The sequence below is a fragment of the Hyphococcus sp. genome, assembly GCF_041986965.1.
Lineage (GTDB): Bacteria > Pseudomonadota > Alphaproteobacteria > Caulobacterales > Parvularculaceae > Hyphococcus.
This window is the reverse complement of record NZ_JBHIXB010000001.1, coordinates 503,282-615,091: the sequence shown is the minus strand read 5'-3', so window position 1 is coordinate 615,091 and position 111,810 is coordinate 503,282. Positions and strand designations below refer to the sequence as shown.

107 protein-coding genes, 1 tRNA gene and 1 pseudogene (2 of these 109 only partly in view) are annotated in these 111,810 nt (G+C 60.1%); 63 read left to right on the top strand and 46 right to left on the bottom strand.

Going from position 1 to position 111,810, the window contains the following annotated elements:
• The 3 genes in view from ACFC5L_RS03015 to ACFC5L_RS03005 are tightly spaced (at most 23 nt apart) and all read left to right on the top strand, a layout consistent with a single transcriptional unit that may run on beyond the window.
• On the top strand, positions 1-605 hold the 3' portion of the coding sequence (locus ACFC5L_RS03015; protein ID WP_375201761.1) for a patatin-like phospholipase family protein. Its footprint begins 322 nt before the window's first position; the window shows 605 of its 927 coding nt (coding positions 323-927); the start codon falls outside the window, past its left edge; its stop codon occupies positions 603-605.
• Positions 602-1,291, top strand: coding sequence for an SDR family NAD(P)-dependent oxidoreductase (locus ACFC5L_RS03010; protein WP_375201762.1), 690 nt, complete (start codon positions 602-604; stop codon positions 1,289-1,291). The genes ACFC5L_RS03015 and ACFC5L_RS03010 overlap by 4 nt, the downstream gene beginning before the upstream one ends.
• A gap of 23 nt (positions 1,292-1,314) precedes the next feature.
• The gene (locus tag ACFC5L_RS03005; RefSeq protein ID WP_375202353.1) at positions 1,315-2,832 is read left to right on the top strand and encodes a cryptochrome/photolyase family protein; all 1,518 of its coding nucleotides are present in this window, start codon (positions 1,315-1,317) and stop codon (positions 2,830-2,832) included.
• Positions 2,833-2,835: 3 nt separating this feature from the next.
• Here the strand turns inward: ACFC5L_RS03005 and arsC are convergent, their stop codons facing one another.
• The 3 genes from arsC to ACFC5L_RS02990 all read right to left on the bottom strand — a co-directional run bounded on the left by arsC (position 2,836) and on the right by ACFC5L_RS02990 (position 4,693).
• Positions 2,836-3,186, bottom strand: a complete 351-nt coding sequence (arsC, locus tag ACFC5L_RS03000; protein ID WP_375201763.1) for an arsenate reductase (glutaredoxin) — start codon at positions 3,184-3,186, stop codon at positions 2,836-2,838.
• Positions 3,187-3,191: 5 nt separating this feature from the next.
• On the bottom strand, positions 3,192-3,881 hold the full coding sequence (locus tag ACFC5L_RS02995) for a response regulator transcription factor (protein ID WP_375201764.1): 690 nt from the start codon (positions 3,879-3,881) through the stop codon (positions 3,192-3,194).
• 107 nt (positions 3,882-3,988) lie between these two features.
• Entirely contained in the window at positions 3,989-4,693 is a 705-nt protein-coding gene (locus ACFC5L_RS02990; RefSeq protein WP_375201765.1) for a YggS family pyridoxal phosphate-dependent enzyme, read from the bottom strand.
• Here ACFC5L_RS02990 and ACFC5L_RS02985 point away from each other — a divergent pair.
• Complete coding sequence (locus tag ACFC5L_RS02985; RefSeq protein ID WP_375201766.1) at positions 4,682-5,299, top strand: thiamine phosphate synthase; 618 nt, start codon at positions 4,682-4,684, stop codon at positions 5,297-5,299. The genes ACFC5L_RS02990 and ACFC5L_RS02985 overlap by 12 nt on opposite strands.
• Positions 5,300-5,304: 5 nt before the next feature.
• Here ACFC5L_RS02985 and ACFC5L_RS02980 read toward each other — a convergent pair whose 3' ends face one another.
• Together ACFC5L_RS02980 and ACFC5L_RS02975 are read right to left on the bottom strand one after the other, a co-directional pair.
• Positions 5,305-5,655 carry a VOC family protein gene (locus ACFC5L_RS02980; RefSeq protein ID WP_375201767.1) on the bottom strand — a complete coding sequence of 117 codons (351 nt, stop codon included), beginning with the start codon at positions 5,653-5,655 and terminating at the stop codon, positions 5,305-5,307.
• A 225-nt stretch (positions 5,656-5,880) separates the two neighbouring features.
• A complete protein-coding gene (locus ACFC5L_RS02975; RefSeq protein ID WP_375201768.1) occupies positions 5,881-7,107 on the bottom strand; it encodes a porin in 1,227 nt (408 codons plus the stop codon).
• 422 nt (positions 7,108-7,529) lie between these two features.
• Here ACFC5L_RS02975 and ACFC5L_RS02970 point away from each other — a divergent pair, with 422 nt between their 5' ends.
• The 4 genes from ACFC5L_RS02970 (at position 7,530) to holA (ending at position 12,461) form a co-directional block, all read left to right on the top strand.
• Positions 7,530-7,994 carry a DUF3576 domain-containing protein gene (locus ACFC5L_RS02970; protein WP_375201769.1) on the top strand — a complete coding sequence of 155 codons (465 nt, stop codon included), beginning with the start codon at positions 7,530-7,532 and terminating at the stop codon, positions 7,992-7,994.
• A 69-nt stretch (positions 7,995-8,063) separates the two neighbouring features.
• Positions 8,064-10,643: a leucine--tRNA ligase gene (leuS, locus tag ACFC5L_RS02965; RefSeq protein WP_375201770.1), complete on the top strand. Its 2,580-nt coding sequence runs from the start codon at positions 8,064-8,066 to the stop codon at positions 10,641-10,643.
• A gap of 29 nt (positions 10,644-10,672) precedes the next feature.
• On the top strand, positions 10,673-11,419 hold the full coding sequence (lptE, locus tag ACFC5L_RS02960) for an LPS assembly lipoprotein LptE (protein WP_375201771.1): 747 nt from the start codon (positions 10,673-10,675) through the stop codon (positions 11,417-11,419).
• Positions 11,406-12,461: a DNA polymerase III subunit delta gene (holA, locus tag ACFC5L_RS02955; RefSeq protein ID WP_375201772.1), complete on the top strand. Its 1,056-nt coding sequence runs from the start codon at positions 11,406-11,408 to the stop codon at positions 12,459-12,461. Before lptE ends, holA begins: the two co-directional genes overlap by 14 nt.
• 4 nt (positions 12,462-12,465) lie before the next feature.
• Here holA and ACFC5L_RS02950 read toward each other — a convergent pair whose 3' ends face one another.
• The 6 genes from ACFC5L_RS02950 to ACFC5L_RS02925 form a co-directional block, all read right to left on the bottom strand.
• The gene (locus tag ACFC5L_RS02950; protein ID WP_375201773.1) at positions 12,466-13,458 is read right to left on the bottom strand and encodes an alpha/beta fold hydrolase; all 993 of its coding nucleotides are present in this window, start codon (positions 13,456-13,458) and stop codon (positions 12,466-12,468) included.
• 56 nt (positions 13,459-13,514) lie between these two features.
• Entirely contained in the window at positions 13,515-14,468 is a 954-nt protein-coding gene (locus tag ACFC5L_RS02945) for a ParB/RepB/Spo0J family partition protein (RefSeq protein ID WP_375201774.1), read from the bottom strand.
• Between the two features lie 22 nt (positions 14,469-14,490).
• On the bottom strand, positions 14,491-15,306 hold the full coding sequence (locus tag ACFC5L_RS02940; RefSeq protein WP_375201775.1) for a ParA family protein: 816 nt from the start codon (positions 15,304-15,306) through the stop codon (positions 14,491-14,493).
• Positions 15,296-15,919, bottom strand: coding sequence for a 16S rRNA (guanine(527)-N(7))-methyltransferase RsmG (rsmG, locus tag ACFC5L_RS02935; protein ID WP_375201776.1), 624 nt, complete (start codon positions 15,917-15,919; stop codon positions 15,296-15,298). Before rsmG ends, ACFC5L_RS02940 begins: the two co-directional genes overlap by 11 nt.
• Positions 15,920-16,004: 85 nt before the next feature.
• A complete protein-coding gene (mnmG, locus tag ACFC5L_RS02930) occupies positions 16,005-17,909 on the bottom strand; it encodes a tRNA uridine-5-carboxymethylaminomethyl(34) synthesis enzyme MnmG (protein WP_375201777.1) in 1,905 nt (634 codons plus the stop codon).
• Positions 17,910-18,029: 120 nt separating this feature from the next.
• Positions 18,030-18,254: a hypothetical protein gene (locus ACFC5L_RS02925; protein WP_375201778.1), complete on the bottom strand. Its 225-nt coding sequence runs from the start codon at positions 18,252-18,254 to the stop codon at positions 18,030-18,032.
• 288 nt (positions 18,255-18,542) lie between these two features.
• Here ACFC5L_RS02925 and ACFC5L_RS02920 point away from each other — a divergent pair, with 288 nt between their 5' ends.
• Complete coding sequence (locus tag ACFC5L_RS02920; protein ID WP_375201779.1) at positions 18,543-18,803, top strand: hypothetical protein; 261 nt, start codon at positions 18,543-18,545, stop codon at positions 18,801-18,803.
• A gap of 2 nt (positions 18,804-18,805) precedes the next feature.
• Here the strand turns inward: ACFC5L_RS02920 and mnmE are convergent, their stop codons facing one another.
• From mnmE to ACFC5L_RS02905, 3 genes are all read right to left on the bottom strand, one after another.
• The gene (gene mnmE / locus ACFC5L_RS02915; RefSeq protein WP_375201780.1) at positions 18,806-20,197 is read right to left on the bottom strand and encodes a tRNA uridine-5-carboxymethylaminomethyl(34) synthesis GTPase MnmE; all 1,392 of its coding nucleotides are present in this window, start codon (positions 20,195-20,197) and stop codon (positions 18,806-18,808) included.
• A gap of 17 nt (positions 20,198-20,214) precedes the next feature.
• Positions 20,215-20,448 (bottom strand): DUF6489 family protein, encoded by a 234-nt coding sequence (locus ACFC5L_RS02910; RefSeq protein ID WP_375201781.1) that lies wholly within the window; start codon positions 20,446-20,448, stop codon positions 20,215-20,217.
• 95 nt (positions 20,449-20,543) lie between these two features.
• Complete coding sequence (locus ACFC5L_RS02905) at positions 20,544-21,527, bottom strand: DUF2799 domain-containing protein (protein ID WP_375201782.1); 984 nt, start codon at positions 21,525-21,527, stop codon at positions 20,544-20,546.
• Between the two features lie 144 nt (positions 21,528-21,671).
• Here ACFC5L_RS02905 and ACFC5L_RS02900 point away from each other — a divergent pair, with 144 nt between their 5' ends.
• The 8 genes from ACFC5L_RS02900 to ACFC5L_RS02865 all read left to right on the top strand — a co-directional run bounded on the left by ACFC5L_RS02900 (position 21,672) and on the right by ACFC5L_RS02865 (position 26,920).
• A complete protein-coding gene (locus tag ACFC5L_RS02900) occupies positions 21,672-22,643 on the top strand; it encodes a quinone oxidoreductase family protein (RefSeq protein WP_375201783.1) in 972 nt (323 codons plus the stop codon).
• Between the two features lie 16 nt (positions 22,644-22,659).
• Positions 22,660-23,622: a glycerophosphodiester phosphodiesterase family protein gene (locus ACFC5L_RS02895; protein WP_375201784.1), complete on the top strand. Its 963-nt coding sequence runs from the start codon at positions 22,660-22,662 to the stop codon at positions 23,620-23,622.
• A complete protein-coding gene (locus ACFC5L_RS02890) occupies positions 23,619-24,323 on the top strand; it encodes a YceI family protein (RefSeq protein WP_375201785.1) in 705 nt (234 codons plus the stop codon). The genes ACFC5L_RS02895 and ACFC5L_RS02890 overlap by 4 nt, the downstream gene beginning before the upstream one ends.
• Before the next feature lie 9 nt (positions 24,324-24,332).
• On the top strand, positions 24,333-24,980 hold the full coding sequence (locus tag ACFC5L_RS02885; RefSeq protein ID WP_375201786.1) for a glutathione S-transferase family protein: 648 nt from the start codon (positions 24,333-24,335) through the stop codon (positions 24,978-24,980).
• Between the two features lie 46 nt (positions 24,981-25,026).
• Positions 25,027-25,440, top strand: a complete 414-nt coding sequence (locus ACFC5L_RS02880) for a response regulator transcription factor (protein ID WP_375201787.1) — start codon at positions 25,027-25,029, stop codon at positions 25,438-25,440.
• Between the two features lie 109 nt (positions 25,441-25,549).
• The gene (locus tag ACFC5L_RS02875; protein ID WP_375201788.1) at positions 25,550-25,981 is read left to right on the top strand and encodes a hypothetical protein; all 432 of its coding nucleotides are present in this window, start codon (positions 25,550-25,552) and stop codon (positions 25,979-25,981) included.
• A gap of 10 nt (positions 25,982-25,991) precedes the next feature.
• Positions 25,992-26,363 (top strand): VOC family protein, encoded by a 372-nt coding sequence (locus tag ACFC5L_RS02870; protein WP_375201789.1) that lies wholly within the window; start codon positions 25,992-25,994, stop codon positions 26,361-26,363.
• Between the two features lie 26 nt (positions 26,364-26,389).
• The gene (locus tag ACFC5L_RS02865; protein WP_375201790.1) at positions 26,390-26,920 is read left to right on the top strand and encodes a DUF4199 domain-containing protein; all 531 of its coding nucleotides are present in this window, start codon (positions 26,390-26,392) and stop codon (positions 26,918-26,920) included.
• On the opposite strand, the gene ACFC5L_RS02860 is transcribed toward ACFC5L_RS02865, so the two are convergent.
• The 3 genes from ACFC5L_RS02860 to ACFC5L_RS02850 all read right to left on the bottom strand — a co-directional run bounded on the left by ACFC5L_RS02860 (position 26,917) and on the right by ACFC5L_RS02850 (position 29,452).
• Entirely contained in the window at positions 26,917-27,402 is a 486-nt protein-coding gene (locus tag ACFC5L_RS02860) for a MarR family winged helix-turn-helix transcriptional regulator (RefSeq protein ID WP_375201791.1), read from the bottom strand. The two genes, ACFC5L_RS02865 and ACFC5L_RS02860, sit on opposite strands and share 4 nt — an antisense overlap.
• On the bottom strand, positions 27,395-28,564 hold the full coding sequence (locus ACFC5L_RS02855) for an Acg family FMN-binding oxidoreductase (RefSeq protein ID WP_375201792.1): 1,170 nt from the start codon (positions 28,562-28,564) through the stop codon (positions 27,395-27,397). The genes ACFC5L_RS02860 and ACFC5L_RS02855 overlap by 8 nt, the downstream gene beginning before the upstream one ends.
• A 270-nt stretch (positions 28,565-28,834) precedes the next feature.
• Positions 28,835-29,452, bottom strand: coding sequence for a glutathione S-transferase family protein (locus ACFC5L_RS02850; protein ID WP_375201793.1), 618 nt, complete (start codon positions 29,450-29,452; stop codon positions 28,835-28,837).
• 160 nt (positions 29,453-29,612) lie between these two features.
• Here ACFC5L_RS02850 and ACFC5L_RS02845 point away from each other — a divergent pair, with 160 nt between their 5' ends.
• The 4 genes from ACFC5L_RS02845 (at position 29,613) to ggt (ending at position 34,074) form a co-directional block, all read left to right on the top strand.
• Complete coding sequence (locus ACFC5L_RS02845; protein ID WP_375201794.1) at positions 29,613-31,013, top strand: cytochrome ubiquinol oxidase subunit I; 1,401 nt, start codon at positions 29,613-29,615, stop codon at positions 31,011-31,013.
• A 9-nt stretch (positions 31,014-31,022) separates the two neighbouring features.
• Positions 31,023-32,060 (top strand): cytochrome d ubiquinol oxidase subunit II, encoded by a 1,038-nt coding sequence (gene cydB / locus ACFC5L_RS02840; protein WP_375201795.1) that lies wholly within the window; start codon positions 31,023-31,025, stop codon positions 32,058-32,060.
• Positions 32,053-32,211, top strand: a complete 159-nt coding sequence (locus ACFC5L_RS02835; protein ID WP_375201796.1) for a DUF2474 domain-containing protein — start codon at positions 32,053-32,055, stop codon at positions 32,209-32,211. The genes cydB and ACFC5L_RS02835 overlap by 8 nt, the downstream gene beginning before the upstream one ends.
• 84 nt (positions 32,212-32,295) lie before the next feature.
• A complete protein-coding gene (ggt, locus tag ACFC5L_RS02830) occupies positions 32,296-34,074 on the top strand; it encodes a gamma-glutamyltransferase (RefSeq protein ID WP_375201797.1) in 1,779 nt (592 codons plus the stop codon).
• 12 nt (positions 34,075-34,086) lie between these two features.
• Here the strand turns inward: ggt and ACFC5L_RS02825 are convergent, their stop codons facing one another.
• Together ACFC5L_RS02825 and rho are read right to left on the bottom strand one after the other, a co-directional pair.
• Positions 34,087-35,490, bottom strand: a complete 1,404-nt coding sequence (locus ACFC5L_RS02825; protein ID WP_375201798.1) for a serine hydrolase domain-containing protein — start codon at positions 35,488-35,490, stop codon at positions 34,087-34,089.
• A 122-nt stretch (positions 35,491-35,612) separates the two neighbouring features.
• Positions 35,613-36,884, bottom strand: a complete 1,272-nt coding sequence (gene rho, locus ACFC5L_RS02820; protein WP_375201799.1) for a transcription termination factor Rho — start codon at positions 36,882-36,884, stop codon at positions 35,613-35,615.
• A 289-nt stretch (positions 36,885-37,173) separates the two neighbouring features.
• Between rho and ACFC5L_RS02815 the strand changes: the two genes are divergently transcribed.
• Positions 37,174-37,707: a hypothetical protein gene (locus ACFC5L_RS02815; RefSeq protein ID WP_375201800.1), complete on the top strand. Its 534-nt coding sequence runs from the start codon at positions 37,174-37,176 to the stop codon at positions 37,705-37,707.
• 15 nt (positions 37,708-37,722) lie between these two features.
• Here the strand turns inward: ACFC5L_RS02815 and ACFC5L_RS02810 are convergent, their stop codons facing one another.
• The 3 genes from ACFC5L_RS02810 to hemE form a co-directional block, all read right to left on the bottom strand.
• Complete coding sequence (locus tag ACFC5L_RS02810) at positions 37,723-38,214, bottom strand: hypothetical protein (protein WP_375201801.1); 492 nt, start codon at positions 38,212-38,214, stop codon at positions 37,723-37,725.
• Positions 38,215-38,322: 108 nt separating this feature from the next.
• Complete coding sequence (gene hemJ / locus ACFC5L_RS02805) at positions 38,323-38,769, bottom strand: protoporphyrinogen oxidase HemJ (protein WP_375201802.1); 447 nt, start codon at positions 38,767-38,769, stop codon at positions 38,323-38,325.
• Positions 38,769-39,803 carry a uroporphyrinogen decarboxylase gene (hemE, locus tag ACFC5L_RS02800; protein WP_375201803.1) on the bottom strand — a complete coding sequence of 345 codons (1,035 nt, stop codon included), beginning with the start codon at positions 39,801-39,803 and terminating at the stop codon, positions 38,769-38,771. Before hemE ends, hemJ begins: the two co-directional genes overlap by 1 nt.
• A 423-nt stretch (positions 39,804-40,226) precedes the next feature.
• Here hemE and ACFC5L_RS02795 point away from each other — a divergent pair, with 423 nt between their 5' ends.
• Genes ACFC5L_RS02795 through coaE form a run of 4 tightly spaced genes read left to right on the top strand, consistent with a single transcriptional unit; the run spans position 40,227 to position 43,166 of the window.
• Complete coding sequence (locus ACFC5L_RS02795; RefSeq protein WP_375201804.1) at positions 40,227-41,105, top strand: pyruvate, water dikinase regulatory protein; 879 nt, start codon at positions 40,227-40,229, stop codon at positions 41,103-41,105.
• A 5-nt stretch (positions 41,106-41,110) separates the two neighbouring features.
• Positions 41,111-41,713: a Maf family protein gene (locus ACFC5L_RS02790; protein ID WP_375201805.1), complete on the top strand. Its 603-nt coding sequence runs from the start codon at positions 41,111-41,113 to the stop codon at positions 41,711-41,713.
• On the top strand, positions 41,713-42,567 hold the full coding sequence (locus ACFC5L_RS02785; protein WP_375201806.1) for a shikimate dehydrogenase: 855 nt from the start codon (positions 41,713-41,715) through the stop codon (positions 42,565-42,567). The genes ACFC5L_RS02790 and ACFC5L_RS02785 overlap by 1 nt, the downstream gene beginning before the upstream one ends.
• Positions 42,564-43,166 carry a dephospho-CoA kinase gene (gene coaE / locus ACFC5L_RS02780; protein WP_375201807.1) on the top strand — a complete coding sequence of 201 codons (603 nt, stop codon included), beginning with the start codon at positions 42,564-42,566 and terminating at the stop codon, positions 43,164-43,166. Before ACFC5L_RS02785 ends, coaE begins: the two co-directional genes overlap by 4 nt.
• On the opposite strand, the gene ACFC5L_RS02775 is transcribed toward coaE, so the two are convergent.
• Positions 43,163-44,158, bottom strand: coding sequence for an adenosine kinase (locus ACFC5L_RS02775; protein WP_375201808.1), 996 nt, complete (start codon positions 44,156-44,158; stop codon positions 43,163-43,165). The genes coaE and ACFC5L_RS02775 overlap by 4 nt on opposite strands.
• Before the next feature lie 182 nt (positions 44,159-44,340).
• Here ACFC5L_RS02775 and ACFC5L_RS02770 point away from each other — a divergent pair, with 182 nt between their 5' ends.
• Positions 44,341-44,706: a hypothetical protein gene (locus ACFC5L_RS02770; RefSeq protein WP_375201809.1), complete on the top strand. Its 366-nt coding sequence runs from the start codon at positions 44,341-44,343 to the stop codon at positions 44,704-44,706.
• Positions 44,707-44,722: 16 nt separating this feature from the next.
• Here the strand turns inward: ACFC5L_RS02770 and ACFC5L_RS02765 are convergent, their stop codons facing one another.
• The 3 genes from ACFC5L_RS02765 to ACFC5L_RS02755 all read right to left on the bottom strand — a co-directional run bounded on the left by ACFC5L_RS02765 (position 44,723) and on the right by ACFC5L_RS02755 (position 48,803).
• On the bottom strand, positions 44,723-46,096 hold the full coding sequence (locus ACFC5L_RS02765; RefSeq protein WP_375201810.1) for an AmpG family muropeptide MFS transporter: 1,374 nt from the start codon (positions 46,094-46,096) through the stop codon (positions 44,723-44,725).
• Positions 46,097-46,160: 64 nt separating this feature from the next.
• Positions 46,161-48,017, bottom strand: coding sequence for a response regulator (locus ACFC5L_RS02760; RefSeq protein WP_375201811.1), 1,857 nt, complete (start codon positions 48,015-48,017; stop codon positions 46,161-46,163).
• 129 nt (positions 48,018-48,146) lie between these two features.
• Complete coding sequence (locus ACFC5L_RS02755; RefSeq protein WP_375202354.1) at positions 48,147-48,803, bottom strand: ATP-binding protein; 657 nt, start codon at positions 48,801-48,803, stop codon at positions 48,147-48,149.
• 59 nt (positions 48,804-48,862) lie between these two features.
• Here ACFC5L_RS02755 and ACFC5L_RS02750 point away from each other — a divergent pair, with 59 nt between their 5' ends.
• Entirely contained in the window at positions 48,863-49,279 is a 417-nt protein-coding gene (locus ACFC5L_RS02750) for a hypothetical protein (RefSeq protein ID WP_375201812.1), read from the top strand.
• Between the two features lie 492 nt (positions 49,280-49,771).
• On the opposite strand, the gene ACFC5L_RS02745 is transcribed toward ACFC5L_RS02750, so the two are convergent.
• The 3 genes from ACFC5L_RS02745 to ACFC5L_RS02735 are packed head-to-tail and all read right to left on the bottom strand — an operon-like array spanning position 49,772 to position 52,032.
• Positions 49,772-49,993 (bottom strand): hypothetical protein, encoded by a 222-nt coding sequence (locus ACFC5L_RS02745; RefSeq protein WP_375201813.1) that lies wholly within the window; start codon positions 49,991-49,993, stop codon positions 49,772-49,774.
• A 51-nt stretch (positions 49,994-50,044) separates the two neighbouring features.
• Positions 50,045-51,022: a hypothetical protein gene (locus ACFC5L_RS02740; protein ID WP_375201814.1), complete on the bottom strand. Its 978-nt coding sequence runs from the start codon at positions 51,020-51,022 to the stop codon at positions 50,045-50,047.
• A 56-nt stretch (positions 51,023-51,078) separates the two neighbouring features.
• A complete protein-coding gene (locus ACFC5L_RS02735; protein ID WP_375201815.1) occupies positions 51,079-52,032 on the bottom strand; it encodes an IS1595 family transposase in 954 nt (317 codons plus the stop codon).
• A 106-nt stretch (positions 52,033-52,138) separates the two neighbouring features.
• Here ACFC5L_RS02735 and ACFC5L_RS02730 point away from each other — a divergent pair, with 106 nt between their 5' ends.
• Both ACFC5L_RS02730 and ACFC5L_RS02725 read left to right on the top strand, forming a co-directional pair.
• Positions 52,139-52,360: a DUF6471 domain-containing protein gene (locus ACFC5L_RS02730; protein WP_375201816.1), complete on the top strand. Its 222-nt coding sequence runs from the start codon at positions 52,139-52,141 to the stop codon at positions 52,358-52,360.
• Entirely contained in the window at positions 52,318-53,241 is a 924-nt protein-coding gene (locus ACFC5L_RS02725) for a hypothetical protein (RefSeq protein WP_375201817.1), read from the top strand. Before ACFC5L_RS02730 ends, ACFC5L_RS02725 begins: the two co-directional genes overlap by 43 nt.
• A 71-nt stretch (positions 53,242-53,312) precedes the next feature.
• On the opposite strand, the pseudogene ACFC5L_RS02720 reads toward ACFC5L_RS02725, so the two are convergent.
• Positions 53,313-54,236: pseudogene (locus ACFC5L_RS02720) on the bottom strand (YifB family Mg chelatase-like AAA ATPase); the annotation flags it as partial.
• 215 nt (positions 54,237-54,451) lie between these two features.
• Here ACFC5L_RS02720 and ACFC5L_RS02715 point away from each other — a divergent pair.
• A complete protein-coding gene (locus tag ACFC5L_RS02715; protein WP_375201818.1) occupies positions 54,452-56,338 on the top strand; it encodes an SUMF1/EgtB/PvdO family nonheme iron enzyme in 1,887 nt (628 codons plus the stop codon).
• On the opposite strand, the gene ACFC5L_RS02710 is transcribed toward ACFC5L_RS02715, so the two are convergent.
• Positions 56,335-56,964 (bottom strand): CGNR zinc finger domain-containing protein, encoded by a 630-nt coding sequence (locus ACFC5L_RS02710; RefSeq protein ID WP_375201819.1) that lies wholly within the window; start codon positions 56,962-56,964, stop codon positions 56,335-56,337. The genes ACFC5L_RS02715 and ACFC5L_RS02710 overlap by 4 nt on opposite strands.
• A 497-nt stretch (positions 56,965-57,461) precedes the next feature.
• Here ACFC5L_RS02710 and ACFC5L_RS02705 point away from each other — a divergent pair, with 497 nt between their 5' ends.
• The 6 genes from ACFC5L_RS02705 (at position 57,462) to ACFC5L_RS02680 (ending at position 67,022) form a co-directional block, all read left to right on the top strand.
• Positions 57,462-59,093, top strand: a complete 1,632-nt coding sequence (locus tag ACFC5L_RS02705; protein WP_375201820.1) for a vWA domain-containing protein — start codon at positions 57,462-57,464, stop codon at positions 59,091-59,093.
• 169 nt (positions 59,094-59,262) lie between these two features.
• Positions 59,263-61,152, top strand: a complete 1,890-nt coding sequence (locus ACFC5L_RS02700) for an SUMF1/EgtB/PvdO family nonheme iron enzyme (protein ID WP_375201821.1) — start codon at positions 59,263-59,265, stop codon at positions 61,150-61,152.
• A 301-nt stretch (positions 61,153-61,453) separates the two neighbouring features.
• Positions 61,454-63,379: a molecular chaperone DnaK gene (gene dnaK / locus ACFC5L_RS02695; protein ID WP_375201822.1), complete on the top strand. Its 1,926-nt coding sequence runs from the start codon at positions 61,454-61,456 to the stop codon at positions 63,377-63,379.
• A 122-nt stretch (positions 63,380-63,501) separates the two neighbouring features.
• Entirely contained in the window at positions 63,502-64,695 is a 1,194-nt protein-coding gene (gene dnaJ / locus ACFC5L_RS02690; protein WP_375201823.1) for a molecular chaperone DnaJ, read from the top strand.
• A 223-nt stretch (positions 64,696-64,918) separates the two neighbouring features.
• Positions 64,919-66,034, top strand: a complete 1,116-nt coding sequence (locus ACFC5L_RS02685; protein ID WP_375201824.1) for an endonuclease/exonuclease/phosphatase family protein — start codon at positions 64,919-64,921, stop codon at positions 66,032-66,034.
• 40 nt (positions 66,035-66,074) lie between these two features.
• Positions 66,075-67,022, top strand: coding sequence for a glucokinase (locus ACFC5L_RS02680; protein WP_375201825.1), 948 nt, complete (start codon positions 66,075-66,077; stop codon positions 67,020-67,022).
• Here ACFC5L_RS02680 and ACFC5L_RS02675 read toward each other — a convergent pair.
• Positions 66,994-68,286 carry an MFS transporter gene (locus tag ACFC5L_RS02675; protein ID WP_375201826.1) on the bottom strand — a complete coding sequence of 431 codons (1,293 nt, stop codon included), beginning with the start codon at positions 68,284-68,286 and terminating at the stop codon, positions 66,994-66,996. The genes ACFC5L_RS02680 and ACFC5L_RS02675 overlap by 29 nt on opposite strands.
• 112 nt (positions 68,287-68,398) lie before the next feature.
• On the opposite strand from ACFC5L_RS02675, the gene ACFC5L_RS02670 reads away from it, so the two are divergent.
• From ACFC5L_RS02670 to ACFC5L_RS02640, 7 genes are all read left to right on the top strand, one after another.
• Positions 68,399-69,085 carry a sulfotransferase family protein gene (locus ACFC5L_RS02670; protein WP_375201827.1) on the top strand — a complete coding sequence of 229 codons (687 nt, stop codon included), beginning with the start codon at positions 68,399-68,401 and terminating at the stop codon, positions 69,083-69,085.
• A 17-nt stretch (positions 69,086-69,102) separates the two neighbouring features.
• On the top strand, positions 69,103-69,558 hold the full coding sequence (locus ACFC5L_RS02665) for a GNAT family N-acetyltransferase (protein WP_375201828.1): 456 nt from the start codon (positions 69,103-69,105) through the stop codon (positions 69,556-69,558).
• Positions 69,559-69,572: 14 nt separating this feature from the next.
• Positions 69,573-69,914, top strand: a complete 342-nt coding sequence (locus ACFC5L_RS02660) for a DUF3088 family protein (protein ID WP_375201829.1) — start codon at positions 69,573-69,575, stop codon at positions 69,912-69,914.
• Positions 69,915-70,104: 190 nt separating this feature from the next.
• Entirely contained in the window at positions 70,105-70,794 is a 690-nt protein-coding gene (locus tag ACFC5L_RS02655; protein WP_375201830.1) for an alpha/beta fold hydrolase, read from the top strand.
• 36 nt (positions 70,795-70,830) lie between these two features.
• Entirely contained in the window at positions 70,831-71,529 is a 699-nt protein-coding gene (locus ACFC5L_RS02650; RefSeq protein ID WP_375201831.1) for an alpha/beta fold hydrolase, read from the top strand.
• Between the two features lie 63 nt (positions 71,530-71,592).
• Positions 71,593-72,396: a 4-hydroxy-tetrahydrodipicolinate reductase gene (dapB, locus tag ACFC5L_RS02645; protein ID WP_375201832.1), complete on the top strand. Its 804-nt coding sequence runs from the start codon at positions 71,593-71,595 to the stop codon at positions 72,394-72,396.
• A gap of 112 nt (positions 72,397-72,508) precedes the next feature.
• The gene (locus tag ACFC5L_RS02640; RefSeq protein ID WP_375201833.1) at positions 72,509-73,045 is read left to right on the top strand and encodes a TIGR02281 family clan AA aspartic protease; all 537 of its coding nucleotides are present in this window, start codon (positions 72,509-72,511) and stop codon (positions 73,043-73,045) included.
• On the opposite strand, the gene ACFC5L_RS02635 is transcribed toward ACFC5L_RS02640, so the two are convergent.
• The gene (locus ACFC5L_RS02635; protein WP_375201834.1) at positions 73,042-74,316 is read right to left on the bottom strand and encodes a UbiH/UbiF/VisC/COQ6 family ubiquinone biosynthesis hydroxylase; all 1,275 of its coding nucleotides are present in this window, start codon (positions 74,314-74,316) and stop codon (positions 73,042-73,044) included. The genes ACFC5L_RS02640 and ACFC5L_RS02635 overlap by 4 nt on opposite strands.
• 167 nt (positions 74,317-74,483) lie before the next feature.
• On the opposite strand from ACFC5L_RS02635, the gene ACFC5L_RS02630 reads away from it, so the two are divergent.
• The 3 genes from ACFC5L_RS02630 to ACFC5L_RS02620 all read left to right on the top strand — a co-directional run bounded on the left by ACFC5L_RS02630 (position 74,484) and on the right by ACFC5L_RS02620 (position 79,994).
• Positions 74,484-75,734, top strand: coding sequence for a hypothetical protein (locus ACFC5L_RS02630; RefSeq protein ID WP_375201835.1), 1,251 nt, complete (start codon positions 74,484-74,486; stop codon positions 75,732-75,734).
• A 110-nt stretch (positions 75,735-75,844) separates the two neighbouring features.
• A complete protein-coding gene (locus ACFC5L_RS02625) occupies positions 75,845-78,298 on the top strand; it encodes an FtsK/SpoIIIE family DNA translocase (RefSeq protein WP_375201836.1) in 2,454 nt (817 codons plus the stop codon).
• Between the two features lie 253 nt (positions 78,299-78,551).
• Positions 78,552-79,994 carry a class I SAM-dependent methyltransferase gene (locus tag ACFC5L_RS02620; protein ID WP_375201837.1) on the top strand — a complete coding sequence of 481 codons (1,443 nt, stop codon included), beginning with the start codon at positions 78,552-78,554 and terminating at the stop codon, positions 79,992-79,994.
• Positions 79,995-80,046: 52 nt separating this feature from the next.
• On the opposite strand, the gene ACFC5L_RS02615 is transcribed toward ACFC5L_RS02620, so the two are convergent.
• Complete coding sequence (locus ACFC5L_RS02615; protein ID WP_375201838.1) at positions 80,047-81,513, bottom strand: sensor histidine kinase; 1,467 nt, start codon at positions 81,511-81,513, stop codon at positions 80,047-80,049.
• A 136-nt stretch (positions 81,514-81,649) separates the two neighbouring features.
• Between ACFC5L_RS02615 and ACFC5L_RS02610 the strand changes: the two genes are divergently transcribed.
• The 5 genes from ACFC5L_RS02610 to ACFC5L_RS02590 all read left to right on the top strand — a co-directional run bounded on the left by ACFC5L_RS02610 (position 81,650) and on the right by ACFC5L_RS02590 (position 89,680).
• Positions 81,650-82,507: a fatty acid desaturase gene (locus ACFC5L_RS02610; protein WP_375201839.1), complete on the top strand. Its 858-nt coding sequence runs from the start codon at positions 81,650-81,652 to the stop codon at positions 82,505-82,507.
• A gap of 351 nt (positions 82,508-82,858) precedes the next feature.
• Positions 82,859-85,492: a TonB-dependent receptor gene (locus ACFC5L_RS02605; protein WP_375201840.1), complete on the top strand. Its 2,634-nt coding sequence runs from the start codon at positions 82,859-82,861 to the stop codon at positions 85,490-85,492.
• 86 nt (positions 85,493-85,578) lie between these two features.
• Positions 85,579-87,576: a tetratricopeptide repeat-containing sulfotransferase family protein gene (locus tag ACFC5L_RS02600; RefSeq protein ID WP_375201841.1), complete on the top strand. Its 1,998-nt coding sequence runs from the start codon at positions 85,579-85,581 to the stop codon at positions 87,574-87,576.
• Entirely contained in the window at positions 87,573-89,183 is a 1,611-nt protein-coding gene (locus ACFC5L_RS02595) for a BCCT family transporter (protein ID WP_375201842.1), read from the top strand. The genes ACFC5L_RS02600 and ACFC5L_RS02595 overlap by 4 nt, the downstream gene beginning before the upstream one ends.
• A 14-nt stretch (positions 89,184-89,197) precedes the next feature.
• Positions 89,198-89,680: a MarR family winged helix-turn-helix transcriptional regulator gene (locus tag ACFC5L_RS02590; protein ID WP_375201843.1), complete on the top strand. Its 483-nt coding sequence runs from the start codon at positions 89,198-89,200 to the stop codon at positions 89,678-89,680.
• Between the two features lie 62 nt (positions 89,681-89,742).
• On the opposite strand, the gene ACFC5L_RS02585 is transcribed toward ACFC5L_RS02590, so the two are convergent.
• Positions 89,743-89,817, bottom strand: a tRNA-Gly gene (locus ACFC5L_RS02585).
• 124 nt (positions 89,818-89,941) lie between these two features.
• Between ACFC5L_RS02585 and ACFC5L_RS02580 the strand changes: the two genes are divergently transcribed.
• The 7 genes from ACFC5L_RS02580 (at position 89,942) to ACFC5L_RS02550 (ending at position 96,107) form a co-directional block, all read left to right on the top strand.
• Complete coding sequence (locus ACFC5L_RS02580) at positions 89,942-90,520, top strand: prolyl-tRNA synthetase associated domain-containing protein (RefSeq protein ID WP_375201844.1); 579 nt, start codon at positions 89,942-89,944, stop codon at positions 90,518-90,520.
• A 72-nt stretch (positions 90,521-90,592) separates the two neighbouring features.
• Positions 90,593-91,525, top strand: coding sequence for a tetratricopeptide repeat protein (locus ACFC5L_RS02575; protein WP_375201845.1), 933 nt, complete (start codon positions 90,593-90,595; stop codon positions 91,523-91,525).
• 17 nt (positions 91,526-91,542) lie between these two features.
• Positions 91,543-92,202, top strand: a complete 660-nt coding sequence (locus ACFC5L_RS02570; RefSeq protein WP_375201846.1) for an LON peptidase substrate-binding domain-containing protein — start codon at positions 91,543-91,545, stop codon at positions 92,200-92,202.
• A gap of 30 nt (positions 92,203-92,232) precedes the next feature.
• Complete coding sequence (locus ACFC5L_RS02565) at positions 92,233-92,442, top strand: Trm112 family protein (protein ID WP_375201847.1); 210 nt, start codon at positions 92,233-92,235, stop codon at positions 92,440-92,442.
• Positions 92,443-92,556: 114 nt separating this feature from the next.
• The gene (locus tag ACFC5L_RS02560; RefSeq protein ID WP_375201848.1) at positions 92,557-93,708 is read left to right on the top strand and encodes a GNAT family N-acetyltransferase; all 1,152 of its coding nucleotides are present in this window, start codon (positions 92,557-92,559) and stop codon (positions 93,706-93,708) included.
• Between the two features lie 4 nt (positions 93,709-93,712).
• A complete protein-coding gene (locus tag ACFC5L_RS02555) occupies positions 93,713-94,552 on the top strand; it encodes a cupin-like domain-containing protein (protein WP_375201849.1) in 840 nt (279 codons plus the stop codon).
• A 79-nt stretch (positions 94,553-94,631) separates the two neighbouring features.
• Positions 94,632-96,107: an AMP nucleosidase gene (locus ACFC5L_RS02550; RefSeq protein ID WP_375201850.1), complete on the top strand. Its 1,476-nt coding sequence runs from the start codon at positions 94,632-94,634 to the stop codon at positions 96,105-96,107.
• A gap of 9 nt (positions 96,108-96,116) precedes the next feature.
• Here the strand turns inward: ACFC5L_RS02550 and ACFC5L_RS02545 are convergent, their stop codons facing one another.
• From ACFC5L_RS02545 to ACFC5L_RS02510, 8 genes are all read right to left on the bottom strand, one after another.
• Complete coding sequence (locus ACFC5L_RS02545) at positions 96,117-96,890, bottom strand: glutaminyl-peptide cyclotransferase (protein ID WP_375201851.1); 774 nt, start codon at positions 96,888-96,890, stop codon at positions 96,117-96,119.
• Entirely contained in the window at positions 96,887-98,038 is a 1,152-nt protein-coding gene (locus tag ACFC5L_RS02540; RefSeq protein WP_375201852.1) for a dATP pyrophosphohydrolase, read from the bottom strand. Before ACFC5L_RS02540 ends, ACFC5L_RS02545 begins: the two co-directional genes overlap by 4 nt.
• Before the next feature lie 56 nt (positions 98,039-98,094).
• Complete coding sequence (locus tag ACFC5L_RS02535; protein WP_375201853.1) at positions 98,095-98,721, bottom strand: glutathione S-transferase family protein; 627 nt, start codon at positions 98,719-98,721, stop codon at positions 98,095-98,097.
• Between the two features lie 19 nt (positions 98,722-98,740).
• Positions 98,741-99,253, bottom strand: a complete 513-nt coding sequence (locus ACFC5L_RS02530) for a DUF2141 domain-containing protein (protein WP_375201854.1) — start codon at positions 99,251-99,253, stop codon at positions 98,741-98,743.
• Between the two features lie 93 nt (positions 99,254-99,346).
• Entirely contained in the window at positions 99,347-100,549 is a 1,203-nt protein-coding gene (gene spt / locus ACFC5L_RS02525; protein WP_375201855.1) for a serine palmitoyltransferase, read from the bottom strand.
• Between the two features lie 2 nt (positions 100,550-100,551).
• Positions 100,552-100,815 carry an acyl carrier protein gene (locus tag ACFC5L_RS02520; protein WP_375201856.1) on the bottom strand — a complete coding sequence of 88 codons (264 nt, stop codon included), beginning with the start codon at positions 100,813-100,815 and terminating at the stop codon, positions 100,552-100,554.
• Between the two features lie 46 nt (positions 100,816-100,861).
• Positions 100,862-101,782 (bottom strand): NAD-dependent epimerase/dehydratase family protein, encoded by a 921-nt coding sequence (locus tag ACFC5L_RS02515; protein ID WP_375201857.1) that lies wholly within the window; start codon positions 101,780-101,782, stop codon positions 100,862-100,864.
• Positions 101,783-101,855: 73 nt separating this feature from the next.
• Positions 101,856-103,730 carry a fatty acyl-AMP ligase gene (locus ACFC5L_RS02510; protein ID WP_375201858.1) on the bottom strand — a complete coding sequence of 625 codons (1,875 nt, stop codon included), beginning with the start codon at positions 103,728-103,730 and terminating at the stop codon, positions 101,856-101,858.
• A gap of 312 nt (positions 103,731-104,042) precedes the next feature.
• On the opposite strand from ACFC5L_RS02510, the gene ACFC5L_RS02505 reads away from it, so the two are divergent.
• Positions 104,043-104,816: a sterol desaturase family protein gene (locus tag ACFC5L_RS02505; RefSeq protein WP_375201859.1), complete on the top strand. Its 774-nt coding sequence runs from the start codon at positions 104,043-104,045 to the stop codon at positions 104,814-104,816.
• Between the two features lie 250 nt (positions 104,817-105,066).
• Positions 105,067-107,211: a sodium-translocating pyrophosphatase gene (locus tag ACFC5L_RS02500; RefSeq protein WP_375201860.1), complete on the top strand. Its 2,145-nt coding sequence runs from the start codon at positions 105,067-105,069 to the stop codon at positions 107,209-107,211.
• A gap of 72 nt (positions 107,212-107,283) precedes the next feature.
• Here the strand turns inward: ACFC5L_RS02500 and ACFC5L_RS02495 are convergent, their stop codons facing one another.
• Positions 107,284-109,026 (bottom strand): peroxidase family protein, encoded by a 1,743-nt coding sequence (locus ACFC5L_RS02495; RefSeq protein ID WP_375201861.1) that lies wholly within the window; start codon positions 109,024-109,026, stop codon positions 107,284-107,286.
• A gap of 220 nt (positions 109,027-109,246) precedes the next feature.
• On the bottom strand, positions 109,247-109,717 hold the full coding sequence (locus tag ACFC5L_RS02490) for a YMGG-like glycine zipper-containing protein (RefSeq protein WP_375201862.1): 471 nt from the start codon (positions 109,715-109,717) through the stop codon (positions 109,247-109,249).
• A gap of 171 nt (positions 109,718-109,888) precedes the next feature.
• Between ACFC5L_RS02490 and ACFC5L_RS02485 the strand changes: the two genes are divergently transcribed.
• Complete coding sequence (locus tag ACFC5L_RS02485; RefSeq protein WP_375201863.1) at positions 109,889-110,608, top strand: HAD family hydrolase; 720 nt, start codon at positions 109,889-109,891, stop codon at positions 110,606-110,608.
• The gene (locus ACFC5L_RS02480) at positions 110,605-111,651 is read left to right on the top strand and encodes a threonine aldolase family protein (RefSeq protein ID WP_375201864.1); all 1,047 of its coding nucleotides are present in this window, start codon (positions 110,605-110,607) and stop codon (positions 111,649-111,651) included. The genes ACFC5L_RS02485 and ACFC5L_RS02480 overlap by 4 nt, the downstream gene beginning before the upstream one ends.
• On the opposite strand, the gene ACFC5L_RS02475 is transcribed toward ACFC5L_RS02480, so the two are convergent.
• Positions 111,648-111,810, bottom strand: the 3' portion of a protein-coding gene (locus tag ACFC5L_RS02475; protein ID WP_375201865.1) for a TVP38/TMEM64 family protein. The gene runs 431 nt beyond the window's last position; 163 of the gene's 594 nt are visible here — the last part of the coding sequence; its start codon lies beyond the right edge, outside the window; the stop codon is at positions 111,648-111,650. The genes ACFC5L_RS02480 and ACFC5L_RS02475 overlap by 4 nt on opposite strands.

The following is a 111,810-nucleotide window of genomic DNA, read 5'->3' as shown; positions in this document are numbered from 1 at the left end:
CCGTCGCCACGGACCTTTCAACCGGCGAAGAAGTGGTCATCACATCAGGCTCGGTGATCGACGCAGCCCGCGCCTCAAGCGCGATCCCCGTGGTGTTTCACGCCGTCCATACGCGCGGCAAATGGCTGGTCGATGGCGCACTCGCCAATCCGGCACCGGTGTCGCTGGCGCGCCAGCTGGGCGCCGATCTGGTAATTTCCGTCGATCTGAACGCCGTGCCGCGCGTTCTCGACCGCTTCGATGCGCCCAAGGAGCGCCTGCCGGTCCCCGTCGACAAGCCCGCGCCGCCCCCGGCCACCATGACCGGCGCCGTCGCCAGACTGATCGATGACACCGTCGCCGCCATCGACCACCAGGTCGCCATGGCCAAAGCGCGCGCCGGGGCAAAGCCGCATCTTTTCGAAACCGCCTACGCCGCCGCCGATATTTTTCAGATGCAACTCGCCCGCGCCCGCGCGATCGCCGAAGCTCCCGACATCTGGGTGAAACCGGACATGCGCGATGCAATGCCCACCGCCTTTGACCGCGCCGACGAATTTATTGAAGAGGGCTACCGCGCCTTGATGGAACAACGCCATGAGATTGAGCGTTTGCTGGGCGAATGACGGCAGCTTCTTTTAACGCATTAGTGATCGGCGCCTCCGGCGGAATCGGGTCGGCGATCGCCGCTGCGCTGGAAAACAATCCGAAATACGCAAGCACCATCACCTTGTCGCGCAGCCGCAATCGTCTCGACCTTACCGACGAAGACAGCGTTGCCGAGGCCGCACACAACATCGCCCCGGGCGACGGGTTCGATCTTATTTTCAATGCCGCCGGCATTTTGGAAGCCAATGGCTCAGGTCCGGAAAAAGCGTTCAAGGAAATTGACGGCGATACAATGACGCGCGCTTTCGCCGTTAACGCCGTCGGCGCAGCGCACGCTTTTAAATATTTTCTTCCGATGATGAAGCGGGACAGTCGAGCCGTTTTTGCGACATTATCCGCCCGGGTGGGGTCCATCGGCGACAACCGGCTCGGCGGCTGGATGAGCTATCGCGCCTCCAAGGCCGCCCTCAACCAGATCGTCCGCTGCGCTGCGATTGAGGAGAAACGGCGCAACAAAAACAGCGTCGTTGTGGCGCTTCATCCCGGCACAATAAAAACGCCGCTGACGGAAAAATTCGCCAAGGGCCGCTACACGGCGAGCCCTGAAGAGTGTGCGAAAAACCTCCTTGGCGTTTTGAACCGCCTTTCCCCAGACCAGTCCGGCGAGTTCTTCGACTATGCCGGGGAGACCGTTCCCTGGTGACGGATAAACGCCTTATCCTGATTATGGGCGACCAGCTTTCGCGCGATATTTCCGCACTTAAAGACGCGCGCAAGACCAAAGACGTCATCCTCATGGGCGAACTTTGGGATGAGACGACAAGCGTCAAACATCATAAGAAGAAAATCATTCTTGTTCTTTCCGCCATGCGTCATTTCGCTGAGCAATTGAAAAAAGACGGATGGCGCGTCGACTATCAAAAGCTTGATGACAAAGGCGCGGCGCGCTCTTTTACGGCGCTCGTCAAGCGCGCGGTGAAAGACCATAAGCCCGACACGCTTGTTGTGACAGAACCGAGCGAGAAGCGCGTTCTCCTGGAAGTCGAGGCTTTAGAAAAAGTGCTTTCCATTCCGGTTGAAATTCGCGCCGATGAACGCTTCGTGGCGAGCCATGAAACCTTTGATGCGTGGGCGAAACGCCGCAAGCAAATGCGCATGGAGTATTTCTATCGCGAGATGCGACGCAAAACCGGGCTTTTGATGGAGGAAGACAAGCCCGCCGGCGGCGCATGGAATTACGATAAGGAAAACAGAAAGCCCGCCTCCACCGATCTTTTCATGCCGGCGCCGAAGCGGTTCAAACCCGACGCGATGACAAACGACGTCATTGACCTGGTGAAAGACAAATTCGCCGATCATTTCGGCGACCCGGAACCATTCCATTTCGCCGTCACGCGTAAAGATGCACGACAAGCGCTGGATCACTTTGTCGAAGAGGCGCTGCCGCGTTTCGGAGATTTTCAGGACGCCATGCTGACCGGCGAACGTTTCCTCTATCACTCAGTCTTGTCGGCCTATATCAATATCGGCCTTCTCTACCCGCTTGAGGTCTGTCAGCGCGCGGAAAACGCCTATCTCTCGGGCGAAGCGCCCATCAACGCCGTGGAAGGCTTTATTCGCCAGATCATCGGCTGGCGAGAATATGTGCGCGGGCATTACTGGCGCGGCGGCGAAGACTACGTTCGCCAGAATTATTTTGAAAACAGCCGAAAATTGCCCGCTTTCTACTGGTCCGGCGACACCGATATGGCGTGCATACGCGAGACAGTTACGCAAACGCGCGAGGACGCCTACGCCCATCATATTCAACGGCTGATGGTGACAGGGCTCTTCGCTATGCTCGCTGGCATAGACCCTTACGACGTGCACGAATGGTATCTGATCGTTTATTTCGACGCTTTTGAATGGGTCGAAGCGCCGAATGTCATCGGCATGTCGCAATATGCAGATGGCGGCGCGCTCGGCTCAAAACCCTATGCGGCGTCCGGGGCCTATATCAACCGCATGTCGGACTATTGTAAAAACTGCCGCTACGCTGTGACGAAAAAAACGGAAGAGGGCGCCTGTCCTTTCAACGCGCTGTACTGGGATTTTCTCGTACGCAATGAAGACAAGCTGAAGGGTAATCCACGGCTATCGCAGATGTACCGAACATGGGCGAAAATGGATAAAGCAACCAAGCTTTCCTACCGCGCGCGGGCGCGGGCCTTGCTTGGCAAACTTGATGCGGGCGAGCGGATCTAACGCCTAGAGAATATCGAGCACGTTTTCCGGCGGGCGACCGATGGCGGCCTTGTCGCCATTGACCACAATCGGGCGTTCAATCAGCACCGGATTTTCCGCCATGGCATCGATGAGCGCTGTTTCCGCCGTGGCGTTCGCGAGGTCGAGTTCCATATAAGGCGCTTCTTTCACCCGCATCATATCGCGTGCGCTTTTGAGGCCGAGCTTCTTCACCAGCCCCTTCAACGCCGCTGATGACGGCGGGTTTTCGAGATAAAGCACGACCTCCGGCTCAATCCCCTTTTCCTCCAGTAGCGCCATCGTCTGACGCGATTTCGAGCAGCGGGGATTATGGTAGATCGTAACCGTCATCATATTTCCTATAGAGCTAATCTGTACCCGCCGCTTTCCGTCAGAAGGATCGACGCGTTCGACGGATCGGGCTCGATCTTCTGGCGCAGGCGGTAGACATGAGTTTCAAGCGTATGCGTCGTCACGCCTGAATTATAACCCCACACCTCATCCAGCAGAACATCGCGCGTCACGGGCTTGCCGCCGGCGCGATAAAGGAATTTGAGGATCGAGGTTTCTTTTTCCGTCAGGCGAATTTTCTTGTCTTCGGGCGTCACCAGCATTTTCACCGCGGGGCGGAACTCATAAGGCCCCACTTTGAAGACCGCATCTTCGCTCTGTTCGTGACTGCGCAGATGAGCGCGCACGCGCGCGAGCAGAACACCGAATTTGAACGGCTTTGAGACATAGTCATTGGCCCCGGCGTCGAGCCCGAGGATGGTATCGGCCTCTGAATCCGCGCCCGTCAGCATGATGATCGGCGACTTAAATCCGTTCTTGCGCATCACGCGGCAGGCTTCGCGGCCATCCATGTCGGGAAGGCCCACATCCAGCAGCATCAAATCGATATGCGCTTCTTCCTTGGCTCGGTCGATAGCGGCGCTCGCCGTCATCACCGGTTCCACAGCAAAATCGTCATGCACGGCAAACTGGTCGATCAGCGCATCGCGCAGCAATTCGTCATCGTCGACTAACAGGATTTTCTTGACGCGGTTCATGGTTCTCTCGCCCAAATAAATATTGTGTTCGGCGGGTCATAGCGCCGATTAGCCTGAGATTGCACATCAACGTTTCTACAACTTTTCGTTATAGACCCGTGATCGCCTTAAGGAACAGGACGAGCGCCGAAAATAGCAGTCCCTATGCGCAGATGGGTCGCGCCAAGCTGCGCTGCAAGTAGATAATCGCCGCTCATTCCCATGGACAGCCCGGACAGCCCGAGGCTTTTGGCTATCTTCGCCAGAAGCGCAAAATGCGGGGCCGGATCGTCTTCCGCCGGGGGGATGCACATGACCCCCTCAATCTCGAGGCCGAATTCCTTGCGACACTGCTCGTAAAAAGCCGGAACGTCAGCCGGGGCGAGGCCCGCCTTTTGCGGTTCCTCGCCGGTGTTAACCTGAATAAAGAGCTTTGGGCGCCGGTCCTGTTTTTCCGTTTCGGCAGCCAGCGCCCGCGCAAGCTTCGGCCGGTCGAGGCTTTCGATAACGTCGAAAGTCGCCACCGCTTCTTTCACCTTGTTGGTCTGCAAAGGGCCAATAAGGCGCAACTCCACATCCGGATATTCGGCTTTGAGGGCCGGCCATTTCGCCATCGCCTCCTGCACCCTGTTTTCCCCGAACACCCGGTGACCCGCGTCCAACGCCGGGCGAATACGGTCCGCATCATGGGTTTTTGACACCGCCGTGATCGTGACCGCGCCGGGGCGGCGACCGGCTTCTGCCAATGCGCTCTCGATTTCCGCTGCAATGCTTGCAAGATTGGCGGCGGGATCGATTGCGTTATCATCGGAAAGAGCGTCGTGAGAAGACATGAAGGGCTCCGCTTACGGGCCGCGAAACTAGCAGCCGCCGCCAGCGACCTCAAACGCCGATCGGGCGTTGCGGCGCCTTTTTCGCTCGCCTTTTTAACCGATCAACGGCGCATTCCCCGCCCGCTCACCATCGCCCGGTCGCTGCCGCGCGGAACGGCGGTGATCTTGCGGGATTATGACATGCCCCGCCGGGCAGGGCTTGCCGCTCAATTGAAATCGGTCGCGGCGACCCGCGGCCTCAAATTGATTATCGGCGCCGATATCGCGCTTGCCCGGAAGATCGGGGCTGACGGCGTTCATTGTCCGCGCTGGTTTTCACCGGACGCGGCCTTGCCTGACGGCATGATCCTCACCGCCGCCTGCCATGATGCAGCGGAGCTTCAGGGCGCCAGGACCATGGGCGCAGACCTTGCGCTGTTGTCGCCTGCTTTCACGACGTGGAGCCATCCGGGCGACGGGGCCATGGGCGCGTCGGCTTTCAAGGCCCTGGCGGCGGCATCGCCCTTACCGGTTCTCGCCCTTGGCGGCGTCAATGAAATCAATGCGCATTATCTCGCCGGTCCCAATGTTACAGGGCTCGCCGCCATCAGCGCCTTTCTCGGCTGAGTGAGTTACTCTTCCGCCTTGGTCCAGACGGCAAGATGGTTGCCGGACGGATCACGGAAATGAAAACGGCGCCCGCCCGGGAAGTCATGGCGCTCGGTGACCTCGCCGCCCGCATCGACGACGCGTTTTTCGCTCGCCTCAAGGTCGTCCGCATAGAGAATAACCGTCGTAGAGCCCTGAACCGGCTTTTCGCCGCCTCTTATCCCGCCATCAAGACCGGCGCTGGTGAAGCTCACATAAGTCTCGCCCCAGTCCTGAAACTCCCATCCGAATGCGGCGCCGTAAAACGCCTTGGCGACAGCGAGATCTTCCGCCGCCAGCTCCACATAATCGATATGATTGTTCTTCTGGCCCATGACGCTCTCCCCTGTCGTTGGCTGAGTTTCGGTCTGCCCAGCAGGCGCACACGCCGCTGTAAAAATCAGCGTAGCAAGCAAGCACAATATGCGCATGAATCTTTTCTCCCCATATCAACTTGGCGAACGCCGCCGTTCAAATGCAAACAGGCCAAATGCAAACAGGGCGGCCCCGAAGAGCCGCCCTGCTTATATCCCCTCTAAGCTTTAGGCGCTTAGAAACTTCTAAAATTTGATCGAGCTTTCGATCACAACCGTGGCGGCTTCTTCAGGTCCGCCTGCGGCTGCTGGTTTCTTGGCTTCGGTATATTGGGCGGCTGCGCCGACCGTAATGCCGCGTCCAAGAACATAGGTCACGCCCGCTTGCGCGGTGCGCGTATCCTGGAAAAGAGTTGGATCGAGCGGATCAAATCCAATCGAATTCGCTTCAGACTGGCCATAGCCCAGCATGACGGCGACATCGCCTTCTTCCTCGCCGGTGCGGAAGGTGACGCCCGCATCAAAAGCGAGATAGCCGTCATCTTCAAATGAGGCCAGCCCGGCATTGGTGGTCTTGACCGACCCGCCCAGCGTGATGCCGCGATAGGCGAGGTTGAGACCAACCGAATAGGCTTCGTAGTCGTCATAAACAGTCTGCGGCGTGTTAAGAACCGCATGCTCGTCCGCGGTCACGAAGCTCGCGCCGACGCCCACAAACAGACGGTCAGAACCGCCGACCCGGATGCCTTTTTCGTAATAAAGCGCAGCCTCGACCGCATCGTCCCAATGGCTGTCCGCCGCCAGCATGACGCCGTCCGGCGCAATGACAAACCCGGTCTGGGGCGCGCATAAGGGATCGCCGCAATTCTTCAAAACCGGCGAATAGGAAACGCCAAGCTGAAGCCCGCCGAGAACGCCGCCGAGGAAATTCGCCGGCGGCATATAGGTGAGTTTTGAAGAATAACCGCTGAAATCGTTGATCGTATGAACGTCATTGAGGCCGGAAAGATCCGTCTGCCAGTCATTGACGTTCACCGATGAAAAGATCGTCGGCGAGGAAACCGAAAGAATGCGCGCCACGCCCGCATCGCGGCCGACAATAAGCTGGCCGAAAGACCCGCGCGCATAGGCGTAAGCGCCCTGCAGATAAGCGTCGCTCGTTTCCGGACCGATGCCGCGGGGCCCGCCGATAAGAAGACCGGAATAGCGCCCGCCGCCGAAAAGCTGGCGCGGCTGGTCCGCGTCCAGGCGGCCCGTGAGAACGGCGCCGATTTCAACGCCATTGTCGAGAACCGTCGACCCTTTGAAGGAAAGCTTGGCGTTGACGTCGCCCTTGGCGTCGCCGTCGGAAAGTCCCGCGACCGCGCTGGCTTCACCGCTGACGTCGATCTTCACCGGGTCTGCGGCATGGGCTGCGCCCGCGGTAAGGACCGCGGCGCTCGCGCCTAGTAATATGCTCCGCAGACTGGTCACAGCCTTAAATCCGTCTCTTCCCTGGAACAGACACCCGCCAAAGACGCGAGGCCGCCTCGTTGTTTCGTTCACTCGTCCGAAACCGTTTCCCCAAACCGTTCCAGACATGTCGCCCCGGTATACCCGGCGCTTCTCCCAACGCAACGCCCCGAGCCTTAAAGCGTCACCGTTTCCCAAGGACCCCGCCCCACGCGGATATCCCTCTTTCAAGACGTGCGCCACAAAATTGAATGAGTCGCACACAAGGGTTAACGGCATAAAGTTAACAGCTTTATGACCAGCGCCTATATTGGCGCCCGATCTCGCGCCATACAAGGGAAGGCAGGACCGCCCGTTGTGTAATTGGCGGTTTGTGGTAGGAAAGCCACGGCCTTGGCGGCGCGGACCGCAAAGGGCCCTTCCATGACACAGGATTAACGGTAATGAAGACCGAAAAAGCGACTATTTTCAAGGTTTTGGCTTTAGCGAGCGCAGCGGCGCTGCTGGCCGCCTGCGGCGGCAACAGCTCCAGCGGCAGCCGTAACGAGACGCTGGCCGAGTACAAGTCCGGCCGCGCCCAGGCGACCACCGTGAACCGCTATTTATGGGCGGCGTCGCTCGAAACCCTTGATTTTCTGCCGGTCTTTTCGGCCGACCCGATCGCCGGGCTGATCATCACCGACTGGTATGTGAACCCGGAAACCCCGGGCGAGCGTTTCAAGACCAATGTCTATATTCTCGACTCGGCGCTTCGCGCTGATGCGCTGCGCGTTTCCGTTTTCCGTCAGATTCAGGGTGAAGACGGCGCCTGGAGCGACGCGACGGTGAACCCGGCCACGGGCCGCGAGATCGAAAACGCGATCCTCACCCGCGCGCGCCAGCTTCGCCTAAACCAGATCGAAGACTAGAATTCAGCGCCAGAATGATGGAAAGAACGGCGCTAACGCGCCGTTTTTTATTGCCGAAAGACCAGAATAATGTCCCGCTACAATCCGAAAGAAGTCGAGCCGAAATGGCAAAAGCGCTGGACCGACGCGCGCTCCTTTGAAACCGGCGCCGACAAGAAAAAACCCAAATACTACGTCCTTGAGATGTTCCCCTATCCGTCGGGACGGATCCATATCGGCCATGTGCGCAACTACGCCATGGGCGATGTTATCGCGCGCTACAAAAAGGCTTGCGGCTACAATGTCCTGCATCCCATGGGCTGGGACGCCTTCGGCATGCCGGCGGAAAACGCCGCGATGCAGACGGGCTCACATCCGGCGAAATGGACCTACGGCAATATCGACATCATGCGCGGGCAGCTGAAACAGATGGGCCTCGCCATCGACTGGGCCCGTGAATTCGCGACCTGCGATCCATCCTATTACGTCCACCAGCAACGCCTGTTTCTGGAGTTCTGGGAAGCGGGCCTCGCCTACCGCAAGGAAAGCCTCGTCAACTGGGACCCGGTGGACCAGACCGTGCTCGCCAATGAACAGGTCATCGACGGCAAGGGCTGGCGCTCCGGCGCGCCCGTAGAGCGGCGCAAGCTGTCGCAGTGGTTTTTGAAGATCACCGATTACGCCGAGGATTTGCTGGCGGCGCTTGATGACGGACGCCTTTCCGGCTGGCCGGATAATGTGAAGCTCATGCAGAAGAACTGGATCGGCAAGTCGAAAGGCTTGCGGATGCGGTTTCCTTTTGGTGACGGAACGAAAACCCCCGCCGGTTTTGAAGATGGCGTCGAGATTTTCACGACCCGTCCCGACACCCTGTTCGGCGCGAGCTTTATCGCGATATCGCCGGACCATCCGCTGACGGCGAAACTCGCCGAAACCGACAAGGATCTCGCCGCCTTCGTCGCTGAATGCGCGAGCGCCGGCACGTCGGAAGAGGCGATCGAGAAAGCGGAAAAGCGCGGCTATAAAACTTCGCTCGAAACAGGTCATCCGTTCGACGGTCGCAAGCTCCCCGTTTATGTCGCGAATTTCGTCCTCATGGGCTACGGCACGGGCGCGATTTTCGGTTGTCCGGCCCATGATCAGCGCGACTATGATTTCGCAACCAAATACGGCCTCGCGATCCCGCCGGTGGTGCTGCCGGAGGGCGCGGATGCGGCCACATGGACGCTTGAAGGCGAGCCCTATGTCGGACCGGGCGAAATCTTCAATTCGGATTTTCTCGACGGACTTTCCGTCAGCGACGCCATCGCTGCGGCGATCAAGAAGATCGAGGAGATGGGGTTAGGCGAGGGCGTCACCCAATACCGCCTGCGCGACTGGGGCGTTTCCCGCCAGCGCTATTGGGGCTGTCCGATCCCGGCAATCCATTGCGAAAAATGCGGCATCGTACCCGTGCCGCAAAAAGATTTGCCGGTGGAGCTGCCCGAAGAAGCCGATTTCTCCGTACCCGGAAATCCGCTCGACCGTCACCCGACCTGGAAGCATGTGGATTGTCCGGCATGCGGCGGCAAAGGCCGGCGCGAGACCGACACGTTCGACACCTTTATCGACTCGTCGTGGTATTTCGCGCGCTTCGCCTCGCAGCCTGAAGACAAGCCGGTGGACAAAGAGGTCGCCGATTACTGGCTGCCCGTCGATCAATATATCGGCGGCATTGAGCACGCTATTCTGCACCTTCTCTATGCGCGGTTTTTCACCCGCGCCATGAAGAAGGTCGGGCATCTGTCCGTGGACGAACCTTTCGCGAATTTGTTCACGCAAGGGATGGTCGTTCATGCGACGTTCAAAGACGCAGAAAGCGGTGAGTGGCTGTTGCCCGAAGACGTCATCGTCGAAAAAGGCGCGGCCAAACGGGCCGATAATGGCAAGCCAGTGAAGATCGGTGCCATCGAGAAAATGTCGAAGTCGAAAAAGAACGTGGTCTCGCCGGAAGGGATCGCGCAGACTTACGGCGCCGATGCGGCGCGCTGGTTCATGCTTTCGGACTCGCCGCCGGAGCGTGATGTCGAGTGGACCGATAGCGGCGTTGAAGGCGCCTGGAAACTGATCAACCGCATCTGGGACGCCGTCTCCGCCGAGCCGGGCGTTTTGAAAAAAGTCGATCTTCAAAAACCCGACGCCGGCGCCGATAATTCCGAACTCCGTCAGGCGACGCACTCTGCCATCGCAGGCGTCACCGACGACATCGACCATTTCCGCTTTAACAAGGCGATTGCACGGATTTACGAGTTCCTGAACACGCTCAAAAAGGCTGGCGGCGCAAGCGACTGGGCGCGCGCTGAAGCGCTTTCCGCGCTGTCGCGCCTGATCGCGCCGTTTATCCCCCATCTCGCCGAGGAATGCTGGGAAACCCTTGGCGGAGAGGGGCTGATCTGCGACGCGCCCTGGCCGAAGGCGGACCCGGCGCTGCTGGCGAAGGACGAAATCGTCCTCGGGGTTCAGGTCAACGGCAAGCGCCGCGGTGAGATCACCGTGCCTGCTGAGGCGGACAACAAGGCTGTGGAAGAGGCGGCCCTTTCCGACGCCGACGTTAAAAGGCATATTGACGGCAAGACCATTCGCAAAGTGGTGGTGGTGCCGGGGCGCATCGTCAACATCGTCGCGAACTGACGCGCCATCGAAACGGAGTCCCCCGGGCCATGAAACGCACCGCCGCCCTTATCGCCGTCATTGCGGGCGCGCTCGCCGTTTCCGGCTGTGGCTTCAGGCCGATCTACGCCACCAATGAAGGCGATGCTCAGATCAGCGGCCAGATCCATCTGGCGCGGATCGTCGCAACGGACAATCTTGCGCCCTATCTTGAGGAGGCGTTTAATGATCGTATCGTCTCGGTCGACGACGTTGCGCCGCGCTATGAGCTTTTTGTGCAGGCGCGCGAAGACGCCGACCGCCTCGCGGTGCAGATTGACGCGACGGTGACGCGTTACAATTACCGGCTTGGCGCGCGTTACTGGGTGCGCGACACCGAAACGGATGAGATCATTCGCGGCGTCGCTCGCGCGGTGACATCCTACAACATCGTCAACTCGCAATATTCAACACTGTTCGCCGAACGCGCGGCGGTGGAGAAAGCGGCGCGCGAATTAGCCGAAGAAATCGAGCGTGACATCCTGATCCGCTTTTCGCAGCCGCGCGAAGAGCGCGAGGTCATCGACGAGGATGCGTTTGAAGGTGTCCTCGAGCCGGAAGAAGTGCTGCAGGAGCGCCGCCGCCGGGACTCCGGCGGGGTCGTTAAACTGCCCGAGGAGCTTTACTATCTGATGCCGGAGGCCGAACGGCCGGCGCTGGATGATGAGGAGAGCACAGAGGATGCGGCGCCTGCCGAAACCGGCGTCGACAAATCGCCGACCGACGTGCCGGACCCGGTGATCGATGGCCGCCCTTAAAGGCAAAGCCATAAAAAGCTTTCTCGCCGCGCGGGATGAAAATGTTGCGGCGGTTCTGCTCTATGGGCCGGATAGCGGCCTTGCGCGCGAACGCGCGCTGCTGCTCGCCTCCCGGGTGGTCGAGGATTTGAAAGATCCCTTTAACGCGCTTGAGCTTTCCGACGCCGAGTTGAAAGAAGAGCCGGGCCGTCTTGCTGACGAAATCACGGCGCTTTCCTTCGCCGGGGGCGAGCGGGTGATCCGCCTGCGGACAAGCGGCGAGGCGGCGGTGAAGGCTGTGCAAGCGCTTCTCGACGGGCTTGACGGCGGGCGCTTGAAACCGAACGGCGTCGTCATCATCGAAGCCGGGGAACTCACCCCGCGGTCAGGCCTTCGAAAAGCGTTCGAAAAAGCAAAATACGGCGTGGCGCTCCCCTGTTACGCAGACGGGCCGGCCGATGTGCGCAGCATGGCGCAGGAAGCCGCCGCCGCTGAGGATTTGCGGTTCGATCCGGATGCGCTCGATCTTGTCGTTGCGATCCTCGGCGAAGATCACGGTATTTCCCGCGCGGAAATCGACAAGCTGATCCTCTACAAAGGCCCCGCCGCTGTGCGAAAGGGCCCGGCGTCAATCTCCCTTGACGATGTGCGGGCCTCGTTGGTCGACGGGCTCGGCGACGCTATGGACGACACGGCTTCAGCCGCCGCCGACGGCGCGCCGGCAAGGCTCGCCGCGGCCTTGCATAAAGCCGCGGCCGCCGGCGCCAGCCCAATCGGGCTGTTGCGGGCGCTGCAACGCAATTTCATGCGGCTCAAAACCGCACAGGATCTGATGGATGGCGGCGCGAGCGCCGCGTCGGCCATGAAAAAGCTTCGCCCGCCGGTTTTCTTCGCCGAGGAACGCGCCTTTGAAAACCGGCTTTACAAATGGCGGGGGCCGAAACTGGAACGCGCGCTGCGGATGCTCATCGACGCCGAGCTTGACGCCAAGACCACCGGTGCGCCGCAGCGGGAAATCGTCGAGCGCGCGGCCCTTGCGCTCGCGGTTATGGGCTCGCGCTAGGCGGCTATTCGTTTTCGGCGGCGATCCGTTTCATATCGGCGGCGAATTTTTCAGGCTCTTCGAAAAACGGAAAATGCGCAGACGATCCGTAGGCGATCCATGTCTTTTTCGGCGCGTCCACCCGGTCGAAATATTCGCGCGCGAGTGACACAGGCGTCACCATGTCGTGCTCGCCCATCACGAAATAAACGGGCGTTGAGAATTGCGTGACAGTTTCCAGCATCGGCCCGTCGATCATGTCGCGCTTCATATTCGCTGAGGAAAAAGAAGAGCCCGCTCTCACCTTCATCACATCCGATAGAGAATATTCCGGCGCAAAAAGCCCGGTGACGAGCAATGGCGTGAAGGACGTTTCGCCATAAAGCTCCGACCCTGTCTGAAAGAGGAGGTCTTCACGGTTTGCGCCTGAAATCTCCGTGCTCTCAGGCAACCCAAGCATCGAAAGCCGGGTCTTGAGAAACGCGTCCTGAACCGGAATTTCTCTCGACATATCAGCAACTTGGCCAATGCCGACATAGGCCTTCACGAGCTCCGGACGGCGCGAAGCGAGAAGGGCGCCGAGATAGGTGCCGTGCGAATGGCCAACGAGATAAACCTTTTCGGCGCCAAGCCTTTGCTGAAGGTAGGAGATCACTGCTTCGGCGTCGGCGACAAGCTGCGACGTTGAGATGAGTGCAGGATCGATGTCGTCGCGATAAGACTTGCCCGAGGCGCGCTGGTCCCAATGAACGACGACGAAGTCCTTCTCCAGCGGGCGCTGAAACGCATGGCCGAGATACATGGCCGGCATCCCCGGCCCGCCATGCAGAAATAAAAGAACAGGTTTTGACTTGTCCTCACCGCGGAGGAGGAGAAATTGCCGGTCGCCATTGATCTCTACAGCGGTGAGGTCGGAAATCGCGTCCTTGCTAAAGATCGGCGGCGTCCAGGCGAAAAACCACCGTGCACTGATTAATACGAGTATTGCAATAAGAACGCCGCCGATAATCCTCAACATGCACCCTCTCCGCTAATGCTCGCGGGACAGAGGCTAGCATTTCGAGGCGTCAAACCTCAAATCTTGGCGCCCATCAACCGCCGGCAAATGTCATCAAGCTGGTCGAGAGTCAGGTAATTGATGGTGACGGAGCCGGCGCCTTTTTTGGAGTGATCGATGGCGACGTCGAGGCCTAAAATGGCCGAGAGGTCGCGTTCCAGCGCGCGGGTGTCGGCATCCTTGGGCCCGCCAGAAGGCTTTGATTTTTCGTCTTTTTTTCCGCCGCCGCCAGCTTTCCCGGCGCTGGCGCCGCCCTTGATCTCCGCTTCCGCCGCGCGGATGTGTTTTTCCGTCTCGCGGACCGACAGATCGCCCTTCATGACGATATCGAGCATCTGCAGCGGGCTCGACGCGCCAAGGAGGGCGCGAGCGTGGCCCATGGAAATGGCGTTGGTCGAAAGGGCGTCGAGCGCCTTTTGCGGCAGCCCCAAAAGCCGCATGATATTCGCCACATGGCTGCGCGATTTGCCCACGGCCTTGGCGATGTCTTCCTGAGTTCGCCCGTAAACGTCGGACAGCCGGGCGTAGGCGGCGGCTTCCTCGACCGGATTCAAATCGACCCGCTGGACGTTTTCAATGAGGGCGATCTCCGCCGTTTCCTCATCCGTCAGCTCACGGATGATAACGGGAACCTTATGAAGCTGCGCCTTTTGCGCTGCGCGCCAGCGCCGCTCGCCAGCGACAATTTCATAAGCGTCGGCGCCTTTCGGGCGCACCAGGATCGGCTGCAGCATGCCTTTCGCCGCGATGGAATTCGCGAGTTCTTCAATCGCATCCTTGTCGAAATGGCGACGCGGCTGGTCCGCATGAGGTTTCAACTGTTCAATGGGCAATTCGCGCTTTGGCCCGGCGGGCGCCGGCGCCTCGCTCGAGGCGGCGCGCGCGGACGATTTCGCTGACGGCGCATCGCCCAGCAGCGCATCGAGCCCGCGGCCCAATCCCTTGATATTGCTTTTCTTTTTCTCCGCCATGGCCATTTGCGCCGCCTTCCCCTTACGCAGCTTTCGGCCGCGCGCGCTCGCGTTGAATGACTTCCGAGGCGAGCTGGATATAGGCCTGGCTGCCCGGACATTTGAGATCGTAAAGAAGCGCCGGCTTGCCATGGCTCGGCGCTTCTGAAATGCGCACATTGCGCGGGATCACCGTGCGATAAACCTTGTCGCCGAAATGGCCGCGCACATCATCCTCGACCTGATTGGTGAGATTGTTGCGCCGGTCATGCATGGTGAGGACAACGCCCTGAAGCTCAAGCGCCGGGTTGATCCGGGTACGGACTGTCTCGATGGTGCGCATGATCTGGCTGAGGCCTTCGAGCGCAAAGAACTCGCACTGGAGCGGAATGATGACCGCTTGGGCCGCGGCGAGGGCGTTTACGGTCAACAGGCTCAAGGATGGCGGACAGTCGATGAGGATATAGGTGACGGCGGCGCCTTTTTCGCTCGCTGCGAACTCTTCAATGGCGTCGGCGAGGCGGAAATGGCGCCGATCGGCGTCAATCAGCTCGATTTCCGCGCCGGCGAGGTCGACCCCGGCGGGCGCGAGCACCAATCCGGGGATGTCCGTTTCGGTGACAGCCGCTTCGAGGCGGTAATCGCCCGACAAAACCTCATAAGTGGTGACGCCGCGGTCCGCCGCGGAGATCCCGAGCCCGGTGGAGGCGTTGCCTTGCGGGTCGAGATCGATGAGCAACACCTTTTCGCCCACTGCGGCGAGCGCCGTCGCGAGATTGATCGCGGTCGTCGTCTTGCCGACGCCGCCCTTCTGGTTGGCGATAGCGATGATCCGTGGAGAGGCGTTGTTACCGGACACGGGCGAGATTTCCGATTTCTAAAATGGCGGCGCGGGGGTCAGTCCGGCTCGGATGCTTCACGACCTCCATATGCCAAGATTTAGCGGCCTCGGTCAATTCAACCTCAACATCTTGTCCTTTTAGTAAGAAATACCGGGTGTTTTTACCTTGAATTCCAGCGCCGTAGCCGAGCAATTTCTCAAGCCGGGCGAGGGCGCGGGCGGTGATGATATCGGGCTTGAAGCCGAGCCCTACTGATTCGATTCGCTCCGGCACTACTTTGAGATTTTCGAGTCCCATGGCGGCGCCCGCCTCGCGCAAAAACGCGCATTTCTTTTGCGTCGATTCAATCAGGGTCACCTGCGTTCCCCTGGGCGCCAGCATCGCCGCCAGCACAAGCCCCGGAAAACCGGCGCCGGAGCCGAGATCCACAAGTGTTTTGACGGTCTCCGGCAGCAGGGGAACAAGCTGCGCAGAATCGAAGAAGTGCCTCTCCCATCGGTCTTTTATGGTCGAGCGCGCAATCAGATTATGCCGCTCCGACCAATCCATCAGCACACGGTCGAATTCAAGAAGACGGTCGAATGTTTCACGTGGAACATTCGTTTCAGCCAGGAACTCCTCAGGGGTCATCCCGCCGCCCCCGTGCGCGAAGGCGCACAAATAATAGTCAAGCCTTTGGCGCGGAGCGGGGGAAGGCTTGCAGCCCAGACCATCCTCATCCAGCCCTCGCGTTTTTCTTCACCCAGGCCAGAAGCAGGGCCAGCGCCGCAGGGGTGACCCCTTCGAGCCGTCCGGCCTGACCGAGCGTCGCGGGCCGGGCGCCGACAAGCTTGCCGCGGACCTCATTAGACAATCCGGGGATCGCCGCATAGTCGAGATCGGCGGGCAGGGCCAGGGATTCGTCCTTTTTGAAGGCGACAATGTCCGCCTCCTGCCGGTGGAGATATCCGGCATAGAGCGCATCAAAAGCCAATTGTTCCGCCACCGCATCGTCCATGTCGCCGATTTGCGGCCAGATCCGTGACAAGGCCGGTAAATCGACCTCGGGCAGGGCCAAAAGGTCGATGACCGAGCGGCGCCGGCCATCCTGATTGAGTTTCAGGCCGTGTTTTGCGGCTTCATTGGGGGTGAGCGTGGTCTCGCGCGCCCAGTTGCGTGCCTTCTCAAGCGCTGACTGTTTCACGTGGAACATACCGGCTCTACGTTCGCCGACGATCCCGGCCGCGATGCCGATAGGCGTCAGGCGCTGATCGGCGTTGTCGGCGCGCAGGGTTAGGCGATATTCCGCCCGGCTCGTGAACATCCGATAGGGTTCTGTTACTCCGTTGGTTACAAGGTCATCGATCATCACGCCGATATAGGCTTGCGACCGGTCAAGGGTGAAAGGTTCGCCGCTGAGCGCCATCCGCGCGGCGTTAACCCCGGCCATGAGCCCTTGCGCCGCCGCCTCCTCATAGCCGGTGGTGCCGTTGATCTGGCCGGCCAGAAAAAGCCCGGGCAAGGCGCGGGTTTCCAGCGTCCGGGTGAGGGAGCGCGGGTCCACATAGTCATACTCAATGGCGTAGCCATAGCGGACGACCGCCGCCTTCTCGAGGCCCGGAATGGTCTTGAGGAAGGCGGCCTGCACATCCTCGGGCAGGGAGGTCGAAATCCCGTTGGGATAGACCGTCGTATCGTCGAGCCCCTCCGGCTCCAGGAAGATCTGGTGGCTTTCGCGCTCGGCGAAACGGACCACCTTGTCCTCGATAGAAGGGCAATAGCGCGGGCCCCGGCCCGAGATGGCGCCCCCATAGACCGCGGATTTATTGAGGTTCGCCTCGATGATCGCGTGGGTTTCCGGCGTTGTATAAGTGACGCCGCAGGAGATCTGCGGGACCGTAATCTCGTTATTCAGGAAGGAAAACGGCACAGGCCGGGCGTCCGCCGGCTGCATTTCAAGGCGGTCCCAGTCGATGGTCGCGCCGTCAAGCCGGGCGGGGGTGCCGGTTTTAAGCCGGCCCATTTTGAGGCCAAGCCCGTAGAGCCGCTCGGAAAGGCCAACCGACGGGGCCTCCACGCCGCCGCCCCAGGACTTGTCTTCAGCTCTAGCGTTGGCGCGGCCCGCCGGGATGCGCTTGTCGCCAATATGAATGACGCCCTTGAGGAAGGTTCCGGTCGTCAGGACCACCGCCTTCGCGCGGATTTCCGTTCCGTCCGATGTCACGACTCCCGTGACTGTTCCACGTGGAACATCCGAGACGGTGAGATCCTCGATGGCGGCTTCCAGAATATCGAGCCCCGGATAATCGTTGAGGATCGCCTGCATGGTTTCGCGGTAGAGCTTGCGGTCGGCCTGCGCCCGGGGACCGCGCACGGCCGGGCCCTTGGAGGCGTTGAGCATGCGGAACTGGATCCCCGCCTGGTCTATGACCCGGGCCATGACGCCGTCGAGAGCGTCGACCTCCCGCACCAGATGGCCCTTACCGAGACCGCCAATAGCCGGATTACAGGACATCTCGCCGATCGTGTCGCGCCGATGGGTGGCGAGCAGGGTGCGCGCGCCAGCCCGAGCCGCCGCCGCGGCCGCCTCACATCCGGCGTGTCCGCCACCAATCACTATGACGTCGTAGTCTCTAGACATGTCGTCCACTATAGTTTGTGCGCCTTCGCGCGCGCCTCAGGGCGCGGGATATAGGCCCCGCGCCATCTGAATGCACCCGATTATTTCCGGAAACGTCCGGAATGTTTCACGTGGAACAGATCAGTAGATGCACGCCCCGGCGACACTGGCGACGATAAAGAGCCAGATGCCGTTGACGATGAGCGCCGGAAAGTGGTCCAGCACCACTTGGGCAAGACCGGCCGGGCTTCTTGCGCTGCGCAACTGCCGGATGAACTGGCGCAAGGTGAAAAGGCACAACAGGCTCACCGCGACCAGAAGGCCCGATATGATCCAGAACAGCTGCCGGTCGAGGTCGTAGCACATGACCCAAGACTAGCCGGCCGCGCTTTCCAATCCGTTCACATGAGCCATTGTAAGGCCTGCTGGAGGGGGCGGGGATAAGTTTTAGGGTCACGAATTGTTGCGCAACATTGAGTGCGCCCAGAAAAAGTGTGTGCGGTTTTCGGTTCGGGCGCCGATCAAGAAAGAAGCGCCGCAACAAAGGTCCAACTTTACAATTTGGAAAGCATAAGGCCGAAGCCCCGTTTCGGGCACGCTCGCTGCACTACCGCCCCTTATCGGAGCGCAACAACTCAAAGAAGGGGCCCGTTTATGGCGCAAATTGCAATTCTTCGTTCCGGGGGAAAACCGTTATTCGGCGAGACCGCGCAGGAGGGCGCGTCTCACAAGGCCGCTATTCAGGGCCAGGAACTCGCTGACCAGCTCAATGAGCGGCTGAGAGAGAAATACCGCAATTACGAGCGCGCCGCGGCGCGGCTCGAACTTCGGGGTGAACTCGACGCCGCCGAGCTTTTACGCCGGGCGGCGGGCAAGGCCCGGCTTTTACGCAATACGCCGGCGCCCGCCGAATAGGCTCATTTGCCGATACAAAAGCTCGAGAAAATCTCGCCGAGGACGTCTTCTACCCCCACAGCGCCGGTGATCTTGCCGAGCGCCCGGGCGGCGAGACGGGCGTCCTCGGCCGCAAGCTCCGGCGCGGAGGCGATTTTGGCCTCGGCCCGGGTCAGGGCGGCGAGGGCCTCCTCCACCGCAGCGATGTGCCGGGCGCGGGTGAGGGCGGGGCCGTCCGTTTTCGCCCCCTCAGCAGCCTTGTCCGTCAAAGCATGAAGAAGCGCGGCCATACCGGCGCCGGTTTTCGCCGAAATGGCGAGCTCCGTATACGGAGAGTGTTTCGTATCAAGACTCAGACCGCCCGAAACCCGGTCTGACTTATTCCAGACAATGATGTCCCCGGGCTGAAGCAGGTCGAGTGTTTCACGTGGAACATTTTCCGTGAGCCCGGATAGCAATGTTTCACATGAAACAGTCTCACTGCCATCAATCACCAGCACGCGGATATCGGCCTCTTTCGCCTTTGCCCGCGCGCGTTTGACGCCCTCTTCCTCGATCGCGTCACTGGCCATACCGCGCAACCCCGCCGTGTCCGCGATGGTCGCGACAACGCCGAGATCGAGTCTCGTTTCGACAATGTCCCGCGTCGTCCCGGCGATATCGGAAACAATCGCGACGTCGGAGCCGGCCAGCGCGTTGATCAGGGATGACTTGCCGGCGTTGGGGGGGCCGATGATGGCGATCGAGACGCCTTCGCGGATCTTCCGTGCACTGATGGATTGGTTAAGAAACGTGGTTAATGAAGTCTTAAGCGCCGCGATGGCGGGCCCGGCGCGCGCCGCGACGGCGGCCGGCACATCGCCCTCATCCGGAAAATCGATGTCCGCTTCCAGCGGCGCCAGAACGCTCAGAATTTCCTTGCGCCAGCCCTCAGCGACCTCGGAAAGGCGTCCGTCGAGCTGACCCAAAGCCTGCTTTCTCTGTAGGGTCGTTTCGCTATCGATAAGATCGGCGAGGGCCTCGACCTGGGCGAGATCGAGCTTGCCGTTTTTCAGCGCCCTGAGGGTGAACTCGCCAGCCTCGGCGGGCCGGGCGCCGAGCCTCGTCAGCGCATCATAAAGCGCCTCTTCGACGGCGCGGGCGCCATGAAGGCTTAACTCCGCCACATCCTCGCCAGTGAAACTCTTGGGCCCTTCGAAAAGTATGGCCAATCCTTTATCGATAATTTGGCCGCGATCGATGACCGATCCGTCCCCCGGATCGCGCACGGCCACATAGGCGGCCTCGCGATTATTAATCCGTTTACCAACTAATTTGTTGAAAATCTTATGCGCGTCGGGGCCTGACAGGCGGTAGACGGCGACACCGGCTTTTCCGGCGCCCGACGCGCGCGCGAAAATGGTATCCACAGCCACGGGGGTTCAGCCTTCCGCTATTTCTTCTTCGGGCTCATGCCCATCATGGACTGGAACTGCTCGAAGCTTTTGCCGGACATGGCCATCCACTGCGCCATGAGCCGTTCAGGATCGGCGAGGGTGTCCATATTCTCTTTCGCCCGTTTCTTCATTTCATCGACGATCATCTGGTTCATGGGCTCAAGGTCCGGCTGGCCGAAAAACGCCCGCGCCTCCGCCGGCGTGCAGTCGATATTGATCGTGAGCTTCATCTTATGGGGGCTCCTATAGGCTGGGCCGTATTGGTGGGGTCCAGCCCATAGCGCAATTGCGCGATAGGCGACAGAGCGAAAGCGATCAGCCCCGGTTACAGACCGGCGTTGCAGGCGATCCCCTGATAGTCGCCATTTTCGGCGAAAAGGACGTCAAACCCGCCAACCGGGCGGCGCGCCCGCCGGCCGTTTTCCGGGTCAACGGGGAAGAACTCATAGGTCTGACGGGCGCCTCTCCCCCGCGGCAAAACCCGGCGCAGGAACCGCGCCTCCCCCGGCCCCACCGCACACACGGCCCCTGTCCCGCTATCGGTCAGGCGCGCGCCATAGCGGATTTCACAGCGCGTATAATAGCCTTCGAAATCGTCGGTGCAGAAATCAACGCCGTCATGGGCGCGGGCGAATTCATGGGCCTCCCTCAGCCCCGCATGGATCGCTGCGAATTCCCGGCTCTGCGCCCAGGCGTTGGAGGATGAAATCGTCTGCTCGAAAGCCTCATCAGCCCGGCCCAGTTCATAAAGCGTTGCGTCCACGTCGCGCTCGGCGTCCGGGAGATTGTCCCGGGCGTAATCGAGATCCTTGCGCGCCCGCTTGATCTCCTTTTCGGTGGACTCCGGATCGCTGAGGCGTTTTCGGGCTCGCCTGATGTCATCGCGATAGCCGTTCACCCGGGAGACGGCGCTGTCATAGGCGCTTTCCGCCGCATTGCGCGACGCTTCGGCTGCAAAAATCCGCTGGCCGGAAATATAGCCGGCGAGAAACCCCTCTTCCCGATCCCGACCGCAAACGCCGAGATAATTCTCTCCGGCCCGGCCATAATCGAAACCGCCGGGCTCAGTGCAAAGCCGGTCGAGGCCGGCGCGGCGGCCATCGAAATAAGCCCGCTGATCGGCGCCCACATCATGTTCCTGACAGGCGATGGCGCGCTCTTCGAAGGATGTTTCAAACTTGCCGGCAGCGCCGTCGGCGAAGCCTGCGCCATACCAGTCTCCGGCGAGACATTCCTTCTCGCTCATGACGCTTGTCGCGCACGACCCGAGCAACAAGGCGCCAAGAATGGCGACGAATAATTGGCGCATGAACGGCCCCTCCCGCAGTTTTGCCGTCGAACCCTCTCTCCTCCGGCCGCTCGCGTCAACGCTCGTTCGCTCGGGGCGGAACCCATGCTGGTCTCTCTTTGTCTTTCTGCTAAGCATGGAACAACGTTGCCGCTAAGGAGACCCATGAGCAAAGCCGTCTTTCTCAATGACCATGGCGGGCCGGAAGGCTTCGTCCTCAAGGCCCACGATTTGCCGCCGCCCGGCTTCGGCCAGATCCAGCTGCGCCATCATGCCATTGGCCTCAATTTCATCGATATCTATCAGCGTAAGGGCCTCTATCCTGTTGAGTTACCGGCAATTTTAGGCTCAGAAGCGGCGGGTGTCGTGGACGCTGTCGGCGAGGGCGTTTCCGGCTTCAAGCCGGGCGATCGCGCCGCCTGTCTTCATTCTTCCGGCGCCTATGCCGAGCGCGCCAATGGCGCCGCGACGCTTTGCGCAAAGATCCCCGACGGCGTCAGCGACGAAGCAGCGGCCGCGATCTTCCTCAAGGGGCTCACCGCCGAAATGCTGGTGCGCCAGGTTTATCCCCTCAAGGCCGGCGAAACCTGTCTTGTTCACGCCGCGGCTGGCGGGGTCGGCACGCTTCTTTGCCAGTGGGCGAAACATATCGGGGCGCGGGTTATCGGCGTTGTCGGCGCGGCGGAGAAAGAATCCGTCGCCCGGGACAACGGCGCCGATGAAGTTATCGTCCGTACACAGACCGATAATATCGCCAGCGAAGTGCGCCGCCTGACCGGCGGCAACGGGGTTGAGGTGGTCTACGATTCCGTGGGTGAGGCGACCTTCGAGGCTTCGCTCGACAGTCTCGCCCTGCGCGGTCACATGGTGACCTTCGGCAACGCCTCGGGCCCTGTTCCGGCGGTCTCTCCGCTGGAGCTCATGCGCCGCGGCTCTCTCACCCTCACCCGGCCTTCACTCTTTCATTACGCCACCCCGGACCGGCTCCCGGCCATGGCGGCCGCGCTGTTCGATATGGTCGCCAAAGGCGCTTTGAAGCCGAAGATCGAGCGCTCCTTCCCCTTAGGCGATGTCGCCGACGCCCACCGTCTCCTGGAGAGTGGAAAAAGCGCCGGCGCCATTGTGTTAACCCTGTAGATTTGTGTGTTTTCAAATGGATAGATGGTTAATCGCCGTTAGCTTTTGCGCGCTCGCCGCCTGCGGTGACTCTGTGACCAACACGGATTCATATGAACTTCCCGCCGGCGAAGGCTGGTCCATCGCGCCTGAAGGCGATCTCAACAGCTTTTTCGACTGCCTTGAGGATAAGGGTGTCGCGCTCGTCTCCGCCCATCGCGGCGGGCCCTATCCCGGCTATCCGGAAAACGCGGTCGAAACCATGGCGGCCCTGATGGCCGATATCCCCGCGATCATGGAGATCGATGTGGCGACGTCTTCCGACGGCGCGCTTTACCTCCATCATGACGACACGCTGGAGCGCACGACCACCGGCGAAGGACCGGCGGACGCGCTTTCCTGGGACGAGCTTTCCCGCCTCTCCCTCGAAGATAATGACGGCCGCAAAACGGACTTCGCCCCGACCTATTTCGCCGACGCGCTGCGCTGGGCGGAGGGACGCACCATCCTCCAGATCGATTTCAAACGCACGACCCGCTATGAAGACGTCATCGCCGAAGTCAAAAATCAGGATGCGGAGGATCGGGTGATCCTCATCGCCTCATCCACGGCCTCGGCGGCAAAGCTGCATGATCTTTTGCCCGAAGCGATGATCTCCCTTTCCCTCGACACCCAGTCGGAGCTCAACCGCGCTGTCGCCGCCGGCGTTTCCGACGACCGTCTCCTGGGCTTCACCGGAACCGAGGACCCGCGCCCGCGGCTTTTCTCGATCCTCAATGGCCGCGATGTGGAGGTGATTTTCGGCACGCTGGGCGGGCGCGATTCCATCGACAATGACATCGCGCGCTCGGGCTATGAAGCGCTTTACGCCGATATCGCCGCCCAGGGCGCAGACATCATCGCCACCGACCGGCCCCGCGAAGCCTATGCCGCGCTCAAGACCGCAGGGCGCGCGCCGGAATCCGGGCAATGCGGCGTCACAAAGGGGAATTCCAATTGAAATTCAAAGCGTTAGCGATCCTGTCCGCGGCGGCCCTGACCGCCTGCAGCGACGCGCCGGAAAGCCCCGCCACGGGCGAAACCACAGCTATAGACTCCACGGCGCCCGACATCACGGCCCCCGCCGGCGAATACCGGATGGACCCGAGCCATGCGACCCTCGTCTTTCGAATTCTCCATATGGGTCTATCCCATTACACCGCCGGTTTTTCGGACTTCAGCGCGACGCTCGATTTTGATCCGGCCGCGCCCGAAACCATGGCTGTCAGCGCCGTCATAAATGTCCGTTCCCTGACGATCCCCAATCCGCCGGAAAACTTCCACGATACACTGCTCGGGCCAGACTGGCTCCAGACGGAAGATTATCCGACCATCACCTTCACCTCGACCGGGGTCACCCAAACCGGCGCGCGAAGCGCAACCGTCGAAGGCGAGCTGACATTGCTGGGCGTCACCGTCCCCGTGACCATGGAAGCGGACTATGTTGGCGGCTATCCCGGCTTTCACCCCCATGACCCACAGGCGCGGATCAGTTTCTCAGCACACGGAACATTAGATCGCGCCGATTTTGGCATGACCCAATATCTGCCCACAGAAAACTCCCCCGGCGCCCTCAGCAACGAAATCGAGTTCCGCATCGACGCGGAGTTTCTGGGCCCGCCGACCCCGCCGGAAATTACGGAAATGGATTATAATCAATAGGTTAGCCTGATGATCGCCATCCACACCGTCGACTGGGTCCCGGATTTCGCGCGCGGGCTGTTGCGCGATCTCCGCCTGCGCTGGGCGCTCGAAGAAGCGGGCCTTGCCTATGAAATGAAGTTTGTGCCGCTGGGCGGGCGCGACGCCCCGGACTGGCGCGCCAAACAACCCTTCGGCCAGATTCCGGTCTATGAAGAAGACGGGAAGGTGATGTTTGAAACCGGCGCCATTCTGCTGCACCTCGCGGAGAAGTCTGACAAGCTCGCGCCCGGCGACGCAGACGGGAAAGCGGAGATGACGACCTGGCTGTTCGCCGCGCTCAACACCGTGGAGCCGCAGTTGCAGGCGCTCGTCATGCATGACCGTTTCCACCGCGACAAGGACTGGTATCAAGGCGCGCGCGCCAGCGTGGAGGAGATCGCAAAAAAGCGGTTGGGCGAACTTTCCGTCGCGCTAGAAAGCCGCGACTGGCTCGCCGCCGGGCGCTTTACGATCGCGGATATTGCAATGGCGACGGTGCTCCGGATCGTCATGCACACCGATCTTGTGACGCAGGACGCCGTGCTTGGCCCTTATCTCAAACGCTGCGAGGCGTGGCCTGCCTTCCAAAAGGCGCTTGCAGATCAGCTCGCCGATATCGACGCCCACACCCCCTAAAAGCTGATCTGGAAGCGGCAGGCGTTTTTGGGCAACATGCGCCCTCATGAAACGGACCATCGCCCTTTACGCCCTCGGCCTCGCGCTCGCCGCCATGGCGCTCTCCTGGCTCGAATTCAAATATGTGACCCGGGTCCATGCGGGCGAGATCTACCTTCTTCTCCTTGCCGTCGCCTTCACCGGGCTCGGCGCCTGGGCGGGCGCGCGGCTCTCGCGCAAATCCGCGCCGCCCGTATTTGAGGTGAACCGCGCCGCGCTCGCATCTCTCGGGATCACGGCCCGCGAGCATGAAACCCTCACGGCCCTCGCAGATGGTCTTTCCAACAAGGAGATCGCGCGGCGTTTCGACGTCTCTCCCAACACGGTGAAGACGCAGGTTTCGAGCCTTTATGAAAAGCTCGACGTCTCGCGCCGGACCCAGGCCATTCAGAAAGCGCGCGAGCTGGCGCTGATCCCCTGAGCCGTCATAAGTCTCTGAAATTATGCAATTTCACCCTTTCGGGCGATGGCGCCGGCCCTCCGTTGCACGCCAGTCTTGGCGACCTTAACGGCGCCGGAAGAGGGAAAACATGCTCGAATTCTGTCAGGGTCAATTCCATCAGGGTCAGGGCGGCGCAACCGCTGGCCTCGCCCGCGCGATCAGCGCCGCCGTTCTGGAGGAGGATGCATCCGTGACCATGACCGCCGGCGCCTTCATGAACGCGAAGAGCGCCCTGCGCTATCACCAGCAGGGCGTTCTGAAATACGCCCTCACCAGCACCGTCCGCGGGCTCAGCTTTCATTCCATGGTGATGTCTTCCTGCGAGGACGCGATCCGCTTTGCGCGGGCGCGGCTGACGGGCGTGCGCATTCGAAAGGGATGTTTCACCGTCAACGCGCCTGAAGCCTTCGATATGCCCGGGTTTCGCGACTTCATCCGCTTCAACGCGCAACAGGATTTTCAGCCCGTCATCGACCGCTATGCGCGCCGAACCAACCGCCAGATGTCCACCGCTCAATAAGGAGAGAACTATGGGAGCGCCCGTCATCCGTTTTGATATAGGCTGCCGCGACCGGGGAAAGACCGTCGCGTTCTACGAAAAGGTATTCGGCTGGACGCCAAAAGAAGCCCCGTTCAACACCGAAATGGAAACCGGCGGCGGCAAGGGGATCGACGGCGCGGTCACCGCGCTCGGCCACGAACCGCACAATTATGTCATGATCTATATGGAGGTCGCGGATGTGGACGCCGGCTGTGACGCAATCCGCGCAGAGGGCGGCGAGGTAACGGTGGGGCCGGTAGAAATTCCCAGTGAGACCCCGGGCGGCGGCGGAAAGTTCGCCTGGTTCAAGGACCCGGAAGGCAATCTGCTGGCGATTTTCGAACCGCCCGCAACCTCGTAATAATCACAACAAACAGGAGAAACGCCATGCTTCGCATCGCCCTGATTTACGGCGCCATCGCCGGCTCCATCACCATCGGCGTCATGTGCCTTGGCTTTGTGTTTGACGATCACGACCTGGGAACCGGCGGCGCAGTCTTCGGCTACACCGTCATGCTGGTGGCGCTGACCATGATCTTCCTCGGGATCAAACGCCATCGCGATCGCGAGCTGGGCGGGGTGATAAAATTCGCGCCCGCCTTCGGGCTTGGCGTTGCGATCGCGCTTGTCGCCGGCGTCTTCTATGCAACTGGTTGGGAGCTTTATCTCGCCGCCACCGGCTATGAGTTCGCTGAAAGCTACGCGAACGGCGTTATCGCGAACAAGGAAGCGGCCGGCGTCACCGGCGCCGAACTTGAAAAAGCGCGGGCCGCCATGGAACAGTTTGTGGAGAATTACAAAAACCCGTTCTACCGGTTTCCCATGACGCTCTTTGTCGAGATCTTCCCGGTGGGCCTTGCTGTGGCGCTTGTCTCGGCCGCGATCCTGCGCAATCCCAAAGCCTTCCCGGCGCGCTAGGTCTTTGTATCTATTAACATTCTGAGCCGCGTGAGCTCGCCAAGCATCGCGGCCCAGTCAACGCCCGGCGTCGCTTCGCCCAAGGCGGCGAGCCCCGGCGCCGTCGCCTTCACAGCGCGATCGCGCGCGGCGCGTCCGGCCGGCGTCACCTTCACCCGCTTCACCCGCCGGTCTTCCGTATCCGGAATAAGCTCGACATAGCTTTTGTCGGTGAGCTTCTTGACCGTGGACGACATGGAGGGCTGAGCGACCTGCATCGCCGACGCAATTTCGCCAATGGTCTGCTGCGCGCCAAGACGCAGGAGATGATTCAGAACCCCGAACTGCGCAAGGGTCAGCCCGCCCGGCATCAACCGTTCAAACTCCCGGTCGGCGAGGTTCGAGATAATCGAGATTTCCGTCAGCACCTTGAAGAGAACAGGGTCGCCGGGAAGCCCTGCTTCCGCGCCGGGGTTCGGCGCCTTTCCATTCTTGTCATGCATCGGCGGCGATCAGCCTCGTTTCCAGCGGCCAGCGCGGAGCGGCGGGGCCGGGCTTGGCGTAACCGAAACGAAACAGCCCCTGAAGCCGGCCAGCAAGCGGCGCGCGCGGCGTTTCAACTCCGGTAAAGTCATGAATTTCCGCATAGATTTCCGCCATTTCCGGAAACTCCTGCAACGCCTGACTGAAAGGCTGCATGGCGAGGCCGAGCCCGGTCGCCGCCAGATGCAGACGCACCCAACCCGCCCCGGCGCGCAATTGATCCGCACGGGAATTACCTGCCGTCGACAACCAGCCAAACGCCATCGAGGTGTCGATATTGCCGTTATAAAAATCAATCGTCGCCTGGTAGGCGGGCGACCCGACTTCATCCATCTTTTCTTTTGTCAGCATGCCGATCAATCGCGCCGCCTCCATCACAGGACCAAACAGCGAGATGCCGTCGGGATCGGCGTTGATCTCATCATCGCCGATGCGTGTCAGCATCGCCGATTCATGGCGTGTCGGCGCCGTCTCCATTTCAATGCGCCAGCCTTCGCGGCAAATTGTTTTCAGGGCGTCGACATTGCTCGCATCGTTCACCCATTCGAATTCGCCGTCTTCAGGCCTTAACGCCTGATCAAGCGCATTCAGGGTTTCCGCAGCGACCGGCCGGTTCTGGTCAAAGGCGACCCGGGACGTCCGGCGCGTCAGAATATGCGCAAATAAAGGATCTTTCCGGCCCGCATCCGCCACAAAGCGGACGGCGGCGACCGGACGCCCGTCGAGGGTCGGCTGCGGTTCACCTTCGGGAAAGGCATCCACCTCAAGCGCAAAACCCTGCTCGGCGGCGGCCAGCCGCAAAAGCTCCAGAAACGCGCCAAGACCAATGACAATCTGCCGGTCTTGCGGGTCGGTGCTGCGCAAAAGCCTGCCGGAATCGCAAAACAGCATCAGCGCATCTTCGCCATCAAGGCGAATGAGCCATGGCTGCATATTATGCGGGTTCGGCGCGAGCACGGCATAGGAAAGGGCGTCGAGGCGCTTGTCGCCAAACCCCGTTCCCGCCGCCTTCCAGGGCGCCCGCGCCTTTGACAAATCGGAATGAAGCAGGGACGCAAGGCCCGCACCCGCCAGAACCACCGCTCCCGCGCCGGTCCATAAAATCGCTCGTCTGGTGACCATGGGTTTCTCCTCCCAAAGAAATATATAGATGCCTATAATATAGATGTCTATACTTATTGCCTCCAACCCACCGCATCACGGGCCAGGGCGCGTTCATGTCCAATTTATACAATCATGCGCGTTCAAAAGCGGCCATATGGTCGCTCGAGGCTGGCCAGTGGGAGAGCCGTCATGATGACGGCGGCCGCCCGACTTATCAGGGGGGACCCGGGGGAAGAGAACGCCGCGGCGCCATAGGGGCCGCGGCTGTTTTCGTTTCACGGCGCCCGATTATGGCTTGAGGGCTGAAGCGCGCTTCCAGGCGTCGCGTTCAGTGAGCCGCGCAAAATAGGCGGCCGTCTTTTCACCCATCAATTTTCCATTGCGCGAAATTTTGACCAGGAAAAGAATATAGCCGACGGAAATATCCGCGAGCGAAAATTCATCCAGCAAAAAACCGTCGTCTTCAAGATTGCCCTCAAGGAAGTCTAGACAGTTTTTCATCTCGCCTTCCGCCCAGACCCGCATGGACTCGATCCGGAATTCTTCCGGCAACAGCATGGAGTGTCCAAGGAGCTGGCCCACATATCCCCCCATGCCGGCCTCGCCGAACTCCATCCACTGAAGGTAATCCACATAATCCGTATGCGAAGCATTCCGGCTGAGGGCGCCCTTGGCGTATTTGTTGGCGAGATACTCAATGATCGCAACGGATTCGATCATGCGTTTATCGCCGTCGAAAAACACCGGCGTTTTGCCGAGCGGATTGAGTTTCAGATAGTCAGGTTCTTTCAACTTGGCGCGATCAAAAACCCGTGTTTCGATCTCGGCGTCGAGCCCAAGCTCGTACAGCGCCCAAGCCACACGCAGGCTTCGTGTCATGGGAAAATGTATAAGTTTCAATGACATATAGCTCTCCTTTTCCGACAGCTTAGGAGCCTGACGGAGAGAGGCAAGCACGGCGCGCAGCAGGCCGGCGATCTCGAATGCGGCAACAGGTCCCGTGTGTCGCAGCTATCAAGCCCTCGGCCATGCTCTTATAGGAGTGGCCACGCAATGGAGTTTCCGGATGGAACTTGACGCGTTGATCCTGTCGCGGCTGCAGTTTGCTTTTGTTGTCGCCTTTCACATCATGTTTCCCGCTTTCACGATCGGGCTCGCATCGTTTCTGGCGGTGTGCGAAGGGCTTTGGCTGAAAACAAAACGCGACGTTTTCCTGAAGCTCTATCTGCACTGGGTGAAAATCTTCGCGCTCGCTTTTGCGATGGGCGTAGTCTCCGGCGTGGTCATGAGTTACCAGTTCGGCACCAACTGGTCGGTCTTTTCCGACAAGGCCGGCTCCGTCATCGGTCCCTTGCTCGGCTATGAAGTGCTGACCGCCTTTTTTCTCGAGGCGACCTTTCTCGGCGTCATGTTGTTCGGCTGGAAACGGGTCGGCCGGCGCCTGCATTTCATCGCAACTTGCGCGGTCGCCATCGGCACAACCATTTCGGCCTTCTGGATCCTGTCCGCCAATAGCTGGATGCAGACCCCGGCGGGCTACGCCATTGACGCCGAAGGGAAATTTTACGCAACCGACTGGCTTGAGGTGATCTTCAACCCGAGCTTTCCCTCGCGCTTCGTTCACATGATGCTCGCCGCCTATATCACCACCGCGGCTGTGGTGATGGCCGCCGGCGCGATACAGGTGTTGCGCGGGCGCGTGGCGCAGGCGACGCGTTATCAGATGCGCATGGCCGCCGGCACGCTTGCGCTTTTAATGCCGCTGCAAATCTGGGCCGGCCACTGGTCCGGCGAAGTCGCCCATCACCATCAGCCCGCCAAGATCGCCGCCATGGAAGGCTGGTGGGAGACCGCCGACCAGCAGGGAACCATCCTTTTCGGCATCCCCGACGAAGAGGCGGAAACGACCCATTTCAAACTCGAGATTCCGAACACCAGCGATTACCTCTTCCCCGGCGCGGAAGAGCTGCGCGGCCTCAAGGACTTTTCAAAGGAAGACCGGCCCCCGGTTTTCATCACTTTCTGGGCCTTCCGCATCATGGTGGGGGCGGGGCTCGCCATGCTCGCCATTGGCTGGTGGGGGCTTTGGCTCTGGCGCAAAGACCGTCTTCACTTGCCCGGCCTCTTTCACTGGCTCGCCGTTCCCGGCGGCGCGCTCGGCTTCATCGCCGTCATCTCCGGCTGGGTCACGGCGGAAGTCGGCCGCCAGCCCTACACCGTATACGGAGCATTGCGTACGGAAGACAGCGTAGCGCCGGTCGTCGCCGGACAGGTCGGGGCGACGCTCCTTATATTCATGGTCGTCTACGCCATCGTCTTTACGGCGGGCGTCGTTTATATGGGCCGCATCGCCACCCGCGGCTTTGACGACGAACCCGCCGGGCCGCCACAGGAAGAACGCCGCGCGCCGGGCTCGCCTTTGGGCGCTGTCGACGAACCGGCCAAGACCGCGGAAGACGAGGGGTAGGAGGCGAAAATGGATTTGCCGCTGATCTGGGCCGGGCTCATCGCTGTCGCCGTGATGCTTTACGTGCTTCTCGACGGGTTCGATCTCGGCATCGGCATGCTCTGTCATTTCGCTGACAACGAAGAAGAACGCTCGATGATGACGGCCGCCATCGAACCTGTCTGGGACGGCAATGAGACTTGGCTGGTCCTAGGCGGCGGCGGGCTTTTTGCCGCCTTTCCCCTTGCTTACGCCATTTTGATGCCCGCCTTTTATCTCCCCATCATCATCATGCTTGCGGCGCTTATTTTTCGCGGCGTCGCCTTTGAATTCCGGCACAAGGCGGTGCGTAAAACCACCAAGCGTTTCTGGAACGGCGCCTTCGCCGGCGGGTCCTTCACCGCCGCGGCCATGCAAGGGCTGATCCTTGGGGCTTTTGTTCAGGGCGTCGCCGTTGAAGGCCGCGCCTATGCCGGCGGCCCCCTGGACTGGCTGACGCCCTTTACGATCCTCACCGCCGCATCCGTTGTCATCGGTTACGTCCTCCTTGGCGCCTCCTGGCTGATCTTGAAGACCGAAGGCGCGACGCAACAAGGCGCGCGCAAATGGGCCCGCCGCGCACTGCTCGGCGCCACGCTCGCCATGGCCGCAGTGAGCCTTGCAACGCTTTCCATCGATCCGCGCGTGACGGAACGCTGGGGCGTTTCCATGACCGCAATCGACTTTTCAAAATTTGTGGTTGTCGCGCCCGTTCCCATCATTACGGCGGCGCTGGTGGCGTGGCTGTGGCGCGATATTGTGGCGAAACCTGAAAAAGCGCCCGATTGGCGGCCTTATCTTTTAAGCGCCGGTGTTTTCCTGACCGGCTATCTCGGTCTCGCCATTTCGCTTTTCCCTTACAACGTGCCCTTCGCCAAAACCATCTGGGAGACCGCGGCGCGCGACAATGCGCTGGGACTGATGTTCGCCGGCGCCGCCGTCATGTTGCCCGTCATCCTAATTTATACGGTCTATGTCTATTCCCTGTTCTGGGGAAAGGTGAAGCCCGGCGACGGCTATCATGGCTGACCCCCTGAAACCAGTTGGTCCGTCTACGGATAAAGATAAACCCGCGCCGCTGATGCGCCGGCTGATCTGGTTCGCCGCCCTCGCGGTGCTTGGGCTCATCGCTGTCGCCGCAACATCCTATATCCTGCGGGCGGTCCTGTTTCTGGGATAAACCGAAATTGCGCACGCCTGCGCCTTGTTCCCGCGGAAAACCCGTGCCAGCCTCCTTGTCACGCCATTTCTGAGGGAACGCATCATGACGTTGAAATCCGGCAAAAAGCTCATTCTGTCCGCATTGCTTTGCACCGTCGCCGGCGGCGCGCTCGCGCAAGAGCCTATGCTCGGCGCGGGCGGCAGACCCATTGACGCGAACTGGTCAAGAAGCCCCGTTTACGCCGAGCACGGAATCGCCGCGACCGCGCATCCCCTCGCCAGCCAGATCGCCGTCGACATTTTGAAGAAAGGCGGCAGCGCCGCAGACGCAGCGATTGCGGTGAACGCGGCCCTGGGGCTCATGGAGCCGACCGGCTGCGGTCTCGGCGGCGATCTGTTCGCGATTGTATGGGACCCGAAGACGGAAAAGCTTTACGGCCTCAACGCTTCCGGCCGGGCGCCCATGGGACGCAGCCTTGAAGAAACAAAAGCCAAATCCGCCGCCATCATGGGCGAAGGCAAGGGCATCCCGCCCTTCGGCCATCTCCCCGTTTCCGTTCCGGGCGCCGCGAGCGGCTGGTTTGCGTTGCATGAGAAATTCGGAAAGCTTCCCATGCGGACAATTCTGGAGCCCGCCATCGGCTACGCTGAAAACGGTTTTCCGGTCTCGCCGGTGATCGCCGAATATCTCCGGATGAACCTCGCGCGCTTTGACGAATATGAAACGCTGATCGATGAGTTCGACAATGCGCGCGCCATCTGGTTCGCCGACGGCCCGCCGCAAGCGGGCGAGATTTTCAAAAACCCGGACCTTGCTGAGACCTATAAACTCCTCGCCAAAAAGGGCCGGAAAGCCTTTTACGAAGGCGAAATCGCGGAGACCATCGACGCTTATATGAAGCGCATTGGCGGCGATTTGCGCTATGAAGATTTCGCCGCCCATGAAGCTGAGTGGGTGGAGCCCGGCTGTGTCGATTACAAGGGCTATGATGTCTGCGAACTGCCGCCCAACGGGCAAGGCTTCGCCGCGTTGCAGATGCTCAACATTCTGAAGAATGTGGACCTCACGCAATGGCCGCGGGCATCCGCCGAAGTCTTCCATTACATGGTCGAGGCCAAACGCCTCGCCTTTGAAGACCTTGCGAAGTTCTACGCCGACCCCGAATTCGCCGCGATCCCGCTGGACTGGCTGTTATCCGACGACTACGGGCGTGAACGCTTTGCGCTCATCGATCCGGAAAAGGCAATGACGGACCCGGCGCCCGGAACGCCGCCCGCGACGATCGACGGCGAGGGCGACACCACTTACTTCACCGTCGCCGACAAGGACGGGATGATGGTTTCGCTTATTCAGTCAAACTATCGCGGCATGGGCTCCGGCCTTTCGCCCGACGGGCTCGGCTTCATGTTGCAGGACCGGGGTGAATTGTTCTCTCTCGATCCTGACCATCCGAACGCCTACGCGCCCGGAAAACGCCCGTTTCACACCATCATTCCGGCCTTCGTGATGAAGGACGGCGAGCCATACATGTCTTTCGGGCTCATGGGCGGGGGCATGCAGCCGCAGGGCCATGTGCAGGTGCTGGTCAACATGATCGACCATGGGATGAACCTGCAGGAGGCGGGCGACGCCGCGCGTTTCCATCATTCGGGTGGACGAGCGTCAGCAGGTCCCGACGGCGATCCGCTCGGGCAACTCGATCTTGAGCCCGGCGTCCCGGCGGAAACGGTTTCCACACTGAAAGCCATGGGCCACAAGGTGAACATGGTCGATAACGGCCTTGTTTTCGGCGGTTATCAGGCGATCGCACGCGACCCCGAAACCGGCGTCTATTCGGGCGCGACGGAGATGCGCAAAGACGGAACCGTGGCGGGGTATTAGCGCGCCGGAAATTTAATCGTCATCCGTCTTCACAAAGGGAATGCCCGAATAGTCCTCATAGACGACGTCAAAGCGCTTCGCTTCGCCGCGGCCCGCCGGCACATGAAGCGCATACCATTGATCTTCGGGCGCGAGGATGTTTTCACCGCTCGCTTTCAGCGCCATGGGCTCGCCATGAGGAATGCGCAGCCGCGTGTCGCCGTTCTCACGGCTGATTTCCCAGTAAGTATCGAGCTCTTCGCTGTAATAACGGCCGGGCGCGATGGCGCGAGATGAAAATGTTCTGGCGTCATCGTCGCCTTCAGCCGGGCGTGGCGGCCGCTCTTTGGCGGGCTCCAGATGACCTGCCAGCATGATGGAAAGGAGCTCACGCGCCATGCGCGGCGGCGAATAGTCTTCATTGTTGCAAAGGACGATCAGCGAGCGATGGACATCGGGATAACGGGAATAAAGCCCCTTATATCCGCCATAATACCCCGTGTGCCCGACCTGCCGCTGCCCGCGGTAATTACGGATAAAAAACCCGGAGGCGATTGGCGTTTGCTCACCGTCAGCAAGCGTCGCCGGGGTTTCAATTCTTTCGATCAGCGCTGCGCCGCCGCCAAGCTTGTTGTCGTAAAAATTGGCGTCCCATTTTGCTAGATCGCCGAGCGTTGTGAAGACGCCGCCGTCGCCGACAACGCCGCGGGCGCTTACGTCTCGCCCAAGGTCGCCGTTCTCCATCGGCGCGTAACCATAGGTGCGCCCCGGCACGATCATCATGGGATCGTCATAAAAGACGGTGTGCGCCATGCCGAGCGGTCCGAACATGCGCTGCTGCGCGAACTCACGCAGCGACAAGCCCGAAACGCGCGCAACCAGCTCCGCCAGCAAGACATAGCCTGAATTCGAATATTCCTGCTTTTCACCAGGTGTGAAATCCGTGTTCTGCTGGCGCCCCAACAGCGCGAGAATGTCTTCAACATCAAAATAGTCGGGCAGCCTGTAACCCTGATAGAGCATCAAGGTCAGATAGTCGCGAACGCCGCTTGTATGCGTGAGCAATTGCCCGACCGTCATTTGATCGGCCGAGGCAGGGAGCTCCGGAAAATATTCACTCACCGGATCTTCAAGCGAAATTTTTCCATCTTCCACAAGCAGATTGACCGCGAAGGCCGTGAACTGTTTGGAAATCGACGCGACTTCGAAAACGGATTCTTCCGTTAACGGAATATTATGCTCCCTTTCGGCGAGCCCCCGATATCGCTCATAGGAAAGGCCGCCCTCATCAATCACGCCAACGCCGCATCCGGGCCGGTCTGCTGCAATGGTCTCGGCCAGATAAGCATCAATACTGGCGTAATTTATGGCCTCCTGCGCTGCACACGAGCTGGCGAGGCCTGCAACTATGGTTGTCAGCGCCGCGATTTTTTTCATGGATTTTCCCTGCTCTGCAGCGTGGCAAACGCAGCCGATCCTATGCGCCGCCCAAGCGGCGCCAACCAAAATGCGGTGAGCGGTTGCTATTCTGCCGCGAGCTGATTTGCAGCAGTTTTTGCTTACGTATTCATCGAGTCGAAGAAGTCGCGATTGGTTTTCGTCTGCTTCAGCTTGTCGATGAGGAACTCGATCGCATCGGAAACGCCCATGGGCGAGAGAATCCGGCGCAGGACGAAGATTTTCTGCATGTCGCCTTTCGGCGTGATGAGGTCTTCCTTGCGTGTGCCGGATTTGGCGATGTCGATCGCCGGATAGACGCGCTTGTCCGCGACTTTCCGGTCGAGGATCAGCTCCGAGTTACCGGTGCCCTTGAATTCTTCGAAGATAACCTCATCCATTTTCGAGCCGGTCTCGATCAGCGCCGTGGCGATGATGGTCAGGGAGCCACCTTCTTCGATGTTACGCGCGGCGCCGAAAAACCGTTTCGGCCGCTGCAGCGCATTGGCGTCAACGCCGCCGGTCAACACTTTGCCGGAAGACGGAACGACGGTGTTATAGGCGCGGCCAAGGCGCGTGATGGAGTCGAGAAGAATGACGACGTCGCGGCCATGTTCGACAAGACGCTTGGCTTTTTCAATCACCATTTCGGCGACGGCGACGTGACGCGTCGCCGGTTCGTCAAAGGTTGAGGAAACGACCTCGCCCTTCACCGAACGCTGCATGTCCGTGACCTCTTCCGGACGCTCATCGATCAGAAGCACGATCAGGTAAGCCTCAGGATGATTGGTCGCGATAGAGTGGGCGATATTTTGAAGAATGACGGTTTTACCGGTGCGCGGCGGCGCCGTTATGAGCCCGCGCTGGCCTTTGCCGAGCGGCGCCACGAGATCGATGACGCGGCCTGTCAGGTCTTTTGTTTTCTCACCTTCAATTTCCATCTTGAGCCGCTCATCGGGATAGAGCGGCGTCAGGTTGTCGAAATGAACCTTGTGACGGGTTTTTTCCGGCTCCTCGAAATTGATGGTGTGGACTTTCAGAAGCGCAAAATACCGTTCGCCGTCTTTCGGGCTACGGATCTCGCCCTTGACCGTGTCGCCCGTGCGAAGCGCAAAGCGGCGGATCTGGTTCGGCGATACATAGATGTCGTCAGGACCGGCGAGATAATTCGCGTCAGGCGAGCGCAAAAAGCCAAACCCGTCCGGCAGCACTTCCAGAACGCCTCCGCCGTGAATTTCCACCTCGAGATCGGCAAGCTCTTTCAGGATCGCAAACAGCATATCCTGCTTGCGCATGGTGGACGCGTTTTCGACTTCGAGCTCTTCGGCGAAGGCGAGAAGCTCAGCCGGGGTTTTTTCTTTGAGCTCATCGAGCGTCATCGTTTTGGGCAGCATGGATAGCCTCAATCAGGAAGGGACCCGCGGCCAAATGAAGATGGCGGGCGGGCAGGTGGGAAACCAGCGATGGAAATACGGAGCGCGCGGACGGCGGCCTGTTGGCCGGACGGCGCTGACAAGGAAAGTTTGGATTAGATATAGGCGAAAAGCGCGCGCCGTCAATGATCGAGATCAAATCCCGGTCTGGCGCTTCTTCACTGCGGGCGCGCCAATTCCACGGAGTTTGTTCAGCCCCTTTTTACCGTTTTCGCCTTTAATAAATCCCTTCCAAGGGGGCTTTTTTTCTATGGTTCGTCTGGGTCCGGTCCTTCCCGCGGCGGCTTTCTGCCTGGCGTTTTTGACTGCAGGTTGTGGTCAAGATGCGCCTAAACACACAATTCTCGATGCGGCGGCGGTCTATGCCGACCATGAAGGTCTTTTGCAGTCCATTCGCGCGGCCTATCCCGGCCCCTATGAGGATTTCACCCGGATTCCGGCGCGCGACCCGGCTGACGCTAACCGGATGGACGCCGACTTTCTGAAATTCCTCCGCGAAGACATTCCGGTCGAGTTCATCGATTTCTTCCCCATCGGCGACAGCGGCAAGGACGAGCTTGACGTGGTTCTCTGGCGCTACCAGTCCGGCCGGCGCTGGAACACGGTAAGCCTTGTCTATTTCAGCATGGCCATGACCTTCGCCGAGGGTGAGGAAAATATGCGCGCCTTCGACCGTTGTGACGAAGACGTTCTTGACTGGCTGCAACGCCAGAGCCGGTCGGGCGCGGCCTCAGCCTTCTGTCACATCAACGACCATTGGCTGGCCTATCAGAAAGTCGAATAGAGCAGCGAGTTCCACCTATTGCGGGTTCGCCAGCCAGGCCTCCATCGCCGGTGCAAGTTCTTCCGCGTAGAACAGGACTTCCGGTGGTTCTTCACGCCAGGCCGCGCGGTTTTGCGTGAAGGCAATAAACAGATCGCTTTCGTGAGAGGCTTCCCCATAAGCGTCCTCTAGCGCCTCGACGACTTTGGCCTTGTCATCAGCTTCCACCATCACCCAGACCATCTGCAGGCGATCATCGCCAATCACGAATTCCGTCCATCTCGGCGCGCCCATGAAGTCATATCCGTCGCAGTCAATCTGCACCTGAGCGGTCTTCACGTCCGGCAGAAACGGCGGATCAATCGGCCGGTTTACAAAACCGTTCGCGCATTTTCCCTCCAGCGCTTTTTCAATCGCGGCGGCGCTCGCGCCCCATTCAATCACATCGGGAATGAGCGGATCGCTATCCGCCTTCGCCGCGCTCATGGCCGACAAGACCATCGCCAATGTCAAAAATCCGGTTTTCATGGCTCTCTCCGTCAGTCGTTCATGATCCTGCTACCCGCTCACCGAATTCTTGAGAACAGGCTTTGAGCCGATCTGAGCAAAATGTGAGATAACGAGCCTAATCCGTGATCAGAACGGCTTCACAATCACCATGATGACAATGACGATCAGGGCGAGGAACGGCGCTTCGTTCATGATCCGCCAGAATTTCTCAGTGCGCGGGCGCTCACCCTTTTCAAATTTGCGGCGCGAGGAGGCGTAAAAGCCATGAATCGCCGAGATAATGACCACCAGCGCCAGCTTCACATGAAACCAGCCTTCCGAAAGGATCGACGGATTGGCGATCAACATCAAAATCCCCAGAATCCACACGAAGATCATGGACGGATTGATGATCCCCTTGAGCAACCGGCGCTGCATCTGGATGAAATAGCGTTCGGCCTCACCGCCCTTTTCGGACTGGTGCTGATAAACGAAAAGCCGCGGCAGATACATCATCCCCGCCATCCAGGCGATGACCATGATCAGGTGGAAAGATTTGATCCACAGATAAACGCCGGACAGAAACTCAGCCATCAGCCATTGCTCCTGACGAATTCCACCAGCGCGGCCACATGCTCCGGCGGCGTCTGTGGCGTAAAGCCATGGCCAAGATTGAAGACATAAGGAACGTCATGGAAAAGCTTCAGATAAGTCGACGCGGCGTCTTCCATCGGCTTGCCGCCGGTGATCGTCAACAGCGGATCGAGCCCGCCCTGGACTACAACCCGTTCGCCTAAATTCGCCCGCGCCCATGTGGGATCCATAGCGTAGTCGATGCCGAACCCGTCACAACCTTGAAGCAGAGTGTAATCGAGCGCTTTTTCGCCGACGCCTTTGGGGAAAAGGATCACCGGCACATGAGGCCGGGCTTTTTTCACGGCTTTTGCGATCCGGTCGAGGGGACGGATGGAAACCCGGTCCAAGACCGGCCAGGGCAATCCGCTCGCCCAGGTGTCGAACAACTGCACCGCATCGGCGCCGGCGTCGATCTGCGCGAGGAGATAATCGATTGTCTTATCGGCCAGGATCTCAATCAACCCGTTGATCAGGGCCGGTTCCTCATAGAGCTTCTGTCGCAAGACGCCCGGATCCTTCATGGGTCCCCCGGCGAGCATATAGGTCGCCACCGTCCAGGGAGCGCCTGCAAAGCCGATCAGCGCTTTGTCGGACCCCAACCCCGCCCGCGTTTTCGAAACCGTCTCAAAGACCGGTGAGAGCGTTTCAAGGACATCGCGCTCACGGAACGCGTCGAGGTCTTTCAGCGTCACGACCGGCTCAAGGCGCGGCCCCTCATTTTCAACGAAGCTCAGTTTTTGTCCCAGCGCATGAGGGATGAGCAGAATGTCGGCAAACAGGATCGCCGCATCGAGATCGAACCGCCGCACCGGCTGCAGGGTGACTTCGCTCGCCAGCGCAGGATTGAAGCACAGATCGAGAAACGATCCCGCTTCGGCTCTCAGCTTTCTGTATTCGGGGAGATACCGCCCTGCCTGTCGCATGAACCAGATAGGAGGAGAGGCGAAAACCTCTCCTTCAAACGTTCGCAAGAATTTCGAGTCTGTCGTCATAAGCTGCGAACGTTCCTTCTTAACCTTCTATAAAGGATTCTTAATAAAGGATTAATATGAAGAGTCAGCCGGGAAGCCGGGGAAAAGAGGCGGGGCGGGGTTTATCCCTTGAGTTTCGCTAAAAGACTCACAGGATTTTCCATGAGGGATAAAAGATCACCATGATGTTGAAAAGCGTCGCAAATGCCGCATCCATCTGCGAAATTTTTGCGTGGCCCTACCGGGAAACTGGATTCATCCCATGGACTTCGCATTTATGGTGAAGGAAGTATGACCAGTATGACTTTACAGAGGGGCCTGGGCGCCGGACCGGTATGACTCGGGAGTTTTAGGCGCCGCAAAATGCAGGCTCGCGAAAAGGCGGGACTTTCCCCTATAGTTCCACAGCACAGGGGCGAGATTTTGGAAAACCGGGCGGAGACCATGGCGAGAGGACAGGGGCAAGCGGAAAAAACGGTTGAGACGCCGCGCAAGATGCAGCCGATCGCCACTTTTTTTCATGTTCATCTCGTCTCGGATTCCACCGGCGAGACATTGAACGCCATGCTCAAGGCCACCGCGTCGCAATTCGCCGCCGCAAAACCCCTTGAGCATATTTATGCGCTCATTCGCTCGCGCGCGCAGATGGAAAAGACCCTCGCGGAGATCGAAGCCTCGCCGGGTCTCGTTCTTTACACCGTCATCAATCCGGAATTACGGCGTCTTCTTGAAATCCGCTGCAGCGAATTGCAAACGCCTGCGATTTCGGTGCTCGATCCTCTGCTTCACGCCTTTACCGATTATCTCGGGCTTGAAACGACGCTGCGGCCGGGCGCCCAGCATGAATTAAACGACGCCTATTTCAAACGCATCGCGGCGCTCGATTACACCTTATCCCATGACGACGGTCAGATGACCTGGGATCTTGAGCCGGCCGATGTCGTCCTTATCGGCGTTAGCCGTACATCCAAGACACCAACCTGCATGTATCTGGCGAACCGCGGCGTTAAAGCGGCGAATATTCCGCTGGTTCCCACAGCAGACCCGCCGCCTGAACTTTTTTCCTTGCGAAAGCCGCTGGTTGTGGGGTTGGTCGCCAGCCCCGAGCGTCTGTCGCAAATCCGGGAATCCCGCCTTGGCGGCATGAACGCCGGCGACGCGGCGGAGGAATATTCCGATCTCGACCTTATCCGTCAGGAGGTTGTGCGCGCCAAACGGCTTTGCACGAAACATCGCTGGCCGATGATCGATGTAACGCGAAAATCCGTTGAGGAAACGGCCGCGGCGATCCTCACAAAACTGTCCGCCCGTCAGAACCAGTAGCGCTGATGACCGAAAACCCCCGCATCATTCTCGCCTCGGGCAGCGCCATCCGCCGCCAGATCTTGAGCAGCGCCGATGTGCCTTTCGAGGTCATGAAGCCTGATGTGAATGAAGACATTATCAAGGAAGAAGGCCGCCGCGAAGGGCTCGATCTTGAAGCCCTCGCCATGCGTCTTGCCGAGGCAAAATGCCTGGAAATTGCCGCGAAAACCGACGCCATCGTTATCGGATCCGATCAGATCATGGAGTTTGAAGGCCGCGCCTATGACAAACCGGCGGACATGAAGGCAGCGAAAGCGCGGCTGATGGAAACGCAAGGCGGGCCCCATACGCTGATCAACGCGGTCGCTGTCGCCCGCAACGGAGCGATCATCTGGCGCAATCTCGACCGGCCGAAGCTTGTCATGCGCGCGCTAACGGAAACCGAAATTGACGCCTATCTCGAAGCGGCGGGCCCTGACATCCTTCATTCCGTCGGCGCCTATCAGATTGAAAAGCTTGGCAGCCGATTATTCGAACGCATTGAGGGCGATCATTTCGCGGTGCTCGGTCTTTCCCTCTATCCCTTGCTCGATCTTCTCCGTCATGAGGGAGCGATTGCTTTCTGATGACGGAAAAGCCGCAAAAATCTCCTGTGCTGGCGGGTGTTGTCGGCTGTCCGGTCAATCACTCCCTCTCGCCGGTCATTCACACCATCTGGGCGAAGCGGGCTGGCGTCGACGGCTATTATATCCCGATCGAAGTTCCGCCTGATTATGATGAGTTCGCCCGCGCCATGGATAGCTTGCGGACCGTAGGGTTTGCCGGCGTCAATATAACGATCCCGCATAAGGAGAATGCGCTGCGCTACGCTGATAGTGTCAGCGAGAATGCGAAACAGACCGGCGCTGCGAACATGCTGACCTTTTCCGAAGAAGGCGCAGCGGCGGAAAACTCCGACATTATTGGTTTCGCAGAAGCGGTGCGCGAGAAGAAGTCAGCACCCGGAATGTCTGCGCTGGTGCTCGGCGCCGGCGGCGCTGCGCGCGGCGTTTTGCTTGCCTTGAAAACGCTTGGCTTCACCGACATTCGCATCGCCAACCGCACGATAGAGCGCGCCAAGGAACTGGCCGAGCTGTTTGATTTGACCGTGATCGACTGGACGAAGAAATCGGAAGCTATTGATAATATTGATATATTGGTGAACACAACGAGCCTTGGCATGTCCGGCCAGCCGCCGCTGGAGTTTAATCTCAGCGCGCTCAACCCCTCAGCGCTCGTCGCCGATATTGTCTATGCGCCATTGAAAACATCGCTGCTTAAAGACGCCGAAGACAAGGGGCATGCGACCGTCAATGGTCTCGCTATGCTGATGCATCAGGCGGTTCCGGGTTTTCGCGCATGGTTTGGCGCGGACGCCAAGGTAGATGATGAGTTGCGCGGCGAGCTGGTGAAAGAGCTCGCAAGACGAGGAAAGTCATGATCCGTATCGGTCTCACCGGCTCCATTGGCATGGGTAAGTCCACCGTCCTTTCCATGTTCGCCGATCTCGGCGCTGCCGTCTGGGACGCCGACGCTGCGGTGCACCGGCTCTATGGCGAAGACGGCGCTGCGGTCGCGCCACTCGCGGATTTGTTTCCCGATGCGATTGTCGACGGCGTTGTTGACCGCGCGGCGCTCGCGAAAATCGTGCTTGGCGATGCGCAAGCGCTTGCGAAACTTGAAGCGGTGGTGCATCCGCTCGTGGCCGAAGACCGCGAAGCGTTTATGGGGGCAGCGGCGCAAGCGGGCGCCGATGCGGTGGTGCTCGACATCCCGCTGCTTTTTGAAAACGGGACGGAACAATTCTTTGACGCGACCGTTGTTGTCAGTGCGCCGGCGGATGTGCAGCGCACGCGTGTGCTGGCGCGGCCCGGCATGAGCGAAGAGAAGTTCGAAGCGATCCTTCGCCTGCAAACGCCGGATGCGGAAAAACGTCAGCGCGCGGATTACATTATCGACACCGGGCTTCCTTTAGAGGAAACCCGGGCGCAGACGGCGGCTGTCTATAGCGAAATTCTTGGAAAGTTTTCAGGGACTTAGAGAAGCCCCGCCTTTTCAGCGAGTTCTTTTAGAGACTGTTCCGGCCGGGCGCCGAAATGGCTGATCACTTCGCTGGCCGCGAGCGATCCGAGCGCGCCGGCGCTCTCCAGTTCAAAGCCGCGCGCAAGGCCGAGAAGCAATCCCGCGGCATAAGCGTCGCCGGCGCCGGTGGTGTCCACAAGCTGCGCCGGTTTCACAGCGTCGACCTTTACGACATCGCCGTCGCGCGGAATGAGGAGCGATCCTTTTTCCGACAGCGTCACCGCGGTGAGCGGGCAAAGTTTGCGCGCTTTCTCCGCAATGACATCGAGGTCATCAGAACCGAACAGCGTTTCCGCTTCCGCGTCATTTGCGAGCAGGATGTCCACATGCTGCGGAATGAATTGCTGCAACTCCTCGAACTGACGATCGACGCAGCTTGCGTCGGAAAGTGTTAGCGCCGAGCGTTTGCCTTCGCGCTTGGCGATGGCGCAGGCGCGAATGAACGCCTGGCGCGCAACGGGTTGTTCAAACAGATAGCCTTCGAAGAAGGTGATTTCCGCGCGCGCAATCTGGCTTTCATCGATATCGTCCGGCTCAACAAAGCCGGCGGCGCCGAGAAACGTCGTCATGGAACGTTGCGCATCGGGCGTCACATTGACCAGGCATCGCCCGGTCGCCGGCCCATCGGTCAGCGGCTTGGTGTCGAATTCAACGCCGATGGCGCGCAGATCGTGCCGGAAAACTTCGCCCAGGGGATCGCCCGCCACCTTGCCGACGAAACCGCCCTTGCCGCCCATGGACGCGACGCAGGCGATGGAGTTCGCCGCCGACCCGCCCGAGATTTCGACGGTCGAGCCCATATCGTCATAAATGACTTTCGCCTGATCCTCGTCGATCAGGATCATGCCGCCTTTCGGGATCGAGTGTGTAGCAAGAAAAGCGTCGTCAGCCTTGGCGAGAACGTCAACAATGGCGTTGCCGACGCCGATCACATCGAGAGAAGCGGTCATGAAAAATCCTTATGAAGTCAAAACAAGCACCCGCGGGCTTATAGGAAGGGCGTGCGCGGGAAGCAAGGAGAGGGCCGAGGGTCACACGCTCAGCCTTTCCGCCTTGTCATTCCGGCGCGGCTTGATGGCGCCGATGACGAGGCTTAATCATCGCTTCAGCTTTTTTGCGGTAAGGGTTTTTCATGAGCGTCACACGTTTTTCTCTGATTTCGTCTTTAGCCTTGTTCGCCGCTGCTTGCGCTACAACGACGCAAGACACCGCCGATATACCGGCGAAAACCCCGTCAGCGCCCGCAGCGCCGGTTTATGTGTTGTCCGATCTTCAAGGCGCGAATTCGGCGACGCTTGGCGATCTTCTGGGCGAGCCTGCGCTGACGCGGCGCGAAGGAAATGGCGAATACCGCCGTTACGCGCTCACCACCTGCACGCTGATTATCATTCTGTATCCGGATGAAATGGGCGTCCAGAAGGTCGCGCAGGTGGACGCCACGGCGACGACGTCAAACGCTGACAAACCCGATCTCGACGATTGTCTCGCGGCTGGCTAGCGCATTTCAAGCTGCTCTAATCGGCCGCTTCAAGCTCCGCCGTCGCCTGCTTTCGGTCAATGGAGAATTTTTTCTCTGAATATTTCAGAAAGAAAACGAGGATCGCCGCGGGAATCCCGACGATCGCGGTGATCGCGAAGAACCAGGCGAACCCCGCCGCCTCCACCATGAAGCCGGAAAAGCCGCCGACAAACTTGCCGGGGAGGGCGTAGAACGAACTGAACAGCGCATATTGAGTTGCTGTAAAAGCGGTGTTGGTGAGGCTCGACATATAGGCGATGAGGATCGTTCCCGCGGCGCCATAAGCGATATTGTCGACGATCACCGCAAAGGCGAGCCCGCCCGTCGTCGCGTCCGACAGCGCCAGCCAGCTATAGATGAGATTGGTCAGCGACTGGCCAAGAACCCCGATCAAAAGACTCCATTTGAAACTGAGGCGCGAGACGATAATCCCGCCGAGAAAGACGCCGCCCATGGTGGCGAACAACCCGGCGCCCGACCGGATTGCGCCGATCGTGGTCTTGTCATAGCCGAGATCGATATAAAGCGGCCCGGTCATATATCCCATGAGGAAGTCGGGCACGCGAAAGAGCGCGATGAAAAGCAGAATAACCAGCGCGTGTACGCCATAGCGTTCAAAGAAATCGCGAAACGGTCCGATCACGGACTTTGACATGGTTTCGGTAAAGGACGCCTTTGGCGGGGGAACATATTCGCGCACCTCTACCTTTGGCGCGAAAAGCGCCGTGAGGAAACCGACCCCCATCAAAAGCGCCATAAACTGATAGGCTGCCGGCCAGTTCACATTATCGGCGACGATAAGCGCCCCGGCGCCGGCGACCATGATCGCCACGCGATAGCCATATTGATACATGGCGGCCATGACGCCCTGTTCTTCGTCGGTCGCGGCTTCGATGCGCCAGGCGTCGATGGCGATATCCTGTGTCGCCGCGGCGAAGGCCATGAGAACGGCGATGCCGGCGACAATCCAGAGATTGCCGGCCGGGTCCGCCATGGACATGGCGATCAATGTCAGGGCGACGCCGATCTGGGCCGTCGCCATCCAGGCGCGCCGACGGCCGACAAGCTTTTCAAGGATCGGCACCGGCGCACGATCGACGACCGGCGCCCATAGAAACTTGAAAGAGAACGCAAAGCCGGTCCAGGCGAACAACCCGATCTCGCCTTTTTCAACTCCGGCTTCGGCGAGCCAGAGCGAAAGGTTCTGATAGATCATGTAAAAGGGAAGCCCGGCCGAAAAGCCGAGCAGCAGCATCACAAGACTGCGTGCGCGCAAATACGCCGCCAGGGATCCGAGAAGCGTTTTCTTTTCGCCGGTCTGAGTGTCAGACTGATTTTCAGCTTGGGGCGCGTTTGCGTCTTGTGTCATGGCGCGGGACGCTACTGGCGTTTTCCGGCGAAAGAAAGGCGCATAAGGCGGCTTGCCGCCAGTCTTAAGACGCCTCGCTCCACTCGCTTTCGCAATCGCCCCATTTGGTGAGGAGCGCGGTCAGGTCCGACGGCTCGAAGGGTTTCGACAGGAAGTCGTCCATCCCCGCGGCAAGGCATTTCTGGCGATCGGCGGCCATGGCGTTGGCCGTGAGCGCGATGATCGGCGCCTTGCGCATGGAACCCGACAGCTTGCGGATGCGCCTTGTCGCTTCAAGCCCGTCCACATGCGGCATGTGCATATCCATCAGGATGAGATCATAGTCCCCATGCTCGCAGGCCTCGACCGCTTCAGCGCCGTTATGGGCGACGTCGACCGTATGACCGGCGCGTTTGATGATGGTGGTGGCGAGCACCGCATTGATCTGATTGTCCTCGGCGAGGAGGACTCGGAATATCTTATCGCCGCCACTCGGTTCCGGCTTGTCGATGGGTTTTGTTTCTTCCACGGCCACAGGGGCTTCGTCGAGATCTTCGGTCAATTGTGTGTGCAGGGATGATTGCCGGATCGGTTTGATGAAATAGCCGTCAAAACCGGCCTCGCGCAGTTCATTGATGCGGCCGCGGGCGAGCGGCGACAACAGCACATATGACCGTGACGCCTTGTGGGCGAGCGGCTGGGCGCTTTCTCCGGCGATATAGATATCGCAGAGAAGAATGGCGTCGGGATGTTTCGCCATGGCGCCGATTGCGGCGGCCGGGGTCGAAACGGGAATGATGTTTTCCGCGCCGATGGCGGCGAGCTGCAATTCAAGGCTGCGCGACAAAACCTCCGAACGCGCAGCGATAATCACCGGCGTTTCGAAGGGCCGGGGTTTCGCCGGCGCTTCGCCTTCGAAATCGAGCGCGACGGTGAAGGTGAAGGCGCTGCCGTCGCCGGGATTGCTGGCGATGGCGATGTCGCCATTCATGGCGCGAACGATTTTACGCGCAATGGCAAGCCCGAGCCCGGTGCCCTCGCGCTTTCTCTCGCCGGCGGTGTCGGCCTGCGAAAACTCTTCGAAGATGGCCGCCTGTTTGTCTTCGGGAATGCCGATGCCGGTGTCGCGCACCGAAAACGCCACATGAGCGGCGCCGTTTTCGGCGGTGACGAGGCGCGCTTCAATGCCGACGCCGCCTTCATCCGTGAACTTGACGCCGTTGCCGGCGAGATTGATCAGCACCTGGCGCAGGCGCGCCTCGTCGCCGTAAAGTTCGTCGGGCACGGCGCTGTCCACATAAGCGGTGATCTCGATGCCTTTATCCGCGGCTTTCGGCGACAACAGCTCCGCCACCGACTGAACGAGATTGTGGGGAGAGAATGCTGCGTGCTCGATGTCGAGACGTCCGGCTTCAAGTTTTGAATAGTCGAGAAGGTCATTGATCAGCGCGAGCAGCGCGACGCCGGATTCGCGCACGCTTTCTGCATAGGCGCGCTGATTGGGCTCCAGGGATGTATCGAGCAAGAGCGACGTCATGCCGAGAATGCCGTTGAGGGGCGTTCTCATCTCGTGGCTCATGGTCGCCAGCAATTGCATTTTTGGACCGGCGTCGTTGGCCTGCGCGGCTTCTTCGTCGGCGCCGTCGCTTTGGGGGGCGCCGACATAAAGGCGCTCGCCGCCGGCAAGCAGGGTCTCTGTCCAGTCGACGATAAAGGCGCGTTCGCCGGCGCGCGCTTCGGTGCGGTAAAAGGCGGGCGCGCCGGCCTCGGCCGCATTTCCGCCGGGGGCGAAGGCGCGGCCGTGCCATGACGGCGCCGGGGCGCCGAAAAACCGCGCAAAGCTTTGCGAAACAAAACGGATGACGCCTTCGCCGTCACAGACGACGATCAGCTCACGGATTGAATTTGAAGAAACGCTCTTGTGTGATCCAAGATGCGGCATTGACAGTGAAACCCCATTACGCAACCGATCCCACTGTCGCGGGTTTGCCTTGAAAAATGGTTGATGGAGTTGGTTAATTCGGACAGTAAAAATCGCTGAAAAATCGCCGGGAACAGGCTCTTTTCGCGCTTACGCCGCCCCGGCGCGAGAGGAAGTTTCAACGCTTTTCGCCGCGTTTGCGTCAGGGCGCCTGTCCGTGGCTTTTCGAAAACTCACCGCCTCGGCAATGTGACGGCGTTTGACGCCATCGACCCCATCGAGATCGGCAAGGGTGCGGGCCACCCGGAGGATGCGTGTATAAGCGCGCGCCGAAAGGGACATCGCCTCGGCGGCGCGGGAAAGAAGGCTCGCCCCCTCAGCGTCAGGGGCGGCGATGCTGGAAAGGTCGGCGTCCCCGAGCGCTGCGTTTGATGCTCCCTCGCCGCTGCGCGCCGTTTGCGCGTCCCGCGCGTGCGCCACCCTTTCTGCAACGGCTGCGGTGGTTTCCCCTGTGGCGGGGCCGGCGAGGTCGGCGGGCGTCACCGCGGGCAATTCGATCGACAGGTCCATCCGGTCGAGCAGCGGCCCGGAAATCCGCGACTGATAAATCTCTTCGCAATTGGGACCCTTGCCGCAGGCGCGGCCCGATGCGCGCCCATAGCCGCAGCGGCACGGATTCATGGCGGCGACGAGCTGGAATCGCGCGGGATAGCGCACATGAAAATTCGCCCGGGCGATCAGCACATCCCCGGTCTCCAGAGGCTGGCGCAGGCTGTCGAGCACCGGCGCGGAGAATTCCGGCCTTATGTAGCAAGCGCACCAACTCTAAGCTGGTTTTAAGCCCTTGTGAATCCTAGTCTTTCCCCATGGAGAGACCGAACACAGTAGCCGGGTTAGTTGAGAAGCGCCGCCAGTTGGAGCGCGACTTGAAAGCCGCCGAGAAGGCCGCCCGCAACATCCGAATTGACCTAGACCATCTGGACGCCGCGATCCGGCTGTTCACAGAGGACGCGCCCCGCCGCTTGCCGGGCCACAAGGTCGCCCACAGGGCCAGCAAGGGCGAGATGCGCCGCCACGTCCTCAAGGCTCTCAGGGAGGCCGAGGGGCCGTTAACGTCCATTACGATAGCCGAGGGCTACATGGCCGCCCGTGGGCTCTCAGGGGACTCCACGGCGGTCCTGATAAGGAAGCGGGTCGGGGCCTGCCTCAACAGCCTGAAACACGCCGGGACGGTTGAGGAAGTCCCGCAGGAGGGGCTCTATAAGGGCTGGCGGCTGGCTTGAAATTTTCGGTGCGTGTTGGGCGGGCCTGAGATCGACTAGGGCCGGAGGTGCATGCAAAATAGGAGACAGCCATGTACCATAAGATTTTCCGGCAGCGCACAATTGAGGAACGCCTCGCTTTAGCGCAACTTCCCCCGGCGGAGCGCATTAAGGTAATTCAGGCCGAGTTGGCCGAGGAAACTCGCCTTGTCCGCCGCTACTTTGGTGATCTTGGCAAATGCAAGGACCAATCGACTTCGTCAGAGTCCTAAACCTCAAAAAGAGGATGGAGCGCCGCCGCCGGATATACGCCATAGCCGACTGGTGGGCGCTCTATCTGGTCAAGAAATACGGGGACGTCGGGCAGGCTCGTGCCCGCTGCGTCCAGCATCAAGTCAGCACGGCCAAGCGGGATTCCGCGCTTCGCAACCATATCTGGTCTCAGGTGAATAAGCGGCTGAAAACACAAACGGGCCCTTAGGGGCCCGTCTGGTGTTGGATGTGTGCATGTATTTACGAGGCGATTTTGCCGCCAAAATACTCGCGCGCCAATGCTCGCCCAGCTTTAGCGATTTGACGGGCGTTGTTTGCTCTATCCACAATCGAACTGGACGTTTCGCGAGCCAATTTCTTGGTCGCAACCTTTACGGATGGCTCGTAAGCGGCGGCGGCACCATCAACGGTCCAAGGCCTTACGCCGTTCTTTTTGCTCACGATTTTGACTTCCTTCTTCATAACCTCTCCCCTTTATATATAGGCTATAGAATCAGTCTTACAAGATTGATTCTACTGTATTTCTTCCGTCCAGGGTAGTGCCAATTTGGGCCATTTTTCGTCAGGCACCTTTTCGGTAAGGCGCGATATAAAGTGCGCGGCAGAGCGTAATGCAAGACAATTCTTTGGATTGTATGTGCCAATTCGGTTGTTTGTGGCAACAAGCACCCCGTTCGGAATGGAATTACCAGACTCCAAAGGGAATGAAGCAAACGAAGTGTAATTCTCTGTGTCGTCTAATCTGCAGAGGTGCAGCGGGGGCTCCGTGAACGCCCTGATGGCTGAGTCATGCGCATCTTCGGTAATGATGGCTTCACCACGCCTGAATGCGGCACCGACGTGCCCGTCGCAAGGACCAAACGCGCGAACTTTGCGAGGATTGTTTTCATCCCATAGCGATGGCGCGCATTGGCGCCAGACAGGAAGTAACAAGGTTTTCTTTTCACAAAAAACGTAAACCGCAAAATTCCAAAGATCGCCCCTCTCGATCCCAAATATCGGCTCCCGGTTTTCAACGAAATAATCCATCAATTCCGAAACGGATTCTTTGAAGTTCTTTTCGTCTTCTTCAACCAGCTCTTCATAAATGGGCAAAGCACCCATGAACACTTCTGTGTACTCAACGGTTTCGCCAAGAATTAATCCGGTCTCTGCCTCCGAAGTGTAATCCGCTTTCAATTCGTCATATGCCCTTTTTAGGCCCGCAGCTGAGCCATGAAAAAGTGCGACATTCACTAGATTGAAAGTCGTGATGAAACCCAAAACCCATTGTGTAATTATCAGCAACGAAGCCACCCACAAGAACACTCCGAACGAAGCAAATAGATTGTTCCAAAACGCAAAAATAAAACCAATAACAGTGGGTAAAATAACAGAGGCTGTTAAGCCGCAAAATTTTAACAGCAGGTCGGCGCGCCCTGCTTGCGACGCAACCCGTTCTACGATGTTTTCATAGTTCTCACGAACTTGGTTATCTAGTCTATTATTCATGAGCGCCCCGTTCCCTTCAAGATAATAGACCAACAGTAATTAAAACCTCAATATTACTATCGTTGCCAATAACCCTTCCAAGACCGGCTTACCGGGGCTGACATCGCATTTGCAACTAACCGGGATGCTAGCGCGCCATTACTCTCGCGACGGTGGTCTTCAAGCCATGCTGCATGTGCGGCATACTGATGAAGGTACTTGCCAGAGACGTGGTGATGCTGACCGCCAACCATGCGGCGCAGGCGCGAGAAATAGCTTTCAACTTGGTTCGTGCAGATACCGTTTGCGCTGTAAGCTTCCGAGTGGTTGATGCGGCCAACCGGGAAAAAGGCGTCCAGCGTATCCCAGTGCGAAGCCTCGTCAGCGTGGATTTGCGAGCCCGTAGCGACGCGCTGGCGGGCGATCTCGACGCCTTCGGCCTCTGACTTGCGAACGAAAGAAAGGGTGCGGCCAGAGCGCTGGCGCAGCGCAACGACGACGCGGCGTTTGCCGGTCTGGTGACGCTTCAAACGGCGATCAACGCGGTTCTTTTCTTCATTGGCCGGGCGAACATGACCGCCGAAATAGGCGCCGTCGATTTCAACCGTGCCGGAGAGTTTGGCGTTTTCCGTTTCGTCGGCAAGAGCTTCGCGGATTTTATGCGCGAGGACGAAAGCCGTTTTGTATTGGCAGCCAACGTCGCGGCTAAGCTGGATCGCGGAAACACCTTTCGCAGCGTTCGCAATGATGCAGATCGCGGCCAGCAGGTCCGTGAAGTCCATTTTGCGGCTCGCAAAGATGGTCCCGCTCGTCACCGAAAACTGGTGCGAACAGGCTTTGCACTTGAACTTCCGACGCGTGGTGATGCTGTAGGTCTCGCAGCAGCCGCAGCGCGGGCAAACGCCCTCGCCGTCCGTTTCCGGCCAGCGCAGCTCGCAGAATTGGCGGTAAGCGGCTTCCTCGCCAGCCTTGTAAATGTCCTTGAGTTTCAAGGTTCTGGAGGCCGCTGAGAGGAGAAAATGTTGTGTCATGGTACTGTTTCCGATGCCTTATGTATCGGATATAGTACCAAAACGTACTGTTTACAATACCCTTAGTCTCGTTTATGATGAAAAAAGTCACATAAACGGTACCTAAATGAGCGAAACAGACTGGGAAAAGAGGGTCAGCAACCTCCTGAAAGCTGAGTTGAAACGGAAAGGCGTCACCTATGCCGGGCTAGTGGAAAAGCTTGCTGAAATAGGCGTTGAAGAAAAGGAAGCAAACATCAAGAATAAGCTCTCTAGGGGCAAATTCTCGGCGGTGTTTCTTCTGCAATGTCTAAAGGCGATAGGAAACAATACACTGGCGCTGGACTAATTGTCCTTGTCCTGTTGGGGGCGGCCTACTTCACCCAGCCGAACGCCCCCTCAGCAAGGGAACGAAAAAGTCCAAGCGAAGAGGAGTGCGCCAAAAAGAGCTACCAGATAGGCGCCGAAGCGGACAAAGGCTTTACGGTTGTTGTTAGTCGAAACGACCCAGCCTGCGAGCATCAGCCCGCTGCCACCGCCAATCCCCAGGATAGTGGCCAAGGCGCGACCAGTGTTGCTGAAGCAGATTTGCTGGCGCAGGAACGCATGGCGCATTGGACCGCCTGGATTGGCGTTTTCACGGCCGTAGGCCTCGCGGTCCTCTATATTACCTTCTATGTGACGCGTCGCACCGTTGAGGAAACCGTCAACATTGGAGAGGCGCAAACCCGCGCTTATCTCGCTGGACTCTCTGCGAAGTATATCACCAGAGGAATGCGCCCTTTTGCGATTGAACTGACAGTCAGGAATTTCGGCAACTCTCCCGCCAATATCGAAAGGAAGCTGTCGGAATACCAGTTTGACTTGCTGTATCGGCCAAATTCCGAAGATGCCCATGTAGCGATTCTGGAGCAAACCGCCCACGTCGGCGACATTGATAGTATTTCGGCTGGCGCTGAAGCTCAAATTCTCATTTATCCGGGCGTTACGAACAACGAAGACAAGGACTTTCCTTTTCGGGATGACGTTTTCAATGTTAGCGCTGAGGTCGCCCTTTCCTACAAAGATGTTTTCGGAAAAGGGAACGAGATCACTATTGAAATCCGCGAAGATGGTGGCGAGGCCCAAATGGGCTCCCCCAGAAATCGCTCCCTGAGAGTCGCCACGAGCGAAGGGCGACGGCTCAAAACCATCATTGAGCGCGCCTACGAGAACGCAAGAAAGAAGTAATCCGAGGACCCTAAGCACCTAGGCCCGCCTTGCGGGACGGGCCGCTGTTGGTGCGCTTGCTACATAAGGCCGGAGAATTCCGGCAATTCGTCGAGGAACAGGACGCCGTGATGGGCGAGGGAGGCTTCACCGGGTTTGGCGCGTGACCCCCCGCCGATCATGGCCGCCATGGAGGCTGAATGATGGGGCGCGCGGAAAGGCCGGGCGCGGGTGAGGCGGCCGCCCTCAAGCAGGCCCGCCAGCGACTGCACCATGGAGATTTCCAGCATCTCCTTGGGCGACAGCGGCGGCAGGAGCCCCGGGAGCCGGGCGGCGAGCATGGATTTGCCCGCGCCCGGCGGCCCCACCATCAACAGATTGTGCCCGCCGGCGGCGGCGACTTCGAGGGCGCGTTTGGCGGTCTCCTGGCCCTTGACGTCGACAAGGTCCGGTATGGCCGGGGGAGCCTCAAGGGCGCCGGGCGCCGGCGCCGTCAAAACCTGCGCGCCTTTGAAATGGTTGACGAGCTGGATTAATGATTTCGGCGCCAAAATCGCAGCCTCGCCGCCCGCCCATGCCGCCTCGGCCCCGCTGGCCGCAGGACAGATAAGGCCGAGCCCCATGGCGTTCGCCGCGACCGCAGCGGGCAGCGCCCCGGCGCAGGGTGCGATGGATCCATCAAGTCCAAGCTCGCCCATCACAGCGAAACCGGCGCCGGCGTCATGAGGGGCCGCGCCCATATCCATAAGCAGCCCGAGGGCGATGGCGAGGTCGAAATGGCTGCCCTCTTTGGGCAGGTCCGCGGGCGCCAGATTGACCGTGATCCGTTTGACCGGAAGCCCGAGGCCTACTGCGGAGAGGGCGGCGCGCACCCGCTCGCGCGCTTCGGAGACGGCCTTGTCGGGCAGGCCGACGATGGAAAAGATATTGCCGGCGCCATTGGTGAGCTGGACCTGAACGGTCACCGGGCGGGCGTCGACCCCGTGAAAGGCGAAAGTGGTGATCTGCGCGACCATGATTTCTCCCCGGCAAGAGGTTGGAACATATCAGGAACAAAAGCTTCTGAAAAGGGGATATCGCACCCTCAGTTTTCCCCATGTTTTTCTTGCGAAGTTTTTAGCTTAACCCTCTCGGCCTCGGCGCCCGATTCGCCTTAGAAGGGCGATTGCCCTTCGGTCCGCAGCCCTTGGGCGAGCTTGATTGTCGCGATTTAGAAACGATTAACCATCACATGCCCATGTCGCCGATCTCCATTCTTCATGCGCCGCGGGATGAGGCGCTGGGCGCGAAAATCGCCGCCGCCCTTACCCATGCCGGTCATGCGGCGATGGCGGTGAGCGCCGACCACGGCGATCTCGGGCCCCAGGCCGGCGCCGCCAATGGCGACGGCGCGGCGATCGTCGTGTGGACCCATGCGGCGGCGAAGCTGGCGAAGCTTCACCGTCAGGCGGAAGAGGCGATGGAGCGCGGCGCCCTTATTCCCGTGGCGGTTGGCGGCGCGCGTCCGCCCGGCGGATTTGAAAACCTGCCGCCGGTTGATCTTTCCGGATGGACCGGCGCCGCGGACGATCCACGCTGGCGCTTTGTGCTCGAAGAGATCCAGTTGACGACGCAGCGCATGGGGCTCGCTGACGCCGATCTCTGGGCGGCGCCGGAGATGGAGCCGCAAAATGACGAACCGGCGCTGAATGGCGACCAGGACTTGTGGACGCCAGGCGCCGACATGCTGGCGCCGGATTATGCGGCCGAGTATGCGCCCGACTATGCGACCAGCGACGCGACCTTTTCTTCTGAGGAGGAGCTTGACGAACCGGTCCCGCCGCCGGCCTTTCTTCAGCGGTCGAAACCGAAGCGGCGTTTCAGCGCCAAAGAGGTGGCGTTTGGCGCCACGGCGGGCCTTGTCTTGATGACTGTTGCGACGGCTGTGCTGGCGCCGGTCCTCCTGCCGGCCCCGGCGCCAGTGGCGCAACCGCGTTCAGAGCAGACGGTCGCCCAGACAACTGCCCAGGCAACTGCCCAGACGCCGGCCGCAGCCGCTGATGCAACAGCGCCATCTGTCGATGGGGTTCCCGATCCGTCGGTTGATACGCCGTCGTCTCTCGCCTCGCTCACCGTCAATCCGGCGCATGATCCGTCTACGGATATTGTTATTCCGCAAGCGCCGAAAGAGTCAGGTGAAAGCGCCGCGGCGGACACGGATAAAGTAGCGCCTGCGCAAGTCGCCCTCGCCGCGACGCCGTCGTCTCTTGAGGGGGATGCGCCGATGACGGGCGCTGCTGCTGATGAGGACGCCATTCAAAGCCTCATCGCCGCCGTTGAGGCAGAAGGGGAAGACCCGGCCTCGGGCGCCGTATCCGAGACAGCGCCCTCCGGTGATTATTTCCGTGATTGCGCCGATTGTCCTGACATGGCGGCGCTGCCTGCGGGCGCCTTTCAGATGGGCGCGCGGCCCGGCGAGGTTGGCGCCAAACCCGCCGAAAGCCCCCAGCGCGAGGTTGCGTTTGCACATGGCTTCGCCCTTTCCGCGCATGAGGTCACTTTTGCGCAATGGGACGCCTGCGTCGCCGACGGCGGCTGCGCCTATAAAGCGCCCGACCATGGCTGGGGTCGCGACAAGCGTCCGGTGGTGTCGGTCTCCTATGAAGACGCGCTTTCCTATGCCGCCTGGCTGTCGGAAAAGACCGGCCAGACCTATCGCCTGCCGACGGAAGCTGAATGGGAATACGCTGCGCGGGCGGGGTCTTCCGCGCCCTTCGCCACTGGCTCCACCGTGCGCGCGGCGCAAGCCAATTATAATGGCGAGTATCCCTATAGCGGAGAGAAAGAAACTTTCCGTGGACGGACGACCCCGGCGGGCAGTTTTGCGCCCAACGCTTTCGGCCTTTACGATATGCATGGCAACGCCTGGGAGTGGACCGCCGATTGCTGGACCGAAAGCCACGCCGGCGCGCCATCCAACGGGGCGGCGGCCGCGACAGGCGACTGCAGCAAACATGTTCTCAAAGGCGGCGCCTGGAACACCGGCGGCTGGCGTTTGCGTTCAGCGCACCGCATCGGAAAACCGTCAGGCGCGCGTGAATTCGACAATGGGTTCCGCGTCGCGCGGGATCTTGGTTAAGCCGCCTTTTTCTTCCGCTTACGGAATTTTTTGACCTTGGCGTCATTGCCGCAGGTCGCCATATCGCACCAGCGGCGCCGGCCGTTTTTGGATAAATCCACAAACATCCACTCGCAATGATCCCCGCCGCAGGCATGCAGCCGGTCAAGGCGGCCATTCAGCAACAAATCTTCGGCCGCCTCGACGACAAGTCGTAGCGCGCGTTCAAGCGCAGGCGCCTCGTCGGCGCATCGCCGCCGGAAACCGCCGCCGTCATGGGCGATCCGGCAATGGTTCGCCGCGCGCACCTTGCATTCATCAAGAAGGGCGAGATCGCGTTCATCGACATCGCCTTCGGTGATGACGGCGTTGAAAATGCGCCAGAGCGCCGCGCGCAGTCTGACCGCCGTGTCGAAAACCTCCTGCCCGGCTTGTGGGTCGGCGGCGATCTCTTTTTCAAGGCGCGCCATGTCGTCTCCGTAAAGAAGACCCGCAGCTTCCGCCCATGCACCGAACCCCTGCGGTCCGCCAAGGCGGTCTTCGGGATCGCCGCTCGCCCACTCGGCGGCGGTGTTGACGAAATCGAGCGCTGCGTTGCCGCCGATCATGTCCTTTTCGGTCCAGTCGTAGGGAGAAAATCTCATCATATAACCAGTAAAATTGTGTTGACCGGTTACAATATAGAAGCTAAATCGTAACCGTCAATATGAATTTGACCAGTTACATGCTTCAGGAGAGACCCATGCCAAACACCTTCGTCATCTCAGTCATGATCGTCGCAGTTGTTGTGGGTCTGGCGCTTCTGGAGAACGCAATCCGGTCAGGCATTTGACGACACAGAAATCCAAGGCGGCGGCGGGAGAAGTCCCGACCGGGGAACAGGCGCCGCCCTCATGGAAAAACCCAAAGGAGAGACCCATGTCCAATTCAGCAGTCTTCGCATTTGAACTGGCCGCCCTGATTTTCGTTCTGGGGCTTGTGGGCCAGACCGTCGGCGGCGCTGTTTAAGCGCAAGCCGCCAAGCGTCAGGCGCCGGGCCGCCCCTCCCCGGCGCCTGACCATTTTATTGAGGGGACGGCCGCCGTATTTTCGCCCTTTCCGCCCGCCAGACTATGTTCGGGCGTGACTATGGGAGAGGGACTTCATGAAAACGAGATTATTGGCGGCGGTTTGCGCCACAGCAGGGACGGCCATGCTGGCCTCTTGTGCGACAAATGAAGAGGCGGCGCTGGAAGAAGCAGAAAGCGACACCGTCATCGTGACCGCGCAAAAAGCGCAAGGTCCGCAGCCAGGCGCCATGGCCTACTCAAGCCTCGCGCGGCCGATGATGGCGCCGCCGCCGGAACCGGCCATCACCGAGCAATATGAAGAAACCGATCCGAACCCGGTCAAGCTGACCAGCGAAGAGCCGGTCTCGACCTTTTCATCAGACGTCGACACCACGGCCTATTCGGTGATGCGCCGATACATCTCATCAGACAACAGGCTGCCGCCGTCGGATTCGGTGCGGGTCGAGGAGTATGTGAATTACTTCGATTATCAGTATACGGCGCCAAAAAGCGCTGACGCGCCGTTCACGCCGACAATCTGGGTGACGCCAAGTCCCTGGAACGCCGGGACGCGGCTCATGCATATCGGCGTCAAGGGTTTCGACCTTCAGCCTGAAAAAACGCCGGACGCGAATATCGTTCTCCTGCTTGATGTTTCGGGCTCCATGATGGCGGACAACAAGCTGCCGCTGGTGAAGAAATCCGTGGAATTGCTGGTCGAGGAAATGTCCCGTGACGACAGGATTTCCATTGTCGTTTATGCGGGCGCCGCGGGCGTCGTGCTTGAGCCGACGCCGGGGAACAAGAAAACCAAAATCATGGAGGCCCTGAATGCGCTGGAAGCGGGCGGCTCCACTGCGGGCGGCGAAGGGTTGTCGCTGGCCTATAAGCTCGCGGAAGAAAATTTTGCAGACGATAAGGTCAACCGGATTATTCTTGCGACCGACGGCGACTTCAATGTGGGCGTCGTTGACGCCGACAGCCTCGAAGATTTCGTTGCGCGTAAAAGAAAGAGCGGGATCTATCTCACCGTGCTCGGCTTCGGCGAGGGCAACTATAATGACGTCATCGCGCAGAAACTGGCGCAGGCCGGGAACGGCGTCGCCGCTTATATCGATACGCTGAACGAGGCGCGCAAAGTCTTGGTGCGCGAGTTCCGCTCGACCCTGTTCCCGATTGCAAAGGATCTGAAATTCCAGGTGGAGTTCAACCCGGCGGTGGTCGCGGAATACCGCCTCATAGGCTATGAAACCCGGCTGTTGAACCGCGAGGATTTCAACAATGACGCGATCGACGCCGGCGATATCGGCTCCGGCCATACAGTGACGGCGCTTTATGAGCTCGCGCTTGTGGGCTCCGAGGCGCGGCTTATTGACGACCGGCGTTATGCGGCGGCGCCCGCCGCCGCAGGCAATATGGATGAATTCGCCTTTGTCCGCCTGCGTTACAAATTGCCGGCGGAAGAAGACAGCCGGCTCATTGAAACGCCGGTCCCGACCGCCGATGCATTTTCATCCCTTGGCGCCGCGCCGCAGGATGCGCGGTTCGCCGCCGCCGTCGCCGCCTTCGGGCAAAAGCTTCAGCGTGCGGGCTACACAGACCGCTATGCCTATGAGGAGATTGTCGACCTCGCAAACAACGCCAAAGGCGAGGACCCTTACGGCGACCGCGCGGAATTCATCAATCTCGTGCGCGCCGCTGCGAAAATCGACAAGGAAAAAAGCTGAGCTTTTACGGCGGGTTTTTCCGGTTTTCCCCAAAAGCCTGCACAAAGACGGGCTTGCTTAATGGATCGTAATGTCGTTGAGAGACCCGTCGTGCAATCTTGCGCGCTTTAAACAACGAGCGGCTTGGGGGCTAAGCCGCTTTCCTGTGCGGGCTATGTGACCGGGGATCATGCCTCAACAAGCGATAGAATCGGACGTCAAAGGCGTCGTTCAGCTGCTTGCGGCGAGCGCCAACGCAAACTTCGCGGACAAGATCGCGAAAGCGTTGTTGCGTGCGGGCTACCGGCTTGATCCCGGTGAGTTTGATCCGGCGCGCATCGACGCCGTTGTGGTTTTGTGGACCGGCGTTGCGCTCGATAAACCCGGGCTGATCGATGTCGCCCGCGAGGCGTGGAAGGCCCGGCGCCTGACGCCGGTCAGCATCGGCCGGGTCGAGCCGCCCTTTGGCTCCCGCGATGTTGCGCCCATGGATCTCGCCGGCTGGCGCGGCGATGACGGCGATCCGCGCTGGCGTTTTGTCCTTTCCGATATTGAAGCGCTGAAAGCGCGGGCGGCGCTGGAACCGTCGGCCAAGGAGTCCGTTTCCGCAATTCAAGTCGGAGAAACGCAACCGACAGCCAAACAAGCGGCGCCCCAGACCAGGGCGCAGCAGACAAGGGCGCAGCAGGACGCCCTCGAGCCCCGGCTTCTGGATGATCTGCTTACGGAAGAAGGCGCGGCGCCTCACCATCCGGCCCGCGCGCTTTGGCGCAACCGACTTTTTCCTGCAGCGCCCATGCTGGCGGGCGGGCTTGGCGCGCTCGCCTTTGCTGCAGGCGTTTCTTTTATGGTCGGCTCGATCCGCTCGCGCCCCGCGCCGATTGAACCTGTGGCGGCGCAGTCAGCGCCTGCGGAAGAGGAAGAAGACCCCGCCCGCGGCGCCAGTCTTGCGCTGGTGCGGCTTGCGCCCGGGGTGAGCCCGCCGGAAGATTTCACCCCCGCAGATGACGTTGAACCACAGGCGGCGCCTGACAACAGCGCAGCGGAAGAAAACACGCTCGAAACCTCGCCCATACCGCCGGAAACAACGCAATTGGCTGCAGTGGACGAACCGTCCGCGCCGTCAGAACAGGCGCAGGACGATGAAGAAAACGAAACGCCTGAAGGCCCGGAAACGCTTGTCGTTCCCCGTCTGAAGCCCGAACCGCCTGTTGAAGAGCCGGTTGCGGCGGACCTCAATCAGGCGGCGCTCGCCGCGCTTGCTTCTGCGGTGGAGGCGTCAGCCCGCATTGAAGATCAGGACGCTGTTGACGCGCCGGAAGATTATCTCGGCGATTATTTTTCCGACTGCGAAGGCTGCCCTGATATGGCGGCGCTCAATGGCGGCGCCTTCATGATGGGCGCCCGCCCCGACGAACAGGACCGGCAACCTGAAGAAACGCCCCAGCGGCGCGTCGATATCGGCTATCGCTTCGCTATTGCGACGCGAGAGACGACCTTCGATCAGTGGGCGCTCTGTGTCGCCGATGGCGGCTGCCGCAATTATGAGCCCGATGATTCCGGCTGGGGGCGCGGCGCCCGGCCGGTGATCAACGTCTCTTATGAAGACGCGGCGGCCTATGCGCGCTGGCTGTCGGCGAAAACCGGCCATTATTATCGGCTGCCGAGCGAGGCGGAATGGGAATACGCCGCCCGCGCCGGCACCGGCGGACCCTTTCACTATGGTGATGCGCTTTCGGCCGAGGCGGCGAATTTCAACGGTCACTATCCATACCGGGCCGGTCCCGCGATCTTCCGTGGACAGACGGTCCCCGTGACCCGGTTCCGCCACAACGCTTTCGGGCTTTTCGATATGCATGGCAATGTCGCCGAATGGACGCTCGATTGCTGGAATCCGGGCCATCATGGCGGGCCCGTCACCGGGGTCGCCCGTATCGACGGCAATTGCGCGCGCCGGGTCGTCAAGGGCGGCGGCTGGAGCTCGCCCGGCTGGCGCTTGCGCTCGGCCGCCCGGCGCGGCGAGGACGCTGAAACCCGCAACACAGAGACAGGTTTTCGCGTGGTCAGGACGCTCGATTGAGGGGCTTTCAACAAGCGTTTCAATAGGCGTTCGCGGCGATCTCTTACCGAGGTGTAAACCGGGACCGTGAAATCCCTTGGGATTTTTTGTCCCATAAGGGCTTTCCCCGGGTTGCGGGCATGAAATCCCCTACTTATATCCCGCCCGAACGCGGGGCTTTGGGCTGGTTTCGGCCTGCTCCTCCGCATCCATCAACTGTCACCCCTAGGGGCTGTCCGCTTCCGGCGCTTTCCGGCGCCAAAAGGGCCGATATGAAGGCCGGAAATAACGGGACCGCTCGCTGCGAATGGAGAAAAGACGAATGGGTAAAGTTATTGGCATTGACCTCGGGACGACGAACTCCTGCGTCGCCGTCATGGAAGGCAAAGAGCCGAAAGTCATCGAAAACGCCGAAGGCGCGCGCACCACGCCCTCCGTGGTTGCTTTTACCGAAGACGGCGAGCGCCTGATTGGCCAGCCGGCCCGCCGCCAGGCGGTCACCAACCCCGAAAACACCTTCTTTGCGATCAAGCGCCTGATCGGTCGTCCCTATGACGATCCGACCGCGCAAAAAGACAAGGGCATGGTCCCTTACGAGATCGTCAAGGGCGACAATGGCGACGCCTGGGTTTCAAGCCGCGGCGAGAAATATGCGCCGTCGCAGATTTCGGCCTTCATCCTGCAGAAAATGAAAGAGACGGCGGAAGGCTATCTCGGACAGGAAGTGACGCAGGCCGTCATCACCGTGCCGGCTTACTTCAACGACGCCCAGCGCCAGGCCACCAAAGACGCCGGCAAAATCGCCGGGCTTGAAGTCCTCCGGATCATCAACGAGCCGACGGCGGCTGCGCTTGCCTATGGTCTCGACAAGAAAGAAGGCAAGAAGATCGCCGTTTACGACCTCGGCGGCGGCACCTTCGACGTCTCGATCCTTGAGATCGGCGACGGCGTTTTTGAGGTGCTGTCCACCAATGGCGACACCTTCCTCGGCGGTGAAGACTTCGACCTGCGCATTGTCGATTATCTCGCCGATGAGTTCAAAAAGGATCAGGGCATTGATCTGCGCAAGGATAAACTCGCGCTGCAACGCCTGAAAGAGGAAGCGGAGAAAGCCAAGAAAGAGCTTTCCTCGACCTCTTCCTATGAAGTGAACCTGCCCTTCATCACCGCCGACGCCTCCGGGCCGAAGCACCTCACCATGAAGCTCTCGCGCGCCAAGCTCGAAAGCCTTGTTGAAGACCTCGTCAAGCGCACGGTCGATCCGTGCAAGGCGGCGCTGAAAGACGCCGGCGTCACCCCCGGCGACATTGACGACGTCATCCTCGTTGGCGGCATGACTCGTATGCCGAAAGTGCAGGAGACGGTGAAAGCCTTCTTCGGCAAGGAGCCTCACAAGGGCGTCAACCCGGACGAAGTCGTGGCGCTCGGCGCGGCGATCCAGGCAGGCGTTCTTCAGGGCGACGTCAAGGACGTTCTCCTGCTCGACGTAACGCCGCTGTCGCTCGGCATCGAAACGCTGGGCGGTGTTTTCACCCGCCTCATCGACCGCAACACGACGATCCCGACCAAGAAGTCGCAAACCTTCTCCACGGCTGAAGACAATCAGTCGGCGGTGACGATCCGCGTCTTCCAGGGCGAGCGTGAAATGGCGGCCGACAACAAGATGCTCGGCCAATTCGATCTCGTCGGCATTCCGCCGGCGCCGCGCGGCGTGCCGCAGGTTGAGGTCACGTTTGACATCGACGCCAACGGCATCGTCCATGTTTCGGCCAAGGACAAGGCGACCAACAAAGAACAGTCGATCCGCATTCAGGCCTCGGGCGGTCTGTCAGACGCCGATATCGACCAGATGGTCAAGGACGCCGAAGCCAACGCTGACGCTGATAAACAGCGCCGCGAGGGCGTCGAGTCCAAGAACCGCGCCGAAGCGCTGGTCCATTCGACCGAGAAGAATCTCGAGGAGTATGGCGACAAGCTGGAAGGCGATGACCGCAAGGCCATCGACGAAGCGCTTGCGACGCTGAAAGAAAAACTCGAAGGCGATGATGTTGAAGAGATCAACACCGCCGCCGGAACCCTTGCGCAGGCGACCATGAAGCTCGGCGAGGCCATGTATAAGGCCGGCGCCGGCGATGAAGCCGATGCGGGCGCGCAAGCGGCCGCGGCCGACGCCGCCCGCGAAGAAAGCAGCGACGACGACATCGTCGATGCTGATTTCGAAGAAGTCGACGGCGAAAAGAAAGACTAAAAGCGACAGGGGGGCCGCGCAGATCGCGCGGCCCTTTTCGTCCCGGTCCTTGGAATTTGGGGGCGGACCGGATGAGAGGGGCGACGATCGGAAAACCCGAACAACCGGGCGCGTGAAGTGTTATGGCGCAAGCTTGCTATTATGAAGTTCTAGGCATTGAGCGCGGTGCGGATCCGGCGTCGATCAAATCCGCTTTCCGCAAACGCGCCATGCAATATCATCCCGACCGCAACAAGGATGATCCGACGGCCGAGCAAAAATTCAAGGAGCTTGGCGAAGCCTACGAAGTTCTTTCCGACGAACAAAAACGCGCGGCCTATGACCGTTTCGGCCACGCCGCCTTTCAAAATGGCGGCGCTGGCGCCGGCGGCATGGGCGGTGGTTTTGCGCGCGGCTTTGGCGGCGCGGGCGGCGCAGGCGCCGCCGGCTTTTCCGACATTTTCGACGAGATTTTCGGCGAATTCATGGGCGGCCAGCGCGGCGGACGGCGCACCGGGCCGGGCCGCGGCGCCGACCTTAAATACAATCTCCAGATCAGTCTGGAAGAGGCGTTTCGCGGCAAGAAAACTGAGATCAAAGTGCCGGGTTCCGTCGCGTGCGAAAGCTGTGAAGGATCGGGCGCAAAGCCGGGTTCAGGCCCGACCGAATGCGGCACCTGTAAGGGCGTCGGGCGCGTGCGCGTGCAACAGGGCTTTTTCACGATTGAGCGCGCCTGCCCGCACTGTAACGGCGAAGGCCGCGTGATCAGCGATCCGTGTACGGATTGTGGCGGCCAGGGCCGGGTCCGGCGCGAGCGGACATTGTCCGTGGATATCCCGGCCGGCATCGAAAACGGCACACGCATTCGCCTGTCGGGCGAGGGTGAGGCGGGTCCGCGCGGCGGACCGGAGGGCGATCTCTATATCTTCATCCATGTGAACGAGAACGATCTGTTCGAACGCGACGGGCCGGATCTCTTCTGCGTCATGCCGATCCCCATGACCACGGCGGCGCTCGGCGGTGAGTTTGAAACCCCGACCATCGACGGCGGGCGCGTGAAGATTTCCGTGCCCGAAGGATCGCAGACCGGCAAGCGCTTCCGCGTGCGCGGCAAGGGCATGACCCAGCTGGACAGTTCCGGCCGGGGCGATGTGCGCCGGCGCGGCGACCTCTATGTTGAAATCCAGGTGGAAACGCCAACGGGGCTTAATGCCGAACAGAAAGACTTGCTCAAGCAGTTCTGCGAGGCCGGCGGCGGCGAAGCGGCCTGTCCCCAGCACAAGGGCTTTTTCGACAAGGCCAAAACCTTCTGGGAGAACGTCACCGACGGGCGGTAGGCGCGTTTCCAGAATCCTGCGGCACGCTGCTCAGCCCTCAAAGGGGAAAATGGTCCACCCCGCCGACTACCCCCGCTTTCGCAGGGGAGATCGGGTGGAAAGTTCGCGGCGCCCATTAACCATCCCCGCACCTAACTGTCATAAAAACTCCGTACACCTCTCAAAAAATTGTCATCTGACTAAGGCATAAGCGCGGCCGTATCGGCGGATCGGCTTTGCGTTTATGAAGGTCGGAAAATTCTTTCGCGCGCCTTTTCTGGCTCTGAATGCGCTGCTTTTTTGCGCACATGCTGCGCTTTCCGCGACGTCGTCTTATGCAGATGCGCAGATGCCGCGGCAGAACATCACCAAAGTGCCGAAGCTTCAGCTCGACCCCATGCGCGGGACGGCGAGCGTCGACCTTTCCGTCATGACCTACAATGTGGCGGGGCTCCCGTGGCCTATCAAAAAGGGGCGCGAGGCCGCCCTGAAGGATATCAAACATGAAATCGAAACGCTCCACGCGTCAGGCCGCGCGCCTGACATTATTGTCCTGCAAGAGGCGTTCACGCCGGCTGCGGCGCGCATCGGCGCCGTCTACCCAAACCGTCTCCAAGGCCCCGCCGCGGCGGACCGGAGCGTAACCGGCGCCGCGCCCATCGGTGAGGATTTCCGGCGCGACCGGAGTTTCCTCAAAGGCGAACGGCTCGCCAAACTCATGCCGTCGGGTCTGTTTGTCTTGAGCGACTATCCGATCGTCAGCGCCGAGATGACGCCGTTTCAACCGGCGAGCTGCGCCGGTTACGATTGCCTCGCCAATAAGGGCGCAATGATTGCGACAATCGAAATTCCGGGCGCCCCGGCGCCGGTCCAGATCCTCACGACGCATCTGAATTCAAACCGCAGTTCCGGCGTCTCGCCGGAGCGGGCGCTCGCCGCCCATCGCCAGCAGGTGGATGAGCTCGGCGCGCTGATGGCGCGGGGGCTCAATGCAGACTGGCCGTTTATCTATGCGGGCGATTTTAACACGCGCCATTCCAGGGCCCGGTTCGGCCATAATGCGCAGACCCTGCCGGGCGTTTTCGTGCGCGAGCATTGCCTCGACCCGGCGGCGGGGTGCGAGACCCGCATTCCGTCGGAACAGGGCAAGGCGCCATGGCTCGAAACCCAGGACCTGCAAGGCTTTGTCAGCGGCGCCGACATCGATGTCCGCCCGATCCGCGCAGAGAAAATGTTCCATGAACCGGTCGGGGGCCGCGTCCTTTCCGACCATGACGCCTATCTCGTCACCTACCGGCTGACCTGGAAGCTTGATGTGTTTGCCGCCGCGGATCGGCCGCCAGCGCCTCTGCAGCGGTAAACTGGCTAAACGTCGCGCGAATTGCGTTATAGTCGCCGGCATGGACCTTTTGATTGATATTGGCGGCACCAATGTCCGCGCCGCCGCCGCTGAAAACGGGCGCATGACCGCCGTGCGCCATTACCGGACGGCGTCTTACAAGACAGCAGGTGAGATCGTCGCCGATGTGCTGCGCGATGAGGGCCTGACAAGCGTTACCCGCGTTTTCCTCGCCGTCGCCGGGCCGGTGAAAGACGGCCGTGCGGCGCTCACCAATGCCGATCTTACGGTGGACGCAGGGGCGCTGACCCGGGAATTTGGTCTCGCCGGGGCGGCGGTGCTGAACGATCTTGAAGCGCTCGCCTATATTTTGGCCGATACGGCGGGCCTTGATGCGAGCCTGTTGACGCCGGCGAAGCCGGCGCCCGGGAAAACTGCGATTGTCATCGCGCCCGGCACGGGGCTGGGGCTTGGCGCCTATCTCGTCAAGGATGAGCGGGCGAGCGTTCTGTCGACCCAGGGCGGCCATGTGCGCGCCGCGCCGTCGACGCCGCGCGAGTTTGCGCTTTGCGCAGCGCTTTCCCACGATGACAATTATCTTTGTGCAGAAGATCTGTTGTCCGGTCCGGGCATCGAGCGAATTTACGCCGGTCTTCACGCTCTGGACGGCGAGGCGCCGCCCTTGCCGGCGCCAAACGGAAAAGAAATCGTCGAGCGCGCGCAAATCGGCGCCGATGCGCGCGCCAGCGAAACGGTTGAGATCTATCTTTCCATGCTCGGCTCTTATTGCGGCGACATGGCGCTCGTCTTTCTCAGCTATGGCGGCGTTTATCTCGCCGGCAACATCATCAACGGTCTGACGCCGATGCTGGCGGACAGCAAGCTGGCGTCATCATTTCTCAATAAAGGCCTGATGGCGCCGCTGATGGGCGAGATTGCGTTTGCGCATGTGCCGCTTGAAGAGCCTGCGCTCGAAGGGCTTAAGGCGTTTGCTGCGCAGCAGTCTTAGAGGCGGCGCTTTCCGGGGTTTCGGTCTCGTCGAATGTGTCGGCTTTGGAAAGGGTCGGGAACAGCTTCAGCCATGATGCGGCGGCGACCAGCGAGACGACTCCGCCCAAAATCACCGCGTTGATCGGTCCCAAAAACCGCGCCGCGACGCCGCTTTCGAAATCGCCGAGCTGGTTCGAGGCGGCGATGAAAATGAAAGACACAGAAGAAACACGTCCACGCATGCCGTCAGGGGTTGCGTGCTGCATGATCGAGGCGCGGATGAACATGGAGACCATGTCCGCGGCGCCGGTAATCGCCAGCATCACCATGGACAGCCAGAAGATTTGCGAAAACGCAAAACCGAACATGGCGAGACCGTAAATTACGATAGAGCCGAGGAGCCACGGCCCCACTTTGCGGGACAGAGGATTGGCGGCGAGGATGAACGCCACAATAGCGGCGCCGATGGCGGGCGAGGCGCGCAGGAGCCCGAGCCCTTCGGCGCCGACCATCAAAATATCGCGGGCGAAGACCGGCAACAGCGCCGTGACGCTGCCGAAAAAGACCACGACGAGATCAAGCGTGATGGAGCCGAGGACGAGCTTGTTGTCGAATACATAGCGTAGCCCCTCGATGATCATCGACCAGCCGCGCACATTTTCCACCGGCTCATGGGTGGGCGTTTCGGCGGTGGCGAACATCACAACGGCGATCGCGGTGAGCCCCGCGGCGAAGGCGTAAACCGCAGAAGCCCCGATGATGAACAAAAACCCGCCGACGGCCGGGCCCAGCATCGCGGCGCCTTGCATGCCCAGCGAGTTCCACGCAATGGCGAGGGGAAGCTCGTCTCGCGGCACAAGGCGCGGATAAAGGGAGTTCGATGCGGCGGGGGTGAACGCGCTCACGGCGCCATTGCAGAAGGCGGCGAGAAAAATCAACGGAATCGCCAGCGACGGTTTTGTAAAGCTCGCGCCAAACAGCATCATGATGACGAAAAACCGGATGGCGTTCGAATAGACCAGGATCTTTTTCCGGTCGAAGCGGTCCGCCGCCTGCCCGCCGGGCAGCGACAGCGCGAGGACCGGGATGAACTGAGTCAATCCGACGAGGCCCAGCATGAAAGCGGATTCCTCAATGGAGCGGGTGAGGCGCGCGAGGTCGTAGACCTGCCAGCCAATGGCGATCGCCACCATCTGGCGTTCGGCGCTGATCAGCTGCCGTGCAATCCAGTAATGGCGATAGCCCTGATGGCGAAAGATCGAGAAGGATGGAACCGACCGCATGCGCGGCGGACAATAGAACGGGTTCAGTCTGGCGCAATATTGAATGTGAAGAAATCGCGCGCTTTGCAAATTCGACGCGGGGACAGTAGCTTCGCCGAAAAATCAGGAGTGGATGATGGCGTTAAAGGTGATCGGGGCCGGCTTTGGACGGACTGGCACGTCGTCCTTGAAGCTGGCGCTGGAGCGGCTCGGCTTCGGCCCGTGCTATCACATGAGCGAGGTTTTGCTCGTCAAGGGACGTCTTGATCAATGGTTGCAAGCCGTTAACGGCGCGCCTGACTGGGACGCGATTTATGACGGTTACGCCGCCGCCGTCGACTGGCCCACGGCGACCTACTGGCGAGAGCTCGCCGAACACTATCCGGATGCGAAAATTATCCTGTCGTCTCGCGATCCTGAAAAATGGTTCGCCTCGACGCAGGAAACGATTTTGTCCCCGCAAATGTGGGCGATGATGGAAGGCACGCGTTTTGGCGATATGGCGGCCAAGGCGATCAACGCGCTTTTCGACCACAAGATTCACGACCATGACACGTTGCTCCGCGTCTTCGCCGAGAATGAAGCGGCGGTGAAGGCCGCGATCCCGCCGGAGCGGCTTCTCGTGTTCGAAGCGAAGGACGGTTGGGCGCCGCTTTGCGACTTTCTCGGCGTTGCGACGCCGGATGAGCCTTATCCGCGCGTCAACTCCAAAGAAGAAATGCAAGACTTCAACGCCTTGCTGGACAGCGATATGGGCCGGGCCATGATGGCGGGTGAGGGCTTGCCCCCGGAGCTGATGGCGAAACTGTTTCAGAAATAGACCAAAGGGGAAGGCGCTTGCACATCGTTGAAGATGATCTTTCCGGGGAAGAGATCAGGGCGCTGCTCGCCTATCATTTTGAAAAGATGCATGAGAACTCGCCGCCAGGCATGGCCTATGTGCTCGATGTCGATGGACTGAAGGCGCCGGGGGTCAGCTTCTGGTCAGTGTGGGACGGCGATGCGCTTCTCGGCTGCGGCGCCATGAAAGAACTGTCGCCGACCCATGGCGAAATCAAATCCATGCGCACCCATCCAGATCATTTGGGCAAAGGCGCGGGCGCCGTCATGCTCGATCATATTATCAAGACTGCGCGTCAGCGCGGCTACAAGCGCTTGAGTCTGGAGACCGGCTCAACGCCGACTTTCGTGCCGGCGATCGCACTCTACAAAAAGCGCGGTTTCGAAAATGGCGAGGCTTTCGCTGAATACGCCGCCAGCGATTTCAATCAGTTTTTTCATCTCGATCTATAAGCGTGCGGCGTGTGATGACGAGGGATATTCTGTTTTTGCTGGCGCCCGGATTTGAAGATAAGGGGCGGCGTGAGTTCTGCCCGGAATGCGCTGAGATCTGGGGCGTCCTTCATTATTTTCCGGCGATCAAGGAAGCGCTCGATATTCGTTATCAACCGCTTCTCCATCCGCGCCCTGACCTTGTGGATATGCTGGGAGATGGCGACTGGAATTGCCCGACGCTCATTCTCGCCAAAGGCGCGGATGTTGGTCCCAATGCAAAGATCCAAACGGCGAAGGGCGTCCGGTTCCTCGATAACGCCCGCGACATCGCTGCCTATTTCGCCCATCGTTATGGAACGCCGTCGCCCCGTTAGCGGCTGACGCACTGTCTTGTTTTGGCCGCCGGAACGCCGTTCGTTGCGTCGGCGGCTCAGCGCCCGCCACAAGGGTATAAGAACTACTCCTCTTCGAAACAGCTCGGCTGCGGAAAATCTATTCTTCTCTTTTCTGTTTCCTCCTTATACTTGTTAAGTAGAAAACTAATCACTTTCACAGGGGAGAATAATGGCCGCCAAGTCAACGACTTTCGTTCTATCGCACGGCGCCTGGTGGGGCGGTGACTGGTTCTGGCGCGACGTGGCGGATTTGCTGCGCGCCGAAGGGCACCGGGTCTTCGCGCCGACGCTGACCGGCATCGGGTCGCGCGAGCATCTGCAAGGCTCCGGAGTCAATCTCTCCATGCAAATTCTCGACATCGTCAATCTCATCAAATGGGAAGACCTGACGGACATCGTTCTCGTCGGTCATTCCTATAGCGGCATGGTGGTGTCAGGCGTCGCGGAGCGCGTGCCTGAAGGAACGATCCGCTCCATCGTCTATCTCGACGCCTTCCTGCCCGAAGACGGCCAGTCGCTTTCGGATATCGCCTCGAACTTCAAGGATCTCGCCGGCGATCACGATCCGGTGCCGCCGCCGGTGTTCTTCGCGGGCGACAACGAAGCGCTGAAATCCATTCTGGAAAAGAAAGGCACACCGCATCCGCGCGGCTGTTTTGAAGAGCGCATCAAGCTTTCCGGCGCGCGCGAACGAATACCGCTGAAAACCTATGTGCTGGCGGAAGGGCCTATTTTTACGGCCTTTTTTGAAAAGGTGCAGAGCGATCCGTCGTGGCGTACGGAGACAATTGCATGCGGTCATTTCCCCATGCTGGAGGCGCCGGAAAAAACCGCGGAGATCTTAATTCGCGCGGCGTAATGGGGTAAGCTCAAAACGCTCGGCAAGGGGAGAGGCATGAGCGACAAGCATACATTTCTTCTCATCCATGGCGGCATGTGCTGCGGGCGCTGGTGGCGTAACGTGGCGGATATTCTGGAGGCGCAAGGTCATCGCGTTTTTGCGCCAACACTGACAGGGCTTGGCGAACGCGCGCATCTGATGAGCCGTGACATCAACCTGACTACGCATGCGCAAGATGTGGCGACTCTTATCAAATGGGAAGAGCTGTCGGATGTCGTTCTTGTGGGCCATTCCTATGGCGGCATGGTGATCAGCGCTGCGGCGGAGCTCGTTCCTGAAGGAGGCATCCGGTCGATCGTCTATCTCGACGCCATGTATCTGGACGACAGCGAATGCGTTTTCGATGCGGCGCCCGAGTTCAGGGACGCCGTCGGCGATGCAGATGCAATTCCATCACCGGCGCCTGCCTTCTTTGGGTATGACGGTGAGATCGCGGCGTTCATGGAGCGCACGGAATCGCCCCAGCCAGTCGGAACATTTTCAGAAAAACTGAAGCTCACCGGCGCGCGCGAGCGTATCCCGCTGAAGACTTTTGTGTGGGCGCGCAATAGCGGCATTCCAGCTTTTCGGGAGTATTATGACCGGTTGGAGACCGATCCTTCCTGGCGCACCGAAATCATGGATACGCGCCACAACATGATGCTCGAGGCGCCGAAAGAAACGGCGGAGGTTCTTTTGCGCGCCGCGAGATGACCGGGTTGCGCTTTCGCTCCGTTGCGCTAGGCCAGGGCGCGAAGATTTTGAGCGAAGTGATCCATGGCCAAAACATCCATTCTTGTCGCCGGCGCCGGGGGCCGCATGGGCCGCGCGGTCGTAGCGGAAATTCTGAAAACCCCGGGAGCGACGCTCGCCGGCGGCTTTGAGCGTCCGGGCGGGCCCGACATCGGCAAGGATATCGGCGTCCTTGCCGGGCTCGACGCGCTGGGGCTCCAGGTTGAGGATGCGGCCGACAAGGGCCTCGCTCGGGCCGGGGCCCTGATCGATTTCACCGTGCCCGCGGCGACGGTCGGCAACGCCCGGGCGGCCGCGGAAAAAGGCGTCGCCCATGTCATCGGCACGACGGGGTTTTCCGCCGATGACGATGCCGCCATTGCGGAGGCCGCCAAGACCATCCCCATCGTCAAATCCGGCAATATGAGCGTCGGCGTGAATGTGCTGACCGCCCTCGTGGAGGCGGCTGCAAAGGCGTTGAACGATGATTACGACATCGAAATCTTCGAGGCGCACCATAGGGCTAAGGTCGATGCGCCCTCCGGAACAGCGCTGATGCTGGGCCGCGCGGCGGCTTCGGGCCGCGGCGTCGATCTTGATGACAAGCGCGCCTCGGGCGAGCGGACCGGCGCGCGCGAAATCGGCGATATCGGCTTTTCGGTAATGCGCGGCGGCGGGATTGTCGGCGACCACCAGGTCGCTTTTGCAGGAATGCAGGAGGTGATCACCCTTTCTCATGCCGCTATCGACCGGGGCCTGTTCGCCAAGGGTGCGGTCGCGGCGGCGCGCTGGGCCCTCGGCAAGCCGCCGGGGCTTTACTCCATGCGCGATGTGCTCGGGCTTTCGTAACCGTTCTGGCCCACCGGTCTTGGTTAACCGGATAGGCTAGAATTCGAACGAGCCCCTAGACCTTCGGGAAACCAACCTTTGCCAGAATAGCCCTTCAGAAGAAGGGCCTTTCATGCGCACGGAAATTATCGCCGCCGCCGGGATTGTCGCCGCCGCCGTGATCGGCGTGCGGGCCATGGATGCGCGTGAGGCCGTGGCGCAAGATTCCGGGTCCCAATCCATGACCATGCGCGCCGCGAGCGTGACGCCGTCCGGTTCTGGCGGCTCGGGCGGCTGGGGCGATGAAATCCGTATCGCCGCCTCGCCGGACCGTCAGTTTTATGTGAACGCCGACGTCAACCGTCGTTCCGCGCGGTTCCTTGTGGACACCGGCGCGAGCTACGTGGCGTTGCGCGATTCCGACGCCCGCAACGCCGGCATCTATACATCGTATACGGATTATACCTATCCCGTGCACACGGCGAATGGCGAAACCAAGGCGGCTTTCGTCACCATTGACGAGATCGAAATCGAAGGCTTGCGCATCGAAGGCGTCAAGGCGTTCATCCTTCAGGATGAACAGCTTTCGGTGAACCTTCTCGGCATGAGCTTCTTGTCGCGTCTTGAAAGTGTTGAGGCGAGAAAAGGCGAGTTGGTGCTCAGGGGCTAACCCTCCCGCGCCATCAGGCTCGGCAAGGCGCCCATATCGGCGCCCGCCTGACGCATGAAAAATTCACGCATGGGTTTCAGTTTCCCGGCGGCGCTAAGCCCCAGATCGCGAGCGAGACGCAAAGGCCCGAAATCATTTGAAAAAAGCCGCACAAGACTGTCGCAGCCGAGCGCCAGCGCGGCGGAATCGAAACGCCGCCATTTCTGATAATTCTGCAACACAGTGAGCGCGCCGATATCGAGCCCCACATCCCGGCCGTCGCTTAAGACATCCGCCAGCGCGGCGATGTCCTTGATGCCGAGATTGTAACCCTGGCCGGCAATCGGGTGAATGGCGTGCGCCGCATCGCCGATCAGCGCGAGGCGCGGCGCGACGTAAGATTGCGCAAGGGTGAACGCGAGCGGATAGGACCATCGCGGACCGGCGGGCGTCACCGCGCCGAGATGATCGCCGAACCGGTTTTCAATCTCTATACGGAATTTCTCGTCATCAAGCGCCATATAGGCGGGCGCGGCGTCCGCGCGCTCGGTCCACACCAGCGATGACCGATGCTTTTTGATTAGTCCGCCTTCGCGGACGGGGGTCATCGGCAGGATGGCGAAAGGGCCCGACGGCAAAAAGAATTCATGGGCGACGCCGTCATGAGGTTTTTCATGGGCGACCGTGGCGACGATCCCCGCCTGACCATAACTCCAGTTGTTGGTCTTGATCCCGGCTTCGGCGCGCAGGGCAGAGCGGCGCCCGTCGGCGGCGATGACGAGCGCAGCGGAAAGACGGCGGCCATCGGCAAGATCGACAATCGCCTCGCCCGAGTTGAACTTCGTCGCGGCGCGCGCGGCCGGCGCCATCAGCGTGATGCTGTCCGCAGCGTCGATGGCGTCGAACAGCACATCGCGAATGACCCGGTTCTCGACGATCCAGCCGAGCGGCTGGTCCGGCCCCAATTCGCTGCTGTCGAAATGGAGCGAGAAGGGGGAGACGGCGCCGTCCGAGAGCCATGACCTCGCCCACCCGTCGGTGACGAGGATATCGCGAATGGCTTCGGCGTCCGGGGCGATGGCGTCCCAGAGCCCCAGCCGTTTGAACACCCGCGCGGATGCGTAGGAGATCGCCGAGGTGCGCCCGTCAAAAGCCGCGCCGCGCATCACCTTGGGGTCGGCGGCGTCCACAAGGGCGCAGGAAAAGCCGCGCGCCGCGAGGGCGAGGCTCGCCAGCCCCCCGGCGGGCCCGCCGCCGATAACGACAATGTCGAAATGCTGCGTGTCGCTCATGGGGCGACAATCGCGCTTCCGGGGCCATTCGTCCACTGACCTCGGGACGCTGCGGCGAATGGCGCGGGCTGGAGCCCGCCATGCATCCTTTTGTTCGGCAAGATAATCCCGAGCTTTAACCCTTCGGGAAACACTTCTAGGAGAGGGTGGCTTCAAACCGTTGATGGATGATGATGCGCCTCGCCCGTTTTCTTATTCCGGCACTTTTCTTTGCGCCCGGCGCCGCCGTCGCACAGGACATGTCCCAGGCAAGCGATGTGACGCGATTCGTGCTCGACAGCGGCGTTTTGATTGTCGCCGGGATCGCCGCGATTATCGCGATTGCGGGGCTGGCGCTCAAAGATATCGGCCTCGCCCGCACCCAGAACGCGCCGCAGGTTTGCCTGCGCACCATCGGCGCCCTCGGAGTTTGCGTCTTTGCATTCTGGGCGGTCGGCTATCACCTTCTCTTCAGCATCGAAGAGGGCGGGTTTTTGGGGCCGTTTCAAAGCTGGTCTTTGATGGACGACAATCCGGCCGATACGGGCCGGGCTTCCGGCGCCCACTGGTTTTTTCACATGACGCTCGCCGCGCTCGGCGCCGTCATCGTGTCATCGGCGATTTCAGAGCGGGTGCGGCTGTGGCCGTTTCTTTTTTTCACCGCGTTATGGGCCGGGCTGATTTATCCCATCGGCGCCTCCTGGGTCTGGAGCGAGGGTTATTTCGCCGATCAATGGAGCTTCCGTGACGCCGGCGGCGCGGCAGCGGTTCACATGTCGGCCGGCGCCGCGGCGCTCGCCGCCATCATCGTCGTTGGTCCGCGATCCGGACGTTTCGGTCACGGCGTTTCGCGGCCGCAGATCTCGACCGCCCTGCCGCTGTCCGCTTTTGGTTCGCTCCTCACCGTCGCCGGCCTTTTGCTTGTTATCCTTGGCCTTCTGGGCCCGATCAGCTCCGTTGAAGCGGCGATCACCGCCGGCGCCGTGACGGCGAACGCCCTTGTCGCCTCGGCGGCAGGCGCCCTTGCAGCGATGATCCTGACACAGACGGTTTACAAGCGAACCGGGCTTGTCTCCGCCATGGTCGGTTCCGTCGGCGGCATTGTCTCCATCGCCGCCGACCCGGTCTCGCCGCTGATGTGGCAGGCCGCGATGATCGGCGCCATCGGCGGCGTCATCGTCACGGTGACCCCGCCCTTTCTGGACCGGCTGCGCCTCGATGATGCGGGCTTCGTCATTTCCTGTCATTGCTTCTGCGGCGCCTGGGGCGCCATTGTCGCCTTCTGGATGACGGAGCGGATCTGGCTGCCGGGCCAGCTTTTGGGCACCGGCGCCATCGCCGGCTTTTCCTTTGTGATGAGCCTTCTCATCTGGACGGCGCTCAAATACACCATCGGCGTGCGCTCGGCGCCGCTGGAAAGCATCCACCCTGCCGATTAGGGAAATCGTTAACAGCCGTTAACCCATTTTTGAAAAAGCCGTGGCAAAGTCCGCGTTAACGCTTTTTCCGCCTGCGAAGTGTCCGTTCAACCGCCAGATTCAGTCGTCTTATGCCGTCTACAGCCCGCACCTATTCCCGTTCGGCCCGAGGCCGGAGCCGCCCCGATCCCTTCGCCGATCTCGCCGAGCGCCTGCGCGCATTTTCACGCGGCGCGCTGATGCGGGCGGGTGGCGCGGCCATGGTGCTTTTGGCGCTGTGGCTGGCGGTGTCGCTCGCGACCTTCACCATTTCTGACCCGAGCCTGAATACGGCGACGCCCGCGCCGGTGCGCAATCTTGGCGGGCCTCTGGGCGCGATCGCGGCCGATCTTCTTTTACAGTTTATCGGCGGCGCTGCGATTTTGCTGATCGCGCCGCTCGCCATCTGGGGCGGCGTTGCTGTCCTGCGCGGCGCGCCGGAAGAAACGCCGGGCGATTTCTGGCGCCGTCTCGCCGTCGCCCCGGCGGCGATTTTGGCGGGCGCTGCGTTTCTCGCCTCCTGGCTGCCGCCGGTGGACTGGCCTTATGTAGTCGGGACCGGCGGGCTCGTCGGCGGGGTTCTTTTCAACGGCGTCACCGGGCTTCTTTCCTTTCTGGGCGCCGGCGTCGCCCGCGCGCTGACGGCGGGTCTTTTTGCCATGGCAAGCCTCATTTCCTACTCCATTCTTTGCGGGCTTACCCGTGAGCGTCTCGCCGATGCCTGGTGGACGGTTGAAGACGGCGCGCTCGCCGTCCGGGACGGGGTTGAAGATTTGCGTGCGCGGTTTTCGGGCGAGGCGTCTGAAGACGATGAAGAATACGAAGAGGGCGACGAAGAAGACGAGTACGAATACGAAGAAGAGTATGAAGACGAGGAGGGGGACCTCGAAACCGAATATGATGAGGATGGCGAACCGATCCTCGCCGCGCCCGCACGCGCCAAACGGCGAAAGATCATCCGTAAAAAGAGCAAAAAGAAAACAAGCAAGCGCGAACGCCGCGAGGCGCAGCCGATGCTGCCCGTCTTCTCCGCTGATGATTTCGAATTGCCGCCGCTCAATCTTCTGGCGAAACCAAATGGCGCGCGCCGCGCGGTCGTCTCTGACGAGGCGCTGGAACAGAATGCGCGCATGCTCGAAAATGTGCTCGCCGATTTCGGCGTCAGAGGCGAGATTATCAATGTACGCCCGGGCCCGGTTGTCACGCTTTATGAGCTGGAGCCCGCCGCCGGCACCAAATCCTCTCGCGTCATCGGTCTTGCTGATGATATCGCACGCTCCATGAGCGCCGTCGCCTGCCGCGTCGCGGTGGTGCCCGGCCGCAACGCCATAGGCATAGAACTGCCGAACCAGGACCGGGAAATGGTTCTGTTGCGCGAGCTTTTAGGCGCTGAAGACTATGAGCATTCGGGCGGGGATCTGACGCTGGCGCTCGGTAAATCCATTGGCGGTGAGCCGACCTTCGCCGACCTTGCGCGCATGCCGCACCTCCTGATTGCCGGCACCACCGGTTCAGGTAAATCGGTCGGCATCAACACCATGATCCTGTCCTTGCTTTATCGGTTGTCGCCCGATCAGTGCAAACTGATCCTCATCGACCCGAAGATGCTCGAACTGTCGGTCTATGAAGGCATCCCGCATTTGCTGTCGCCGGTCGTCACCGATCCGAAAAAAGCGGTTGTCGCGCTGAAATGGACCGTGCGCGAAATGGAAGAGCGCTACCGGCGCATGTCAAAAGTTGGTGTACGAAATATTGAAGGGTTCAACACCCGTGTCGCCGAGGCTGAAGAAAACGGTGAAGTCTTAAGCCGCACCGTTCACACCGGTTATGACGAGGAAACAGGCGAACCCGTTTATGAGACGGAAGAGCTTGAATATGAACCCATGCCGTTCATCGTCGTCGTGATCGACGAGGTGGCGGATCTCATGATGGTCGCCGGCAAGGATATCGAAGCCATGGTCCAGCGCCTGGCGCAAATGGCCCGCGCCGCCGGCATTCACCTCATCATGGCGACCCAGCGGCCATCGGTTGATGTCATCACCGGCACCATCAAGGCGAACTTCCCGACCCGGATCTCCTTCCAGGTGACGTCGAAAATCGATAGCCGCACGATCCTTGGCGAGCCCGGCGCCGAACAGCTCCTCGGGCAAGGCGACATGCTTCATATGGCCGGCGGCGGCCGCCTGCGCCGCGTCCACGGCGCTTTCGTCTCCGATGACGAGGTCGAAAAAATCGTCAGTTTCCTCAAGAAACAGGGCGCCCCTGATTATGTTCAGGAAGTCACCGAATTGAAGGAGGACGACGGCGGCGCCTTTGACGGGCTCGATCTCGGCGGCAACACCAATTCCGGCGACGCCCTTTACGACAAGGCGGTGGCGGTGGTTATCCGCGACCGCAAGGCCTCAACGTCCTATGTCCAGCGCCGGCTTCAGATCGGCTACAACCGGGCGGCGACCCTCATTGAGCGAATGGAAGAGGAAGGGGTCATCTCGCCGGCGAACCATGCCGGCAAGCGCGAGATTCTCGTGGGCGACGACGCCGCCTGACGCCATATGTCAGCTTATCGCTGGCGCATCTCGTGCAGTGCGGCGCTTTGACCGGGGACGAATATCCTGCTTTAGCCCCTTTGGGAGAGCCGAAACGGCATAGAATGCTCCGCACGCGCCAGATTTCCCTGCTTTCGCCTGTAATCAGAGTTTTAACCAATGGTTTTCCGCAGGAAGCGTGCGTACAGCGTTGTTTTTTACGATTTGTTAGGCATACTCTGCCCGCGGGGAGAGTTTTATTTGGGGTGGCGTAATGTCGAAGAGCTACGAGAATCTCCCCGGCGCAGCCGGTAAGGCGCGGTTTTTCCGCCCGAGCCGCTATGAAGCGTCGGCTGTGTTCGCCGGGTCTCCCCCGCGCGTAACCTTTGAAGATGAAGTCTTTGATCTCGAAAATATCAGCGCGGCCGGCGCGGGCTGTGTCGCACGCCTGCGTGGCGACGATCTCGGCGCCCCGGCCGGAACTTCCGGCGTTTTGCGTCTCACCCAACATGGTCGTGAATTATTTCTCGGCGCCGCCCGCAAAGTGCGCCGGCTCGCCGGACCCGGCGCCGTCAGCGTCGGGTTTGAGCTTGAGGCGAACCGGTTCGACCTCAACTGGCTGATCCGGGAAAACGCCAGCGTGCTTGCGCGTGAAGGACGCGCCGCTGCGCCGGACCTTGAGCCGTCTATCGCGTATAAAACTTTCTGCGCAGATGCGACGGCGTTTCTCGGCGGTTATCTCCTGCGGATCCAAAAACATGTGGCGCCGATTGAAGATCGCTGCACAGCCGATGAGCTGAACGACATCGCCCGCGACCTTGCTGCGGCGGCCGAGACCGAATGGCTCGACCTCATCGGCCGCGGCAACGAGCTGACGGCGGAGATTCATAACGACAAACAAAAGCGCATCGCCTACAAATCCTATACGGAACGCACGGTCTCCCAGATCCTGATGGGCGGCCCTGGCTGGGCGCGTTGCTATTACAAGCCCGCCGGCTATCCGGGCGACTACAAGATCATGAATTACGGCTATGAGCAGAAGCCGGAGGGCGACACGGTCGCGCAAAAATTCCTGCATCTTCTTGGCATGAGCGCGTCGCGTTTCGTCATCACGCGGATGGAGACGGTGGCGAGCCTGCTGGCCGATTATGCGAAACGCCGCGGCGGGGATGGCGGTGAATTCACCGTGACGAGCGTTGGCGCCGGACCGGCGCGCGAGCTTAAAGACCTCCTTGAGGAGACGGCCGAAAATACGCAGTGGCGGGTCAATCTCGTCGATCAGGAGCCGGCGGCGCTGGATTATGCTTTTGACAGCATCGCGCGCCTTTCCGAGCGTGACCGCCTGAACATCCGCGGCCTTAACATTTCATTCCGCGAAATGCTTCGTCCGACAGCGGACAATGGCGTCTTTGTCGGCAATGACGTGATCTATTCGTCCGGCCTTGTTGATTATCTCAATCCGCTGCTCGCCCAGCGTTTCGTCAAGCGGCTCTATGATTTCGTAAAGCCCGGCGGTCAGGTGATCATCGGCAATGTGAATAATCTGGCGACGGGCCGGATCTGGCCGCTGGAATATGTGACGGACTGGAGCCTTTACTTCCGCAATGAGGAAGAAATGCAGGCCATGGCGTCGGACATTCCTGATGCGAAAGTCTCGGTCGTGTCCGATCCGCTGGAAGCGATCTATTTCCTCGTCGTTGAAAAGCCGGCCGAGTAATCTTCTGATTGTTTTGCTTGCGCGCCCTCGACGCTCATCAGTGCGCGGTGATCTAGGCTTGCTGCGCGTTCTTGGGCGGCTTCTTGGCTTTCGCCGGCGGCGGGTTGAACCGCACGATCGCGCAGGTTCCCGTATGTCCGTCTGACGCGAGCCGGATCGTCGCATTTTGATCTTCGAAAATATGTTTGGCGACGGTCAGCCCGAGCCCGAGCCCCTCGCGTGAGCGGACAAGCGCGGATTCGCTCTGGGTAAAAGGCTTCATGGCTTTGTCGATCTGTTCGGGAGACATGCCGCGGCCTTCATCGCGGATCGCAAGTTCATAAGCGCCGTCTTCGAGGGTTTCTCCGCTGATATGCAGGGTCGTTCCCGCCTCTGACGCGTTGATGGCGTTCTCAATGATGTTGTTGATGGCGTAGCAGGTGTGGACGATGTCGATATTCAGCGTCGCATCCTTCAGTCCGCTTATATCGGTGTGGATGGAGGCTTTTTCCAGCGCGGCGCGCATGCGTTCGATGGCGACGTCAACAAGTTCCTGTGACGAGGTCTCGACAATTTCATATTTCATCTTGCCCGCGGTGGCGTCGACGAAACGCAGCATCTTCTGGATCCGCGAAAGAAGAATATGGGCCGAGCCGTGAATCTCATTCAGGTGACGGACATTGTCATCGTCATCATTGGCGGCTTTGTAGGAATTGGAGACCACCTCTGCATAGCCGATGATCTGGTGCAGCGGCGTCCGCAATTCGTGGCTCATCATCGAAAGGAAGTTGATCTTGGACTGGTCGGCGGCGGTGGCTTCGATCAGAAGTTTTTCGATCACTTCATTGTCGCGCTTGCGCTGTTCATCGCGCAGCCAGATCATGCGTGAGCGGACTTCCTGCAGATAGCTCGTCGCCACAGCAACAACGGCGATGGAGAGCATGAAGAAGTGGCCTGAAATTACATCCACATCGGAAAAGGCGGGCCGCAAATTGAGGACCGCCAGGTAGACCGCCGAGGTTGACAGATAAGCCGCCGCCGCCACCAGAAACGGAATGCGCATGATGCATGACGAGGCGACGAAAGCGACGAGCACGCCGATGATGTAAGGCGGCGCGCCTTGCGGCGGGATGATCGCAATCATCGCGATGATGGAAAGCCCGGACAGCCAGATGCCGCCGGCGCTGAGCCAGCCGAAATGCGGTTTGATTTTCGGAACAAATGAAAGCGGGATCAGCGCTGCGATGGCGCAGGCGACGATCACCCGCATGGTGAGCACCGTTTGCAGCCCTTCGGAAATCGTCAGGACATCGAGGATCCAGTAGCCGAGATAGGTGAAGATCACCAAATACCAGAGCATGCGTTCGCTCGGCAGCGTCTTTTCCACCAGATTTTGAATATAGCGCCGTTCGGTGTCACGGGCTTTGAAGCGAGCCCGCCATGGCGAAATGCCGTCGCGTTCCAGCGTCTGCTGGAAAACGGTGAGCGGATTTGGCTTCTTCTGAAGGTCCAATCCGGCGGAATCAAAGGGCTGCGCCATGGTTTTTCCTACCGCAAGAGAGTTAACGAGGCTTTGGCGCGACTGCGAAAGACAAGGCCTTCTGATTGATTTTCCGTAGGCTTTGCCGCGGTCAAAGCCGCTTGCGGGAAAGTAAACAAAGACTTAATATTTTCTTATGACAGATGCTGGCACCCTTGACGTTTATGCGCCTTCCGGCGCGCGCGCGGTTTCCCGCGGCGCCGCCTGGCCGACGGTTGCGCTGTTCTTCGTGTTTTGGGCGGGTCTTATCGCTTCCGTAACGGCCTCGCTCAACGGCGCGCTTCCGCTCTGGGCGGGTTGCCTTGTCAATGCGACGCTGCTTTACGTCCTGGCGCATATCAATCACGAGGCCATTCACCGGAATATTTCCGGCGGCAATCCGCGCCTCAGATGGCTGAATGAGGCCATTGGCCAGTTTGGCAGCATCTGGTTCTTTCTGCCTTTTCCGGCCTTCAAGGCGGTTCATCTCGCCCATCACCGCGCGCCCAACGATCCGAAGACCGATGGCGATATGTGGGTTGCAAAAGAAAATCCGCTGGCGGTTTTTGCGCGCTGTTCAACCATCCTGTGGGGGTATGAGCTTCAGCTCTGGCGCATGATCCGCGAAGGGACTTTAAAGCGCGAGCAAGCGATTTCGATTTATGGCCAACGCCTGCTTGTGTTGGCTGCATGGGCCACGCTTACGGCGCTTGGTTACGGGGTCGAAACCTTCTTCCTCTGGGTCTTGCCGGCGCTTATCGTTATGCCGGTGCTGGCGATGTTTTTCGCCTTTATCGTTCATCGCCCCCATGATGAGACCGATCCTTACCGGTCAAGCAATGTCATTCTTGCGCGCGGCGCCCTTCAGCCGCTGGTGACGGCGGTGTTCGTCTTCCAGAATTATCACCTCATTCATCACTTGAATCCGCGCATTCCGTTTTACGGTTACGGCGAGCATTTCCGCGCCCGGCGCGCAGAACTCGAAGCCAAGGGCGCATCGATTACAACGCTCTGACCTCTCGGGCGGCCATCCGACAATAAGCTGTGATCACATGGATGACGCTCAGCCCTGGCGGTTGGGCGGGTTTCCAGTGGTTAGGGGTCGTAAGCGGCACCTAGAGACTTGTCGGATTTCAAAATAAAACCCCACCACTTTGACTAATTTTTCAAGTTAAATCAGGGCACTAAGCCAAATTTAGGGAATTTGGCAGCCAATATGTTTCGTTTTTCGAAATACCATCTATAAAGCCCCGTCACCATCAATTTGCCGGTGTGAGCTGCGTTGAGGCGCCTTCGGAGCGTCTTCGCGTCCCGGCGTTCAAAAACCTGCCGAAAAGGCGGGCAATCAATCCGAGGGGTTTAACAAGTGAAACAGTACCTGACCGGCGCATCTGTGATCGCCGTTTCCGCCGTCTTATCAACCGTCGCTCATGCGCAGGTGGACCAGATTGTCGTCACCGCCACCAAGCGGGCTGAAAATGCGCAGGACATTCCGGTCGCTGTTCAGGCGCTGGGCTCCGACAGCCTGGACGAGCTGCGCGTCGATAATTTCTCCGACTATCTGGTGCAGCTTCCGGGCGTCACCGCCGGCGGCAGCGGCCCTGGCCAGAACACGATTTACATTCGCGGCCTCGCCTCGACGACGCCGAATCTGACGACAGCCGGTGTTGCGGGCCTTGCGCCGAACGTCGCGCTTTATCTTGACGAACAACCGCTGGCGCAGCCGGGCCGCAACCTCGACGTCTACGCGATTGATCTTGAGCGCGTTGAAGTTCTGCCCGGGCCGCAAGGCACGCTCTTCGGCGCCAGCTCGCAAGCCGGCACGATCCGCCTGATCACCAACAAGCCGCGACTTGGCGAGTTGCAGGCGTCGGCCTCCGCCGGGCTCTCGACCACTGATGGCGGCGAGATGAGCTCGAAATTCGAAGGCATGCTGAATATTCCGGTGGCGGATAATTTCGCTGTGCGCGTCGTCGGCTATATCGATGATCGCGGCGGGTATATCGACAATGTGCCGGGCACGCGCAACGCGTCGGAATCGGCGCGCTTTCGCCCAGAAGGAACAGTTCGCGCCAACGGCGTTCCGGTCTCCGCGCAACGGGCGGGCTTCCAGTCCACTTCCGATCTTTCGGGCGTGACCTTCCTCGATGCGGACAACGCCAATCTTGTCGAAGACGATTTCAACGACACGAAATACACCGGCTTCCGCGCTTCTGCGCTCTATGAGGTCAATGATGACTGGCGCATCACCGTCGCTCATGCACGTCAAAAGCTCGATTCCGACGGGGTTTTCTTCACCGACCCTGATCTCAATGAATATGAAATCCAGCGCTTCGAAGACGATCGTCTGGATGATGACTTCCACAACACAAGCTGGACTATTGAGGGCCGTCTCGGCGCACTCGAAGCGCTCTACACCGGCGCCTTCACCGACCGCGACACCAATCAGCGCGTTGACTATTCCGACTATCTCTTCGCCGGTCAGTACCTTCCTTATTACATTTGCGACGGCTCGGTGAGCTATCCCGGTATGGCGGCCCCGTCAGGGACCTGTCAGGCGCCGAACCTGTTCGTTGATTCCATCACGGAAACACAAGTCTTCACCCACGAGCTGCGCTTCAACACGCCGGCGGAAAAACGCCTTCGCGCGACGGTCGGCGGCTTTTACAGCGATCTGACGCTGGAAGAGCGCAACGACTTCACCTATCCGGGCTCCACGCTTGCAGACGTGTTCGGTCAGCCGGTGCCGGGGCATCCGAATAACGGCTTTGCCCCGAACTTCCCGTTCATGACGGGCTTCATCTCAGATCCGGGCCCGTTCCCGGCCGACGTGATCTTCAGAAACGACATTCGCCGCACCGACAAGCAGCTCGGCTTTTTTGGCGAAGCCAGCTTCGAGCTTGTGCCGGATACGCTGACGCTCACCTTCGGCACGCGGTATTACGATATCGAAGTTGACTTCGAAGGCAGCGCCAACTCGTCCTTCTGTAACTCTTTCCAGGCGGATGCGGACGCATTCGGTACGGATATCAGCGACATCTATAATGGCGACGGCCAGGTGACCTTCCGCGGTTCCTGCGACACCGGCCGTCACATCACTTATACCCAAGGCCAGTCTGTCGCCGACATCATGGCGACGGATCCGATGCTGTCGATGGCGCAGGCGACGCAGATCTTCAACGCCTTGAGTGCGCCGGACAAAGCGTCGACAGACGGCTTTATCTTCAAGGGCAATGTCAGCTGGACGCCGACCGATGATCTGTTGTTCTACGCCACCTATTCCGAAGGTTTCCGTCCGGGTCTTCTCAACCGTCCCGGCGGCGCCACGAACGGGAGCGGTTATACCGTGCCCTTCGCCATCGATACGGACGAAGTGACCAATTATGAGCTTGGCTGGAAGATGCAGCTGTTTGAAAACCAGCTTCAGCTCAACGGCAACGCGTTCTTCGTGGAAATCGAGCGCCTGCAAACAACGATCTTCGATCCGAGCATCGTTAACCTCTTCTTCTCCGATAACGCGGCGAACGCTGAAATTCTCGGTGTCGAAGGCGACGTGATTTTCGCGCCGGCCGCAATTGAAGGGTTGACGCTCACCGGCGCCTTCTCCGTTCTCGATACGGAAATCAAGGAAGTGCTGATCCCGACAAACGACGTGATCGTCGGCAGGGACCTTGCCTATGCGCCGAAATTCCAGGGCAATATTCGCGCCCGGTATGAGTGGAATCTTTCAACCGATCTCAGCGCGCATCTGCAATCGCAGCTCGTCTATTCCGGATCGTCCTTCAGCGACATCATCGAAATCAACAGGGCGAAAGTGAACGCCTGGACGACGGTGAGCGCTTCCTTTGGCGTCTCCGGTGAAAATTGGTCGATGGAAATTTTCGGTGAAAATCTCGGCAACACTTATGGCGAGCTCGCCAACAATTTCGTCTATGACCGTAACCGGACGACGATCTTGCGGCCGCGGACCGTCGGTGTGCGGTTCGGTTACACCTATTAGGGCGACGCCGGTGGAAATCGGTATGTAACCCACCCCATAAAAGCGCCCCTTTATCAGGGGCGCTTTTTCGTCAAAAGGCGGCGGTTTTGTCGGCAACGGAAGAAAAAACTGAGGCCACTCTTCGGGAAGCGCAACGGCTGATGACCGCCGGCCGGTTTGACGACGCCTGCGCGCTGCTGGCGCCGTTGCTTGACGGAACGGCGGACGCCGTTGACGCGCTTTATATGAGCGCAGTCTGTGAACGCTATTTGAAACATCCCGAAAAAGCAGCCGCGCATTTGCAAAAGCTGAAAACCGTTTCGCCGGATTTCGGCCGCGCGTTTCAGGAAGAAGGCCACCTCGCACGTTCATTGGGAGATACGAAAACAGCGCTCAGCGCTTATGAACGTGCGGTGCGGTCCAATCCTGGACTTGAAGCAAGCTGGCGCGCGCAGGAAGACCTCTTGCGCGAAGCTGGCCGAAGTGCAGAAGCCGCGCAAGCGAAGCGCCAAGCCGACCGGTTGGCGGCGTTGCCGCGGGAGCTTCTCGCCGTCACGAATTTCATTCATGAAGGAAAATATCTGAAGGCGGAACATCTCTGCCGCCGTTTTCTTCAGCAACACCCGCGCCATGTCGAGGGTATGCGCCTGCTGGCGGATGTCGGGGCGCGGCTTGGCGTCCTGGATGACGCAGATTTTCTTCTTGAAAGCGCTATTGAGTTCGAGCCGGACAACATCCAGTTGCGCCTCGATTACATCCAGCTTTTGCGCAAGCGGCAAAAATTTCAGGCGGCGCTGGATCAGGCGAAAGCGTTATATGATCGTGAGCCGGAAAACCCGCTGTTCCAGTCGCACTACGCCATTGAAAGCCTGCAAACGGGCGATTTCGAAAAGGCGCTCACTCTCTTTGACAATGTGCTGGAGACGGTTCCAAACGATCCGGCGACATTGACCTCGCGCGGACATGCGCTGAAAACCTGGGGGCGTCAGGAAGAGGCGATCCAGTCCTATCGCATGGCCCTGACAGCAAAGCCCGATCTGGGCGACGCCTATTACGCGCTCGCCAATCTCAAAACCTACAAGTTCAGTGACGATGAAGTTGAAGCGATGCGCGTTCAGGAAGCGCGCGTCGACGCCGCCTATCAGGATCGTTTCCATCTTTGTTTTGCACTCGGCAAGGCGTTTGAAGATCGCGGCGATTTTGAAAAAGCATTTTCCTATTATGCGCGCGGCAACGACTTAAAGCGCCTGAAAAGCGCCTATCGCGCCGAAGATATGCAAAAAGAGTTTCATGCGCAGATGGAAATCTGCACAAGCGACCTTTTCAAGGCGCGCGCCGGCGTCGGTTGCGCCGCGCCCGATCCGATATTCATTGTTGGTTTGCCGCGGGCGGGCTCGACCCTGCTTGAACAGATCCTGGCCTCGCACAGCCAGGTCGACGGCACGCTGGAGTTGCCAAATATTTTATCGCTGGCGCAAAGTCTGAGGGGGCGCCGGCGCGCCGGAAATGAATCCGATTACCCGAAAATTCTGCAAACGCTGCCGGCGGAAAAATTTGCGGAAATGGGCGAGGCGTATATCGAGGACACCCGCATTCATCGCGCGGGCGCGCCTTTCTTCATCGACAAGATGCCGAACAATTTCCGGCATATCGGGCTCATCCACCTCATCCTGCCCAACGCGAAAATCATCGACGCCCGGCGTGAGCCTATGGCCTGTTGTTTCAGCGGATTTAAACAGCTTTTCGCGGAAGGGCAGGAGTTTACTTACGGGCTTGAAGACATCGGGCGTTATTATCGCGATTATGTCGAGCTGATGCATCATTGGGATGCGGCGTTGCCCGGCAAAGTGCTGCGGGTGCAGCATGAAGACGTTCTTGATGATCTTGAAGGCCAGCTTCGCAGAATGCTCGATTTCTGCGGCCTGCCTTTCGAGCAAGCCTGTCTCGATTTTTACAAAACCGAACGATCGGTGCGCACGGCAAGTTCCGAACAGGTGCGCCAGCCCATCAACAAGACCGGCGTCGATCAATGGCGCCGTTTTGAACCTTTCCTTGATCCCCTGAAAGAAGCGCTCGGACCGGCGCTGACGGAGTATCGCGCGTGACAAATGAAAATGAAGAGCTGCTGCCCGAAGAACTGGCGCCGGAAGAATCCGTTTATGAAACGGACTACACGACAGGCCAGGATAATATCGAAGTTTTAGGGCTCGATATTCATAACCCGGTCTTTTTCGCCAGCGCCGCCCTCATTTTGAGTTTTGCAGGCTCGGTGCTGCTCTTTCCCGATAGCGCCGGCGAGGTTTTAACCCATGCACGCGACTGGACGCTGCAGCATTTCGACTGGTTCTTTGTCGTCGCGACGAACATTGTCTTTGTGTTTTGCGTTTTTCTCGCGCTTTCGCCATTCGGCAAAATCAGACTGGGCGGCCCCGATGCGCGGCCCGATTTCGGCACGCTGTCCTGGCTTTCCATGCTGTTTTCCGCCGGCGTCGGCATCGGCATGGTGTTTTATGGCGCTGCAGAGCCGACGGCTTATTACACGGACTGGTTCGGCACGCCGCTCGATGTGGCGGCGCGCACGCCGGAGGCGGAGCGGCTGGCCTTCAGCGCCACGATTTTCCACTGGGGCGTCACGCCCTGGGCCGTTTATGCGGTGATGGGGCTGTCGCTGGCCTTTTTCACCTTCAATAAAGGCCTGCCGTTGACCATACGGTCCGCTTTCTATCCGCTTTTCGGCGAACGGGTCTGGGGCTGGCCGGGCCATGTCATCGACCTGCTTGCGGTTGTCGCCACGATTTTCGGATTGGCGACATCGCTGGGGCTCGGCGCGAAACAGGCGGCGAGCGGTCTGAACTTTCTTTTCGGAGTCGATAACGGGCTGGGGACGCAAGTCATCCTGATCATGGGGATCACCTCCATGGCGATTTTTTCGGTGGTGCGCGGTCTCGATCAGGGCGTCCGTATTTTAAGCAACATCAATGTGATGGTCGCGATCGCCTTGCTCCTATTCGTGGTCATCGCGGGGCCGACCGTCGCCATTTTGAAAGGCTACGGCCTCAACACGCTTTCCTATGTCACGGACAGTTTGCGTCTTTCGAACTGGATCGGCCGCGAAGACACGGAATGGTTTCACGGCTGGACGATCTTTTACTGGGCGTGGTGGATTTCCTGGTCGCCTTTTGTGGGCATGTTTATCGCGCGCGTGTCGCGCGGGCGCACCATTCGCGAATTCCTGCTCGCTGTCATGGTTGTCCCGGTGATCGTCGCCGTCATCTGGTTTTCGTCTTTTGGGATAACAGCGATTGAGCAGGTGAAGGATGGCGTCGGGACCTTGCCTGCGGGGGTTTCCGACGTGTCGCTCGTTCTTTTCCAGATGCTGGAGAATATGCCGCTGGCCGAGCTTTCCTCCTTTGTCGCCATCGTTCTTCTTATCGTTTTTTTCGTGACCTCTTCGGATTCAGGCTCACTTGTTATCGACAGCATTACGGCGGGCGGAAAGCTTCATGCCCCGACGCCGCAGAGGATCTTCTGGGCGACCATGGAAGGGCTTATCGCCATCGTTCTCCTTGTGGGCGGCGGCTCGGCGGCGCTGTCCTCATTACAGGCCGGGGCGATCACAGCGGGCCTTCCCTTTACGCTCGTTCTGCTGGCGTGTTGCGTCAGTCTTTTGCGGGGCTTAAAGGAAGAATTGCCGGCAGGGACCGGTTCTTGAGAACGACTTGACCGATGACCAGCCGGCTTGATCACGCCCTCATCGCCCTGCGCCAGATCTTGCGCGCCACCGAGATCAGCTCCCGCGCGCTGGCGAAACAGTGCGGTCTGACGCCGTCGCAGCTCATCCTGATGGAGTTGATCGCCAAATCGGGCGGCGCCGCGCCGAGCGCGCTGGCGAAAGAAATTTCGCTCAGCCACGCCACCGTGACGGCGCTGATCGACAAGCTGGAAAAGCGGAGCCTTCTAAAGCGCACGCCAGACGCAACGGATAAACGGCGCGTCACTGTTTTGTTGACGGAGGAGGGCGCGGGCATTCTCGAAAATGCGCCGAGCATTTTGCAGCAGCGCTTTGAGCGCGGATTTGAAAAGCTCGAAGACTGGGAGCAGTCTTTCGTTATCGCCGCGCTGGAGCGCACCGTGGCGCTTCTTGACGCCGAAGAACTGGATGCTGCGCCGGTGCTCGATGTCGGCGCCATCGGCGAACCAACAGGATAGCGCGCCTCAAGACGGCGCTATTAACCGCCTGCCGGCGATTTTTCGCGGATATAAAGGAAAACTGGAGCGGGCGATGAGATTCGAACTCACGACCTAAACCTTGGCAAGGTTTCGCTCTACCCCTGAGCTACGCCCGCTCACTGACGTATTCAGCCGTCTTGATGGCTGATCGGGGCCGCTATATGCACGAGGGCCAGACGCATTGCAAGCCTGAATCTGCGGGGGGAAACAGGCTGTAAAAGGACCGGTGGGAGTGTTGCAATGAGCCTTGAGGAGAAGACCAATAGCGCAGACGCCGCCCCGGCGGCGGACCCCCAGCCTGCGCCGGATGCGAAAACGCGTGAGGACCTTTTCACCTTTTTCGACAAGGCCGGGATCGCCCATAAAACCGTTGAGCATCCTGCGATCTTCACCGTTGAGGAGGGCCGGGATTTCAAGAAGGACATGCCGGGCGGGCATTCGAAAAATCTCTTCCTCAAGGACAAAAAGGGCGTTCTTTATCTTGCGACCGCCCTCGCCGAGACCCGGGTCGATCTTGTGGGGCTCGGCAAGCGGCTCGGGGCCAAGGGCCGGCTTTCCTTCGGCAAGCCGGCGCTCATGACAGCGACCATGGGCGTGATTCCGGGGGCCGTCACCCCCTTCGCCCTCATCAATGAGAGCTCCCGGGCGCTCTCGACGGTCATTCTCGACAAGGCGCTGCTCGACCATGACCCGGTCTGGTTCCATCCCCTGGAAAACACCGCCTCAACAGCGGTTTGTCCGGCCGATCTTGTGCGTTTTGTGGAGGCCTGCGGCTTCACGCCGCAAATTCTCGACCTCGCAGCCCCGTTTGAGGGCTGAAACGGTCCTTCCTGCCGGTTGCGTTTCGCGGCGCGCGCCCTCATTTAATGAGGGAAGACATGGAGATTAGGCATGAGTGAGATCATCGGCGGCGGCGCGCCCGGCGGAAGCGGGCAGGCGGATGCGGATCTGATCAAGGACGCCACGATTGAGACTTTCGAGGCGGATGTCTTGGCCGCGTCCATGACGCAGCCGGTTATCGTCGATTTCTGGGCCGACTGGTGCGGGCCCTGCAAACAGCTTGGCCCCCTGATTGAGCGCGCTGTGCGCGCCGCCGGCGGCAAGGTCAAACTCGTCAAGATCGACATCGACAAGAACCAGATGCTGGCGTCGCAAATGCGCATCCAGTCGATCCCGACGGTGTATGCGTTTTTCCAGGGGCGGCCTGTGGACGGCTTTCAGGGCGCCTTGCCGGAAAGCGAGATCAAGGCCTTCATCGACCGCCTGCCGCAAATGGATGGCGCCGCAGGCGCCATGGGCGGCGGCGAGGATTCCCTGGCCATGGGCGATGCGGCTTTTGAAGCGGGCGACGTGGCGACGGCGGCGCAGTTTTACGCGCAGGCCGCGCAGTCCGATCCGGAAAACATCGCAGGGCTGGCCGGGCTTGCGCGCTGTCACCTTGCGCTTGGCGATAAGGATCAGGCGCGCGACACCCTCGCGATGATCCCGGAAGCCAAGCAAAACGATCCGGCGGTCGCGAGCGTGAAAGCCGCCCTTGCGCTTGCCGAGAGCGGCGGCGAGGCAGGCGATCTCGCGGCGCTTGAAGAAGCCGTCGCGCAGGCGCCGGAAGATCTCGACAAACGTTTCGCGCTCGCCAATGGGCTGCTCGGTTCCGGCGCCATGGAATCGGCGATTGATGCGCTTCTCGCCATTATCGAACGGGACCGGGACTGGAATGAAGGCGCCGCGCGCGAAAAACTCCTGACGGTTTTTGAGGCGCTGGGCCACACCCATCCCGCGACGGTGCGCGGCCGCCGGCGGCTGTCGTCAGTTCTCTTTTCCTAAACCGGGAGCAGGACCGCATGAAGGGGGCGAAAAGTCCCGCAAGACTGAAAGCAAAGCCGGAAACATTGCCATTGTTTCCGCTGGAGGGGGCCCTCTTGCTCCCGGGCGGACAGTTGCCGCTTAATATTTTCGAACCGCGTTATCTCGCCATGGTGGATGCGGCGCTGGCGGGCGACCGCCTGATCGGCATGATCCAGCCGCGCGACGAGATCAACGCTGAAAAACCGGCGCTTTACGCCGCCGGTTGCGCGGGCCGCATTACGTCCTTCGCGGAAACCGGCGACGGCCGCTATCTCATCAACCTGACCGGCACGCACCGTTTTCGCCTGGCGGAAGAGATCGCCGGCGATGCGCCTTTCCGTCTCGCGCGGCCCGACTGGTCGGCGTTTGGTGCCGACGACGAAACCGATGTGAGCGCCGACACAGTGGACCGGGAGGCGCTTCTCGAGGCGCTGCAGGATTATCTTGATACGGAGCAATTAGAAATTGAGTGGGAGAAAGCCGCCGCCGCCCCGATCGAGGCGCTGGTGGTCTCGCTCGCCATGGGGTGCCCGTTCCAGCCGAACGAGAAACAGGCGTTGCTGGAATCCAAAACGCTTGCGGAGCAGGCTGAATGCCTCGCCGCTCTGATGGCGCTGGCGGGCGGCGCAGATGATGACGACGCCCCCTTGCAATAGCCTCCTTGTGGATAGTGGAGAAACTGGATCATGACGGAAACAGCGGCGCCGGAAATCGACAAGCGGCTATTGGAGATTCTTGTCTGCCCCCAGACCCGGGGGCCTCTGGTTTATGACCGCGCCCATAATGAGCTTTTGAGCAAGAAAGCGCGGCTGGCCTATCCGGTGCGCGACGGCGTGCCGATCATGCTCCCTGATGAGGCCCGCAGCCTCTCCGATGAGGAGCTGCGCGCGCTTTAAGGCCGCAGGCGGCGGAGAGACGAACCGGCCCGGACTGTGCAAGATATCGGGACAGGCGCATGTATAACCGCGCCTTGATGTGCCGCAGGGAAACAGGTTCGGAGACAAGCGCCCGTGACAGCGCAGGGGGACATCGTTGAAAGCCAGATCGGCGCTGACCTTGAGCCGGCGTTCCGCGCGGCGCTGATCCCTTGCGCCGAGGCGGCGGGCCTGGAGAGCGCTATGGCGGCGCTTTGCAAAGACCTTATTGAAGATAATCCGTTTTTTGCGCCGGCGGCGCTTCTGCCGGCGCTTGACGCCTATGGCGACGAGAAAACGCGGGTCGCCTGCGTCTGGGGCGGCGACCGGTTGATCGGTCTCTGGCCGGTTGAGCAGCGCCTTTTTTATGCGAAGCTTCCCTATCGCTACTGGGCGACGTGGACCCATCCGCATTGTTATTACGGCGCCCCCTTGATCGCGCGCGGTTTTGAAGAGCCGGCGTTCAGGGAATTGTTCGCGTTGCTATGCGAAGGTGAGGACGCGCGCAGTTTCGCGCGGCTCGGCCGCATTGAACGGGACGGGCCGGTTTATGCCGCGGCGAAGGCGGCGGTAAAGGCGAATAAACGGATGGCTTATGAGGCCGGCGCCATAGCGCGCGCGGTCTTGCAGGGCGGGGCGAGCGCCGAAGCGACCATCGCCGTTCATGTGCGGAAAAAGAAGCGCAAAGAGATTCAGCGTCTGCGCAACCGGCTTAACGAAATGGGCGAGGTCGCCGTACGGGAAGCGACGCCTACGGATGATATTGCAGCCTGGGCGGAGGAGTTTCTTCTCCTTGAAGATAAAGGCTGGAAAGGAAAAAAAGGCACATCGCTCAAGTCGAGCGACCGTGACGCCGAGTGGTTCCGGCAGACATTGCAGCGCGCCCACAGCGCGGGCGAACTTCATTTCATGCGCATCGATCTTGGCTGGCGGCCGATCGCCATGCTCGCGACGCTTTTGACCAACGGGACCGGCTATTCCCTGAAGATTTGTCACGACCCGGATTTTGATCGGTTCTCGCCCGGCGTCATGATTGAAATCGAGGCCATGCGGTCCCTGTTGGCGCGCGAAGACTTTCGCTTCGCCGACAGCTGCGCCGCACCCGATCACTCCATGATCAACGGGCTGTGGCGCGCGCGCCGCGTGATCACGGGGCTGAATGTCAGCGGTTGCGGATTGGGGTCAAAAGGCGGGCTGGCGCTGGCGAAAGCGCTTGAAGGCGCGCGCGACCGGTTCCCGAAGGAGTAAAGCGATGGCGTTCGATCCGGCCAGTCTTTCCGCCTTTTCGGCCCGTTATCCGGCGTCGCCGGTGCGGCTGCGCCATCATCTGACGGACCATCCCCTCTTCGCTATGGACCGGCTGATCGCGCTCGCCCGCGCCCTGCCGGAAAAATCGGTTGAATATAATTCCGGAGATCTGCTGATCGGTCAGGACCCGGACAAAACGCCGATGAACGGCCTTTCGGCGGAAGAAACCGTGCGCCGTATCGCCGACAACAAGTCCTGGATCGTTCTTAAAAATATCGAACAGAACGCAGATTATGCAGCGCTTCTTGAAAGCTGCCTTGGCGATGTGGCGGATATCGCGCATGCGGCGACTGGCGAAATGCACATGCGCGAAGGGTTTATCTTCGTTTCGTCGCCCGGCTCTGTGACGCCGTTTCATATGGACCCTGAGCATAATATTCTTATGCAAGTGCGCGGAACAAAGGTCTTGACGATTTTTCCCAGCGGCGCTGAAAGCTTTCTCGACGCTGAAGCGCATGAAGCGTTCCACAAGCCCGGCGGGCACCGCAACCTTCCATATCGGGAGGAATATGAAGGCAAAGGCGAAAAGACCGAGCTCTCTCCCGGCGATGCGCTTTATGCGCCGGTCAAAGCCCCCCATTGGGTGAAAGTCGGTCCCGAGGTTTCCGTTTCCCTTTCCGTCACCTGGCGGTCCGAGGCGTCAGACGCCGAAGCGCATTTGCGCCGGGCGAATGGCTGGCTTCGCGGCAGGGGAGCCGCCCCGCCGCATCCGGGTGCGCACCCCTTGCGCGACCGCGCGGCCGTGCTGGCGTCCCGGATTGCGGAACGCTTCCATCGCTCCTGAAAGCTTGAAGGCTCGCGCGCTGGCGTCTGGCGGCGCAGCGGTGTAAAGAGCGGGACTTTTTTGATTTTTGGAGGCAAGCATGGCGGAATTGCTGGATTTTGACGTTCCCGCCAGCGACCTCGTCGCCTGCGCCAGCCCGGAAGAGGCGACGGCGCGGCTCGAGACGCTGTATGACGAGGCGCATGCACTGACGCGCGCGCGGTTTGACCGTTACCTCGCCGGCGAGGCGATGGATGATAATGCCGCCGGCGAGGGCGGGGCCGTCTATCCCTATCTTTGTGCGGTGGTCCCGGCGGAATCTGCGCCCCAGACCTCGAAGCTCGCTCTCGGCCAGATCGCATCAGTCAGCGTTCACGGCGCGGCCGTGACCCAGCCGGCGCTCTTCGCCAATTATTTCCAGGAACAGCTCGCGCGGATCATGGACCGGTTCTCGGCCAAGGTTTATGTGGGCCGGTCCTTCACGCCGATCCCGCTCACCTTTGCGCTGGAAAAGGCGACGGCGAGCCTGACGGCGGAAAAACGCAATCATCTTCAGTATCACTTCCATACGCCCAATCTCGTCTCCACCAATGACGACATTGTCGATGGTCACTTCATTCTGAAACGGCACGGCGCGATGCCCCTGTCGCTGTTCACCGCCGAGCGCGTCGACTATTCGCTGCACCGGATTCAGCATTATACGGCGACAAAGCCGGAGCATTTTCAGAACTATATTCTGTTCACGAACTATCAGCGTTATGTGGATGAGTTCGTTGAATACGCCAAAGCGGAGATAGAGGCGGGCCGCGCCGAAGCGCTGATCGAGCCTGGCGACCGCATCACTACAAAAGACAAAAAGCCGAGCGCGCCGCCAGCGGCGCGGCTGCCGCAAATGCCGGCCTATCATCTTGTCCAGAAGGGCCATGACGGGGTGACGCTGGTTAATATCGGCGTCGGCCCCTCAAACGCGAAAACGATCACCGATCACCTTGCGGTGCTCAGGCCCCATGTCTGGCTGATGATTGGCCATTGTGGCGGTTTGCGGCGCTCGCAGCGGCTCGGCGATTATGTCCTCGCTCACGCCTATCTGCGCGAGGACAATGTGCTCGATGACGTGTTGCCGCCATCGGTGCCGCTGCCGACGCTCGCTGAAGTGCAGCTTGCAATGACGCAGGCCGTGCAGGAAGTGTCGAATATTGAAAAGAAAGAGCTGAAGGAGCATTTGCGCACCGGCACGGTCGTCACCACCAGCGATCGCAACTGGGAGCTTCGTTTTGAGCGCAACGCCGTCAGGCTCAATCAGGCGCGGGCCATCGCCATCGATATGGAATCGGCGACCATCGCCGCAAATGGCTATCGCTACCGCGTGCCTTACGGAACGCTCCTGTGCGTTTCCGACCGGCCGCTCCATGGCGAAGTGAAGCTGCCCGGCATGGCGGACGCCTTTTATCAGGAGCGCATCAGCCAGCATCTCGATATCGGCATTCGCGCCATTGACCTGTTGCGGGAGGAGGCGCGCGCCGGCACGCTTCATTCGCGCAAACTCAGAAGCTTTGACGAGCCGTTTTTCCGCTAGTTTTGCGGGTTAATTCGTCAGCTCGACGAGTTCGATCTTGAAGAGCTTCGGCCAGTATTTGCCGGTGACGTAAAGGACGCCCTCTTCATCGGCGTAAGCGATACCGTTGAGGACGTCCGTTTCGCCGGGAACGATGTCTTCAGCTTCCAAAAGCCCGCGCAGATCGACAATGCCCGTGACAACGCCGGTCTCAGGGTCGATTCTGACCAGCGCATTGGTCTTCCAGACATTGGCGTAGACGGCGCCGTCGATCCATTCGAGTTCGTTGAGCTGTTTTAAGGGCTTGCCGCGAAGCGTCACCTCGATACGGCGCTTTTCGCCGAAGTTTTCGGGGTCGATGAAACGCAATTGCGGCGTGCCGTCGCTCATGATCAGGCTTTCGCCGTCATAGGTCAGGCCCCAGCCTTCGCCCTTATAGGAATAGCTGTTTTTCAGCGTGAAATCCTCCGCGCCGAAACGCAACGCGGATCCCGCGCGCCAGCTCAGCATAAAGATATCGCCGTCGACGATGGTTGATCCTTCTCCGAAAAAAGACTGCGGCAACGCAGTCCTGCGAACGACGTCGCCGCTCTCAAGATCGACCAGCCGCAAGGAGGACTGGCCATATTGGCCGGTGGATTCGTAGAGCGCGCCATTGTCGAAGAAGAGCCCTTGCGTGAAGGCGTCGCGGGAATGGGGATAGGTTTCAAGAATGCGATAGCCGTAAAGGACAGGCTCAGCAGGCTGCGCTGACGCAGGGCCCGCCATCAACAAACATAAACTTAAAAACGCGACCAGTCTCACAGGGGCTTCTCATACATGCGATAGGTTTTGTAGATCTCCGCGCCCATATCGAGGAGCATCGAGAGCATGGATTCATTGCTTTCAAGTATCCAGGACAGCTCGGAATGAAGGACGCCGCGCGAAACATTCGCTTCCTGCGCCATGGTGATCATCTTATAGGCGATGGCCGTTCCGACCGGCTTTCTTTGCAGCTTGCGAACGACGCCCATGAGCGGCATGCGGGCGCGCGGCACCGGTTGCAGTTTCAGCCGCCAGATCAGTTTCGCCCAGTTGAAGGGCAGGAGTTTGCCGCCGAAATCGCGGGTGATGTTGTTGACGTCCGGCAGCACCAGCGCAAAAGCCGCCGGTTCGCCGTCATAGTCGCAAAAGACGACATTGTGAGGTGAAATGATCGGACGCAGCTCTTTCGCCATGTGCTCGATTTGTTCTTCCGTAAACGGAATAAATCCCCAATTGTCGCTCCAGGCGTCGTTGAAAATCCGGATAACCCGATGAATGTCGGCGTTGAAGTCCGACATGTTGATCGTGCGGAAGGAGACTTTGGGGTTCGACAACGCCTTGTCGATGAAGCGCTGGCGTTTTTCGGGCATCAATTGCGGGCGCGGCACATATTGCAGGGCGTGCATGTCCACCGCCTTGTGAAAGCCTTCAGTCTCCAGAAGCCGCGTATAATATGGCCGTCCATGGGGCATCATCACATAGGGCGGCGTGTCGAACCCCGAGACGAGGAGACCTGTTTCTTCGTTGATGCAATTGTTGAAGGGGCCGAGGATTTTCGCCATCCCCTGACTTTTCAGCCACCCGCTTGCCGTCGTGAAGAGTTCATGGGCGACGGCCTGGTCATCGATGGATTCAAAAAAACCGAAATGGCCGGTGCCGTCATTATGGCGGTCAAGATGCGCCTTGTTGACCAGCGCCTGAATGCGCCCCGCGGGCGCGCCGTTTTTGTAAGCGATCCAGCGCTTCAGCGGGCGGCCCTTGAGGGACGGATTTTTTTCGGCGTCGAGCCGCGCCAAGAGCTCATATTCCAGCGGCGCCACATAATTCGGATCGTCCGCATAGATGTCGTTCGCCATGCGGATGAAAGTTTTGAGATCGTCCGGCGTTTCAACGGCGCGAATCTCCAGCGCGGCGGTCTTGTCGAGCATTGGCGGTCCTGTGGCGAGACTTTCTGAGCTTTTTCAAGGATAAGCAAAAGGCGGACTTAAGGATAGTCAGGCGTAGCAAAACGGGCGAAGGCGGCGCGGCCGTCAAGCTTGGCGAGCCACACGGCGACAGCGGGCAAGGCTGCCTTGTCGATCGGCGTCGAGCGCCAACGATGGGCGCTCAGGCCGATGACGATGTCGGCGAGCGTCAATACATTCCCGGCGATGAACCCGCCCGTATCGCTGAGGCGCGCATCGAGAAGGCCCATCATCGCGTTCCAGCGTTCGGCGCTTTTAGCGATACGATCAGGATTGGCGTAGTCTGGATGCTTGCGCACTAAGCCCATAAAGGCGTCGCGCCAGGCGTTGTTGAGTTCTGTCGCCTGCCAGTCCATCCACATATCGACGACGGCGCGTTCGCGCTCATTTTCAGGATAGAGATCGCGCCGCTCGTGCTTCAGTGCGAGATAGCGGCAGATCGCGTTCGATTCCCACATGATAAAGTCATCGTCGATGAGGACAGGAATGAGCGCATTGGGATTGAGCCTCAAAAAATCAGGCGAGGATGTGGGCGCATCGGGCCCAGCCCATTGTGGTTCATGTTCATAATCAGCGCCGATTTCCGCCAGCGTCGCAAGCACCTTGCGAACATTGATGGAAGTGGTCCGGCCTAAAACGCGCAGCATAGGGGTAAGGGCGGGCCGCCTAATTCAGATCAATATTCACATGGGCGCCGTTTTCAGCGGCGACGTTAAAGAGCGCCTTTTCCACTGGCGGCGGCGCGAACCGGACTTTCGGATTGTTCGAAATGCCCCATGGCTCTGCGGGAAGGCCAAGCCCGGTTTTATCGAAATCGCCATTGGCGTTTTCATCGTGATAGGCCGAGAGCGCGAAAAGCCCGCTTTCCGGCGCATGAAGACAAAGTTTCGTGAAGGGCGCCTTGGCGGCGAACTTCACCTGGTCGATACGCCCGCGCCCGCGCAGAAAGCCTTCCTCGCGATTGGGAAAAAGATCGACGGTGACAAGGCCGACGCTTTTTTTAACGCCCGAGACGATGACGCGGATTTCGTTTTCTGCGCCGGTGCAGCTGACATGCTCAAAGGCGAAATCAGCATCGCTCAGTTCCGCTTTTTTGGCGAAAGAGGGCGCGGCGGCGCTCGCCAGCAAGATGCTCACAATGATCCCGATGCGTTTCACTTTGGCCACCTCATCAAACATTTACAGCCTGCCAGCCATATAGTCGCCTTCCACGCCGACCCTAGCGCTGAAATGCGGCGGTTTGGCGCCTGACGCATTTGTGACCCTTGCCGGTTAGCCAGCCCCATTAGCAAGGATTTGCGACAGGGTTGTGTAAGCGCCCACAACGACGTCGAGATCCTCATTGGTATGCGCCGCAGAGACCGACAGACGCAGGATCGACGTTGCGTTCGGCGTGCCCGGCGGAATGGCGAGGTTCACATAGACCCCGTTTTCCATGAGCACGTTCCATGCCATAAAGGCTTCTTCCTTGTTTTTCAGCTTGACGGCGATCACCGGGCTCGCCGGGGCGCAGAGCTCAAAGCCGAGCTGGGTGAAGGCCGCATGGATGCGGTTTGCATTGTCCCACAGCTGCTCGCGCATGGAATTGTCGGTCGAAATCTTTTTGAGCGCCGCCGCCGCCGCCGCCACATTCGCTGGCGAGGGCGAGGCGGTGAAAACGTAAGGCCGGCTTGAGAACCGCAGATATTCCAGCTCGGGATGGTTAGAGGCGACGAAGCCGCCGATAGAGGCAAGGCTTTTCGAAAAAGTGCCGGTGTAGAAATCGACTTCCGGCAGAACGCCGTCGCGCTCGCAGACGCCGCGACCGCCGTCGCCGAAAACGCCGAAGGAATGGGCTTCATCGAGCAGGACATGGGCGCCATGCTTGTGCGCGACCTCAACGAATTCCTTCACCGGCGCGACATCGCCAAACATGGAATACATGCCTTCAAGGCAGACTAGCTTGCCTTTGACGTCCGGCGACAGGCGCGACAGGCGCTTGTCGAGGCTTTCCGGATCGTTATGGCGGAAACGGATCGTCTCCGCGCCGGAAAGCTGACAACCGTCATAGATGCAGGCGTGGCAGTCCGCGTCGATCAGGATGACGTCATCAGGCGCCTGGGCCAAAGCGGAAATGGCACCGAGATTGGCTTGGTATCCGGTCGAGAAAACGATGCAGTATTTGTAGCCGAGAAACTCAGCGAGATCGGCCTCAAGCTGTTTATGGCCTGCATAAGTGCCATTGGCGAAACGCGATCCTGTGGTGCCGGTGCCGGAAGATTTCACCGCGTCCACCGCGGCGTCGACGGCGCCTTCCTCGAAGGTGAGGCCGAGATAATTGTTCGTCCCGGCGAGGACGATTTCCTTGCCCTTCACCATGGCGCGGGTCGGGCCCAGCATCTTGTCCATGGACACGGAGAACGGGTCGCGCGGTGAGGCTTCAAGCAGCCCTTTCAACATGCGCGACTTGTCTTCGAATTTTTCAAACAGGCTCATCGTCAGGATTGTTCTTTCTTGATCTTGTGAATGGCGTCCACAAGTTCGCCGATGGTCTTGATCTCGGAGATCGTGTTGACCGGAATGGAGATGTCGTAATTGTCCTCGATATCCATGACCACATCGAGAAGGGAAACGGAATCGATTTCGAGATCCGCGATGATGTCGGTCTCGCGGGTGAGTTTCACGCCTTTTTCATTAAGGGGCTCGAGGAGCGAGGTGATTTTGTGGAATACGAGATCGTCGTCTTCCTGAATGCCGGACATGAGCGCATCTCCCTAGCGGCGGCGAACGTTGTCGCGCCGCGTCCGATTAAAGCAAACCGTGTTCTTGATACCAACAGGCGGTTTTTGCAAATCCTTCTTTCAATGGCGTCTTCGGTCCCCAATCGCAGGCTGCGCCCAGGAGGTTTTCTCGCGCGACCCAGTCGGGGTGGAAAAACTCGTTGATCTGGCCTTCCCGGACGCTGGGCGCGCTCCCCAAAGCGCCCTCCACCGTCCTGACGGCTCCATGATAGACCGCGATGAGAGGCCGTGGAACCGCAATGGCGCGCGGGCGCTTGCCGAGGACTTCCCCCAGGGTCGCCCCGATTTCGCTCCAGGCCCAGCCCTCGGGGCGTTCATCGCCCACCTCATAGACCGCGCCTTGCGCCGCTGCGGCGCCCGCCAGCAGGGCCGCCGCCGCATCCTCTACATAGAGGATCGAGGCGCGGGCGGCCGGCGCGGTTCTGGGGGCGAGGGCGAGGCCTGATTTGACGAGCTTGAAAAAGGGCAGGGTCACCATGTCCCGCGGGCCGTAAATCGCCGGCAGGCGCAGGGCGCGCCAGTCGCCGCCAGCCTCGGCGACCGCGTTTTCGCTGTCTGCCTTGCTCTTCGCATAGGGAGAGACATCGGGCCGGCGCGCCGACATGGAGGAGGCGTGGACGAACTTTGCCCCTGCGGCCTCGGCGGCGCGGGCGGCCGCCGCTGCGCCGGCGACATTGACCCGCTCATAGTCTGCGCGGTCCCGCGCGTGGGTGAGCCCGGCGAGATGAAAGAAAACATCGGCGTCTTTTGCGAGGGCGGCGAGCGCCGTTTCGTCTTCAAGCGGCCCTTTGACGACGCGCAGTTTATCCGCCTGCGCCAGCCGGGCGGGATCGCGCGCCAGCGCGGCGACATCCCAGCCGTTTTCCAATAGCAATTCGATAAGCGCGGCGCCGACAAAGCCGGTGCCGCCTGTAAGCGCAGCTTTCATTCCTGTTTCCGGCGGCTAGAGCGTTTTCAGGAAAAGTGGATACCGGTTTTCCGTCGAAAACGCGACCAACCAATTAGACGCGCGCTTCGGCGAGCGTGCGCGGCGCTTCGTCCTCGCCTGCATCTTCCGTAAAGGCGCCGCTTTGATATTTCTGTTTCACTTTCGCTCGCGAAAGTTTGCCTGACGACGTCATGACCATGGAGTGCGGACGGGCGAGTACGATTTCCGCCGGCGCGCCCACGGCGTTCTGGACGACGCTGGCGATTTCACGCTTGAGCGCGGCAAGCGCTTCGGCGGTCATGCCGCGGCGCTCAGCGACGACGACGATGCGTTCGCCGCGGCCGTCATCGACGGAAAAGGCGGCGACGCCGCCGCCGCGCACGCCTTCAACTTTTTCAACCGCCCATTCGATGTCCTGCGGCCAGATATTGCGGCCGTTGATGATGATGAGGTCTTTGGCGCGGCCGGTGATGACAATCTGGCCATTGAGAAAATATCCCATATCGCCAGTGTCCAGCCAGTCGCCGTCATAGATGGCGTTGGTTGCGTCGGCGTCGGAGAAATAACCCGGCGTCAGGCTCGGCCCCTTGATGAAGATGCGGCCCACATGGCGCTCATCACAAGGCTCGCCGTTTTCGTCGCGCACGATGATCTCATGACCGGGCAGTGCGTTTCCGCACAGGACGAAGCCGCGGGTGTTTTCCGGAGAGGTCAGCGCCGACGCCGGCTGGGCCACGCCAGAGCGCGTATAATGGCGCATGTCCACTTCATCGACGGTTACCGGCGTGCCGAGTTGCGGGAAGGAAATAGCGAGGGTTGCTTCGGCCATGCCGTAGCTCGGCGTAAAGGCGTTATGCTTGAAACCCACAGGACCGAAGGCTTCCGCGAAGGCGTTCAAGGCTTCGGGACGGACCATGTCGCCGCCAATGCCCGCGACGCGAATGGCGGACAGGTCGATGGCGCCGGGTTCGGCGCGCGCGGAGCGTTTCGCCGCGAGGTCGTAACCGAAAGACGGACTGTAGGTGATTGTCGTTTTGTGGTCCGTCATGATGCGCAACCACAAAAGCGGACGGCGCACGAAGTCCGAGGTCGCCAGAAAATCAACCGGCACCTGCGCGGTCATGGGAGTCAGCACAAAACCGATGAGACCCATATCGTGATAGAGTGGCAGCCAGCTTGTCGCGCGGTCGCCGGGCTTAAGGCCCATGCCGTCGCGCGCAATCGCGCTGAGATTGGCGCAGACCGAACGCTGCATGCCGATGACGCCTTTGGGCGCGCTCGTCGAACCTGACGAGTACTGAATATAGCAATATTCATCCGGTCCGAAGCGCTGCGGCTCCACGCCCTTGTCGTCGAGCGCGTTGAGATCGTCGAAACTGTAAACGGCCGCGCCGCCGGCGAGCCCCGCGGCTTCGTCGAGAAACTCACGCAGGGTTTCCGGCCCGATCGCAGCGGCGGCTTTCGCGCCGGTGATCATCTGCCGGATCTGATTGATGTAGCCGTCCTTGCCGCCGAGATTGACGGGCATAGGCATCGGCGCCGGGATGAGGCCTGCATACTGGCAGGCGAAAAAAGTTGTGATGAATTCCGGGCTTGTCTCGGCGATGATGGCGAGGCGGTCGCCGCGCTCGAACCGTGCGGCGAGTTTCGCTGCAAGCGCGAGCGCGCGTTCACGCGTCATCGCATAGGACAGTGTCGCAGCCACGTCGCCACGCAGGTTGAAGAAGGTGTAGCCAGTTTCGCCTTGGGCGGCGTAGTCGAGCGCATCGCAGACGGTCGCAAAGCCGCTGCGTTTCAGCGGCAGCGACGCATTGCGGCCCGGCAACGCCATCTGAGGCTCCGTTTGCTGACTGACGGTCATGATACGCCCCGCACTCTCTCCGGCTATCCCGGCTTTTTCACCGCCGGACGGAAAGCCGGCCTGCATGCGCCGCAAGCGGCGCGTCACGGGCGTATGCCCCTCGCCCTGACCCGATGGATTAACCCATATGGCCCGGGTAATCTTGAGCCGATACAAGGCCTTGGGTCAACGGGCAAGTCCCGCTGCGCTTGAGCCGCTTCAAGATTTGCGGCCGGATGTTACAGCTTGTTGCAAACCGGCCGCGATATTTGATCGCGCTGCGCCTTTTGCGGCGCCCTGGCTCCTTGAACCATTGGGGCGGCGGGCTTAGTTTCGCGCTGCAACGACCCGTCTGCGGCCCCGACTGTCAAAGGCCGCGGCGGCTCGGATTGACCCATAGACCCCCGCGAGGAGCGCCCGATGCGCCTTTTTATCGGCTATAAAGCCTGGAAAGAGGAAGACTATCTCCTCAACCGGATGACCTTCGACGATCTGGTGAAGGCCTATGTGACCTATCCGGCGATTCAGGTTTACGCCGTCATCGTTGTCGCGGCGCTGGTGGCGGGGATCGCGACAATTCAGTCTATCCCACTGTTTTTACTGTCTTTTGTCATTGGCGGGCTGATGTTTCCCATCGCCTGGTATTTTGTCCACCGCTTCATCCTGCATGGCAGCTGGATGTACAAAACCCCTTTTCTGGCGGGCTTGTGGAAGCGCATCCATTTCGACCACCATCTCTATCCCAATGATTTATCGGTGCTTTTTGGCGGGTTGCATACGACCCTGCCGACGATTTTCTTTGTCGCGGGGCCTGTGGGCTGGCTCATTGGCGGGCCGTCTTGCGCCTGCGCGGCCGTCGCCGGGACCGTGATCATGACCATGTACACCGAGTTTCTCCATGCCGGAGAACATCTCGCCTTCGAACCGAAGTCGAAATTCTGGAAGGATATGAAGCGCCGCCATCTCGCCCATCATTTCCACAATGAGAAGGGCAATTACGGCATCGCCGAGTTTTTCTGGGACCGCCGCTTTGGCACCTTCTATGACCAGACGGCGGATGCGCCGCGCACCGCCACGGCCCGCAATCTTGGTTACACGGACGAAATGGCCCAGAAGTACCCTTGGGTTAAGGACCTGACCGAGGCCGAACCGAAGGCGCGCCGGGCCATGCGCAGCGGCGGGGCCGCCTCGTAAGGCGGTTTCTGACCGGTCCGGCGAAAGCCGGAATGTCTTTAGTTTTTTTCCGGCCCTGCGAAGAAGCGGGATGATGCGCTGCGCACAGCGCTCATAACTTTTTGTTGATTTTGCCCAAGGGCTTTGTCAGGTTCCGCGCCGACATCAACAGGGGGCTGGTTGAAGCGCGCGCGGGGAGTTGCATCCCGTTGCTGCGGCCATGCCGGCGGCCATCAATCAAGAAAAATATTTTTTCAGGAGAGGTTAAGACATGAGCTTAGCGCTTTGGCTGGTCATTGGGGCCGGCTTGCTTGCCATCGCCTACGGCGCCTTCACCGTGAACAAGGTGTTGTCGCTGCCTACAGGCACAGACCGTATGAGAGAAATTGCCGCCGCCATTCAGGAAGGCGCGCAGGCTTATCTCAACAAACAATACACAACCATCGCCATCGCCGGCGCGGTTGTGTTCATCGTTCTTCTGCTTGCGTTCAAACTCGACTTCGTGCCGGCCTTCGGATTCGCCATCGGCGCGATCCTGTCGGGCGCTGCCGGGTTCATCGGCATGCTGGTCTCGGTGCGCGCCAACGTCCGTACGACGCAGGCCGCAAGTGAAAGCCTGCAGAAAGGCCTTTCGGTTGCGTTTGACGCGGGCGCCATCACCGGCATGCTGGTCGCCGGTCTCGCGCTTCTCGGCCTTGTCTCCTACTACGCGATCCTCACTGTCGGCATGGGTCATGCGCCGGAAAGCCGTTCGGTGGTGAACGGCCTTATCGCCCTGTCGCTCGGCGCTTCGCTGATTTCTGTGTTCGCGCGTCTCGGCGGCGGCATCTTCACCAAAGGCGCCGATGTCGGCGGCGACATGGTCGGCAAGGTTGAAGCCGGCATTCCCGAAGACGATCCGCGCAACCCGGCCACAATCGCCGACAATGTCGGCGATAATGTGGGCGACTGCGCCGGCATGGCTGCGGACCTTTTCGAAACCTATGTGGTGACCGTTGCGGCGACCATGGTTCTGGGATCGATTTTGTTCACGGAGAACGCCTCGACCTTCATGTTCTACCCGCTCGCTATCGGCGCGGTCTGCATCGTGACGTCCATTCTCGGCACGTTCTTTGTGAAACTCGGCAAAGGCTCCACCAACATCATGGGCGCGCTTTATAAAGGGCTCGTCGTCACTGGCCTCACCTCGCTTATCGCGGTCGGCATCGTGACCTTCCAGATGTTCGGCTTTTCCGAAACCATCGCATCGACGGAACAAGGCGCGCCGTTCACCGGCCTGTCGCTGTTCCTGTGCGGCGTGCTCGGCCTCGTCGTCACGGGCCTCATCGTCTGGATCACCGAATACTACACCGGCACCGCCTATCGTCCGGTGAAGTCGGTGGCGAAATCGTCGGAGTCCGGTCACGGCACCAACGTCATCCAGGGCCTTGCGGTTTCCATGGAAGCGACGGCGCTGCCCGCCATCGTTATCGTTGTGGCGATCGTTACCGCCTACAATCTCGCCGGTCTTTTCGGCATTGCGACGGCGGTTACGACCATGCTTGCGCTCGCCGGCATGATCGTCGCGCTCGACGCATTTGGTCCGGTTACGGACAATGCGGGCGGCATCGCGGAAATGTCGGGCCTTGAAGGCTCGGTCCGCGACACGACCGACGCGCTCGACGCTGTTGGCAACACGACCAAAGCCGTCACCAAAGGCTATGCGATCGGTTCGGCGGGCCTTGGCGCGCTCGTTCTGTTTGCGGCCTATACGAAAGACATTGAGCACTTCATCGCGCTCGCCAATGCGCCTGGCTCCACTCTGCATCCTTACTTTAAAGGCATGACGGAGCTGACCTTCTCACTGTCCAATCCATATGTGATTGCGGGCCTTCTGATTGGCGGCCTCTTGCCTTATCTCTTCGGCGGCATCGCCATGCAGGCCGTTGGCCGTGCGGCCGGCGCCATCGTCGAGGAAGTGCGCCGTCAGTTCAAAGAAAAGCCGGGCATCATGCAGGGCACTGAAAAGCCGGACTATGCGCGCGCGGTGAACATGCTGACGGGGGCCGCGATTAAAGAGATGGTCGTGCCGTCCATGCTGCCGATCCTGTCGCCGCTCGTCGTTTATTTCGTCGTCCTGGCGGTGGCCGGTAAAGTCGCGGCCTTGTCGGCTGTCGGCGCCATGCTGATCGGCGTCATCGTCACGGGCCTCTTCGTCGCCATCTCCATGACGGCCGGCGGCGGCGCTTGGGACAACGCCAAGAAATATATCGAAGACGGCAATCACGGCGGCAAGGGCTCTGAAGCCCACAAAGCCGCGGTTACCGGCGATACCGTTGGCGACCCGTATAAGGATACGGCGGGCCCGGCGGTGAACCCGATGATCAAGATCACCAATATTGTCGCGCTGTTGCTGTTGGCGTCTCTCGCTGGCTAAGCGCTGACAACACGAGAAAAGAAAAGGGCCCCGTTCGGGGCCCTTTTTTTATTGGATCATTTTCTGTCGAGGTTAGTCGACGTAAAATACGTTTTTCGGAATCTCGCGGCGCTTGATGCTGGTGTTCCGTAGGATCACATCCGCCAGCGTCGTCTTCTTGACCATGTTCTGTTCCATGCGGGTGAGGTCGCGCTCCCACCAGAAGCGGTCATGATCGCGCAACGCGGTGAATTGCAGAATGACAATGGCGCGGAAGGTCTCGCCAAGCTGCGAGCCCTGGCGCGCAAGCGCGTCCTCGGAAATGCCGCCGACCCACAGATCGATCTCATCAACATGACCGAAGGCGAGGCGCAGCTTTTCCTGAAGCGCCGGGTCCGATGTTACGTCACTGAAGTCCCGATGGGGTCTCAGGCCCAGCGCCTTGCGCACATCGTTGAGACAGGGAAGGCCGCGGTCGCGCCCGCGCTGAATGTTGAGCGAGGCGAGGTCGAACCCGCCCGCGCCCGGCGGGCCGAACAGGAAGTTTCTCAAATCATCAACGATCATGTTGTCATAGGTCTGGCTTTCCTGAGACGCGAGACCGCGCAGGATCGGGTCGATGTCATTGCGTTTTTTGAGCAGCAGGGGCGCGTTGAAAAAGGCGTCGCGCAAGGGCAGGTGACCCGCCGCGATTTCCTCGCCGCGGCGATCAACGCGCATGAGTTGCGGATTGATCAGCGTGTGCCCCATGCGCCAGGCGGCGCCCGAAAATTCGGTGAACAGGCCCGGATCGCCGGGCGTATAGCCGCGATAGCGCGGCAGGGCGCGCTTGCCGATCAGGGCGGGGAGGAATTCGTCATAGGTGATGATCTGGATTTCCGCGATCACCATGCGCCGCGCCGCCTGATAAATGTCATCCCCTGAAAACCACGGGCGCGTGCGGCGAATATGATCGGCCCAGCGATTATGCTCGCGCACAAAGAGCGTGTGCATGGAGGTGAGGCCGATCTGCTCGTTCGAGCGCACATCGCCGGCGACAAACAGGTCCGCCGGGTCAATTGGCCCTTCATTGGCGTTGGGTAGAAGCTCGGTGTTGTAGGGCAGGAGGTCGCCGGCGCTGGTCTTGAGGCGGCCCGTGCCGTCATTGGTCCGCAAGCCGGCGGCGCGTTCGTCGCTTGAGCCATAGACCATGGAGCCGTCGAGCCACGACGTGATCTCGTTTTCATGTTCGCGCGGATTGGAAAGATCCGTGCCTGTTGCTTCATCGAAGATGGCGCGATCAAAACGGATCCACTTGTCGCCCTGCGAAAACGGATCGAAATGCGGGTCGCCCAGCGGCACGGCTATATCATGCGAACGGTCATCGCTTTTGACGCCGTCGCCCAGTGCGAAATCATGGTCGATGAACTGGCCCCACTGCCAGATGAAATCGCTGGTGCCGAACGGGTTCGGAAAAGACTGACCCGCCTGATCGACGACGATATTGGAAATCACCCGGGGGCTTTTGCGCAGCGGGCCCGCCATGTCGGAAATGCCGTCGGCGTAATCGTTCGGCATGATCCGGATCAGCTTGGAAAAGGCGGCGCCGGCGGACGGGTCGGCGCGATTGTTGCCGGAGCCGTCAAAACTTCTGACTTCGCGGCCCTGATGGAAAGCGGGCGCCGCCGGCCCCAACCGGTCGCGCAGGCGCGCCTTCACCTGCGCCTTGACGTCTCTTTCAATGTTTTGCGCCGGTTGCTGGCGCTCCGCGCGGTAATCGCCGCCTTTACGGGCGTCGGCGCCCACACTGATGGCCAGCGCCGCTGCGCTCGCGCCCAATAAAATCCCTAACCGCATAGTTCGCCCCTTACGCAAATGCTGTGATTGGCGCGACTATCCCCCTTTTAAGGGGCTGTTTTCAAGGAAAAGCGGCTCAAGGAGCATGAAGTTTCGTTGAACCTCGCGCCTTAAAGGCGAGACGCCGCGACGGGCCACACGCGAGGGACGCAGGAAAGGCGGCCATGAAAAACCGGCCGCGACAAGGCGCGGCCGATCTGGTCGTCGGTAAAGCCCGCGGTTAGTCGGCGAGGCACTCGGCAAGCGCCGCGTCATAAGCGGCTTTTTGCTGCTGGTAGAATGCATAATCTTGCTCATAGCGCTCATCGACCTTTTGCTGTTTGTCGGCTTTGACCGCCTGACCGCCTGCTGCGCCCGCCGCCGCGCCTGCGGCTGCGCCATAGCCGGCCTTGTCGCCGATAACCTCGCCGGCGACCGCGCCGACAGCGGCGCCGACGGCCGTGCCTTTCAGCACCTGTTTGTTGCCTGCATCGTCGCGCACAGGAACCGGCGTCGTCGCAGGGTCGAATCCGGTTTCGGCGGCAGCGAAGCTGCGGCAATTGCGGGGTTCGCTTGGCGTCACGGCGCTGTCGCTTTCAAGCGCGGCGACTTCAGCGGTTTCCTCGTCAAACGCGCCGGTCACAGCGGCGCCAACCGCGGTTACCGCCAGCGCGGCGCCAATCCCCGTTGCGATGATCAAACTTTTACGCATGGCGTACTCCTTTGTTCCAACGCCGGCCATGTGGCTCCCGGCGATGGAGCGCAAACGCGCCTTTTGTCCGGAGAGTTCCGGAAAAGCAGCGATGAGAGCGCGGAAGGATTGGCGTTTACGGTGTTTTGCCAATAAACAAGCGGCGCTGACGGGAAAGATGAAATATCGGTCATGACGCCTCATACGGGAATTTCTTTTGACGCCATTATCTTTGATTGCGACGGCGTGCTGGTCGATTCAGAAGTGTTGTCGATCAGGGGAGAGCGCACAGCGCTCGAAGCGTTCGGACTTTTTTATTCGCCGGAAGATTATGTGCGCAAATTTGTCGGCCTTCATGACACCGCATTCTTCACATCGCTCCGCGATGATTATCGCAACGCCCATGACTGCGATGCGCCGCAGGATTTCGAAGAGCAAATTCTCGAGGGCCGCCGTCGCGAACGGCATTTGCTGACGCCCATTGCGGGCGCCGATACCGCACTTCGCAAAGCGCGCGACCATGCGGCTGTCGGCGTCGCGTCATCGTCGCGCGCGCATTTCCTGCAATCGAAACTTGAGCGGACGGGGCTTTATGATTTTGCACATCCCCATGTCTATTCGGCGGACCTTGTCGCTCATGGCAAACCGGCGCCCGATATTTTTCTCTATGCGGCGGAACGGCTCGGCGTCGATCCGGCGCAATGTCTCGTGCTTGAGGACAGCGAGAATGGCGTCAAAGCGGGCGTTGCCGCCGGCATGACCGTCTGGGGGTTTCTCGGCGGCGGACATATTTTCGATGGCCATGGTGAGCGTCTTGTCGGCGCCGGCGCGGAGCGGCTTGCGAAAAGCTTCGCCGATTTCACGGATCAGCTTGACGCGCATTACGGGAACGCAGAACAGTCGCTTTCATGAGCTTTGCATCGGATAACTGGGCGGGCGCCGCCCCTGAAATTCTGGACGCCATTGCGCGCGCCAATGACGGGGCCGCTCCCGGCTATGGCGGCGACGATCTCACCAAAAAGGTCGAAGCGAAATTCGCCGATCTTTTCGAGCGCGACTGCGCCGTTTATTTTGTGGCGACGGGCGGCGCGGCGAATGGGCTCGCGCTCTCAGTCATGACGCCGCCTTACGGCATGGTGCTCTGTCATGAAGAAAGCCATGTGCAGATGGATGAATGCGCGGGGCCGGAGTTTTTCACCGGCGGCGCCAAATTGCTGCCTGTCGCGGGCGGGAACGGCAAGCTGACCGCCGACGCGATCCGGAAGACACTGAAAGGTTTTCCGCACCGTCCGCCCCATGGCGCGCCAGCGAGCGTTCTGTCGCTGACGCAAGGGACAGAATGCGGCACACGCTATTCCGTAGACGAATTATCGGCTGTTTGCGATGCTGCATGCGAAGCGGGCCTTTCGGTACATATGGACGGCGCGCGGTTTTCCAATGCGGTCGCGGCGTCCGGCGTCACTCCGGCGGAGCTGAGCTGGAAAGCGGGGGTCGATGTGCTTTGCTTTGGCGGCACAAAGAACGGCTGCATTGCGGCGGAGGCCGTGGTGTTTTTCGACCGCCGCCGGGCGATGGATTTTGAATTTATGAGAAAGCGCGCCGGGCATCTCTGGTCGAAAATGCGTTTCATCGCCGCGCAGTTTGACGCCTATCTTGAAGACGGACTGTGGCTGAAGCTGGCGTCTCATGCGAACGCCATGGCGCAGCGCCTGTCATCAGGTCTCGCCGCCATTCCCGGCGTCACGATCATCTATCCGACGGACATCAATGAAGTGTTTGCTGTCTTTCCCGATGGCGTCGCCGAAAAGCTGCGAGACGGCGGCGATATTTTCTATCCCTGGATCACGCCGGGCGACCCGGCGGATGGCCGCGGCCACCGGTTGATTTGCTCCTTCCGGACCACAGAAGATGAGGTGGACGGGTTTGTCGGGCGCGTGGAAAAAGCCTGCGGTTAGGCGTTTTTCATCCACCAGCGCCGTGTCGTCCAGCCAAGCAACAGGACAAACAGGATCGCTGCGATCAGCATCATCCAGCCGAGCCATGGCTGGTCCGTCATCAAGGCGCCGATGGAAACGAAGGCGTAGATTGGCGGCGCCATGCCGATGGCCGATGTC

What these genes read in the sequence shown, in the direction of transcription:
- ACFC5L_RS03010 (WP_375201762.1), top strand. Translation starts at nt 602, where the DNA reads ATGACGGCAGCTTCTTTTAACGCATTAGTGATCGGCGCCTCCGGCGGA.
- ACFC5L_RS03005 (WP_375202353.1), top strand. Translation starts at nt 1,315, where the DNA reads ATGGGCGACCAGCTTTCGCGCGATATTTCCGCACTTAAAGACGCGCGC.
- arsC (WP_375201763.1), bottom strand. Translation starts at nt 3,186, where the DNA reads ATGATGACGGTTACGATCTACCATAATCCCCGCTGCTCGAAATCGCGT.
- ACFC5L_RS02995 (WP_375201764.1), bottom strand. Translation starts at nt 3,881, where the DNA reads ATGAACCGCGTCAAGAAAATCCTGTTAGTCGACGATGACGAATTGCTG.
- ACFC5L_RS02990 (WP_375201765.1), bottom strand. Translation starts at nt 4,693, where the DNA reads ATGTCTTCTCACGACGCTCTTTCCGATGATAACGCAATCGATCCCGCC.
- ACFC5L_RS02980 (WP_375201767.1), bottom strand. Translation starts at nt 5,655, where the DNA reads ATGGGCCAGAAGAACAATCATATCGATTATGTGGAGCTGGCGGCGGAA.
- ACFC5L_RS02970 (WP_375201769.1), top strand. Translation starts at nt 7,530, where the DNA reads ATGAAGACCGAAAAAGCGACTATTTTCAAGGTTTTGGCTTTAGCGAGC.
- leuS (WP_375201770.1), top strand. Translation starts at nt 8,064, where the DNA reads ATGTCCCGCTACAATCCGAAAGAAGTCGAGCCGAAATGGCAAAAGCGC.
- lptE (WP_375201771.1), top strand. Translation starts at nt 10,673, where the DNA reads ATGAAACGCACCGCCGCCCTTATCGCCGTCATTGCGGGCGCGCTCGCC.
- holA (WP_375201772.1), top strand. Translation starts at nt 11,406, where the DNA reads ATGGCCGCCCTTAAAGGCAAAGCCATAAAAAGCTTTCTCGCCGCGCGG.
- ACFC5L_RS02950 (WP_375201773.1), bottom strand. Translation starts at nt 13,458, where the DNA reads ATGTTGAGGATTATCGGCGGCGTTCTTATTGCAATACTCGTATTAATC.
- ACFC5L_RS02945 (WP_375201774.1), bottom strand. Translation starts at nt 14,468, where the DNA reads ATGGCGGAGAAAAAGAAAAGCAATATCAAGGGATTGGGCCGCGGGCTC.
- rsmG (WP_375201776.1), bottom strand. Translation starts at nt 15,919, where the DNA reads ATGACCCCTGAGGAGTTCCTGGCTGAAACGAATGTTCCACGTGAAACA.
- mnmG (WP_375201777.1), bottom strand. Translation starts at nt 17,909, where the DNA reads ATGTCTAGAGACTACGACGTCATAGTGATTGGTGGCGGACACGCCGGA.
- ACFC5L_RS02925 (WP_375201778.1), bottom strand. Translation starts at nt 18,254, where the DNA reads ATGTGCTACGACCTCGACCGGCAGCTGTTCTGGATCATATCGGGCCTT.
- ACFC5L_RS02920 (WP_375201779.1), top strand. Translation starts at nt 18,543, where the DNA reads ATGGCGCAAATTGCAATTCTTCGTTCCGGGGGAAAACCGTTATTCGGC.
- ACFC5L_RS02910 (WP_375201781.1), bottom strand. Translation starts at nt 20,448, where the DNA reads ATGAAGCTCACGATCAATATCGACTGCACGCCGGCGGAGGCGCGGGCG.
- ACFC5L_RS02905 (WP_375201782.1), bottom strand. Translation starts at nt 21,527, where the DNA reads ATGCGCCAATTATTCGTCGCCATTCTTGGCGCCTTGTTGCTCGGGTCG.
- ACFC5L_RS02900 (WP_375201783.1), top strand. Translation starts at nt 21,672, where the DNA reads ATGAGCAAAGCCGTCTTTCTCAATGACCATGGCGGGCCGGAAGGCTTC.
- ACFC5L_RS02895 (WP_375201784.1), top strand. Translation starts at nt 22,660, where the DNA reads ATGGATAGATGGTTAATCGCCGTTAGCTTTTGCGCGCTCGCCGCCTGC.
- ACFC5L_RS02885 (WP_375201786.1), top strand. Translation starts at nt 24,333, where the DNA reads ATGATCGCCATCCACACCGTCGACTGGGTCCCGGATTTCGCGCGCGGG.
- ACFC5L_RS02880 (WP_375201787.1), top strand. Translation starts at nt 25,027, where the DNA reads ATGAAACGGACCATCGCCCTTTACGCCCTCGGCCTCGCGCTCGCCGCC.
- ACFC5L_RS02875 (WP_375201788.1), top strand. Translation starts at nt 25,550, where the DNA reads ATGCTCGAATTCTGTCAGGGTCAATTCCATCAGGGTCAGGGCGGCGCA.
- ACFC5L_RS02870 (WP_375201789.1), top strand. Translation starts at nt 25,992, where the DNA reads ATGGGAGCGCCCGTCATCCGTTTTGATATAGGCTGCCGCGACCGGGGA.
- ACFC5L_RS02865 (WP_375201790.1), top strand. Translation starts at nt 26,390, where the DNA reads ATGCTTCGCATCGCCCTGATTTACGGCGCCATCGCCGGCTCCATCACC.
- ACFC5L_RS02860 (WP_375201791.1), bottom strand. Translation starts at nt 27,402, where the DNA reads ATGCATGACAAGAATGGAAAGGCGCCGAACCCCGGCGCGGAAGCAGGG.
- ACFC5L_RS02855 (WP_375201792.1), bottom strand. Translation starts at nt 28,564, where the DNA reads ATGGTCACCAGACGAGCGATTTTATGGACCGGCGCGGGAGCGGTGGTT.
- ACFC5L_RS02850 (WP_375201793.1), bottom strand. Translation starts at nt 29,452, where the DNA reads ATGTCATTGAAACTTATACATTTTCCCATGACACGAAGCCTGCGTGTG.
- ACFC5L_RS02845 (WP_375201794.1), top strand. Translation starts at nt 29,613, where the DNA reads ATGGAACTTGACGCGTTGATCCTGTCGCGGCTGCAGTTTGCTTTTGTT.
- cydB (WP_375201795.1), top strand. Translation starts at nt 31,023, where the DNA reads ATGGATTTGCCGCTGATCTGGGCCGGGCTCATCGCTGTCGCCGTGATG.
- ACFC5L_RS02835 (WP_375201796.1), top strand. Translation starts at nt 32,053, where the DNA reads ATGGCTGACCCCCTGAAACCAGTTGGTCCGTCTACGGATAAAGATAAA.
- ggt (WP_375201797.1), top strand. Translation starts at nt 32,296, where the DNA reads ATGACGTTGAAATCCGGCAAAAAGCTCATTCTGTCCGCATTGCTTTGC.
- ACFC5L_RS02825 (WP_375201798.1), bottom strand. Translation starts at nt 35,490, where the DNA reads ATGAAAAAAATCGCGGCGCTGACAACCATAGTTGCAGGCCTCGCCAGC.
- rho (WP_375201799.1), bottom strand. Translation starts at nt 36,884, where the DNA reads ATGCTGCCCAAAACGATGACGCTCGATGAGCTCAAAGAAAAAACCCCG.
- ACFC5L_RS02815 (WP_375201800.1), top strand. Translation starts at nt 37,174, where the DNA reads ATGGTTCGTCTGGGTCCGGTCCTTCCCGCGGCGGCTTTCTGCCTGGCG.
- ACFC5L_RS02810 (WP_375201801.1), bottom strand. Translation starts at nt 38,214, where the DNA reads ATGAAAACCGGATTTTTGACATTGGCGATGGTCTTGTCGGCCATGAGC.
- hemJ (WP_375201802.1), bottom strand. Translation starts at nt 38,769, where the DNA reads ATGGCTGAGTTTCTGTCCGGCGTTTATCTGTGGATCAAATCTTTCCAC.
- hemE (WP_375201803.1), bottom strand. Translation starts at nt 39,803, where the DNA reads ATGACGACAGACTCGAAATTCTTGCGAACGTTTGAAGGAGAGGTTTTC.
- ACFC5L_RS02795 (WP_375201804.1), top strand. Translation starts at nt 40,227, where the DNA reads ATGGCGAGAGGACAGGGGCAAGCGGAAAAAACGGTTGAGACGCCGCGC.
- ACFC5L_RS02790 (WP_375201805.1), top strand. Translation starts at nt 41,111, where the DNA reads ATGACCGAAAACCCCCGCATCATTCTCGCCTCGGGCAGCGCCATCCGC.
- ACFC5L_RS02785 (WP_375201806.1), top strand. Translation starts at nt 41,713, where the DNA reads ATGACGGAAAAGCCGCAAAAATCTCCTGTGCTGGCGGGTGTTGTCGGC.
- coaE (WP_375201807.1), top strand. Translation starts at nt 42,564, where the DNA reads ATGATCCGTATCGGTCTCACCGGCTCCATTGGCATGGGTAAGTCCACC.
- ACFC5L_RS02775 (WP_375201808.1), bottom strand. Translation starts at nt 44,158, where the DNA reads ATGACCGCTTCTCTCGATGTGATCGGCGTCGGCAACGCCATTGTTGAC.
- ACFC5L_RS02770 (WP_375201809.1), top strand. Translation starts at nt 44,341, where the DNA reads ATGAGCGTCACACGTTTTTCTCTGATTTCGTCTTTAGCCTTGTTCGCC.
- ACFC5L_RS02765 (WP_375201810.1), bottom strand. Translation starts at nt 46,096, where the DNA reads ATGACACAAGACGCAAACGCGCCCCAAGCTGAAAATCAGTCTGACACT.
- ACFC5L_RS02760 (WP_375201811.1), bottom strand. Translation starts at nt 48,017, where the DNA reads ATGCCGCATCTTGGATCACACAAGAGCGTTTCTTCAAATTCAATCCGT.
- ACFC5L_RS02750 (WP_375201812.1), top strand. Translation starts at nt 48,863, where the DNA reads ATGGAGAGACCGAACACAGTAGCCGGGTTAGTTGAGAAGCGCCGCCAG.
- ACFC5L_RS02745 (WP_375201813.1), bottom strand. Translation starts at nt 49,993, where the DNA reads ATGAAGAAGGAAGTCAAAATCGTGAGCAAAAAGAACGGCGTAAGGCCT.
- ACFC5L_RS02740 (WP_375201814.1), bottom strand. Translation starts at nt 51,022, where the DNA reads ATGAATAATAGACTAGATAACCAAGTTCGTGAGAACTATGAAAACATC.
- ACFC5L_RS02735 (WP_375201815.1), bottom strand. Translation starts at nt 52,032, where the DNA reads ATGACACAACATTTTCTCCTCTCAGCGGCCTCCAGAACCTTGAAACTC.
- ACFC5L_RS02730 (WP_375201816.1), top strand. Translation starts at nt 52,139, where the DNA reads ATGAGCGAAACAGACTGGGAAAAGAGGGTCAGCAACCTCCTGAAAGCT.
- ACFC5L_RS02725 (WP_375201817.1), top strand. Translation starts at nt 52,318, where the DNA reads ATGTCTAAAGGCGATAGGAAACAATACACTGGCGCTGGACTAATTGTC.
- ACFC5L_RS02715 (WP_375201818.1), top strand. Translation starts at nt 54,452, where the DNA reads ATGCCCATGTCGCCGATCTCCATTCTTCATGCGCCGCGGGATGAGGCG.
- ACFC5L_RS02710 (WP_375201819.1), bottom strand. Translation starts at nt 56,964, where the DNA reads ATGATGAGATTTTCTCCCTACGACTGGACCGAAAAGGACATGATCGGC.
- ACFC5L_RS02705 (WP_375201820.1), top strand. Translation starts at nt 57,462, where the DNA reads ATGAAAACGAGATTATTGGCGGCGGTTTGCGCCACAGCAGGGACGGCC.
- ACFC5L_RS02700 (WP_375201821.1), top strand. Translation starts at nt 59,263, where the DNA reads ATGCCTCAACAAGCGATAGAATCGGACGTCAAAGGCGTCGTTCAGCTG.
- dnaK (WP_375201822.1), top strand. Translation starts at nt 61,454, where the DNA reads ATGGGTAAAGTTATTGGCATTGACCTCGGGACGACGAACTCCTGCGTC.
- dnaJ (WP_375201823.1), top strand. Translation starts at nt 63,502, where the DNA reads ATGGCGCAAGCTTGCTATTATGAAGTTCTAGGCATTGAGCGCGGTGCG.
- ACFC5L_RS02685 (WP_375201824.1), top strand. Translation starts at nt 64,919, where the DNA reads ATGAAGGTCGGAAAATTCTTTCGCGCGCCTTTTCTGGCTCTGAATGCG.
- ACFC5L_RS02680 (WP_375201825.1), top strand. Translation starts at nt 66,075, where the DNA reads ATGGACCTTTTGATTGATATTGGCGGCACCAATGTCCGCGCCGCCGCC.
- ACFC5L_RS02675 (WP_375201826.1), bottom strand. Translation starts at nt 68,286, where the DNA reads ATGCGGTCGGTTCCATCCTTCTCGATCTTTCGCCATCAGGGCTATCGC.
- ACFC5L_RS02670 (WP_375201827.1), top strand. Translation starts at nt 68,399, where the DNA reads ATGATGGCGTTAAAGGTGATCGGGGCCGGCTTTGGACGGACTGGCACG.
- ACFC5L_RS02660 (WP_375201829.1), top strand. Translation starts at nt 69,573, where the DNA reads ATGACGAGGGATATTCTGTTTTTGCTGGCGCCCGGATTTGAAGATAAG.
- ACFC5L_RS02655 (WP_375201830.1), top strand. Translation starts at nt 70,105, where the DNA reads ATGGCCGCCAAGTCAACGACTTTCGTTCTATCGCACGGCGCCTGGTGG.
- ACFC5L_RS02650 (WP_375201831.1), top strand. Translation starts at nt 70,831, where the DNA reads ATGAGCGACAAGCATACATTTCTTCTCATCCATGGCGGCATGTGCTGC.
- dapB (WP_375201832.1), top strand. Translation starts at nt 71,593, where the DNA reads ATGGCCAAAACATCCATTCTTGTCGCCGGCGCCGGGGGCCGCATGGGC.
- ACFC5L_RS02640 (WP_375201833.1), top strand. Translation starts at nt 72,509, where the DNA reads ATGCGCACGGAAATTATCGCCGCCGCCGGGATTGTCGCCGCCGCCGTG.
- ACFC5L_RS02635 (WP_375201834.1), bottom strand. Translation starts at nt 74,316, where the DNA reads ATGAGCGACACGCAGCATTTCGACATTGTCGTTATCGGCGGCGGGCCC.
- ACFC5L_RS02630 (WP_375201835.1), top strand. Translation starts at nt 74,484, where the DNA reads ATGATGATGCGCCTCGCCCGTTTTCTTATTCCGGCACTTTTCTTTGCG.
- ACFC5L_RS02625 (WP_375201836.1), top strand. Translation starts at nt 75,845, where the DNA reads ATGCCGTCTACAGCCCGCACCTATTCCCGTTCGGCCCGAGGCCGGAGC.
- ACFC5L_RS02620 (WP_375201837.1), top strand. Translation starts at nt 78,552, where the DNA reads ATGTCGAAGAGCTACGAGAATCTCCCCGGCGCAGCCGGTAAGGCGCGG.
- ACFC5L_RS02615 (WP_375201838.1), bottom strand. Translation starts at nt 81,513, where the DNA reads ATGGCGCAGCCCTTTGATTCCGCCGGATTGGACCTTCAGAAGAAGCCA.
- ACFC5L_RS02610 (WP_375201839.1), top strand. Translation starts at nt 81,650, where the DNA reads ATGACAGATGCTGGCACCCTTGACGTTTATGCGCCTTCCGGCGCGCGC.
- ACFC5L_RS02590 (WP_375201843.1), top strand. Translation starts at nt 89,198, where the DNA reads ATGACCAGCCGGCTTGATCACGCCCTCATCGCCCTGCGCCAGATCTTG.
- ACFC5L_RS02580 (WP_375201844.1), top strand. Translation starts at nt 89,942, where the DNA reads ATGAGCCTTGAGGAGAAGACCAATAGCGCAGACGCCGCCCCGGCGGCG.
- ACFC5L_RS02575 (WP_375201845.1), top strand. Translation starts at nt 90,593, where the DNA reads ATGAGTGAGATCATCGGCGGCGGCGCGCCCGGCGGAAGCGGGCAGGCG.
- ACFC5L_RS02570 (WP_375201846.1), top strand. Translation starts at nt 91,543, where the DNA reads ATGAAGGGGGCGAAAAGTCCCGCAAGACTGAAAGCAAAGCCGGAAACA.
- ACFC5L_RS02565 (WP_375201847.1), top strand. Translation starts at nt 92,233, where the DNA reads ATGACGGAAACAGCGGCGCCGGAAATCGACAAGCGGCTATTGGAGATT.
- ACFC5L_RS02555 (WP_375201849.1), top strand. Translation starts at nt 93,713, where the DNA reads ATGGCGTTCGATCCGGCCAGTCTTTCCGCCTTTTCGGCCCGTTATCCG.
- ACFC5L_RS02550 (WP_375201850.1), top strand. Translation starts at nt 94,632, where the DNA reads ATGGCGGAATTGCTGGATTTTGACGTTCCCGCCAGCGACCTCGTCGCC.
- ACFC5L_RS02540 (WP_375201852.1), bottom strand. Translation starts at nt 98,038, where the DNA reads ATGCTCGACAAGACCGCCGCGCTGGAGATTCGCGCCGTTGAAACGCCG.
- ACFC5L_RS02535 (WP_375201853.1), bottom strand. Translation starts at nt 98,721, where the DNA reads ATGCTGCGCGTTTTAGGCCGGACCACTTCCATCAATGTTCGCAAGGTG.
- ACFC5L_RS02530 (WP_375201854.1), bottom strand. Translation starts at nt 99,253, where the DNA reads ATGTTTGATGAGGTGGCCAAAGTGAAACGCATCGGGATCATTGTGAGC.
- spt (WP_375201855.1), bottom strand. Translation starts at nt 100,549, where the DNA reads ATGAGCCTGTTTGAAAAATTCGAAGACAAGTCGCGCATGTTGAAAGGG.
- ACFC5L_RS02520 (WP_375201856.1), bottom strand. Translation starts at nt 100,815, where the DNA reads ATGTCCGGCATTCAGGAAGACGACGATCTCGTATTCCACAAAATCACC.
- ACFC5L_RS02515 (WP_375201857.1), bottom strand. Translation starts at nt 101,782, where the DNA reads ATGAAAGCTGCGCTTACAGGCGGCACCGGCTTTGTCGGCGCCGCGCTT.
- ACFC5L_RS02505 (WP_375201859.1), top strand. Translation starts at nt 104,043, where the DNA reads ATGCGCCTTTTTATCGGCTATAAAGCCTGGAAAGAGGAAGACTATCTC.
- ACFC5L_RS02500 (WP_375201860.1), top strand. Translation starts at nt 105,067, where the DNA reads ATGAGCTTAGCGCTTTGGCTGGTCATTGGGGCCGGCTTGCTTGCCATC.
- ACFC5L_RS02495 (WP_375201861.1), bottom strand. Translation starts at nt 109,026, where the DNA reads ATGCGGTTAGGGATTTTATTGGGCGCGAGCGCAGCGGCGCTGGCCATC.
- ACFC5L_RS02490 (WP_375201862.1), bottom strand. Translation starts at nt 109,717, where the DNA reads ATGCGTAAAAGTTTGATCATCGCAACGGGGATTGGCGCCGCGCTGGCG.
- ACFC5L_RS02485 (WP_375201863.1), top strand. Translation starts at nt 109,889, where the DNA reads ATGACGCCTCATACGGGAATTTCTTTTGACGCCATTATCTTTGATTGC.
- ACFC5L_RS02480 (WP_375201864.1), top strand. Translation starts at nt 110,605, where the DNA reads ATGAGCTTTGCATCGGATAACTGGGCGGGCGCCGCCCCTGAAATTCTG.